The organism is Pseudomonas entomophila, from assembly GCF_013523125.1.
In the GTDB taxonomy this organism is placed as follows: domain Bacteria; phylum Pseudomonadota; class Gammaproteobacteria; order Pseudomonadales; family Pseudomonadaceae; genus Aquipseudomonas; species Aquipseudomonas entomophila_B.
The window spans coordinates 57,672-173,014 of the sequence record NZ_JAAMQJ010000001.1 but is presented as its reverse complement, the minus strand read 5'-3'; the positions used below and the strand labels follow the sequence as shown (position 1 = coordinate 173,014).

The 115,343-nt window shown below is 65.0% G+C and carries 90 protein-coding genes, 2 pseudogenes and 2 riboswitches (2 of these 94 cut by a window edge); of the genes and pseudogenes, 37 read left to right on the top strand and 55 right to left on the bottom strand.

Translation table 11 applies throughout. From position 1 onward, the window contains the following. The 6 genes in view from G7007_RS00675 to arsH are tightly spaced (at most 58 nt apart) and all read left to right on the top strand, a layout consistent with a single transcriptional unit that may run on beyond the window. A protein-coding gene (locus G7007_RS00675) for an ArsR/SmtB family transcription factor (RefSeq protein WP_009876567.1) crosses the window boundary here: on the top strand, window positions 1-133 show its end. It extends 191 nt beyond the left edge of the window; 133 of the gene's 324 nt are visible here — the last part of the coding sequence; the start codon falls outside the window, past its left edge; it ends in the stop codon at window positions 131-133. Window positions 134-137: 4 nt separating this feature from the next. Beyond that, the gene (locus G7007_RS00670) at window positions 138-632 is read left to right on the top strand and encodes an arsenate reductase ArsC (RefSeq protein WP_009876566.1); all 495 of its coding nucleotides are present in this window, start codon (window positions 138-140) and stop codon (window positions 630-632) included. A 58-nt stretch (window positions 633-690) separates the two neighbouring features. Then, window positions 691-1,713 carry an ACR3 family arsenite efflux transporter gene (gene arsB / locus G7007_RS00665; protein WP_009876565.1) on the top strand — a complete coding sequence of 341 codons (1,023 nt, stop codon included), beginning with the start codon at window positions 691-693 and terminating at the stop codon, window positions 1,711-1,713. A 2-nt stretch (window positions 1,714-1,715) separates the two neighbouring features. After that, window positions 1,716-2,948 (top strand): MFS transporter, encoded by a 1,233-nt coding sequence (locus tag G7007_RS00660; protein ID WP_009876564.1) that lies wholly within the window; start codon window positions 1,716-1,718, stop codon window positions 2,946-2,948. Further along, on the top strand, window positions 2,945-3,367 hold the full coding sequence (gene arsC, locus G7007_RS00655; RefSeq protein WP_009876563.1) for an arsenate reductase (glutaredoxin): 423 nt from the start codon (window positions 2,945-2,947) through the stop codon (window positions 3,365-3,367). Before G7007_RS00660 ends, arsC begins: the two co-directional genes overlap by 4 nt. Then, complete coding sequence (gene arsH, locus G7007_RS00650) at window positions 3,345-4,082, top strand: arsenical resistance protein ArsH (protein WP_009876562.1); 738 nt, start codon at window positions 3,345-3,347, stop codon at window positions 4,080-4,082. The genes arsC and arsH overlap by 23 nt, the downstream gene beginning before the upstream one ends. Before the next feature lie 582 nt (window positions 4,083-4,664). On the opposite strand, the gene G7007_RS00645 is transcribed toward arsH, so the two are convergent. The 16 genes from G7007_RS00645 to tssB form a co-directional block, all read right to left on the bottom strand. After that, window positions 4,665-5,558 carry a hypothetical protein gene (locus tag G7007_RS00645; RefSeq protein WP_181098635.1) on the bottom strand — a complete coding sequence of 298 codons (894 nt, stop codon included), beginning with the start codon at window positions 5,556-5,558 and terminating at the stop codon, window positions 4,665-4,667. A gap of 2 nt (window positions 5,559-5,560) precedes the next feature. Then, window positions 5,561-8,545 carry a T6SS effector BTH_I2691 family protein gene (locus G7007_RS00640; protein ID WP_181098634.1) on the bottom strand — a complete coding sequence of 995 codons (2,985 nt, stop codon included), beginning with the start codon at window positions 8,543-8,545 and terminating at the stop codon, window positions 5,561-5,563. Further along, the gene (locus tag G7007_RS00635) at window positions 8,542-9,435 is read right to left on the bottom strand and encodes a DUF6708 domain-containing protein (RefSeq protein WP_181098633.1); all 894 of its coding nucleotides are present in this window, start codon (window positions 9,433-9,435) and stop codon (window positions 8,542-8,544) included. Before G7007_RS00635 ends, G7007_RS00640 begins: the two co-directional genes overlap by 4 nt. Window positions 9,436-9,437: 2 nt before the next feature. Further along, window positions 9,438-12,419 (bottom strand): sulfite exporter TauE/SafE family protein, encoded by a 2,982-nt coding sequence (locus G7007_RS00630; protein WP_181098632.1) that lies wholly within the window; start codon window positions 12,417-12,419, stop codon window positions 9,438-9,440. Continuing rightward, a complete protein-coding gene (locus G7007_RS00625; protein WP_181098631.1) occupies window positions 12,412-13,332 on the bottom strand; it encodes a DUF4123 domain-containing protein in 921 nt (306 codons plus the stop codon). Before G7007_RS00625 ends, G7007_RS00630 begins: the two co-directional genes overlap by 8 nt. Further along, complete coding sequence (locus tag G7007_RS00620) at window positions 13,329-15,497, bottom strand: type VI secretion system Vgr family protein (protein ID WP_181098630.1); 2,169 nt, start codon at window positions 15,495-15,497, stop codon at window positions 13,329-13,331. The genes G7007_RS00625 and G7007_RS00620 overlap by 4 nt, the downstream gene beginning before the upstream one ends. A gap of 92 nt (window positions 15,498-15,589) precedes the next feature. Further along, a complete protein-coding gene (locus G7007_RS00615) occupies window positions 15,590-16,117 on the bottom strand; it encodes an Hcp family type VI secretion system effector (protein ID WP_181098629.1) in 528 nt (175 codons plus the stop codon). Between the two features lie 116 nt (window positions 16,118-16,233). Continuing rightward, window positions 16,234-17,085: a type IVB secretion system protein IcmH/DotU gene (gene icmH / locus G7007_RS00610; RefSeq protein WP_375139470.1), complete on the bottom strand. Its 852-nt coding sequence runs from the start codon at window positions 17,083-17,085 to the stop codon at window positions 16,234-16,236. 19 nt (window positions 17,086-17,104) lie between these two features. Continuing rightward, complete coding sequence (gene tssK / locus G7007_RS00605) at window positions 17,105-18,442, bottom strand: type VI secretion system baseplate subunit TssK (protein ID WP_181098628.1); 1,338 nt, start codon at window positions 18,440-18,442, stop codon at window positions 17,105-17,107. A 49-nt stretch (window positions 18,443-18,491) separates the two neighbouring features. Beyond that, entirely contained in the window at window positions 18,492-19,286 is a 795-nt protein-coding gene (gene tssJ / locus G7007_RS00600) for a type VI secretion system lipoprotein TssJ (protein ID WP_375139467.1), read from the bottom strand. After that, on the bottom strand, window positions 19,283-19,846 hold the full coding sequence (locus G7007_RS00595; protein WP_181098627.1) for an FHA domain-containing protein: 564 nt from the start codon (window positions 19,844-19,846) through the stop codon (window positions 19,283-19,285). The genes tssJ and G7007_RS00595 overlap by 4 nt, the downstream gene beginning before the upstream one ends. Next, window positions 19,843-20,859 (bottom strand): type VI secretion system baseplate subunit TssG, encoded by a 1,017-nt coding sequence (gene tssG / locus G7007_RS00590; RefSeq protein ID WP_181098626.1) that lies wholly within the window; start codon window positions 20,857-20,859, stop codon window positions 19,843-19,845. The genes G7007_RS00595 and tssG overlap by 4 nt, the downstream gene beginning before the upstream one ends. Continuing rightward, window positions 20,823-22,589: a type VI secretion system baseplate subunit TssF gene (tssF, locus tag G7007_RS00585; protein WP_181098625.1), complete on the bottom strand. Its 1,767-nt coding sequence runs from the start codon at window positions 22,587-22,589 to the stop codon at window positions 20,823-20,825. Before tssF ends, tssG begins: the two co-directional genes overlap by 37 nt. 3 nt (window positions 22,590-22,592) lie before the next feature. After that, a complete protein-coding gene (tssE, locus tag G7007_RS00580; RefSeq protein ID WP_181098624.1) occupies window positions 22,593-23,003 on the bottom strand; it encodes a type VI secretion system baseplate subunit TssE in 411 nt (136 codons plus the stop codon). Continuing rightward, the gene (tssC, locus tag G7007_RS00575) at window positions 23,000-24,490 is read right to left on the bottom strand and encodes a type VI secretion system contractile sheath large subunit (RefSeq protein ID WP_181098623.1); all 1,491 of its coding nucleotides are present in this window, start codon (window positions 24,488-24,490) and stop codon (window positions 23,000-23,002) included. The genes tssE and tssC overlap by 4 nt, the downstream gene beginning before the upstream one ends. 14 nt (window positions 24,491-24,504) lie before the next feature. Further along, window positions 24,505-25,008, bottom strand: a complete 504-nt coding sequence (gene tssB / locus G7007_RS00570) for a type VI secretion system contractile sheath small subunit (RefSeq protein ID WP_181098622.1) — start codon at window positions 25,006-25,008, stop codon at window positions 24,505-24,507. A 302-nt stretch (window positions 25,009-25,310) separates the two neighbouring features. Here tssB and vasI point away from each other — a divergent pair, with 302 nt between their 5' ends. The 8 genes and pseudogenes from vasI (at window position 25,311) to G7007_RS00530 (ending at window position 38,217) form a co-directional block, all read left to right on the top strand. Beyond that, window positions 25,311-25,943 carry a type VI secretion system-associated protein VasI gene (gene vasI, locus G7007_RS00565; RefSeq protein ID WP_181098617.1) on the top strand — a complete coding sequence of 211 codons (633 nt, stop codon included), beginning with the start codon at window positions 25,311-25,313 and terminating at the stop codon, window positions 25,941-25,943. Beyond that, window positions 25,931-27,400, top strand: coding sequence for a type VI secretion system protein TssA (tssA, locus tag G7007_RS00560; protein ID WP_181098615.1), 1,470 nt, complete (start codon window positions 25,931-25,933; stop codon window positions 27,398-27,400). Before vasI ends, tssA begins: the two co-directional genes overlap by 13 nt. Continuing rightward, window positions 27,400-31,005 (top strand): annotated as a pseudogene (gene tssM / locus G7007_RS00555) (type VI secretion system membrane subunit TssM). Before tssA ends, tssM begins: the two are co-directional and overlap by 1 nt. A gap of 46 nt (window positions 31,006-31,051) precedes the next feature. After that, entirely contained in the window at window positions 31,052-31,822 is a 771-nt protein-coding gene (locus G7007_RS00550; protein ID WP_308852277.1) for a sulfite exporter TauE/SafE family protein, read from the top strand. 139 nt (window positions 31,823-31,961) lie between these two features. Beyond that, window positions 31,962-34,148, top strand: a complete 2,187-nt coding sequence (locus G7007_RS00545; RefSeq protein WP_181098608.1) for a TonB-dependent receptor — start codon at window positions 31,962-31,964, stop codon at window positions 34,146-34,148. 128 nt (window positions 34,149-34,276) lie between these two features. Further along, window positions 34,277-34,786, top strand: a complete 510-nt coding sequence (locus G7007_RS00540; protein WP_181098606.1) for a sigma-70 family RNA polymerase sigma factor — start codon at window positions 34,277-34,279, stop codon at window positions 34,784-34,786. Further along, window positions 34,783-35,748, top strand: a complete 966-nt coding sequence (locus tag G7007_RS00535) for a FecR domain-containing protein (protein WP_181098604.1) — start codon at window positions 34,783-34,785, stop codon at window positions 35,746-35,748. Before G7007_RS00540 ends, G7007_RS00535 begins: the two co-directional genes overlap by 4 nt. Before the next feature lie 66 nt (window positions 35,749-35,814). Next, entirely contained in the window at window positions 35,815-38,217 is a 2,403-nt protein-coding gene (locus G7007_RS00530; protein ID WP_181098602.1) for a TonB-dependent receptor, read from the top strand. Between the two features lie 307 nt (window positions 38,218-38,524). On the opposite strand, the gene G7007_RS00525 is transcribed toward G7007_RS00530, so the two are convergent. Genes G7007_RS00525 through glcD form a run of 5 tightly spaced genes read right to left on the bottom strand, consistent with a single transcriptional unit; the run spans window position 38,525 to window position 44,931 of the window. Further along, entirely contained in the window at window positions 38,525-40,702 is a 2,178-nt protein-coding gene (locus G7007_RS00525; protein ID WP_181098600.1) for a malate synthase G, read from the bottom strand. Window positions 40,703-40,746: 44 nt separating this feature from the next. Continuing rightward, complete coding sequence (locus tag G7007_RS00520) at window positions 40,747-41,145, bottom strand: heme-binding protein (RefSeq protein ID WP_181098598.1); 399 nt, start codon at window positions 41,143-41,145, stop codon at window positions 40,747-40,749. Between the two features lie 9 nt (window positions 41,146-41,154). Next, window positions 41,155-42,372 carry a glycolate oxidase subunit GlcF gene (gene glcF / locus G7007_RS00515; protein ID WP_181098596.1) on the bottom strand — a complete coding sequence of 406 codons (1,218 nt, stop codon included), beginning with the start codon at window positions 42,370-42,372 and terminating at the stop codon, window positions 41,155-41,157. 7 nt (window positions 42,373-42,379) lie between these two features. Continuing rightward, on the bottom strand, window positions 42,380-43,432 hold the full coding sequence (gene glcE / locus G7007_RS00510; RefSeq protein WP_181098594.1) for a glycolate oxidase subunit GlcE: 1,053 nt from the start codon (window positions 43,430-43,432) through the stop codon (window positions 42,380-42,382). Further along, window positions 43,432-44,931 (bottom strand): glycolate oxidase subunit GlcD, encoded by a 1,500-nt coding sequence (glcD, locus tag G7007_RS00505; protein ID WP_181098592.1) that lies wholly within the window; start codon window positions 44,929-44,931, stop codon window positions 43,432-43,434. The genes glcE and glcD overlap by 1 nt, the downstream gene beginning before the upstream one ends. 247 nt (window positions 44,932-45,178) lie before the next feature. Between glcD and glcC the strand changes: the two genes are divergently transcribed. The 3 genes from glcC (at window position 45,179) to G7007_RS00490 (ending at window position 48,173) form a co-directional block, all read left to right on the top strand. Next, a complete protein-coding gene (gene glcC / locus G7007_RS00500; RefSeq protein WP_181098590.1) occupies window positions 45,179-45,958 on the top strand; it encodes a transcriptional regulator GlcC in 780 nt (259 codons plus the stop codon). Between the two features lie 116 nt (window positions 45,959-46,074). Then, the gene (locus tag G7007_RS00495; RefSeq protein ID WP_181098588.1) at window positions 46,075-47,295 is read left to right on the top strand and encodes a putative DNA modification/repair radical SAM protein; all 1,221 of its coding nucleotides are present in this window, start codon (window positions 46,075-46,077) and stop codon (window positions 47,293-47,295) included. Continuing rightward, window positions 47,286-48,173: a TIGR03915 family putative DNA repair protein gene (locus G7007_RS00490; protein ID WP_308852276.1), complete on the top strand. Its 888-nt coding sequence runs from the start codon at window positions 47,286-47,288 to the stop codon at window positions 48,171-48,173. Before G7007_RS00495 ends, G7007_RS00490 begins: the two co-directional genes overlap by 10 nt. 309 nt (window positions 48,174-48,482) lie before the next feature. On the opposite strand, the gene lpxH is transcribed toward G7007_RS00490, so the two are convergent. Continuing rightward, window positions 48,483-49,205 carry a UDP-2,3-diacylglucosamine diphosphatase gene (lpxH, locus tag G7007_RS00485; RefSeq protein WP_181098585.1) on the bottom strand — a complete coding sequence of 241 codons (723 nt, stop codon included), beginning with the start codon at window positions 49,203-49,205 and terminating at the stop codon, window positions 48,483-48,485. Next, window positions 49,202-49,702, bottom strand: a complete 501-nt coding sequence (locus G7007_RS00480; protein WP_181098583.1) for a peptidylprolyl isomerase — start codon at window positions 49,700-49,702, stop codon at window positions 49,202-49,204. Before G7007_RS00480 ends, lpxH begins: the two co-directional genes overlap by 4 nt. 241 nt (window positions 49,703-49,943) lie before the next feature. Between G7007_RS00480 and G7007_RS00475 the strand changes: the two genes are divergently transcribed. Further along, entirely contained in the window at window positions 49,944-51,647 is a 1,704-nt protein-coding gene (locus tag G7007_RS00475; protein ID WP_181098582.1) for a glutamine--tRNA ligase/YqeY domain fusion protein, read from the top strand. A gap of 9 nt (window positions 51,648-51,656) precedes the next feature. Next, complete coding sequence (cysS, locus tag G7007_RS00470; RefSeq protein WP_181098580.1) at window positions 51,657-53,039, top strand: cysteine--tRNA ligase; 1,383 nt, start codon at window positions 51,657-51,659, stop codon at window positions 53,037-53,039. Window positions 53,040-53,187: 148 nt separating this feature from the next. Here cysS and G7007_RS00465 read toward each other — a convergent pair whose 3' ends face one another. From G7007_RS00465 to G7007_RS00450, 4 genes are all read right to left on the bottom strand, one after another. Next, entirely contained in the window at window positions 53,188-54,567 is a 1,380-nt protein-coding gene (locus G7007_RS00465; protein ID WP_181098578.1) for a sensor histidine kinase, read from the bottom strand. Next, the gene (locus tag G7007_RS00460) at window positions 54,545-55,225 is read right to left on the bottom strand and encodes a response regulator transcription factor (RefSeq protein ID WP_181095332.1); all 681 of its coding nucleotides are present in this window, start codon (window positions 55,223-55,225) and stop codon (window positions 54,545-54,547) included. Before G7007_RS00460 ends, G7007_RS00465 begins: the two co-directional genes overlap by 23 nt. Before the next feature lie 132 nt (window positions 55,226-55,357). Continuing rightward, window positions 55,358-56,377 carry a branched-chain amino acid aminotransferase gene (locus G7007_RS00455; protein WP_181098577.1) on the bottom strand — a complete coding sequence of 340 codons (1,020 nt, stop codon included), beginning with the start codon at window positions 56,375-56,377 and terminating at the stop codon, window positions 55,358-55,360. A 323-nt stretch (window positions 56,378-56,700) separates the two neighbouring features. After that, complete coding sequence (locus tag G7007_RS00450) at window positions 56,701-57,558, bottom strand: SDR family oxidoreductase (RefSeq protein WP_181098575.1); 858 nt, start codon at window positions 57,556-57,558, stop codon at window positions 56,701-56,703. A gap of 253 nt (window positions 57,559-57,811) precedes the next feature. Here G7007_RS00450 and sodC point away from each other — a divergent pair, with 253 nt between their 5' ends. Further along, window positions 57,812-58,327 carry a superoxide dismutase family protein gene (gene sodC, locus G7007_RS00445; protein ID WP_181098574.1) on the top strand — a complete coding sequence of 172 codons (516 nt, stop codon included), beginning with the start codon at window positions 57,812-57,814 and terminating at the stop codon, window positions 58,325-58,327. Window positions 58,328-58,519: 192 nt separating this feature from the next. Further along, window positions 58,520-60,424, top strand: a complete 1,905-nt coding sequence (locus G7007_RS00440; protein WP_181098572.1) for an acyltransferase family protein — start codon at window positions 58,520-58,522, stop codon at window positions 60,422-60,424. Between the two features lie 93 nt (window positions 60,425-60,517). Here the strand turns inward: G7007_RS00440 and G7007_RS00435 are convergent, their stop codons facing one another. After that, window positions 60,518-61,903, bottom strand: a complete 1,386-nt coding sequence (locus G7007_RS00435) for an aldehyde dehydrogenase family protein (protein ID WP_181098570.1) — start codon at window positions 61,901-61,903, stop codon at window positions 60,518-60,520. Between the two features lie 104 nt (window positions 61,904-62,007). Between G7007_RS00435 and ptrR the strand changes: the two genes are divergently transcribed. Further along, the gene (gene ptrR / locus G7007_RS00430; RefSeq protein ID WP_181098680.1) at window positions 62,008-62,883 is read left to right on the top strand and encodes a putrescine utilization regulator PtrR; all 876 of its coding nucleotides are present in this window, start codon (window positions 62,008-62,010) and stop codon (window positions 62,881-62,883) included. A gap of 308 nt (window positions 62,884-63,191) precedes the next feature. Here ptrR and G7007_RS00425 read toward each other — a convergent pair whose 3' ends face one another. Beyond that, window positions 63,192-63,890 (bottom strand): pirin family protein, encoded by a 699-nt coding sequence (locus G7007_RS00425; protein ID WP_181098568.1) that lies wholly within the window; start codon window positions 63,888-63,890, stop codon window positions 63,192-63,194. A gap of 217 nt (window positions 63,891-64,107) precedes the next feature. Here G7007_RS00425 and G7007_RS00420 point away from each other — a divergent pair, with 217 nt between their 5' ends. Continuing rightward, on the top strand, window positions 64,108-66,612 hold the full coding sequence (locus G7007_RS00420; protein WP_308852275.1) for a UvrD-helicase domain-containing protein: 2,505 nt from the start codon (window positions 64,108-64,110) through the stop codon (window positions 66,610-66,612). Here the strand turns inward: G7007_RS00420 and G7007_RS00415 are convergent. The 9 genes from G7007_RS00415 to G7007_RS00375 all read right to left on the bottom strand — a co-directional run bounded on the left by G7007_RS00415 (window position 66,584) and on the right by G7007_RS00375 (window position 79,369). Next, window positions 66,584-71,476 (bottom strand): NEL-type E3 ubiquitin ligase domain-containing protein, encoded by a 4,893-nt coding sequence (locus tag G7007_RS00415; RefSeq protein ID WP_181098567.1) that lies wholly within the window; start codon window positions 71,474-71,476, stop codon window positions 66,584-66,586. The two genes, G7007_RS00420 and G7007_RS00415, sit on opposite strands and share 29 nt — an antisense overlap. A gap of 172 nt (window positions 71,477-71,648) precedes the next feature. Then, window positions 71,649-71,975 carry a hypothetical protein gene (locus G7007_RS00410; RefSeq protein ID WP_181098565.1) on the bottom strand — a complete coding sequence of 109 codons (327 nt, stop codon included), beginning with the start codon at window positions 71,973-71,975 and terminating at the stop codon, window positions 71,649-71,651. 143 nt (window positions 71,976-72,118) lie between these two features. Continuing rightward, the gene (locus G7007_RS00405) at window positions 72,119-72,637 is read right to left on the bottom strand and encodes a gluconokinase (protein WP_181098563.1); all 519 of its coding nucleotides are present in this window, start codon (window positions 72,635-72,637) and stop codon (window positions 72,119-72,121) included. Between the two features lie 465 nt (window positions 72,638-73,102). Further along, entirely contained in the window at window positions 73,103-76,390 is a 3,288-nt protein-coding gene (locus G7007_RS00400) for an ATP-binding protein (RefSeq protein ID WP_308852274.1), read from the bottom strand. A gap of 3 nt (window positions 76,391-76,393) precedes the next feature. Then, on the bottom strand, window positions 76,394-77,008 hold the full coding sequence (locus tag G7007_RS00395; protein WP_181098562.1) for a response regulator: 615 nt from the start codon (window positions 77,006-77,008) through the stop codon (window positions 76,394-76,396). Window positions 77,009-77,297: 289 nt separating this feature from the next. Then, window positions 77,298-78,044, bottom strand: coding sequence for a precorrin-4 C(11)-methyltransferase (cobM, locus tag G7007_RS00390; protein WP_181098560.1), 747 nt, complete (start codon window positions 78,042-78,044; stop codon window positions 77,298-77,300). A gap of 26 nt (window positions 78,045-78,070) precedes the next feature. Further along, window positions 78,071-78,475 carry a cobalamin biosynthesis protein gene (locus tag G7007_RS00385; RefSeq protein WP_181098677.1) on the bottom strand — a complete coding sequence of 135 codons (405 nt, stop codon included), beginning with the start codon at window positions 78,473-78,475 and terminating at the stop codon, window positions 78,071-78,073. Between the two features lie 17 nt (window positions 78,476-78,492). Next, complete coding sequence (locus G7007_RS00380; RefSeq protein WP_181098559.1) at window positions 78,493-79,173, bottom strand: CbtA family protein; 681 nt, start codon at window positions 79,171-79,173, stop codon at window positions 78,493-78,495. 10 nt (window positions 79,174-79,183) lie between these two features. Further along, window positions 79,184-79,369, bottom strand: a complete 186-nt coding sequence (locus G7007_RS00375) for a CbtB domain-containing protein (protein ID WP_181098557.1) — start codon at window positions 79,367-79,369, stop codon at window positions 79,184-79,186. Between the two features lie 147 nt (window positions 79,370-79,516). Next, window positions 79,517-79,738, bottom strand: a riboswitch (cobalamin riboswitch). A 163-nt stretch (window positions 79,739-79,901) separates the two neighbouring features. Beyond that, window positions 79,902-80,089: riboswitch (cobalamin riboswitch) on the top strand. 92 nt (window positions 80,090-80,181) lie between these two features. Between G7007_RS00375 and cobW the strand changes: the two genes are divergently transcribed. The 4 genes from cobW (at window position 80,182) to G7007_RS00355 (ending at window position 86,706) form a co-directional block, all read left to right on the top strand. Continuing rightward, complete coding sequence (gene cobW, locus G7007_RS00370; RefSeq protein ID WP_181098555.1) at window positions 80,182-81,249, top strand: cobalamin biosynthesis protein CobW; 1,068 nt, start codon at window positions 80,182-80,184, stop codon at window positions 81,247-81,249. Window positions 81,250-81,252: 3 nt separating this feature from the next. Then, a complete protein-coding gene (gene cobN / locus G7007_RS00365; RefSeq protein ID WP_181098553.1) occupies window positions 81,253-85,014 on the top strand; it encodes a cobaltochelatase subunit CobN in 3,762 nt (1,253 codons plus the stop codon). Between the two features lies 1 nt (window position 85,015). Further along, the gene (locus tag G7007_RS00360; protein ID WP_181098551.1) at window positions 85,016-86,044 is read left to right on the top strand and encodes an ATP-binding protein; all 1,029 of its coding nucleotides are present in this window, start codon (window positions 85,016-85,018) and stop codon (window positions 86,042-86,044) included. A gap of 98 nt (window positions 86,045-86,142) precedes the next feature. Then, window positions 86,143-86,706, top strand: a complete 564-nt coding sequence (locus G7007_RS00355; RefSeq protein ID WP_181098676.1) for a vWA domain-containing protein — start codon at window positions 86,143-86,145, stop codon at window positions 86,704-86,706. A 46-nt stretch (window positions 86,707-86,752) separates the two neighbouring features. Here the strand turns inward: G7007_RS00355 and G7007_RS00350 are convergent, their stop codons facing one another. Continuing rightward, entirely contained in the window at window positions 86,753-87,019 is a 267-nt protein-coding gene (locus G7007_RS00350; RefSeq protein ID WP_181098543.1) for a hypothetical protein, read from the bottom strand. 280 nt (window positions 87,020-87,299) lie between these two features. Here G7007_RS00350 and G7007_RS00345 point away from each other — a divergent pair, with 280 nt between their 5' ends. Further along, window positions 87,300-88,610, top strand: a complete 1,311-nt coding sequence (locus G7007_RS00345; protein WP_181098541.1) for a sigma-54-dependent transcriptional regulator — start codon at window positions 87,300-87,302, stop codon at window positions 88,608-88,610. Window positions 88,611-88,621: 11 nt separating this feature from the next. Here G7007_RS00345 and G7007_RS00340 read toward each other — a convergent pair whose 3' ends face one another. Further along, window positions 88,622-90,775, bottom strand: a complete 2,154-nt coding sequence (locus tag G7007_RS00340; RefSeq protein ID WP_375139466.1) for an LTA synthase family protein — start codon at window positions 90,773-90,775, stop codon at window positions 88,622-88,624. 375 nt (window positions 90,776-91,150) lie between these two features. On the opposite strand from G7007_RS00340, the gene G7007_RS00335 reads away from it, so the two are divergent. Further along, a complete protein-coding gene (locus G7007_RS00335; protein ID WP_181098538.1) occupies window positions 91,151-91,966 on the top strand; it encodes an alpha/beta fold hydrolase in 816 nt (271 codons plus the stop codon). Beyond that, the gene (locus G7007_RS00330; protein ID WP_181098536.1) at window positions 91,956-93,173 is read left to right on the top strand and encodes a PAS domain-containing sensor histidine kinase; all 1,218 of its coding nucleotides are present in this window, start codon (window positions 91,956-91,958) and stop codon (window positions 93,171-93,173) included. Before G7007_RS00335 ends, G7007_RS00330 begins: the two co-directional genes overlap by 11 nt. Window positions 93,174-93,214: 41 nt before the next feature. Here the strand turns inward: G7007_RS00330 and G7007_RS00325 are convergent, their stop codons facing one another. Continuing rightward, on the bottom strand, window positions 93,215-93,757 hold the full coding sequence (locus G7007_RS00325; RefSeq protein WP_181098675.1) for an AAA family ATPase: 543 nt from the start codon (window positions 93,755-93,757) through the stop codon (window positions 93,215-93,217). Then, entirely contained in the window at window positions 93,754-94,320 is a 567-nt protein-coding gene (gene pnuC, locus G7007_RS00320) for a nicotinamide riboside transporter PnuC (protein WP_181098534.1), read from the bottom strand. Before pnuC ends, G7007_RS00325 begins: the two co-directional genes overlap by 4 nt. Before the next feature lie 263 nt (window positions 94,321-94,583). Here pnuC and G7007_RS00315 point away from each other — a divergent pair, with 263 nt between their 5' ends. The 3 genes from G7007_RS00315 (at window position 94,584) to G7007_RS00305 (ending at window position 96,324) form a co-directional block, all read left to right on the top strand. Beyond that, window positions 94,584-95,414, top strand: coding sequence for an undecaprenyl-diphosphate phosphatase (locus tag G7007_RS00315; RefSeq protein ID WP_181098532.1), 831 nt, complete (start codon window positions 94,584-94,586; stop codon window positions 95,412-95,414). Between the two features lies 1 nt (window position 95,415). Next, window positions 95,416-95,862 carry a DUF1294 domain-containing protein gene (locus tag G7007_RS00310; RefSeq protein WP_181098530.1) on the top strand — a complete coding sequence of 149 codons (447 nt, stop codon included), beginning with the start codon at window positions 95,416-95,418 and terminating at the stop codon, window positions 95,860-95,862. Between the two features lie 279 nt (window positions 95,863-96,141). After that, the gene (locus tag G7007_RS00305) at window positions 96,142-96,324 is read left to right on the top strand and encodes a hypothetical protein (RefSeq protein ID WP_181098524.1); all 183 of its coding nucleotides are present in this window, start codon (window positions 96,142-96,144) and stop codon (window positions 96,322-96,324) included. Window positions 96,325-96,687: 363 nt separating this feature from the next. On the opposite strand, the gene G7007_RS22640 is transcribed toward G7007_RS00305, so the two are convergent. From G7007_RS22640 to G7007_RS00290, 4 genes and pseudogenes are all read right to left on the bottom strand, one after another. Further along, complete coding sequence (locus G7007_RS22640; protein ID WP_445675485.1) at window positions 96,688-97,551, bottom strand: methyl-accepting chemotaxis protein; 864 nt, start codon at window positions 97,549-97,551, stop codon at window positions 96,688-96,690. Next, window positions 97,546-98,328 (bottom strand): annotated as a pseudogene (locus G7007_RS22635) (MCP four helix bundle domain-containing protein); the annotation flags it as partial. The gene G7007_RS22640 and the pseudogene G7007_RS22635, both read right to left, overlap by 6 nt. 173 nt (window positions 98,329-98,501) lie before the next feature. Next, window positions 98,502-99,062, bottom strand: coding sequence for a cytochrome b (locus tag G7007_RS00295; protein WP_181098521.1), 561 nt, complete (start codon window positions 99,060-99,062; stop codon window positions 98,502-98,504). Beyond that, window positions 99,059-100,111, bottom strand: a complete 1,053-nt coding sequence (locus G7007_RS00290; protein ID WP_181098674.1) for a catalase family peroxidase — start codon at window positions 100,109-100,111, stop codon at window positions 99,059-99,061. Before G7007_RS00290 ends, G7007_RS00295 begins: the two co-directional genes overlap by 4 nt. 117 nt (window positions 100,112-100,228) lie before the next feature. Here G7007_RS00290 and G7007_RS00285 point away from each other — a divergent pair, with 117 nt between their 5' ends. The 3 genes from G7007_RS00285 (at window position 100,229) to G7007_RS00275 (ending at window position 102,821) form a co-directional block, all read left to right on the top strand. Further along, the gene (locus G7007_RS00285) at window positions 100,229-100,750 is read left to right on the top strand and encodes a sigma-70 family RNA polymerase sigma factor (protein ID WP_181098519.1); all 522 of its coding nucleotides are present in this window, start codon (window positions 100,229-100,231) and stop codon (window positions 100,748-100,750) included. Further along, entirely contained in the window at window positions 100,747-101,499 is a 753-nt protein-coding gene (locus G7007_RS00280; protein WP_181098517.1) for an anti-sigma factor family protein, read from the top strand. Before G7007_RS00285 ends, G7007_RS00280 begins: the two co-directional genes overlap by 4 nt. 200 nt (window positions 101,500-101,699) lie before the next feature. After that, window positions 101,700-102,821, top strand: a complete 1,122-nt coding sequence (locus tag G7007_RS00275) for an alpha/beta hydrolase (RefSeq protein WP_181098515.1) — start codon at window positions 101,700-101,702, stop codon at window positions 102,819-102,821. 71 nt (window positions 102,822-102,892) lie between these two features. Here G7007_RS00275 and G7007_RS00270 read toward each other — a convergent pair whose 3' ends face one another. Continuing rightward, on the bottom strand, window positions 102,893-104,095 hold the full coding sequence (locus tag G7007_RS00270) for an MFS transporter (protein ID WP_258198413.1): 1,203 nt from the start codon (window positions 104,093-104,095) through the stop codon (window positions 102,893-102,895). A 120-nt stretch (window positions 104,096-104,215) separates the two neighbouring features. Between G7007_RS00270 and G7007_RS00265 the strand changes: the two genes are divergently transcribed. Further along, window positions 104,216-105,109 carry a LysR family transcriptional regulator gene (locus tag G7007_RS00265; RefSeq protein WP_181098514.1) on the top strand — a complete coding sequence of 298 codons (894 nt, stop codon included), beginning with the start codon at window positions 104,216-104,218 and terminating at the stop codon, window positions 105,107-105,109. 96 nt (window positions 105,110-105,205) lie between these two features. On the opposite strand, the gene G7007_RS00260 is transcribed toward G7007_RS00265, so the two are convergent. From G7007_RS00260 to G7007_RS00225, 8 genes are all read right to left on the bottom strand, one after another. Beyond that, window positions 105,206-107,449 carry a TonB-dependent receptor gene (locus G7007_RS00260; protein WP_181098512.1) on the bottom strand — a complete coding sequence of 748 codons (2,244 nt, stop codon included), beginning with the start codon at window positions 107,447-107,449 and terminating at the stop codon, window positions 105,206-105,208. A 112-nt stretch (window positions 107,450-107,561) separates the two neighbouring features. Then, entirely contained in the window at window positions 107,562-108,554 is a 993-nt protein-coding gene (locus G7007_RS00255) for a siderophore ABC transporter substrate-binding protein (protein ID WP_181098511.1), read from the bottom strand. Next, window positions 108,551-109,333, bottom strand: a complete 783-nt coding sequence (locus tag G7007_RS00250; RefSeq protein WP_181098509.1) for an iron ABC transporter ATP-binding protein — start codon at window positions 109,331-109,333, stop codon at window positions 108,551-108,553. Before G7007_RS00250 ends, G7007_RS00255 begins: the two co-directional genes overlap by 4 nt. Then, entirely contained in the window at window positions 109,330-110,280 is a 951-nt protein-coding gene (locus G7007_RS00245; protein WP_181098508.1) for an iron chelate uptake ABC transporter family permease subunit, read from the bottom strand. The genes G7007_RS00250 and G7007_RS00245 overlap by 4 nt, the downstream gene beginning before the upstream one ends. After that, window positions 110,277-111,176, bottom strand: a complete 900-nt coding sequence (locus G7007_RS00240; RefSeq protein ID WP_181098672.1) for an ABC transporter permease — start codon at window positions 111,174-111,176, stop codon at window positions 110,277-110,279. The genes G7007_RS00245 and G7007_RS00240 overlap by 4 nt, the downstream gene beginning before the upstream one ends. A 41-nt stretch (window positions 111,177-111,217) precedes the next feature. Beyond that, window positions 111,218-112,987, bottom strand: a complete 1,770-nt coding sequence (locus G7007_RS00235; protein ID WP_181098506.1) for an ABC transporter ATP-binding protein — start codon at window positions 112,985-112,987, stop codon at window positions 111,218-111,220. Beyond that, window positions 112,981-114,780 (bottom strand): ABC transporter ATP-binding protein, encoded by a 1,800-nt coding sequence (locus G7007_RS00230; RefSeq protein ID WP_181098504.1) that lies wholly within the window; start codon window positions 114,778-114,780, stop codon window positions 112,981-112,983. The genes G7007_RS00235 and G7007_RS00230 overlap by 7 nt, the downstream gene beginning before the upstream one ends. A gap of 125 nt (window positions 114,781-114,905) precedes the next feature. Next, a protein-coding gene (locus G7007_RS00225) for a sigma-70 family RNA polymerase sigma factor (protein ID WP_181098503.1) crosses the window boundary here: on the bottom strand, window positions 114,906-115,343 show its 3' portion. It continues 66 nt past the right edge of the window; only the last 438 of its 504 coding nucleotides appear in the window; its start codon lies off the right edge, out of view — the gene reads right to left on this strand; its stop codon occupies window positions 114,906-114,908.

The window sequence follows — 115,343 nt, the reverse complement described above, 5'->3', positions numbered from 1 at the left end:
CGAGCAGCAAGGCCGCAACCTGATCTATCGCGCCGAATACGACCACATGAACGGCCTGATCGGCTACCTGACCGAGCATTGCTGCCAAGGCGGAGTGTGCGAGGTTTCCGAATCCACCCGCTGCGACTGCTGACGCCATGACCGACACGATCTACAACGCATTGTTCATTTGCACGGGTAATTCCGCCCGCTCCATCCTTGCCGAAGGCATGCTCAACGAGCTGGGCAAGGGCCGCTTCCACGCTTATTCGGCGGGCAGTCACCCCAAGGGCGAGGTTCATCCGCTGGCACTTGCCACGCTGGAGCGGCTGCACCTGCCGACGACCGGCTACCGCAGCAAGAGCTGGGACGAGTTCGTGGCACCGGGTGCGCCGGTGTTCGACTTCATCTTTACAGTTTGCGACAACGCTGCTGGGGAGGCTTGCCCGCTGTGGCCGGGCAAGCCGGTGTCGGCGCATTGGGGCGTCCCTGATCCGGCAGCCGTCGAGGGCACTGAGGAGCAACAGCGCAAAGCGTTCCTCGACGCCGCGATCACGCTGCGCCGACGCATTGAACTGTTCCTGTCGCTGCCGCTCCAGCGCCTGGACGCCATGTCGTTGCAGCGCGAGCTGCGCGACATCGGCCGCCAGTAAGGGCGGCGCGATGACTACAGAAACCGAAGCGGCCGGTCACGCGCCGGCCGCATCTGCCATGAGCAGCTTCGAGCGCTATCTGACCCTGTGGGTGCTGCTGTGCATCGTTGCCGGCATCGCGCTGGGCCAGTTCGCGCCGGGCGCGTTCCAGGCCATTGGCCAGCTGGAAGTCGCCCAGGTCAACCTGCCGGTGGGCTTGCTGATCTGGGTGATGATCGTGCCGATGCTGCTGAAGGTGGACTTCGGCGCACTCGGCCAGGTCAGGCGACACTGGCGCGGCATCGGCGTCACGCTGTTTGTGAACTGGGCGGTCAAGCCGTTTTCGATGGCGCTGCTGGCGTGGATCTTCATCCGCCATGTCTTCGCACAGTGGCTGCCGGCCGGGCAGCTGGACAGCTACATCGCCGGGCTGATCCTGCTGGCCGCCGCGCCCTGCACGGCGATGGTGTTCGTGTGGAGCCGGCTGACCGGCGGCGATCCGGTGTTCACGCTGTCGCAGGTGGCGCTGAACGACACCATCATGGTGTTCGCCTTCGCGCCCGTCGTCGGCCTCCTGCTGGGCCTGTCGTCGATCATCGTGCCATGGGCCACGCTACTGGTGTCGGTCGCGCTCTACATCGTCATTCCTGTCATCCTCGCGCAGCTCTGGCGCCGGGCGCTGCTGCGCCGGGGTCAGGTTGCGTTCGACCGGGCGCTGGAACGTATTGGCCCGCTGTCGATCGCCGCGCTGCTACTGACGCTGGTGCTACTGTTCGCCTTTCAGGGAGAGGCCATTATCCGGCAACCGCTGGTGATCGCCATGCTGGCGGTGCCGATCCTGATCCAGGTGTTCTTCAATTCCGGGCTGGCGTACTGGCTCAACCGCAAGGTAGGCGAGAAGCACAGCATCGCCGGCCCCTCGGCACTGATCGGCGCGAGCAACTTCTTCGAGCTGGCCGTGGCCGCCGCCATCAGTCTGTTCGGCTTCCACTCGGGCGCGGCGCTGGCCACCGTGGTTGGCGTGCTGATCGAGGTGCCGGTGATGCTGCTGGTGGTGCGCGTGGTCAACCGCTCGCGCGGCTGGTACGAGCGCCAAGCGTAATCATGGACAACACCATCCCGCGCTCTCGCGGCTGGCTGATTCCCTCGCTCGGACTGACGCAGATCGTCGCGTGGGGGTCGATGTTCTACGCCTACGGCGTCCTGATGCAGCCCATGCAGGACGAACTCGGCCTGTCCAAGCCCGCCATCGTCGGGGCTTATTCGGTGGCCTTGCTGATCTCGGGACTGCTTTCGACCGCGGCCGGCAGCATCATCGACCGCATCGGTGGACGTCTGCTGATGGGAAGCGGCGCCTTGCTGGCCGCCGTCATGCTCGCGTGCCTCTCGCGGGTACACAACGCGACGGAGCTTTACCTCGTGTGGGCCGGTATCGGCGTGGCCATGAGCGCGACCTTGTACCAGCCGGCCTTCGCGGTCATCACGCAGGTCCATGGCAGCAACTATCGCCGGGCGATCACGCACCTGACGTTGTTCGGCGGTTTCGCCAGCACGGTATTCTGGCCGCTGACGCAAACGCTGTTGCAACACGTCGGCTGGCGCGAGGTCTGGTTGATCTATGCGGCCGCGAACCTGCTGATCTGCCTGCCCATCCATGCCAGCCTGCCAAAGGGACGCGGCCCGGCACACGGCACACCCCCAGCGCGGACGGAAACCCGATCCCGCAATCTCACCGCGGTCATGCGCGAACCGGTGTTCTATCTCGTCACGGCGGCTGTGACGCTGAATGCACTGGTGTTCGCGGCGATGTCGCTGCACATGATCCCAGTCTTGCAGGCACATGGCATCTCTGCCGCAAATGCGGCCTGGGTCGGTGCGCTGATCGGGCCAATGCAGGTACTCGGCCGTGTGGTGCAAGCCACGGTCGGCAAGCGGGCCAGCACGCGCCAGGTCGGCATGGCGGCCATCAGTCTGCTGCCGCTGTCATTGCTCCTGCTCTTTGCTTCCGAGCAGTGGCTGCCGGTGTATGTCGTGTTTGCCGCGCTCTACGGCATCGGCAATGGCGTCATGACGATCGTACGAGGCGCCTTGCCCGCCGAGCTGTACGGTCGGGCCGCTTATGGCGCCATCAGCGGCGCGATGGCGACACCCGTGCAGATCGCAGTGGCCGCCGGCCCCTTCGTGGCCTCGCTGCTGTATTCCGCCGGCAACGGCTATCCCGGCACGCTGCTGGCCCTGACCGGCATCAGCGCGGCGGGCGCGATCCTGTTCGGCTATGTGATCAGGCATCTGCGCCAGCAATCCATGCTTCTCTCGAACGAAGGCACCTCGACATGAGCCACATCACGATCTACCACAATCCCGATTGCGGCACGTCACGCAACGTCCTCAGCCTGATTCGCAACAGCGGCGAGGAACCGGCTGTCATCGAATATCTGAAGACACCGCCCGACCGCGACATGCTGAAGGCGCTGATCGCCGCGATGGGCATCCCGGTACGCGCGGTGCTGCGCGAGAAAGGCACGCCGTATGCGGAACTCGGCCTGGGAGATCAGAAGTGGAGCGACGAGCAATTGATCGACTTCATGCTCCAACATCCGATCCTCATCAACCGACCTATCGTGGTCACGCCGCTGGGCACGCGCCTGTGCCGCCCGTCGGAAACAGTGCTCGACATCCTGCCGCAACCGCAGCGCGGCGCGTTCAACAAGGAAGACGGCGAGCCGGTAGTGGATGTGGAGGGCCGTCGTGTCTGAATCCCGTCTCGACCTGCCGAACATCGACGCCGCATTGCTCCAGCCGCCGGACATGGAACGGCTACTGGCACCCGAACGTTCCACCCATGCGCCACGCTTCCTGCTGCTCTACGGCTCGCTGCGCGAACGCTCGTTTAGCCGACTGGCCGCCGAAGAGGCAGCCCGCGTGCTGCGGGCGTTGGGCGGCGAGACGCGGCTGTTCAACCCGTCGGGCCTGCCGCTGGTGGATGACGCGACCGAGGATCATCCCAAGGTCAGGGAACTGCGCGAACTCGCGCAGTGGGCCGAGGGTATGGTGTGGAGTTCGCCGGAGCGCCATGGCGCGATGTCCGGCCTGATGAAAACGCAGATCGACTGGATTCCGCTGTCAGTCGGCGCGGTGCGTCCGACTCAGGGCAAGACGCTGGCAGTGATGCAGGTGTCGGGCGGCTCGCAATCTTTCAATGCTGTCAATCAGATGCGCGTGCTGGGCCGCTGGATGCGGATGCTGACCGTCCCCAACCAGTCCTCGGTCGCCAAGGCGTATCAAGAATTCGATGAAGCGGGACGCATGAAACCGTCGGCCTACTACGACCGCATTGTGGACGTGATGGAGGAACTGATGAAGTTCACGCTGCTCACGCGCGATGCGTCGCCGTATCTGGTGGACAGGTATAGCGAGCGCAAGGAAAGCGCCGAGGCGTTGACCAAGCGCATGCAGCAGGCGGTAATCTGATAACCCCTGATTCCATTCGCCTATCGCCGCACGACGGCCTTGGCCACTGGAGGCCCCATTGCATCGCGACAGCATCGTAGGGCGGTGCGACTGCGAAAAGAGCAGTCCTTGGACTTCAATGGAAGTCGTTGGATGAACTTTGTTGCCGAGGGCGAAAAACAAGGCTATAATTCAGGCCTTCGCTGCTCACCACAGCGGAGAAAGTGATTGGGAAACAGAGACTTATCGCTCTAGTGCATGACTCGTTTCCCGCTCCAGTTATAGATCTACAGGCTCCGATGGGGTGGGTAGATCATCGAAAAAGGGCCTTAGGGCCCTTTTTTCGTTTCTGTCAGAACGTTGCGGGCGTGTTCATCGTCCTCCGGCCATTGTCTTACCCATGTGAATGCGCTCCCTTTCTTCGAGGCCATCTCCTGGCAACGCTGTTCGTGCGCACTGGCGGTGCACCTGTCACTAGCTTTTTCTCTTGGTCGCCCGTATGCGCAACAGATCGACGTTCATTAGTCTGAGGGTCTCGTCAGTTGCGCAATGCTTTTACTGTAAAAGTGGCAACGATGAATTTGGCTTATGCGCACGATGACTTCATCTGCGTTTCTTCTTGCGAGGTTTTGCTGGTGCTTCTTCGAAAGCCTCTGGCGGCGGCGGAGCGGCTTTGACGTTGAATAGGCGGCAGATGACGTACCAACACAGGGCAACGGTGAGGTTGTAAGGGAACAGCACAGCCCAAAAGGGCAGTTGCCAGTTCTTCTTGCCCTGCATTTCACCGGGTTCACCAGTTCGCCAGGGCGCGTAGTGACGCCAGGCTTCGGCAGGGGTCAGGCAGATGGCGTGGAGGGGGCGGTGCCACCAGTTGGGTTCACTGGGAGGTGGGAGTTTGTGGAGGCCATGGTCCATGAAGTGGCGCAGGTATTCCCAGACTTCGGCGACGTATTGGATGTCGGGTTCGGTGGGTTCGTTGCTGTCGATCCAGAGGCAGTCTTTTTGGTGGAGGGTGCCGTCTGCGCGGGGAGGGGCGAAGGCGAGGGCATAAACGGTGCTGAAAGACGCGCCACTGTTTTCGACACGCTTGAATAGACCGCCTCTTGTGCGAGGCCATTCGAATACAAGTATTTTGCTTATGCGTTTGTAATAAATTTTTTTAGTCGATCGATTTAGGCAAAAGCAAGACAATTTTTTTATTAGATATATTCGATAAATAAGAAATGGGAGGAAAACGAGGGACATAGGGGCTGTTATTGCAAAGGTTAAAAGGTTGGGGGTGTGCGGATTAGATATTGCTTCAAAAATTAACATAGAACCGATCGTCAGCATTGATGCAATGCTCAGTGCGCAATAGAGTTTGGCCATGAATACAGAATCTTTTACCCAGGGGTTTCTTAGTTGCAAGGTTATGTTGGATATTTCTATTAGCTGTCCGTTGATGGCGGGGTTATGGCCCGATTTCGAATTAGGGCAAAATGTCCAAAAAACTGCCATTTTTATCGCTCAAGTTTAAATATTGAATGATTTTCGGTTTCACTGTCCAAGCCTTGGTTGGCCATATAGGTGAGGGTTAGCTTCGCTGAGTGCTGAATGGTCAATGTTTTCTTAAAGTTTACAATCAGGCCGGCAGCGGTTAGATAAACGGTCGCTGGCTCTGTATGGGCTTCAGGTTCATCGTTTCTGCTGAAGGTCTCCATGTGTCCTGACCATGTGCTTATGCCTAACAAGAAACCCGGTAAAAAGACCGAGAACTCGACGGCAGGTGTTTGAGTGTTCTTCTGACTCGCAGGGAGCCAGTCATTGGCAGGTGTCCAATGGGGACGGTTACGCCATGACGTATCAATATTTTCCACGCCGAGTGAGCGTGCTTGTTTGGCTGACAACGGTTTAGGTGCGTAGTGCTCCTCATGCCATGCGCGGATTTCTGCTTGCAAAGAAGGATAGGGTGGAAGTTTCTTTTCAAAAGTTAAACGGACGCCAGGCCGAATTTCGCCGTCATTGAGGTGGTTGCCAAAAATACTGCGCGCCGTCCAAAGTTCAATTGCACTATGGATATGTTCATAGGCTTTGGCGTGCAAATATAAGCCTCCCACTACGATTAACGCCCCTGCAAGAACCAGTGCAGCGGCTGCCCAGCCAGCAAACGGCACAACTGAGGTTGCGCCTGCGATTGCAAGTCCGCCTTCCAGAACGATTGCTGACCCAATGGCATTTGCTACACCACCAGTCGCGGTATATATGGCAGCTGCTAAATTTCCATTTCGAATTTGACGCAGTGACTTGGAAGCATCGGAAAACAAGCCGAGCGCTATTCCAGGGTAAGACGTGAAGCGGGCAAAAAGATTACTGCTCAGAAATTTCATGACGCCATTCCCAAACGCCATCCCTGGCGCCGTTGGGTTCAACCTCAGCATTACAATCTTCTGCGTTGCCCTCGCGCTGACCAACGTCGCCGACGCCGCACCGATTACCCCAAAAACCGATGCCGCAAATCCTAATTGGTACTCTGCCGCATCACTCTCCTGCAGGCTGTTATAGGCTCCCTGCAGCGAGATCAGGTTGAACAGCAGCATCCCTGCGTTCAGCACTCCGCCGCCGCCTGATGTCAACATTCCCAGCAGCTTGGGCTTGACGCGTGCCGTGGTTGTCAACTCGATCCGGATATTCCGGCTCCCCGATATACGTATCTCTTTCATCTTATCGACGTGCGCCATTCCACTTTTCAGGTACTTCTGTGCCTCTTTGCTAAACGCACTTTCCCGAATCGATTGCTCGGTTACCCCATACCGCGCGGCCAACAGCCCTAGCACCTTTTCCAAGTTGCCCGCACGCGCCGCCGCCTGTACCTGCTGACGCAAGGAGCGGCTGGAATCCCAGCGTGTCTTACCATGCAACCGTTTGAGCACTACCGTGTTGACCGTCTGTGCAGTCAGGTCGGTGATGTTGGCCATGGCCGGGAAGCGGCCGAACAGCCCTTCGATCACGTTGTCGCTGGCCCCCAGCAGACTGCCGACCGCATCGGCCTTGTCCTTGAACGGGTTGAACGGCGCCAAGGCGGTGTAGAGCGGACTGTCATACTGATCCAGCCACCGCTCCAGGCGCTGGAAGCGGCGGTCCCGGTCCTCGGTACCGAGCACAGGTTGGCCCATGGGCAGGATCAGCAGCGCCAAGGCGATTTCCAATCCGCGGGCAGAGGTCAGGTCATCACGGTCATAGCAGGCCAATGCCGCTGCCAGGCTGTAGGGATCATCGACCTGCTGGGGCTCGGCCGTAGCCAGCCATGTGTCGTGGTCGTCACTCGCTTGCAGCGCCAGTCCGCGTAGCGCGTCCAAGCGACGCTCCACGCTATCGCGCTCGGCGAGAAAGCTCAGGTAGTTGTCGGTATCGAGGCGCAACCGCAGACGCGCCCCGTTGGGTGAATAGTCTTCATGAGTGAGTGCGTGAAACCGTGCGATGGCGAGCGAGTCGCACGCATCGGGGCCTCTGCCCATTTCCCTCATTACCGTTTCCAGTGAAGGCGAATCCGCCGGATACAGGCTTTCCAGGGTTTTGTTCAGCAGCAGTGCAATGAGGTTGCGGTGATGGAAATCGCGGCTTTTCGTGCTTAGCCTTTCGACATCCAATTGATAACACCCCGGTACGCACGCCTGCTCCGAACCTTGCGCCGGCTGGGTATGCTCCAGTTGCTCGGAAGGCATGAGGTCGCGCAACTGGTGCTGGTAGCCCGAGACCGACAGGCTCAGGTCCAGGGTCAGGCCTTCGGCATCGGGCAGGGCGATCACCACCGGCACCTTGGGCTGGGTCCGTGGATAGGCGCGTGCCATTGCAGTCAGATTGCCGATCGGCAGGCTTTCGGTAACCGGATGGCTGCTCCAGGTTAGGGACATGCGCTGGTGTGCCGGTTTGAAATCCTCGACCCAGGTCGGCACGGCGCTTAGCGGCAGGACGTGTGGCTGCGTGGACGGCAGCGGATCGCCAGCGATGAGCTCGGCCATGTCCAGGCGGCGCATATGGCGCAGGCGCAGGGCCACCGACCCGGTAATGCGGGCGGTCATGGCGTTGGTCCACAGGTGCGGGCTGTAACCGATCCACACTTCTTGGGCCGTGTCCGGACAGGTATCGGCCCAGACCCACCCCATGCTCCGGCTGGCGCGGTAGCGATCGCGGCGGTGGTAGTAGTCTAGCCCTTGGTAGCGCAATTCCTTGTAGTGGCCGTCGCCGTCGTATTCGTGGATGACCAGCTTCTCGCCCAGCGTGCCCTTCATGAACACATAGACATAGCCGGGCCGCAGGGCGCGCAGGGTGTAGGCTATATGCTGCAAGGCGGGCAGGCCTTGCTCGAGCGCGAAGTCTGTCTCGGCGTAGCGAAAGGCCGGCGCACCTTGAGGACGCGGCACCACGGCGTAGCGCACGGGGAGGATGGGGATGCGGGCGCTGCACGCAGGGGTGGACGTGGCGCGGCTGACGGAGGCATCGGTCATGCACGTTTCCTCTTTTTCGGGCGTGCAGGCGCTTCTTCGAATGCTTCAGGCGGAGGCGGGGCTGCCTTGACATTGAACAGGCGGCAGATGACGTACCAGCACAAGGCGACCATAAGGTTGTAAGGGAACAGCACGGCCCAGAAGGGCAGTTGCCAATTCTTCTTGCCCTGCATCTCGCCGGGTTCGCCGGTTCGCCAGGGGGCGTAGTGACGCCAGGCTTCGGCAGGGGTCAGGCAGATGGCGTGGAGGGGGCGGTGCCACCAGTTGGGTTCACTGGGAGGTGGGAGTTTGTCGAGGCCGTGGTCCATGAAGTGACGCAAGTATTCCCAGACTTCGGCGACGTATTGGATGTCGGGTTCGGTGGGTTCGTTGCTATCGATCCAGAGGCAGTCTTTTTGATGGAGGGTACCGTCTGCGCGAGGTGGGGCGAAGGCGAGGGCGTGAACGGCAGAAAATGAAGACCCACCGAACTCTAAGCGTTTGAAAAAACCTCCATTTAAAGTGCGCCAATCAAAGGCTGAAACGTGACTAAAGCGTTTATAGTAAACTTTTCGGTTGGCACGATTAAGACATATGTGTGAGATGTTTTTTATGAGGTAGATTCTGTATGCTAAGAAAGGAGAAAATATAAGTGGGGAGAGCAGAAAGGCGATGATAAACAATAAGTCGTCAAGTTTGCCATTCCATCCTATATCAGGAAGTGCGATTGCGCACACTGCTATTATCGACAAAAGGCACATGGCGCAATAAATCTTGCCCATGAAAACTGAATCTGTAATCCAAGGGTTGCGCAAGCATAACGTTTGGTTTTTTAAACTGAGTAGCTGTCCGCGAATGACAGGGTTATGTCCAGAGTTTGAGGTGGTTTTAAAAAGCCAGAAGATTGTCATCGCTATCGCCCGACACAAAAAAAAGAACGGATATCCATATTTTCATCTAGCCCTTGGTTAGGGTGATAAATTAATTTTATAGAGAAATATCTTATATTGTGGAACTTATTTTTAAAATGCAGTGCTAAGCCATGTTCCACAGCGTAGGCATCTGGTTTAGAGGTCGTTAGTTTTGTATTTTTTTCGTCGTAGAGGGTAGCCGACCAATTGCTTTCTCCAATTATAAAGCCTGGTAAAAATATCAAGAACTCAATGGTGGCTTGGTAGTCATGATCCCTATTCTGTATCAAGAATGGCCAATCCGGCGGTGTCCAGTGAGTATTGTCTTTCCACGACTGAGTTATTTTAGGTGTGCCTGGTAAATTGGTGTTGCTGTTCAGTAGTATTTTCGGTGCGTAATGTTCTTTTAGCCATTCTGCTATCTCCGTCTTCAATGAAGAGAATGCAGGTAATTTTTTGTCATAGTCTAAAGAGATATCTGTGCGAATTTCTCCATCGTTAATTTGGTTTCCGAATATGCAGCGCGCTGCCCATAGTTCAATTGGTTTATGTATGAGCTCGTATGCTTTGCTGTGCAGGTATAAGCCTCCGACGACAATAGCTACGCCTACGAGTACTAATGCCGCTGCGGCCCAACCCGCAAACGGTATAAAAAATGTGGGTCCCGCAATAGCGAGTCCCGCTTCGAGCATTACAGTAGAACCAATCGCTGTAGTGATTCCACCTGCAAATGTATATTTAGCTGCTTCCGAGCTTCCATTGGCGCGTTGACGCCATGCTTTCGATAAGTCAGAGGAAAACCCTAAGAATATTGCCGAGTATCCAGACAGTCTTGCAAATAGATTACTCCCTAAAAAATTAACTAACCCGTTCCCGTAAGCCATTCCTGGAACTGTCGAGCCTAGCCTCAGCATTACGATCTTCTGCGTTGCCCTAGCACTGACCAGCGTCGCCGACGCCGCACCAATCACCCCAAAAATCGACGCCGCAAACCCTAATTGATACTCTGCCGCATCACTTTCCTGCAGGCTGTTATAGGCCCCCTGCAGCGAGATCAGGTTGAACAGCAGCATCCCTATGTTCAGCACGCCGCCGCCCCCCGACGTTAACATTCCCAGCAGCTTGGGCTTGACGCGTGACGTGGTCGTCATCTCGATCCGGACAGTCCGGCTCCCCGAGATGCGCATCTCTTTCATCTCTTCGACGTGCGCCATCCCACTTTTCAGGTACTTCTGCACCTCTTTGCTAAACGCACTTTCCTGAATCGATTGCTCGGTCACCCCATACCGCGCAGTCAACAACCCCACTGCCTTTTCCAGATTGCTTGCACGCGCCGCTGCCTGCACCTGCTGACGCAAGGAGCGACTGGCATCCCAGCGTGTCTTGCCATGCAACCGTTTGAGCACCACCGTGTTGACCGTCTGCGCAGTCAGGTCGGTGATGTTGGCCATGGCCGGGAAGCGGCCGAATAACCCTTCGATCACGTTGTCACTGGCACCGAGCAAACTGCCGACTGCATCGGCCTTGTCCTTGAACGGGTTGAACGGCGCCAGGACGGTGTAGAGCGGACTGTCATGCTGGTCCAGCCACCGCTCCAGGCGCTGGAAGCGGCGGTCCCGGTCCTCGGTACCGAGCACAGGTTGGCCCATGGGCAGGATCAGCAGCGCCAAGGCGATTTCCAATCCGCGGGCAGAGGTCAGGTCATCACGGTCATAGCAGGCCAACGCCGCTGCCAGGCTGTAGGGATCGTCGACCTGCTGGGGCTCGGCCGTAGCCAGCCATGTGTCGTGGTCGTCACTCGCTTGCAGCGCCAGTTCGCGTAGCGTGTCCAAGCGACGCTCCACGCTATCGCGCTCGGCGAGAAAGCTCAGGTACTTGTCGGTATCCAGGCGCAACCGCAGGCGCGCCCCGTCGGGCGAGTACTTTTCATGAGTGAGTGCGTGAAACCGTGCGATGGCGAGCGAGTCGCATGCATCATCGGGGCCTCTGCCCATCTCCCTCATTACCGCTTCCAGTGATGGCGAATCCGCCGGATACAGGCTTTCCAGGGTCTTGTTCAGCAACAGCGCAATGAGGTTGCGGTGATGAAAATCGCGGCTTTTCGCGCTGAGCCGCTCGGCATCCAGCTGGTAACACCCCGGCACGCACGCCTGTTCCGAACCCTGCGCCGGTTGGGTGTGTTCGAATTGCTCGGCGGGCATGAGGTCGCGCAACTGATGCTGGTAGGCCGAGACCGACAGGCTCAGGTCCAGGGTCAGGCCTTCGACATCAGGCAAGGCGACCACCGCCGGCACCTTAGGCTGAGTCCGCGGGTAGGCCTGCGCCATGGCAGTCAGATTGCCGATCGGCAGGCTTTCGGTAACCGGATGGCTGCTCCAGGTCAGGGACATGCGTTGATGGGCCGGCTTGAAATCCTCGACCCAGGTCGTTACGGCGCTTAGCGGCAGGACGTGTGGCTGCGTCGAAGGCAGCGGATCGCCAGCGATGAGCTCGGCCATATTCAACGCGCGCATGTGACGCTCGCGCAAAATGGTCGACCCGGTGATGCGAGCCGTCATGGCATTGGTCCACAGGTGCGGGCTGTAACCGATCCACACCTCCTGTGCCGTGTCCGGACAGGTGTCGGCCCACACCCACCCCATGCTCCGGCTGGCGCGATAGCGGTCGCGGCGGTGGTAGTGGTCCAGCCCTTGGTAGCGCAACTCCTTGTAGTGGCCGTCGCCGTCGTATTCGTGGATGACCAGCTTTTCGCCCAGCATGCCCTTCATGAACACATAGACATAGCCGGGCCGAAGGGCGCGCAAGGTATAGGCCATGTGCTGCAAGGCAGGCAGGCCCTGCTCGAGCGCGAAGCCTGCCTCGGCGTAGCGAAAGGTCGGCGCACCTTGAGGACGCGGCACCACGGCATAGCGCACGGGGAGGATGGGGAGGCGGGCGCTGCAGGCAGGCCTGGAGGTGGCGCGGCTGACGGAGGCTTCAGTCATGGCTGCGCGACCTCTCGGCAATCAACGCATGCAGTTCGCGAAGGCGACCCTGCGGCGACTCCATGAGGTTGGTGTAGATCGCGATCGCTGTTTCATCGTCCATCAGCCACATATGTTCGGCGATCAGATGGACGAACGGCCTCACGGTATCCTCTTCGAGAAAGTTGATGGCTTTCAGCTGTGGCAACAAGGTGTCTACCCAGGCCCGTAGATCAGCCAAGGCATGACCCGCATGAGTCGGCATGGCCGAGACCTCGTGTGTCAGCGACAAGACGAAGTGCTCGTGCACACCCTGGTCCAGTCGAGCCAGCTCAGAAGCGTCCAGTGTCAAGACCGAAGCCTCACGGGAGCGCGAGGGCGTAGGGCTGCGCTCGAGCGCGTACCACTGCTGGGCAGGGCCCCAGCAGGTGCACCAGGCCATTCGCGACAGCGGCCCGAGCCATGCTGTGTGATTGTCATCGCCCAATGCCTCGAGCCAGGCCGGAAGATGATCGGGCCTGAACTCGAAAAGACCGATGCTCTGGTCGGGAAGCGTGATCTGCACGAGGCTGGTCAAATGATCGGCCAATGCCTCGAGGCCGATGTCCGCATCGAGCGCGATGGCCGCACCGATCGGCATCCAGGTGGTGATTGCATGGTTCAGCAGCTCGGGTGCCCGGGACGCATCGACCAGAAGAGGGCCGAATTCATGGCGCTCGTCGAGTGCACTGCGCTTCCATATCCAGGCGTAGCGTGTCTGACGGCTGACCGCATTGAGCAGTTCGATGACCGAAGGCGCGTAGGGTAGGATCAACGGACCTTGCCGCGGAATGGGCCGGTACGCCCAGTACTCCAGCGTATGGGTCAGCAGCAACAGGAAGCGGCACTCATGCCGTATGCGTTCGTCAGGCTTGTACCCGCGGTAGTTGGTCATAGGTTCGCTCCTTTGAGACAGCGGCAGTCGGACAGGCTGCACTGACCGTTCTCCAGGCGTCCGCACGGGCGCTCGAGCGGCGTGCCGGTCGTGGGGGTACTGTCGAGAGAGAAGGGGTTCTTCACACCCCCGGCCGACTGAATCACCTGGCCGTTGAGGCGTATCGTCGGGCTATCCAGCGTGATGCCGTTCTCGTCGATGCGAATGGCACCGCCCGGCCCTTGGATCACGATCGTTTCCGCCGCTCGCAGCAGGTAACGTTTGGTCTGTCGGCGAATCTCCATGCCCGCATCGAGTTCGGCATGGCCCTCCACCTGCTGCTGCAGATTGCCGCCGATGCGCACGTGGTGATTGGCGGTGATCTGGTCGTGGCGATGATTGCCGATGGTTTCCAGGCGGTCCTTGCCAATGGTGATGTTCTGGGTGCGCCCGATGTCGAGCGTGGCATCCTGTCCGATGGTGACGCGCTCGTCGTGACCGACCGTTTCGTCACGGTCATGGCCGATCAGGATCGACTCGTCGTTCTGGACCGTTTCCCTGCGGTCATGGCCGACTTCGGTGGTTTCATCATGCCTGACCACGATGTTCTGGTCCCGCTGGGCATGGATGAACACCTCCTCCTGGCCCAGCTCATCCTCGAAGCGCAGCTCGTTGAAGCCTTCACCCTTGTGGGTCTGACTCTTGAGGGTCATGCGCGTCTTGTGCGTGGGCAGGTCGTAGGGCGGTAGTTGGTTGCCACAGTAGGTGCGGCCGATGATCATCGGTTGATCCGGGTCGCCGTTGACGTAGTGAATGACCACATCCTGGCCGATCCGCGGAATGGCCATCGCGCCCCAGCTGCCGCCGGCCCAGCTCTGGGCGACACGTACCCAGCACGAACTGAACTCGTTGTCCTGGCTCTCGCGGTCCCAGGGAAAGCTGACCTTGACCCGACCCCATTCGTCGCAATAGATCTCCTCACCGGCCGGGCCGACCACGGTAGCCATGTGCGGGCCGTCGATACGCGGCTTGTCCAGAGGGGCCGGGCGCCATTCGGCTCTGCCGGGCACCAGCTGGGCAGTCTGTGCATAGCGTGTACTCTGGTCGAGGCTCACGGCCTCTTCTTCGAGGCTGCTGAATTGGCTGCCTTCGTGGGAAACCGCGATCGCGCGCCAGTGCGTATTGAAGTCATCACGCGGATGGCCTTCGAGGGTGAAGCTCAGGCCCGGTTGCAGCCGGACATCGTCGCCCTCGACTTCGGCGATTCGCACGTCGTGACGCAGCGCCGTGATACGTGTCTCGGTGAACGGCCTGCCCACGGCGTCGCGTTTGTAGCGGCCGGGATAGTCGAAGCGCTCGTAGTCACCGGACTGGTGTTCGAGATAGAGGCCACAGGCGCTGTGCTCCTGGCGATAGGTCGGGTGCAGGAAGGTGTGATCGCGCTGCACCTGGCAAGCCGTGCGTACCTGCTCGCTATAGCGCAAGCGCCGCAAGCACGGGGTGGCCTGGTCGCCACCTCGACTGGCGTGATACAGCACGCTACGGGTGTCGGGCTGTTCGTCGTCGTCAACGCCATGCGGGTCTTCACTCGCGGCGTCGGTGGCTTCCTGGCCGATCGGGCCCAGTGCCAACAGCCGGTCTGTGATGATCAACGTGTGATTGTCTGCGCTGTGTGCAAAGCGGTACACGAAGCCTTCTTCGGCTGCTAGACGGTCAATGAATGCCAGGTCCGTCTCGCCGCCCTGCACACAGAATTCGCGAACGCTGTGCTCTCGGCCGGCCTGTATCTGAAATTGCGTGATGCCTTGCCGCTTGAGCATGAGCTCGAGGATCTGCGGCACCGTTTTCTGCTGGAAGATGCGCCAATTCGAGCGAAGACGGGCGCGAGCCAGTCGTGGCTCGATGAGTGCCTGGTAATACGTACGGTAGAAGCCGCTTTCCAACTGACTGAAACGGCTGACCACGCCATGCACATGCCGCCTCGGGCGACCGCTCTCCCAAATGGTGAAGAGCGCAGGCTTGTCGAGCACGGTGCCGAAATCGATGTTGCTTTGATGACTGACCAGTTTCAGTTCCAGCGCGAACGTCTGGCTGACCGCCTCCTTCAACGAGAACGACACCACATCGAGCACGGCACTGCTTACGCTTGGTTGGAAGCTGTAACGGAGGTCGGATTGGCGAGACATGGCGGGGTCCTAGTTCACTGACCGAGGCACGGAAGCCCGGGCGACATCGCCCGGACGGTCTTGTTTCTTCAACCTGCTGCCGGGGCCCGAGACTAGGCTGTGCCTGCCTCTTTCGGTTTGCGCCAGTCGTCCGAGCCGGCGGTACTGGCAATGAGGTGCTCCCAAGCGATGCCGCGGTAGGCCATGGACACCTTGAAGAACTGCGTGAAGTCCTTGTTGTTCTTGTCTTGGGCGTGGGGCATGACCAGATCGATATCGACGATGACGGCGTCCGTCAGCGTGGTGGTGAAGAACCGCTCCTGCTTGCCCTCGATGGAGGTCCGATACCAGCTGAGCTCCACGGTCGGAAGCATCTCGCCGCTGGACAGCGCGCTATACAGCAGGGGTACTGCCTTGTTGAGCGCGCAGGTGAATGTCAGGGGGCCATGCACGCGTTGGCCGGCAGGCTGACCGCTTTGCGGATCGGTGGGGACGCTGATGCGATGGCTGACCTCTTGAACCAGGATCTGATCTTCGTGACCCTCCACGAAGATGTTGCCGACGGATTCGGCCGTGAACGCACCTTTGGTGATGTTGCCCTGAGTCCTTCCTTCGATGGAAATGTAGGCGGGTGTTGGCATGACAGTTTCTCCTGCGCCAAGTGGATAAAAACGCACACCCAAGGGGTGGCGTAGCCACCGCGATCGATGGCGTGTCAACGAAGCAATGCCCCGTCAATTCGTCGAGCGTGAATCGGTCACTGCAACAGGATGCCGTTCAGCGAGGCCAGGACCTCGGTGGTGATCAGGTGCAGGTGGTAGCTGTAGATCCCATAGGCCGCGCCCAGGGCCACTCCGCACAGCGCCAGCGGACTCCACCAGGGCCATTGCCGATTCAGGCGCATGTTGCGCGCGGCGACGTGGGTATAGGGGTCGCAGACAGCCTGCGGCGCGGGCTCACGCACTTCGCGAATCATGGCGTGAAGCTGGTGGATCAAGCCGTTCAAGGTTTCCTCGCCCTTGGGCGCGATGGCGTACTTGCCCTTCAGGCCCAGGCACAACGCGAAGTACATGAACTCCAGAACGTCCTGGTAACGTTGAGGCTCGCGCATCAGCCGGGAGAGCACGGTGAATACCTTCTCGCCACCCCAGGTTTCATCGTGAAAGATGCTGAGCAGAGGGGTCTGGCTCCAGCAGCTGTTCATGCCCCAGGGCCGCTCCATCACGGCTTCATCGATGTACAGGCACAGGCCGTACGAATAGGCCAGCCATTGGGCAGGCTCATAACCGTGCTGGCGCATCTCTGCCTGCAAGTTGTCGATCTGGGCGCGTACCTGCCGATGGACAGTGTCGATGTGGGGTAGCGCATCCAGGGTCCGCAGGCGCATGACCAACCCGAACAACGGCATCGCAGCGTCCAGCATCCGGTTCTCGTAGACGCCTCTGAGCTGGAAATCCGGGTCGGCTGCGTAGCGCTCGTGATCGATCGCTGATGAGTGGGCGCGCGCGGTGGACGCGGACAGGCTGGGCTCATGCCGACTGTCGGGCGCGGGCCTTGCCAGTGTGGAACGCAGTTGCGGGCTTGTTGTGCCATTCGAGGCAGAACGCATCATGTTCGATGGCTCCATGTCATTCGTTCCTGATCGCCCAGAGCTGCAGCTCGAGTCCCGGGAACTCCCCAGCGACATGGATACCGAAGCCATGAGCGGTGTTCATGCATGCCCACGCCGGATCGCGTCGGTCCAGTTCGAAGTAGCTGAAACCGGCATGGAATGGCAGGTCGCGCGGCGCCACGGGCAGCGGTAGCAGCGGAATGCCCGGCAACTGCAGGGGGACGAGGGCGTTCAACGACTCCAGAGAGGTCACCTTGGCCTTCTGCACGAAGGTCTGGCGCAAGACAGGGGGCGGCAGGTCGGCACGTACGGCCAGGATGAATTCGGCATCTTCGATGAGACGGCGGTCGTCCAGCGTCGTGGTCAGTACGCCGTAGCCCAGTGTTTCCAAAGGCAGAGAAACGGCACGTGGGCGCAAGACCGTACTCAAGGCCCGGCGCAACGTCTCCTGCAACGGCTTGAACGAGGTACGCAGGGCGTCGTGCCGATACGCTGGATAGACGGGTGGTAGCCGGCTTTCGTCGGTGAACGTCACCAGCTCGCCACAGGCTTGGCTCATGTACAGGTACAACTGCTCGGGATGGGTCTGACGCTGCCTGACCAGGTGTTGGAAACAGGGCCACCAACGGTTCATGGCCTGAAGCAGGTTGAAGTCGCGGATGTCGGCAATACCGGACTGGCCCGATTCACCGATTCGTGTGGCCAGGTTGCGTGCGCGTTCACGCAAGGTATGGGTGATTTCCTCGAGAAAGCGGTACAGCGCTGGCGCCGCGCGTACCGAGATGCACGTGGGGTAGAAGTCCTCGTCCAATCGCAAGCTGCCATCCTGGCGACGCTCCAGAATGCGGGCCAGGGCCAGGCGGGTGCAGGCGCTGCTGTCTTCGGTCGTGCGCTTGAGTTGCAGATTGGGCACCGCCACGTCGATGGATGCCAGATCGCCATCGGCGCTGTGCGTGTCCTTGATCTCTTGTGACTGGGCGACGTAACGCACGTCTGCAGTGTCCTCGGGCCAGCTCACTTCGCGGCCACCCTCGTTGCGCAGGGGCAGGCACAGGTAGACCTCGCTGTCCTTGGCACCGTCATCACGAATGTCCAGCGGCGGTGGTGGCGGCAGATCGCCGGGTATGTCGAAGACCGTGCCATCCGGCATGATGCCTCGTGCACGGGTGATGGCGATCTTGCCCAGACTCAGGTATTCGTCGTTCAGCTGCAGCTCGCTGAAGCCATGGAAGTCTGCATCGAGACTGGACAGGCGTTGATGCAGGGCAGCTTCACTGGCCCGAGCGGCCTGCTGAAAGTGTTGCGGCCTGACGAACAGGCCTTCGGGCCAGAGAACGGGGTTGCGAGAGCTCATGAGCGCTCCGTGTCGGCGTGGGTGAGCGGAGAGAAAGGGCGCATCCGTGTCATCGGTCTTCTTCCTTGAGCAGGAGTTGCGTGTCGTTGACCAGCACCGACAGCACGATCTGGTGGCCGCGTGGCGGGACGCGCAGCACTTGGCGCCAGGTGGCGTTCTCTTGGTTGCGGTAATCGCCGATCACCGCGATGAAGCGGGTGTCCGGCTCCAAGGGCGCAAAAGGCACGAACTTGAACTGGCCTGGCCGCAGCAGATAATCGTCACCGCGAACGTAGCTGCTGCGCAGCGTCTTGGCCGGGTCTTCATTCAGTGGCTGATACAGGCTGTTGCGCAGCAGTGAGTCATCACGTAGCTGCAGGATCTTGATGGCCATCGGTGTCGCGACCGGCTCGCTCGCGACGGGTGCCGAACGCGGCAACGTCAAGAGCACCGTCGTGTCTGCGTAGCTGCCAAGTGCCCCTGTTTCGGGCAGAGCAGGGCCGGGCATTGCAGGTAAGTCGTCGTCTGACACGGCAGACGGTATCGCGAAGAGCTGATCCTGCTGGCAGCCGAGCGAGATCTGGACGTCGATCAAGTCGTGGGGATCGCCTGCGCTCTGGCTGATGGCATAGGGATCCGACTCGACCATGTGTTCCCACGCAGGCGAAGGCTCGAGGCTGTGTGGGTTGCTGTTGAGGGTCGGGCTGGCGTTGATGCTGAATGCCACCTGGGTGGGATGATCCCCAGGCGGGCCGATGGGCAGCGAAGGGTCGAAGGCCACTTGGCTCATCCTGCCCAGCGTGGTGCATCCTGTAACACCAAGCACAATGACTAGCAGGGTGATCGTCGGCAGGAAACGCATCATGCAAATTCTCCCGGCAGCACCCAGTGGTGCGCAGGCTGCGACAACGGCTGCGACGGGGATGACCGCTCGAGCATGACCAGAGGGTCGTTCACGGTGTCGGCCTCGAAGGTCGAGCAGATGTCAGCCCTGATCTCAGTGGGCGCAGAAGCGGGTTGCCAGTCGCCGATCGGCGCATCGTCCAGCCAGGTATCGAACAGCGACCGTTCATGCCCCAGGACCTGCTCCAGCGATCGGGCATCGGTATGGGAGAGCTGAACCTGTAGTCGGTAGGGTCCGATGCGAAGCTGATCACCTTCGAGCAGACGCCTGACGCACCCGGCTCCCAGGCTGACACGTTCTTCGTTCAGGAACGTGCGGTGACAGCGGTCGACCACACAAAAGCTGCCCTCCAGCCAGCGAATTTCGCAATGGATGGGGGCAATGGTCTGCTCAGGGTCATCGAGCAGCCAGTCAGCACCTGCGCTGCCCAGCGTGCCGCCTGTGCAGTCGAACAGGCGCCGGCTGACGCAGGTGCGCTGCAAGGGATCGAGCTCGACGATGCTCAAGATCAAGGTCTTCATGCGCGCCCCCGGAATCGCACGGTAGGGCCGGTTTCAGCGCGGGCCTCATCGAGGAAGCTGGTCCAGCCCAGGTAGGCACCTTGGTGGCGTTGCAGGCAAAAAGAGGGCAGCGCATGGCGTCTCAGGCGCAGTTCCAGGTCATAGGCCAGGCCATCGCGCAGCAGAAAATCGATCAGCGCACGCAACCGCTCGAATTGGGCACCGTGGGGAAGCAGATCGTGCAACTGCGCATGATCGAGTTCGCTGATCACGAGCGTGAACTTGCTGCTGCGCGTGCGTGTGCGGCTGCCCACCAGGAACGTCGTGCCCAGCTCGCCGTTGCGTCGGCCCAGGCTCACACGTTGAGGTATGGCTGTGGTGACCCTGCGCGTTTCGAACTCTCGTATCCGGACATGCTTCAGGTCGAAGCAGTGCGCGATGATCCCCGCGACGCTGCCTGGTGCACGGCTTCTGCTGGCGATCACGCCTGCGAAGCTGAGCAGTCGGCTCCACGGCAGCGCTGTTTCATCATGCCGTTGGGTGTCGTTCAGGCCCGTCAGGGCGAAGAGGTAGCGCGAGAAACCATCGCGGGCACCGGGTTGAAAGCGAATGTAGTAGCGGTACTTGCGCCAGATGCGGTGCAGCAGGTTGAGCAGGTAGTGGTTGAAGAAGTCGAAGAACGCTGGGCGCAGACCAAGACCGTGGGCATGCTCGTAGGCCACCTGTTCCAGGTAATAGGCTGGCAAGGGCGAATCCGTACCATGCAGCCCCATGAAGGTCGCGCAGACACGGTAACGGTCGGATTGCGCGGGCATGCGCTCGGCCTTGTAGACGTCCGCGACCGGAAAGACCAGACGCGGGTCGTTGGTGAGGCGTACACGCCGCCTCGTGGCCTCATTCGGCCAACGCGCCTCGAGGTTGTCGCCATGCAGCCCATGCAAGCGCTCGAGCAACTGGAAGAAGTTGTATCGATGCGCAGTGGCCAGCAGTGTATCGGCTAGATCAGCGGTTGCTTGCCGGTCTGGATGGGCCATGTGTAGTGCTCGTTGTTGGTGATGTTGATCACTTCCAGTCGATGGAAGGAGTTGATGCTGGCGTACAGGGCGAAAAAGTGGGCGAGCACGCAGCCGAACAGATACAGGTCGCCTTCGCAGAGAAATGCGGTCTGGTCCAGCTTTAGCCGCGTGCACAGACCGCGCACGGGCTGCCCTTTGATCAGCCAGTCCAACGGTGCGGTATGCACCTCGCGAATGCCGTCGAGACGCTTCTGCGTGGCCCGTGCGTGCTGGAGGTCATGCAGGGCGGCGAAGTCGTAGGTACGAATGATGGCCTTGAGGGAGTCGACCGAGAGCAGCGACAGGTAGTTGAGCGACAGGTTGGCGATCAGCGCCCAGTGCGCCTGGCCGTCCAGGACGGGGCGATAAGGACGGGTTGGTGCACACAGATTGCTGTAGGTGATCAACGGGGGCGTGGATTCGGTGAGTACGTCGATGTCGCCGATGCCCAGGGCCAAGGGCAGGTCACGATTGGTGCATGTCAGGTCGATGGAGGCTGTCTCCAGCTGGCCGATGTAGGCATTGGCATCGGCACGCACGAAGGCGATGCGATGGGTCACGCCATCGCCGCGCAGGGACGCATCGAGCGTGCAGCGGTAATACAGCGACGTGCGCCCCTGGAGGTGTTCGATCTCGTGCGCGAACGACTCGAACGCTCGGAAGGTGCGCAACTGTTCCCCCGCCTCCGAACCGGCGCTCGTACGCGTGCTGACCACATGGTCGACGCTGAAGATCTCATACGCGTGCTGCTGGGTGCCTCGAGGCCTGAGTTCGACGTCGGCAGCTTCGCCAGACAGGTCGATGGGTTCGGCACTGTGGGGAAACAGATTGACCGCTGGGGTGCAGAACAGACTGAAGTCCACCTTGCCGATGCGCAGCGTGTCGGACAGAGACCGTGTGAAATGAAAGTCGAGGGTCACGCAACGGCTGGATTCGGCAGGCCAGAGGGTGTTCAGGCCGGTCAAGGCGAAAAAGTGGTAACGCTGCGCAAAGATGAAGTATTCCTGCAGGATTCGATAACCATCGAAGACATTCTGCGGATAAGGCAGCAACGCTTCCTCGGGGCTGAATCCCGGAAAGGCGAGGGTGGTGGCAGGCAGCCGATGGACATGGCCATTGATCGTGATGTCGATACGATCGAGGTAGTGGGAAAGCCACAAATACAAGGTCCGTGCCGTGCCGGTGTCACCGCTCAGATGAAAATCCAGGCGCGTACAGTCCAAGCTGTTCAAAGGCCGCTCGACCAGGGTGTGCAGGTCGATACGGATCTTCGAGCTGCCAAGCGTACGAATGGCTTCGGCCGCGTCGAGACCAAACGGGTGAAGGTCTACCGGCATACAGGTGCGGAATTCACAGGCCACCCCATCCACGGGCTTGGAAAACAGCCGTGAGCCTTTAGGAATGTGCTGGGATTGACTAAGCGATTGCCTGGAGGGCGTGAACTGAACGATCGTGGCACTTGGAAGCGGGCGCAGATAGTTGGGCCACAGCAGTTGCAGCATGGGGTGTGTCAACTCAGGCAGATCATCTTCGAGCTTGAGTCGTAGCTTGGCCGTCAGGAAGGCGAAGGCTTCCAGCAACCGATGCACGTCTGGGTCGCTGCCTTCCTGCCCCAGCAGGCGGGCGAGCTGGGGGTTGTCGTGCGCGAAGTCGCTTCCCAGCTCATGCAGGTAACGCAGTTCTTCGCTGAATCGATCCTTGAGCGACATGGTTCACCTCACACGCGTATAGCGGTCGTGCCCACTGACGAGCAGCTCCAGCTGGAAGGCTTCGAGTTGATGATTCACTCGCACGTGACAGTCGAGCCTGAAATGCAAATCCAGGGGCGCGTGACCGTCAGGCATTGCCTTGAGCGCCCGTACGTGGATGCGCGGTTCGAAACGTTGCAGCATCCGACGGATGTCGGCGCCCACCTGCGAAAGCAGCTCGCCGCGATTCACGTCATGGCCGTTGAAATCATGCAGGCCCAACTCAGGGCTGCTCTGAGAGCAACCCTGGCGCGCGTTGAGTACGGTCTCGAGGTGGCGCTTGATGGCCCTGAGTTTCCGGTCCGGATGCTCTTGCCTTGACAGCGTTCGAGGGGTATCTGGAGCCAGGCGCAGGCGTTCGAAAAGCCCTGTCATTGCGTATCGAGCCGCCCGACCAGAGCAATCTCGAAATGCGCGCCCATGTATTTGAAGTGCGGACGTACGGCCAGAGAGACTTGGTACCAACCTGGATCGCCTGCCACCTCGGACACCTCGATCCTGGCAGCCCGAAGAGGACGACGACTGCGCACGTCGGCAGACGGGTTCTCCTGGTCGGCAACGTACTGCTTGATCCACGTGTTCAGCTCCGATTCCAGGTCGCGACGCTCTTTCCAGCTGCCGATCTGCTCGCGCTGCATCACCTTGATGTAATGAGCCAGTCGGTTGACGATGAACAGGTAGGGGAGCTGCGTTCCCAGTTTGTAATTGACCTGGGCTTGCAGCCCTTCCAGCGTCTTGGGAAACGTCTTGGGTTTCTGTACGGAGTTGGCGGAGAAGAAAGCGGCGTTGTCGCTACCCTTGCGCATCGTCAAGGCGATGAAGCCTTGTTCGGCCAGCTCGAACTCCTTGCGATCGGAAATCAGCACCTCGGTCGGAATCTTGGCCTGCAATTGGCCGAGCGCTTCGTACACATGCACCGGCAGGTCGTCGACGGCACCGCCCGATTGAGGTCCGATGATGTTCGGGCACCAGCGATAACGGGCAAAACTGTCATTGATGCAACTGGCCAGCAGGAACGCCGAGTTGCCCCACAGGTAGCGATCATGGCACCCGTCGATGTCTTCTTCGTAATGGAACGACTCGATCGACTGCTCTTGAGGATGGTAGGCGGAGCGGAGCATGAAACGGGGCACGGTGAGCGCCACGTAGCGCGCATCTTCGCTTTCGCGCAAGGCACGCCACTTGGCGTGTCGAGGGCCGGCGAACAGATCGCCGATCTCCTTGAGATTGGGCAGTTCCTCGAAGCTGGTGAGATTGAAGAATTCGGGGGAGGGCGCTGCAATGAAGGGTGCATGCGACATGGCCCCCACGGACGCCACGTAGCTCAGCAGCTTGATGTCCGGGGAGGAAGGGCCGAACGTGTAGTTGCCGACCATGGCCGCCACCGGCTCGCCACCGAATTGGCCGTAACCTGTGGTGTAGACATGCTTGTAGAGGCCACTGCAGGTGATGTCGGCTGCATTGTCGAAGTCATCCAGCAAGTCGGCTTTGCTGACATGCAATACCTCAAGCTGTATGTTTTCACGAAAATCTGTACGGTCGACCAGAAGTTTCAAGCTGCGCCAGGCGGCTTCAAGTGCCTGGAACGCCGGTTGATGCAGAATGGCATCCATTTGCCGGCTGAGAAGACGGTCCAACTCGGCGATCATTTGATCGGCGCGATGTTTATTGATCAGTTGATCTGGATCATGACTGTTGAGCAAATGAGTGATAAAGGCGACGACACCTTGACGGGCAATGGAATAGCCCTCTTGCATAGGTGACAGTTGCGTCTGTGCCATGATCTGGTCGAGCAAGTTGGGCGTGCTCGAGGTATCGGCCAGTGTGTCAGTAACGGGTATCGTGTTCGTCGACGTTGGCATGGGACGCTCCGTTGTCAGTGTGGGGCAGGCGCTTCAAGTACCACGTCAAGTTCCTGGGCGAGTTGTTTGCGCGTGTGTTCGTCACTTAACAAGTGGTGCAGTTGCTGACGAAACTTCGGTACGTTGCCTAGGGGGCCTTTCAAGGCGACCAGGGCTTCGCGCAGTTCCAGGAGCGCGTTGAGCTCCGGCACCTGCCGGGCGATCCTGTCGGGACTGAAATCATCGATCGAGGTGAACCGAAGCTGCACCGCCAGCTCGGCCCCAGAGGGCGCGCCCAGCAGGGACGGCACGGCCATGCACAGGTTGACACCTGCATCGTTCAACACGCTGTTGAAGGTGTGTTTGTCGATGCGCATTGCCGCGCGATCTTCGAGCGGTCGGTCATCGTCCATGCCGAAGTCCCCCAGGACCAGCATCTTGTGCGGCAGCTCTATTTCAGCGTTCTCGTTACCTGTTGCAGGGACGTACCTGATGTTGACGCGTTCTTTGGGCGCGACGGAGCCTGTGCTTTTTGCCATGGCGAGGGCCTTAATAGTGTGTGGGAAATGCCTACTAACTTTTTCACATTGTTTGTAGGAAGTTTCCGTGCATTAAGCGTGTGCTCTCATCGAGCGGTGTGTAGTTGGCGTGTTTCTTTAAAACCATGCCGCTGGTAGTGCGTGTTAGTCGAGTGGAAGAATGTAAGTAAATATTTATTTGTAGTCTTCGGTGTTTGTGGCTAGGCTCTCGATCGCTTTCAGAGTTGAACGAGGCGGGTGCGCCAAGTGCGTGCCGTAGGTTGTGTAGAAAGTAGGAAGTTACAAGTAGGAAATTACTTACAATGGTGGCCCGATACCTTTGTGGCGCATGTTTTGCGTTGCTGCTCTACTGCTTGCCTAGCTCTGCGTATTCCAATCAGGAATGTTCGCAAGTCGTGTCGAATCTCGAGCGCCTGGCCTGCTTCGACCGATCAGCGGGAACGCTGGCTCGGCTCGGCGCCGCAGAGTGGTCGGCGTCCGAGCAGCACGCACCGACCTTGCACCGTGTATTGATCCAGGAGGCCGATCGAGCGTCCGATGACCTGACGTTCCGCCTGGGCGAGGCAGGCGAGGGGTTGATGGCATCCGCACCCGCAATCGCATCAGGCCCACCCCACGCTTACCTGGCCATCAGCTGTGTGCAGAACATTTCCAGGCTGCAGCTGGTGACGGCGCAGCCCATCGACGCAGGGCGAGTGAGCGTGCGGTTGCAAGGCGAGTCACGTGCAACCTCCGTCACGCCGTGGCAGGTGATGGAAAACGGGCAGGTGATCGATGCGGGGCGAGGGTTGCCAGGCATCGAGCAGATCAAACAACTGATCGGCGCCCGCCGCATTCATGTCGAAAGCGATCACCCGGACGTGAACGGGCTGACATTCGACGCCCATGGGCTGGATGCTTTGATCGACAAGGTCCGTACTGCATGTCGCTGGTAACGAGAGCACCTGAACGCACGCTCGCCGAGCTGCTCGCACCGATCGACCCTCAGGTGCCGGCAGGTCTGTTCGACCTTGAGGATGAACTCTACCAAGCCATCGACCAGGAGATGATCAAGCTGGGTGGGCTACACGAGGCATCGATCGACTGGGCCTACATCGAAGAGGCGTCATGTCAGTACCTAGGGCGCCAGTGCAAGCACCTGCGGATCGTGGGCCACCTGAGCGTGGTCTGGTTGCGCAGCGGCTGCTGGGTGCATTGGGCAACGGTCTTGACGCTGTGGGTGGGCCTGCTCGAACGCTATTGGGAAACGGCCCACCCCAAGCCCGGACCCAAAGGCTTTCTGGGCAAGCGCAAGCTGGCCAGCCTGGCGCTGGGCCGGATGATCGACACGCTACCGCGCCTGGACCGCGCCACCTACAGCCAAGCGTGTGTGGTCGAGGCACGCAACGCGCTGGCATGTCTGCACCGCCTACAGGGCACGCTGCAGCTGGACGCAGCGCTGCTGGGTGATCTGGAACGTCTGCTGGACCGACACAGCACACTCGCCATCGTCGAAGCCGACGCCACGCCCGCAGAGACCACCGCGCCAGCTGCGCCTCACCCTGCAGCAGCGCCACTGCCCGAGGTCATGGCTGTACCGCTGCCACCTCTGCTGCCAGGCCACGAAAGGGAAACACGTCGAACGCTACTGACGCTCGCTGAACGCATCAACCAGCAAGACCCCTATGACCCGACGGGGTATCAGCTCCGGCGCTTCGGTCTGTGGGCCCACATCCAGGCTGCGCCTTATGCCACGCAGGACGACCGTACGGAGTTGATGGCCATTCCGCCCGACATCGCCAATGGTCATGAAGAAGCCCTGGCGCAGACCACGATCGACGCCGCTCTGCTCCAGCGCATCGAGAAAAGCGTGACAGCGAGCCCCTACTGGATTCGCGGTAGTTTCCTGGCAGCCTCTGCGGCCACGCGGCTGGCGATGGGCGAGGTGGCCGAAGCGATCCGTGCGACCACCGCCCGCTTCATACAGCGTCTGCCTGCTCTGCAACGTCTGTGCTTCAGCGACGGCACCGTGTTCGTCGACGATCAGTGCCTGGCCTGGCTGCGCGGCATGCCGGGGCCATCCGATTCCGGTGCAGCCTCTCCTGCGTTCGCCAGTCTGCGAGAAGAGCTGGCCAGCCAGATGGAAGCCGGTGGGGTGGAGCCGGTCTTGCTCAAGTTGCAGGGCATGCAGACCGCCCTCGGCAGCCCCCGCGAACGCTGCCACACCACCGTGATTGCGGCTGATCTGCTGGCGGCGCGCGGTGTCTCCTGGCTGGCGCAGGACCTGTGCGCCAGCGTCGCCAGAACCATGCAACAGACGACCGCCAGCGCCTGGGAGCCAGAGGTCTTTCAGCGGCTGCAGCAGTACGGGGCACCCCTGGTGCCTGACAACCATGTGAAAGGGGAGTCCTGATGAATCGACTATGGACGCAGCTCGCGGCAGGGCGCAGGGCGCTGATGAGCCGTGCGAACGGCATGGTGCCCATGCTGGTCGGGCTCGGTGTTGTGCTGACAGTGGTTGCAGTCTGGTGGCTGGGCCCGCAATGGACGTGGCGTGGACATCAGCCATTGGCCAGTGTCACCCAGCGTGGCCTGGCGAGCCTGGTGCTCATCGTGGTGCCCTTGCTGGCATGGCTCATGGTCTTGCGCGGTCGTGTTCGACATCTACAGACAGAACGCGCCCGGACCGCTGCCGCTGAGCAGGATCGCACGCTACCGTTCGTTGACGCGCAAGAGAAAGCGCTGAACCTGGCGCTCGGGCGGTATCTCGAGCACGCTGGTGGACGGCGTGGCCTGTACCGGCTGCCCTGGTATCTGGTCGTGGGCGATGAAGGTGCGGGCAAGACCAGCGTCGTCGAACACAGCGACCAGCGTTTCACACTGACCCGTATCGAACAGGTGCAGTCACGCGGTCGATCAGCCCAGGTGCTCGCCTACCCGATTGGCTGGTGGATCAGTGACGACGCCGTCATCATCGATCCGCCTGGCGCATTTATCAGTCAGCCGCACAGTGAAGTGCCGGAGGCTGAGCCGCCGACCAGGTCCGAGCCTGTCGCGCCTCACGGAGCCGCGGCCGCCTTGTGGCATCACTTGTTGACGTGGCTGCTGCGCCATCGGAGCCAGAAATCGCTCAACGGCGTCTTGCTGGTCATCGACCTGCCTGCGCTGCTGCACGGCACACCCGAACACCGTATTGCCTTGGCCCACCTGCTTCGCACGCGTCTGCACGAACTGAACAGCCAGTTGGGCACGCGCCTTCCTGTCTATGTCGTGTTGAGCAAGTTCGACCTGCTGGAAGGTTTCGACGCGTTTTATGCCGACATGCCCGCCTCGTTGCGCGAGCATCTGTTGGGTTTCACGTTCAAGCTGGAGGAGCGCAGTACGATCGATGCCTGGCTGGATGAGTACAGCGAGCACTACCAGCGACTGGTGCGCCACCTGTTCGAGCAGGTCGTCGATCGAATCGAGCAGTCAGGCAGCGCCGAAGCGCGAGCACGACTGCTGTCGCTGCACGCACAACTGGCCGGGCTGCGGCCGATCGTGCTGGGCTTTTTGCGCGAAACCTTGGCAGGCGATCGTTTCACCACACCTGCCTTGGTACGGGGGGTGTATTGGTCGTCCGTCACGCAGCAGGGCGACGTGCTCAACGCCTTCGTGCGCGAAGCGGCGCAGCCTTACAGAACGGCGCCCCCTCTGCGCGAAGGCAAGGCCCAGGGCAAGTCACGGGTCTATTTCATTCCTCACTTGTTCAAGCGTGTCGTCTATCAGGAGTCAGGCCTTGCCGGCGACAACGTCAAGGTGGCACGTCACAAGCGTCGACTGTTGTGGGCGAGCGCCGGTATAGGCCTGTTGGTCCTGTGCGGCTTCATCGCAGGCTGGCAGCGCTATTTCGAACTCAATGGCGCCAAGGCCGCCAACGTGCTCGCCAAAAGCAGGGAGTTCAGTCATCACGAAGTCGATGCGCGCCTGGATCCGACCGGACGCAACCTGCTCGAGCCGTTGGACCAGATCCGTGACGCCGTCTCGGTATTCGGTGACTATCGCACGGCTTGGCCAAGTGTCGCCGATCTCGGGTTGTACCAAGGGCGGGCCATCGGCCCCCGTGTCGATGAGGCCTACCTGACCTTGCTGTCCAGACGCTTTCTACCGGCGTTGGCCAGCGGCGTGGTCGAGGCCATGGAAGCCGCGCCCCCCGGCAGCGCACAGCAGTTTGCGGCGCTCAGGGTCTATCGAATGCTGGAGGACCGTCAGAATCGGCGGCCCGAATGGGTCGAGGCCTGGATGGCGCAGCAGTGGCAACAGGCGTTTCCCGGGCAGGGGCAGTTGCAACGAAGCCTCATGGGGCACCTGAGCTATGCCTTGGCCTATGCCGACACCGATCTGTCGCCGTACCGTGATCGCGTCGTGCAGGTGCAGCAGACGCTGCGCGAGGTGCCGCTCGCACAGCGGGTCTATGCAAGCCTCAAACAGCAGGCCCAGACGCACGTGCAGGCCGGTTTGAATCTGCGTCATCAGGTGGGGCCCGCCTTCGACATGGTGTTTCAGTCATCGGACAACCACCCCTCGTTCGACCAGGCGATCGTGCTGGCACCCATCCTCACCGCCAAGGGCTTCAACGAGTATTTCGAACCGCGCAGTCAGCACTTCACGGACATGGCCATGATCGATCAGTGGGCACTGGGCGAACGGGATCGGCTCGACTATTCGACGAGCGACCGCCAAGCGCTGACCGAACGGCTACGCTCGCTCTACAGTGCCGATTACATCGATAGTTGGCGGCATGCCTTGCAGGCATTCACGGTGACCGACTTCCGCGATCTGCCCCATGGCCTCACGGTTTTGCAACAGTTGACGGGGCCCATGGCGCCTCTGCACCGGTTGCTGGAAACCGTAAGAGACAACACCGCCCTTTCATCGAAGGTCTCTGTCGAGCCTGTAACCGACGTGGCGATACAGCCTGTCAATGACGATGCCGGAAAGCAGCATGCTTGGGCCATCCAGAGAGCCTTTGTCGGGTTGAGCGGCTTGCTGAAATCGAACGGTGAGCAGCCCAGCTATTACGACGAGACCTTGCAGGCCCTGACCGCCCTACATGACTATGCCAAGGCGGTTCAGGACAGCCCGGATCGAGGCAAGGCGGCGCTGCATGCAGTCCATCAACGCTTGTCGATGACCGGGCACGATCCGATCAGCGCGTTGCAGCGCATGGCCACGGGCTTGCCTGCGCCACTCGATCGGTACATCAGCAAAGTGGCCGATCAGACGGCCCAGGTCTTGAACATCGAGGCGTTACGCGAGCTGGATCGGCGCTGGGATGCCGATGTCTATGGGTTCTTCCAGCAGCGCCTGGCAGGGCGCTATCCATTCTCTGCCCAAGCGCCCGACGCCTCCTTGGAGGACTTCGAAGCGTTCTTCGGTCCCAAGGGACGGCTGCAGCGGTTTCATGACCAGTACCTGAAGGTCTTCCTGCAGGACAATCTCGAGGCCTTCCATACCGGCCAGCCAGGGCAGTCCTTGATTCGCCGCGATGTGATCGAGTAGCTGGAACGGGCAGAGCGCATTCGAGAAACGTTCTTCGATCAACGCGGCAATCTGAGTGTGCAATTCAGCATCGAGCCCTTGGGGTTGAGCACCAATCAACGTACCAGCTTGCTGGACCTCGATGGGCAACTGATCGCCTATACCCATGGACCCAGTCAGATCACCGGGGTCGTCTGGCCCAACACCCTGGGCCGACAGGTGCGCAGCAACCTGACGTTGCTCAGGCAGAATGGCAACAGCGGTAGCCTGGAGCACCGTGGGCCCTGGTCCATGTTCCGCCTGCTCAGCCGCGGTGCGCTCAATGGGCGGACCGCCACCAGCGTGGACCTGAGTTTCAAGGCGGGCGACGGTGTGATGCGTTATCGCCTCAATGCTGAAAAGGCGTTCAACCCCATCACCCAGCAACCGTTCAAGGACTTCCAGTTGCCGCGTGGGTTGTTGCAGCTACCCGAACATGTGGCGCGCGTGGCATTGTGAGAAGACGTGCCCAAAGACAGGCCGCCCGCACGATGGACACCTTCACGTGACGATCGATGCTGCGCTGATCCTGCTAGCCTTCTTTGCCTTCTGCGGCGGTCTCATCGACGCCGCCGTCGGCGGGGGAGGGCTCATCCAGCTGCCAGCCCTCATGCACGCCTTGCCCGGTACCAGCCTGGCGACGGTCTTCGGCACCAACAAGTTGGCGGTCTGGATGGGCAGCGTGGCCGCACTGCCGCGTTACCTGAAACGGGTGACGCTGGTCTGGTGGCTGCTGCTGCCCATGTTCGTGGCCGCGTTCCTGTTCGCCTACCTGGGCGCGCTGTCCGTCGCGCTGATTCCAAAGGCCCTCATGCAATACGCCGTTTTCGTTCTGCTGGTGATCATGGCGATCTACACCTTCATCAAGAAGGACCTGGGACGCCTGCACGCCCACCCGCGTTACGGCGTCGGCAGGCTGTGGGCCGGTATCGGCTTCGGCGCCGCGATCGGTTTCTACGACGGTGTCTTCGGCCCGGGCAGCGGCAGCCTGCTGCTGTTCGTGTTCGTCCGCGTCTTCGGCTTCGACTTCCTCAACGCCTCGGCCTCGGCGAAGCTCATCAACCTGGGCACCTTCAGCGCCGCGCTGCTGTTCTTCGCGCCGTCCGGTCATGTGCTGTGGCTGATCGGCGGGCTGGTCGGGGTGTGCAACATGGCCGGGGCCGTCATGGGCGCCTTCATTGCGCTGCGCTACGGCAGCGGGGTGATTCGTGTGCTGTTCCTGGTGCTGCTGGTGGCGCTGATCGTGCGCATGGGCGTTTCGCTGTTCTGGGTATGAAGCCACCTTGCACCTCGCACGTTGATTGGCCCCCACCGCGCGACACACGTTGCAACTCTGATGCCAATGCTTGCCGTTCACAGTTGCGAGGCATTACCATTCACGCCCCCGCCCGTTGACCTTTTCCAGGACCCGTACGATGGCCTCTCGCTTCCCGTCACGCCCGACCCTGCTCGCGTTTTGCTGTTCGGCCACCCTGATGGCCAACGCCGCCGAACCTCTCGAACTGGAAGCGACGGACGTCAATGCCGACGCGTTCAAGCGTACCCCGAGCACACTGCCCGACGCTTTCGCAGGCGGCCAGGTGGCCCGCGGCGGCCAACTGGGCGTACTCGGCAACCAAGACAACATGGACGTGCCGTTCTCGCTCACCAGCTACACCGCCAAGGTGATCGAGGACCAGCAGGCCGAGGACATCGGTGACGTCTTGGCCAACGACCCCTCGGTGCGCGAGTCCTTCGGCTTCGGCAACCAGGCCAAGGTGTTCGTGATCCGCGGCCTGCCATTGGCGGGGGATGACATTTCGTTCAACGGGCTGTACGGCATTCTGCCGCGGCAGATCATGTCCACCGACGGCGTCGAGCGGGTCGAGGTGTTCAAGGGGCCGAACGCCTTTCTCAACGGCGTCAGCCCAACCGGCAGCGGCCTGGGCGGCAACGTCAACCTGCAGCCCAAGCGCGCCGACGACGTGCCCACGCGCCGCTACACCCAGGACATCAGCACCGATGGGCGCATCGGCGAGCATCTGGACATCGGCCAGCGCTTCGGCGAGGACAATCGCTTCGGCGCGCGCCTGAACCTCAGCCAACGCGAAGGTGAGACAGCGATCGATGACCAGGATCAACGCACCAAGCTGTTCGTCGCCGGGCTCGATTACCGGGGTGACGGCATGCGGGTGTCCACCGACTTCGGTTACCAGAAGCAGCGCATCAACCACCTGCGCAACTCGGTGCGCCCCGGCACCGCCACCCAGGTGCCGACCGCACCGGATGCCAGCCATAACTACGGGCAGGCCTGGAGCTACAGCGAGTCGGAAGACACCTTCGGCATGCTGCGCGGCGAGTGGGACCTGAACGACAGCTGGACCGCCTACCTGGCCGGTGGCGCGCGGCATACGCGCGAGCAAGGTACGTACGGGACGCCGGTGCTGACCAGCAACAGTGGCGCGGCGAACATCACCGCCTCCGATATCGTTCATGGTGAAGACAACACCAGTTTCAGTGCAGGCCTCAACGGGCGCCTGCAAACGGGTGCGGTCAGTCATCAGATTGCCCTCGGCGCCAGCATGCTCTGGACCCAGGCCGAAAACGCCTACGTGTTCTACGGCGCACGCCCTACCAACATCTACGACGGCGTTGCATTCGCCAAACCCACGGTTCCGACCAGCACGGGTGGCGATATGGGGGATCCCGGGGTCACCGCCAAGACGCGCAACCGCAGCATCGCGCTGTCCGACACGGTTGGCCTGTTCGACGACCGTTTGCTGCTGACCTACGGCATTCGCCGTCAACAACTGCGTGTCGAGAACTACTACTACGACGGCACCTTCCCGGTGACGGCTTCGCGCCCTTATCGCGACGGTAGCCGCAGTGGCGAGCCCTACGACGAAGGCATCACCACGCCGGTCTACGGCCTGGTGTTCAAACCCACCGACAGCGTCTCGCTCTACGCCAACCGTATCGAAGGCCTGGCCCAGGGGCCGACCGCGCCTGCCAACGTCGTCAATGTCGGCGAAATGTTCCCCCCGGGCCGTACCAAGCAACTCGAGGCGGGCATCAAGTTCGACCGGCAGACCTACGGCGCCAGCCTGGCCGTGTTCCGCATCGAAAAACCATCCGACGGCTATACCTCGGGTGACCGCTACATCCGCGACGGCGAGCAGATCAACAAAGGCCTCGAGCTCAGCCTCTTCGGCGAGCCCCTCGAAGGTCTTCGCGTGATGGCCGGCGGCACCCGCATGACCTCGGAGCAGAAGAACACCGCCAACGGCGCCAACGACGGCAACCATGCCATCGGCGTGCCGACCTTCCAGCTCAATGCCAGCGTCGACTGGGACGTGCCCGGCGTCCCTGGCCTGGCGCTCAACGCGCGCATGTTGCGCACGGGCGGCCAGTTCGTCGATGCTGCCAACACCCTCAGCCTGCCGACCTGGAACCGCTTCGACGCCGGTGCCCGCTACACGATGCGCGTGGCCGAGAAGGACCTCACCTTGCGGGTGAACGTCGAAAACCTCACGGACAAGAACTACTGGGCGTCGGCCAACGGCGGCTACCTGACCCAGGGTGACCCGCGGCTGGTGAAGTTCTCCGGCACGATCGACTTCTGATCGAGCGACGATCACATGCGCGCAGGGCTTCCAGACCCTGCGTCGTGTCGCGCGGGGGCATGGACGGCGTGCGTGGCAATAATTAGAATCACTCTCATTTGCTGCCACCCTTGTCCAAGGCTCCTGTCATGACTCCAGCAGAGACGCTTCCGCCGCAGACGGTGCAGACGCTCTACCGCGACCACCACAGTTGGCTGGAGAGCTGGTTGCGCCGACGCCTGGGCAATGCCTGGGATGCCGCCGACTTGAGCCAGGACGCCTTCGTGAAGGTACTGTGCAGCACGCAATCGCTGGCCGACCTGCGCGAACCGCGTGCCTACCTGGTCACGATCGGCAAGCGTCTGCTGAGTACCTTCCACCAGCGTCGCAGCCTCGAACAGGCTTACCTGGACGCGTTGGCGCGGTTGCCGGAAGACAGCGTGCCGTCCCCCGAGCAGCGCTGGTTGCTGCTGGAAACGCTGCATGCCCTCGATGCACTGCTGGACGGATTGCCGTCGGCCGTGCGCCGGGCGTTTCTCTGGAGCCAGCTCGATGGCCTGGGCTATCGCGCCATCGCCGAGCGCTTGGCCGTCTCCGAACGGACCGTCAAACGCTACATGGCCCAGGCCTACGAGCATTGCCTGCTGGCGGACCTGTGAGCCGAGCGACCACGTCGGACGCGGCGCGCGATGTCATCCGTAGCGCCGCGCGCTGGCTGGCGTTGCTCGAATCCGGCCAGGCCAGCGAGCAGGATCACGCACGCCTGCGCCAGTGGCGCGAGCAGGACGCTGCCCACGAGCAGGCATGGCAGAAGGCCCAGCACTTGCGTCAGCGCTTCGCCGCACTGCCCAGCGGCCTGGCTATGGCCACCCTCGACCGCCCCGGCGCGACCCGACGTCATGTGCTCAAAGGTGCCTTGGGTGCCCTGGTGCTGCTGCCCAGCGCCTGGCTGGCGAACAGGCAGTGGCCGCTGGAAACCTGGGGCACCGACCTGCGTACCGCCGTCGGTGAGCAGAGCCGACGGGTCCTGGCCGATGGCAGCGTGCTGCACCTGAATACCGACAGCGCAGCGAACCTTGATCAGACCGCTCGACAGGTCACGCTGATCCGCGGCGAGCTGGGCCTGCGCGTGCTCGCCGGTGCCACATGGCGTGTCGAGACCGATTACGGTCGCCTCAAGGTCAGTCAGGCCGATGTCTGCGTTCGCCTGGCGCATGAGCAGTGCCAGGTTTCGGTGGTCGCCGGCAGCGTCCAGGTGTCCCCCCTGGCAGGACCGGGGCTGACGTTGCTCGCCGGGCAGCAGGTCGACCTGGACCGTGAAGGGGCAGGGCAGGCCCGTACGTTCGACGTCGCCTTGCCGGGCTGGCGCGAGGCCGTGTTGAGCGTACAGAATCAGCCTTTGGGCGATCTGTTGCGGGAGCTGTCACGTTATCGGCCAGGGTTGTTGCGCTGGGACCCGGCCCTGGAACGGCTACGGGTGACGGGCAGCTTCAGGCTCGACGACACCGACCGCGTCCTGGCACTGCTGGCCGCCACGTTGCCACTGGAGGTGCAGGCGCGTACGCGCTATTGGGTCACCCTGGTGCCCAAGGGACAGGGCGCTGCAAAAAAGATGACGTGAGGCTGTCCCCTTTTTTCATCTCGTCGGTCATTCCAGGCAAGAGCAAAACAACGAGAGTCCTCCGCCATGTCCGCCGTTCGTGCCCTGTCCCTGCGTCCCCTGTTGCGCGCCAGCCTGCTGCTGACGCTCAGTACCAGCCCCTTGTTCATGACCGATGCCTGGGCCGAACCTTCGGCCCGGCGCGCCTACGCCGTACCCGCAGGCACCCTCGGCGTGGCCCTGACCCGTTTCGCCGGCCAGGCCAGCGTCGACATCTCCGTCGACCCCGCGCTGGTCGAGGGGCGGCGCAGCGCCGGTCTGTCGGGCGAGTTCGCGATCGAGGAAGGCTTCACCCAGCTGTTGCAGGGCTCAGGGTTGCAACTGGTCCCGCTCGGTGCGCAGGCCTACACGTTGGCCCCGGCGCCCGAGGGTAGCGGCGTTGAACTGGCGCCGACCTCGATCCTCGGCGCGGGCGCCACCACCGAGGGCCAGGCCTATGCGGGCGGCCAGGTGGCACGCAAGAGCGGGCAAGGACTGCTAGGCGCGCGCGATTTCATGGACACTCCGTTCAGCGTGATCACCTACACCCAGCAGGCCGTGCAGAATCAGCAGGCCCGCACCCTGGGCGACCTGATCGCCAGCGACCCCTCGGTGCGCGCCACCAACCCGGCAGGCGGACGCTTCGAGCAGTTCACCATCCGCGGCCTGAGCCTGTACAACAGTGACGTGTCCTACAACGGCCTGTACGGCATCCTGCCGACCTACACCATCGACATGGCCATGGCCGAACGGGTGGACATCATCAAAGGCCCGAGCCAGCTGATCAACGGCATCTCGCCCCGCGGCAGCGTCGGCGGCGGCATCAACGTGGTGCCCAAACGTGCCACCGACACCCCGATCACCGAATTCACCACCAGTTATGCCTCCGAAGGGCAGGTCGGCGCGGCGGTGGATGTAGGCAGGCGCTTCGGTGAGGGCGACCAGTTCGGCATCCGCTTCAACGGCGTCAAGCAGTCGGGCGACACCGAATGGGATCATCAGCGTGTGAACCGCGACATGGCCGTGCTCGGGCTGGACTTTCGCGGCGAGCGTCTGCGCCTATCGACCGACATCGGCCATACCGAGCGCGATACCGACGCCCCCCAGGAGCGCGTGCTGATCGGCGCCAACGCCAAGGTGCCCAAGGCTGACGATGTACGCCACAACTATGCCCAGCCCTGGAGCAAGGCCCGTACCGAAGACACCTTCGCTGCCGTGCACGGCGAATACGACCTCAGCGACGCGGTCATGCTCTACGGCGGTGTCGGTGCCCGCAAGAGCGACCACGATTTCCTGCGCCATGCCGTGTCGGTGATCAACGATGCCGGTGACTTCAACGTCCAGCCACGCGACTTCACCCGCGACGAGCGCGTGCGCACGGCCACGTTCGGCGTGCGCAACTGGTTCCAGACGGGGTCGGTGAGCCATGAGGTGAACCTTTCGGCCACGCATTTCTACATGGACTTCACCAATGGCGGCGGCCGTTACGCCACGGTGCGCAGCAACTTATACCACCCCGTAGAGACAATCACACCGACCCTCCCCACCCGACTCGATTCCAAGGTCTACACGGAAAACCGCTTCAGCGGCGTGGCGCTGAGCGACACCCTGGGCTTCTTCGAGGACCGCCTGCAACTGACCCTGGGCGCGCGCTGGCAGCGGGTCAAGGTCGATGACTGGGAGGACGGCATCAAGGGCGACACGGCCTACGACGAGGAAAAGGTCTCGCCCTCCGGTGGCCTGCTGTACAAGGTCAGCGACCAGCTGTCGGTCTACGCCAACTACATGGAAGGTCTGAGCCAAGGCAAGATCGCGCCGTCGGTGTCGATCAACGAGGACGAGATCTTCCCGCCGTTCGTGAGCCGCCAGGTCGAAGTCGGCGCCAAGTACGACCTGGGCGATGTGGCGTTCACCGCCAGCGTGTTTCGCATCAAGCAGCCGGCCTACGAGACCAACGCCACCTCGCGGGTGTTCGGCCCCAATGGCAAGCGACGCAACGACGGCGTCGAGCTGACCGTTTTCGGCGAGCCGGTCAGCGGCGTGCGCGTGCTGGGCGGGGTGATGTACATCGACAGCCAGCTCACTGGGACCGTCAACGGCACGTTCGACGGCAACCGCGCGCCGGCCACACCTGAATACAACGTCAACCTGGGCGCCGAGTGGGACGTGCCCGGTGTCAACGGCCTGACCCTGACCGGACGCGGAATCTACACCGGTTCACAGTACCTGGACCAAGCCAACAGCAAGCGGATCGATGCCTCGACGCGTTTCGACGTGGGCGCGCGGTATGCCTTCAAGGTCGAGCAAAAGGACGTGACCTTGCGTGCGAGCGTCGAGAACGTGCTGAACGACTACTACTGGAGTTCGGCAGGCGCGCCGGATGACAGCGAACCAGGGCTGACCCTGTCGACACCACGGACGTACCTGCTGTCGGCGACGGTAGGGTTCTGACCCATCAGCGCTGCGGTCCGACACGGGTCTTCAGCGCTTTCACACAGCCCCACCCACTGCGTCGATCGACCAGATCAGTCATGCAGTCCAAACACCCATGAACACGCCGCGAAGAGACCGGCTGTCACAGGCCTGTGTGGGAGCGGGCTTGCCCGCGATGGCGTCCGGTCCGTCACCGCCTGCATCGCGGGCAAGTCCCACAAGGTGATGCGTCGAGCTGTCAGATCAGCGATGTCGACCAACCTGTGCAGCCCTGCCGGGTCGCGACAGGGCCAACAGTTTTGCAAAGGCGCAAGGGCAGGACCCTTCACGCCTCCCGCTTAAACCTCACGCGCCACGCATGCAGCAACGGCTCAGTGTACCCACTAGGCTGCTCACGCCCCTTGAACACCAGGTCGCACGCTGCCCGAAACGCATGGGAGCGCTCGCCGTCGGTGGCCATCGGTCGATAGCTGGGGTCTCCGGCGTTCTGGCCATCCACCACACGTGCCATGCGTGTCAAGGTGGCGTGCACCTGCTCGGCACTGACCACGCCATGGTGCAGCCAGTTGGCGATGTGCTGCGCCGAGATGCGCAGGGTCGCGCGGTCTTCCATCAGACCCACGTCATGGATGTCCGGCACCTTCGAGCAGCCCACGCCATGCTCGACCCAACGCACCACATACCCCAGGATGCCCTGGCAGTTGTTGTCCAACTCGGCCTGGATCTCCTCGGCGCTCCAGCGCGGCGAGGGGCTGACGGGGACCTTCAACAGGTCACGCCACAGGTCATCGTGCTGCGCGTCCGGCGTCTCGCGTTCCAGCGCGACCTGTACCTGGCGCACGTCCACCTGGTGATAGTGCAAGGCATGCAGGGTGGCGGCCGTGGGGGAGGGGACCCAGGCGGTGCTGGCCCCAGCCTGGGGGTGGGCGATCTTCTGGTCGAGCATGGCCGCCATCAGGTCCGGCATCGCCCACATGCCCTTGCCGATCTGCCCATGCCCGCGCAGCCCGCAGCTCAGGCCTACCCTGACATTGTTGCGCTCGTAGGCCTGAATCCACGGCGTGGCTTTCATGTCGCCCTTGCGCAGCATCGCACCGGCTTCCATGGCCGTGTGCATTTCGTCGCCGGTGCGGTCGAGAAAACCGGTATTGATGAACACCACCCGGTCGGCGGCCTCGGCGATGCAGGCCTTGAGGTTGACGCTGGTACGCCGCTCCTCGTCCATGATGCCCATCTTCACGGTATGGCGAGGCAGCCGTAGCAGGTCTTCGACACGGTCGAACAGCTCGGCGGCGAAGGCGACCTCGGCCGGGCCGTGCATCTTCGGCTTGACGATGTAGACACTCCCGGTGCGCGAGTTGCCCCGGCGGCGCAGGTCGTGCAGCGCCGCCAGGCTGGTGACCACGGTGTCGAGCAGACCCTCTGGAATCGGCTGGCCCTGCTCGTCGACGATGGCCGGGGTGGTCATCAGGTGGCCGACGTTGCGCACGAACAGCAGCGAGCGCCCCGGCAGGGTCAGCGGCGCACCGTCGTGGCCGTGGTAGTGCCGGTCGGCCGCCAAGGTGCGGGTGAACGACTGCCCGCCCTTGCTGATCGCCTCGGACAGGTCGCCCTTCATCAGGCCCAGCCAGTTGCGGTAGACGAGCACCTTGTCCTCGGCATCGACGGCCGCCACCGAATCCTCGCAGTCCATGATGGTGGTCAGCGCCGCTTCCAGCAGCAGGTCCTTGACCCCGGCCCGGTCACTCGCGCCAATGGCGCTGGCAGGGTCGATCTGGATCTCCACGTGCAGGTCGTGATGCACCAGCAGCACGGCAGAGGGCGCCGACGCCTCGCCCTGGTGACCGACGAACTGCGCTGTCTCGCGCAGCCCGACCTGGCGACCATCGTTCAGGGTGACCTGCAACTGCCCCTGCGAGACCGTGTAGGCCGTGGCCTCGGTATGGGAGGCCGTCTCGAGCGGGAAGGTGTGGTCCAGAAACGCGCGGGCGAAGGCGATCACCTGGGCGCCGCGGGCCGGATCGTAGCCGCGCGTGGCGTCTGCCTGCGGGTCGCGGGGGATCACATCGGTGCCGTACAGGGCATCGTACAGCGAGCCCCACCGGGCATTGGCGGCATTGAGCGCATAGCGGGCGTTCATCACCGGCACCACCAGTTGCGGGCCGGCCTGCACGGTGATCTCGCGGTCCACATTGGCCGTGCGCACCTGCACCCGGTCGGGCACCGGCTGCAGGTACCCGATGGTCTGCAAGTGACGCTGGTAGGCATCCAGGTCCTCTACCGGACCAGGGTGGGCACGGTGCCAGGCGTCCAGCTCGGTCTGCAGACGGTCGCGCTCGGCCAGCAGCGCGCGGTTGCGCGGCGTCAGGGTGTGGACCAGTTCGTCGAGTTCGACCCAGAACGTCGCCGGGTCGAGGCCGGTGCCGGGCAGCACCTCGGTGTCGATGAACCGCTTGAGGGTGCTGGCCACGCCCAGGCGGTGGCAGGTGATGCGTTCGCTCATGAAAAGTCTCCGTTCCTTCACATCGGGTTGAAATCGGTTGCCGCTCACAGGGCCGCGACGGCCGCCGCCGCGACCTGGGCATCCTGCTCGGCCTTGACACCGGACACGCCGACCGCCGCGATCACCTGGCCGTCCACGCGCACCGGCAACCCGCCTTCCAGCGAGGTCAGCAGCGGAGCACTGACGAACGCCGTGCGGCCTGCATTGACCATGTCTTCATAGCCTTTGGTGTCACGCCGGCCCAGCGCCGCGCTGCGGGCTTTCTCGGTGGCGATGTAGGCGGCGATCGGCGCGCAGCCATCGAGCCGCTCCAGGGCCAGAGGGTGGCCACCCTCGTCGACCACGGCGATGCTCACGGCCCAGCCGTGCCGGTGCGCTTCTTCGCGGGCGGCCGCCAGAAGGCGGGTGATGTCGATGCATTCCAGTACGGCTTTGCGCTGCATGACAAGCTCCTAGATAAGGGCATCTTCCACCAGTTCGATCCAGTGACGCACAGGCGTACGCCCGGCGCCATCGAGGTGAACCTGGCAGCCGACGTTGGCGGTGACGATCAGGTCGGGGTGGCCGCTTTCCAACGCATCGAGGCGGTGGTCGCGCAATTGCCGCGACAGCGCCGGTTGGGTCAGCGCGTAGGTACCGGCCGAGCCGCAGCACAAATGACCGTCGGGCACCGGCGTGAGGCTGAAGCCGAGCCGGGCCAGCAGTGCCTCGACGGCACCACCGAGCTTCTGGGCGTGCTGCAGGGTGCACGGGCAGTGCACGGCGAGGCGTGGCTCGGCATGCACCTCGAGGGTCTCCAGCGGTTCCTGGCCCAGCACCTCGACCAGGTCCCGGGTCAGGGCGCTGACCCGTGCGGCCTTGGCGGCGTACGCCGGGTCGTCCTTGAGCAGATGGCCATAGTCGCGCACGAAGGCGCCGCAGCCACTGGCGGTCTGCACGATGGCCTCGGCGCCGGCCTCCAGCGCGGGCCACCAGGCGTCGATGTTGCGCCGGGCCCGTGCCAGCCCGGCGTCCTGGGCATTGAGGTGGTAGTCCACGGCACCGCAGCAGCCGGCTTCGCGTGCAGGCGTGATGCCGATGCCCAGCCGGTCGAGCACGCGCGCGGCCGCGGCATTGGTGTTGGGCGACAGGGTCGGCTGCACGCAGCCTTCGAGCAGCAGCACCTGGCGACGATGCAGGCGCTGGGGGCGCGGCTTGGCTGCCTGGGGCGCGCGCGGCAGTTTTTCGCGCAGCGGCGTCGGCAGCAGCGGGCGAAAGACCTTGGCCGTACGGGTCAGGGCCGCGAACAGCGCCGGGCGTGGCACCACCTGGCGCAGGCCCTCGCGCAGCAGGCGCTGGCCGAGTGGGCGCGGCACCTGGCGCTCGACCTCGGCCCGGCCGATGTCCAGCAGGTCGTGGTAGCGCACCCCGGACGGGCAGGTGGTCTCGCAGTTGCGGCAGGTCAGGCAACGGTCCAGGTGCTGTTGGGTCTTGGCGGTGACCGGTTCGCCCTCCAGCACCTGCTTGATCAGGTAGATGCGCCCGCGCGGCCCGTCCAGCTCGTCGCCGAGCAGCTGATAGGTCGGGCAAGTCGCCGTGCAGAACCCGCAGTGCACGCACGACCGCAGGATCCGTTCGGCCTCGTCGGCCCGTGGCAGGCGCTTGGCCTCATCGCTCAGGTTGGTTTGCATGATGGCCTCACAACTCGGCGTACAGCCGGCCTGGATTGAAGATCCCCTTGGGGTCCAGTTGCCGCTTGAGGCTGCGGTGATAGCGCAGCAGCGGCTCGGGCAGAGGGTGAAACCCCGCCGGGCCCTGGCGATAACGCGTGGCGTGCCCGCCGAGCCGAGCCACCGCCTGGCGGATGTCCTCGGCCGCAGCCTCGGACGTGAGCCAGCGCTGTCCGCCGCCCCAGTCGAGCAGTTGCTGACCAGGAAGGTCGAGCTCGCCGCTGCCGATCGGCAAGGCCAGACGCCAGAGCGTCGCCGGGCTGGCGAAGAACGCCAGGCGCTGTTCGCGCAGATCGGTCCAATAACCGTCCTCCAGGGGTTCGCCACCCAGGCGATCCGCTGCCGAGGCCACCGAGCCTTCACCGCCCTCCAGGCGCAGGTGCAGGGCCTCGCCGTCGTGGCACGCGGCGCTGATCGGCAGCGGCTGCTGGCCCCATACGGCCAACTGCGCGAGCGCCTCGGCGCGCCCCAGGGACAGGGTCAGACTGCGACAGGCGCGGGGGGTGGGCAGCACCTTCAGCGAGACCTCGGTGAGCACCCCCAGGCACCCGAAGCTGCCGGTCAACAGCCGTGACAGATCGTAGCCGGCGACGTTCTTCATCACTTCGCCGCCAAAGCGCAGCAGCGTGCCATGACCGCTGATCATCCGTGTGCCCAGGACATGGTCGCGCACCGAACCGGCCCAGGGGCGACGCGGCCCGGACAGGCCCGCGGCGACCATGCCGCCCATGGTGGCCCCATCACCCAGGTGTGGCGGCTCGAACGGCAACCGTTGGCCGGCGGCGGCCAGCACTGTTTCGACCTCGGCCAGCGGCGTGCCGGCGCGTGCGGTCAGCACCAGCTCGGTCGGGTCGTAGCTGACGATGCCGCGGTGCACGCGGGTGTCGAGTACCTGGCCTCGCACCGTCTTGCCCAGCATGGCCTTGCTGCCGCTGCCCTGGATCCGCAGGGGCGTGCCCTCGGCCAAGGCCTGTTCGACCTGCGCCAGCAACGCGGCGCTGGCATCGCGATCGGCGCTCATCAGAAACGCTCCAGGTCGGGGAAGGGCAATTGCCCGTGGTGCACGTGCATCGCGCCGAACTCGGCGCAGCGGTGCAGGGTCGGGACGTTCTTGCCGGGGTTGAGCAGGCCGTGCGCGTCGAAGGCCCGCTTGACCGCATGGAACAGGGTCAGCTCGTCGCCGTTGAACTGCACGCACATCTGGTTGATCTTCTCGCGGCCCACACCGTGCTCGCCGGTGATGCTGCCACCGACCGCGACGCACAGCTCGAGGATGCGGCTGCCCAGGGCCTCGGCGCGGTCCAGTTCGCCAGGCTGGTTGGCGTCGAACAGGATCAGCGGGTGCATGTTGCCGTCGCCGGCATGGAACACGTTGGCCACCCGTAGTCCGTGCTCGCGCGACAGTGCGGCGATGGCGTCGAGCACGCCGGGCAGGGCGCGTCGCGGGATGGTGCCGTCCATGCAGTAGTAGTCCGGCGACAGCCGCCCGACCGCCGGAAAGGCGTTCTTGCGCCCGGCCCAGAAACGCGCCCGCTCGGCCGCATCCCGCGCCAGCCGCACCTCGGTGGCCCCGGCCGCGCGCAGCACCGCCTCGACCCGCTGGCAGTCCTCGTGCACGTCGGCTTCCACGCCATCGAGCTCGCACAGCAGGATCGCCGCGGCCTCGACCGGGTAACCGGCATGGATGAAGTCTTCGGCCGCACGGATCGACAAGTTGTCCATCATCTCCAGCCCGCCAGGGATGATGCCGGCGCTGATGATGTCGGCCACGGCGCGCCCGGCCTGGTCCACCGTGTCGAAGCTGGCCAGCAGCACGCGGGCGACCTGGGGCATCGGCAGCAGTTTGACGGTCACCTCGGTGACGATGCCAAGCAGCCCCTCGGAGCCAGTGAACAGCGCCAGCAGGTCGAAGCCCGGCGTGTCCAGGGCGTCGCTGCCGAGGGTCATGCACTCGCCTTCGATGGTCATGACCTCCACCTTCAGCAGGTTGTGCACGGTCAGCCCGTACTTCAGGCAGTGCACGCCCCCGGCGTTCTCAGCGACGTTGCCGCCGATCGAGCAGGCGATCTGCGAGGACGGGTCCGGCGCGTAGTACAGACCATGGGGCGCGGCGGCCTGGGAGATGGCCAGGTTGCGCACACCGGGCTGCACACGGGCGAAACGACCGGCGGGGTCGACCTCCAGGACCCGGTTGAAGCGCGCCATCACCAGCAGCACGCCCTGTTCCAGGGGCAAGGCGCCGCCGGACAGCCCCGTGCCGGCGCCACGGGCCACCACGGGCACACGCAGTGCATGACACACCTGAAGCAGCGCCTGGACCTGGTCGAGCCGCACGGGCAATGCCACCAGCAGCGGCACCACCCGGTAGGCGGACAACCCGTCGCATTCATAGGGGCGAAGGTCTTCCAGGCTGTGCAGCAGGTCGAGATCCGGCACCTCGGCCCGCAGGCGTTGGAGCAGTTCGGCCCGGTCCACACGGGTCAGCGCACCGTCGACGCGCTCGTCGTAGAGAAGGTTCATGGCGCTTCCTTGTTCTTGTGCTCACCATGGCGCCTGTCCTGTGCCTTGGCGGGCGCAGGGCGGGCGGTTTCGATGGCCTGAGCGTGCCGGGGGCGGCGTGTGCTGTCGACGCCTCGGACGACTGGTCGGACCAGTTCGTGTCAGGGGAGGGCCCCTCTGCCCTGCAAGCGCGCGGTGGTTGGACTACGCTGTGCCTGAACCACCGTGGCAGCCTGCCACTGGTCCGACCAGTTCACGAGGATCCGCGATGCTCGATTCGTCTACTCCCGCCCCTGCCAAGACCCAGGTCGCCGAACAGGTCGCCGCGCGTATCGAGAAGCTGATCGTTGACGGCGTGCTCAAGGTCGGCCAGGCCTTGCCGTCCGAGCGCCGCCTGGTGGACAAGCTCGGCTGCTCCCGTTCGGCCCTGCGTGAAGGTCTGCGCATCCTGCGCGGCCGCGGCATCATCGACACCGAGCATGGGCGTGGCTCCTACGTTGCCGACCTCGACCGGGCCGATCACACCACCCCCTTGATGCACCTGTTCAGTTCGCAGCCACGCACCTTGTTCGACCTGCTCGAAGTGCGCGCCCTGCTCGAGGGCGAATCCGCGCGGCTCGCGGCCCTGCGCGCCACCGACGTGGACCGCCTGCTGATCACCCGTCGGTTCGAAGAGATGGTCGCCGCCCACGAAGGCCCGCAGCGTCACGACGCCCGTGAGCAGGCACGCCTGGATCACGCGTTTCATCGTGCGATCAGCGAGGCGTCGCACAACCCGGTGCTGGTGCACACCTTGCAGACCCTCAGCGACCTCACCTTGAGCACGGTGTTCGCCTGCGTGAACAACCTGTATTGCCGGCCGACCCAGAAGCGTCAGATCGACCGCCAGCATACCCGGCTCTACCACGCCGTCATGGCGCAGTTACCGGAACAGGCGCTGCGCGCTGCGCGGGATCACATTCACAGCGTTCGCGACAACCTGCACGAGATCGAGCAGGAGGAGCAGCGCCTGGTCCGGGCCACCATGCGCCTGGAAGGCTGGCGCTGAACCACCGGTCGGATGCCCGTGTTTTCAGGCCCCGACGCGCAGGTTCCGACCACCAGCACTTGCGTAGGACGTTCTCTCCAAATACTGTATGAATATTCAGTCCAGAGAGTGCGCCAATGCAGCTGATCGCCAAGCTCGGCATCCTCGCCGACGCCGCCAAGTACGATGCCTCCTGTGCCAGCAGCGGTGCGCCCAAGCGCAGCTCGCGCGGGCGCGACGGCATTGGCTCGACCAACGGCATGGGCATCTGTCACAGCTTCACGCCCGACGGGCGCTGTGTGTCCCTGCTCAAGATCCTGCTCACCAACTTCTGCCTGTACGACTGCCAGTACTGCATCAACCGTCGCTCCAGCAACGTGCCCCGGGCCCGCTTCACGCCCGAGGAAGTGGTGCGCCTGACGCTGGACTTCTACCGCCGCAACTGCATCAGCGGGCTGTTCCTCAGCTCGGGCATCATCCGTTCGGCCGACTACACCATGGAGCAGATGGTGGAGGTGGCGCGCCTGCTGCGCGAAGAGCACAACTTTCGTGGCTACATCCACCTCAAGACCATCCCGGATGCCGATCCTTTATTGATCGAAGAGGCCGGGCGCCTGGCCGACCGCCTGAGCGTCAACATCGAGCTACCGACTGACGAAAGCCTCACGCGGCTGGCCCCGGAAAAGCAGGCCAGCACCATTCGCCAGGCCATGGGCACCATCCAGCGCGGGCAGCTGAACGTGGCGGGCGAGGCGCGGGCACCACGCTTTGCGCCCTCGGGGCAGAGCACGCAGATGATCGTCGGCGCCGACACCACCGACGACCGGACCATCCTGCGCAATGCCGAATCGCTGTACACCGGCTTCGGCCTCAAGCGCGTGTACTACTCGGCGTTCAGCCCGATCCCGGACAGCCCCGACAGCGTGCCCCTGGCCGCGCCGCCTCTGCTGCGTGAGCATCGCCTCTACCAGGCGGACTTCCTCATGCGCGGCTATGGCTACAAGGCCGGGGAATTGCTGGGCAAGGCCGGCAACCTGGACCTGGACATCGACCCCAAGCTGGCCTGGGCGCTGTCCAACCGCGAGGTGTTCCCGGTGGACGTGAACCGCGCCGAACCGGCCGTGCTGGCGCGCATCCCGGGTGTGGGCATGCGCAGCGTGCAGCGCCTGGTGGCTCTGCGCCGCGAGCGGCGTATTCGCTACGATGACCTTATCCAGTTGCGCTGCGTGCTGGAAAAGGCCAGGCCGTTCATCGTCACCAGCGATTACCGGCCCCCGGAGGCGGACGTGCGCAGCAGCCTGCTGCGCGCGCGGCTGCGTGAGCCGCAGGCCCCGGTGCAGATGGGGTTGTGGGGGTGATCGCACTCGATTGCCAGGAACGGTTCGCCTGCTGGCGCGACCAGGCGCGGACCTTGCTCAGCCATGGTATCGACCCGTCCCAGGTCAACTGGGCCCATGGGCCGATGGACGATTTGCTGGCCGTGCCACGCCCGCTGCCCGACGGGCTCGGGCCGTTTCGCGCACGCATTCCTGGCACCTTGCTGGGTCAGCTGGAGCAGGCTTCGCGGTACTGCGGCGAGCAGCGCTGGAACCTGCTCTACGAGGTACTCTGGCGGGTCGCCCATGGCGACCGCACGGCCATGCTGCCGGGCGATCGATTGGGCAGCGAGCTGCACCGGCGCATCAAGCAGGTCAACCGTGAGGCCCATCACCTGCATGCCTTCCTGCGCTTCGTGCCCTTGCCCGAGGCGGTCGCCGAACGCCTGCAGCTGGACCTGATCGCCTACCACGAGCCAGCGCACGACATCCTCGAAAGCGCCAGCGGGCATTTCGCCGAACGCCTGGGCCGTCAGCGTTGGCTGATCGCAACGCCCCTCGACGGCATCCGCTACGATGGCGCGGCCTTCGACTACCAACGGGTCTGCCCACCGCGCTGGCAGGCCTGGGCCCGGCATGCCGAAGACCCAGGCGCCGAGCTGTGGCGCGTCTACTACCGGCACATCTTCAACCCGGCACGGCTCAATCCGGATGCCATGCGCATGCACATGCCCGGACGCTTCTGGCGGCACCTGCCCGAAGGCGACCTGATTCCTCGCCTGGTGGGGCAGGCACGGCAGGGCAAGCAGCGTGACGGGCAGGCCGTGGAGGTCGGGCAGCAGGCGGGCAAACGAATCCCGTATGGGCCAGCAGGGCGGGAGGGGCAGGCAAAAGCGGAAGAGGGCGAGGCGGAAACGTAACCTGCAGAAAAAAGAAAACCCGCCAGGGCAGCGGGTCAAGAACGTTTCGAAGCCAGGTCAGTGTGCCCAGGTGAATGTCGGAAAAACGTGAAAGGGGTGTTCAGGGTTTGTTGAGCTGGGAGCTACAAGCTACAAGCGGACTGTAGTGCGATGCGTTGGGGGTTGACAGGACGCTGAGGCGGCGCTGACGCTCTGGCTTGCGGCTTGCGGCTTGCGGCTTGCGGCTTGCGGCTTGCGGCTTGCGGCTTGCGGCTTGCGGCTTGCGGCTTGCGGCTTGCGGCTTGCGGCTTGCGGCTTGCGGCTTGCGGCTCACCCAATCGCGAACGGCGCCAGCTGAAACCCCTGGTCGTCCACCTGCAACGCCCAGCCCTGGCGGTCCCAGTCTCCCAGCACGATACGCCGTGCCGGCTCGCCGTCGACGGTCAGCTTGTGGATCGCGGGCCGGTGGGTGTGCCCATGGATCAGCGTGCGCACGCCATGGGCCGCCATGACCTGAGGGATCTCCTCGGGGGTGACGTCGATGATCTCCGTCGCTTTCATTTGCGTCTGCGCCTTGCTTTCGTTGCGCAGCTTGCGTGCCAGGCGCTGTCGGTTGGCCAGCGAGAGGTGACGCAGGATCCACAAGGTCAGCGGATTGCGCAACACCCGACGCAACCTCAGGTAGCCCACGTCCCGCGTGCACAGGCTGTCGCCGTGCATCAGCAGGACGCGCTCGCCACCGAGGTCCACCACGCTGGGATCGTCGAGCAACGTGCAGCCGGCGGCCTCGCAGAACCCCTGGCCAATCAGGAAATCCCGGTTGCCGTGCATCAGGTACACGGCCGTGCCTCGGTCGCTCACCGCGCGCAGCGCCTGGCAGATCGACTGCTGGAACGGCGACATGCCGTCGTCACCGATCCAGGCCTCGAAGAAGTCGCCCAGGATGTACAGCGCGCTGGCGCTGCGGGCACGGCCGTCGAGCAACGCGAGAAACGCCCGGGTGATGTCCGGGCGCTCTTCTTGCAAATGAAGATCGGAGATCAGCAGGATCACTCAATGATCTCGGCTTTCTCGATGATCACGTCGTCCTTCGGCACGTCCTGGTGGCCGGCCTTGGAGCCCGTGACGACTTTCTCGATGGCATCGACCACCTCACGGCCTTCGATCACTTCGCCGAACACCGCGTAGCCCCAGCCCTGGGTGTTCTTGCCGCTGTGGTTGAGGAAGGCATTGTCCGAGGCGTTGATGAAGAACTGCGCCGAGGCCGAGTGCGGGTCCATGGTACGGGCCATGGCGATGCTGTACTTGGCGTTCTTCAGGCCGTTGTCGGCTTCGTTCTGGATCGAGGCGCGGGTCTTCTTCTGGCTCATGCCGGCCTCGAAACCGCCGCCCTGGATCATGAAGCCCTTGATCACGCGGTGGAACACGGTGCCATCGTAGTGGCCTTCCTTGACGTACTGGACGAAGTTCTCGGTGGTCAGCGGCGCTTTCTCGGCGTTCAGTTGCAGGACGATGTCGCCGTGGTTGGTGCTCAGTTTGACTTTGGACATGCGGGAACTCGCTTTTTCAAGACGTTCATGAATAGGGTCCGCCAACGGGCGTACGCAAGACCTGACGCACGTTTCCAGCGTCAGGACACACGTGGCGTGATGCACGCGGCGTGGACCCGACGATAAAACACGGCAGATTCTCGGCGTCCGGCTGTCGGCGACTTGACTGCTTCGGCTATGATAAGCCCTTTGTTTCAGTCGGCCTACCCGATGGCCGTTTACCCGTCTTCAAAGGATCCACATGAGCAAGCCCACTGCCGACAACGCTCCGAATGCCGCTGCCAAAGGGGCGCCTGCCGTCCCTGCGAACTTCCTGCGGCCGATCATTCAGGCGGACCTGGATGCCGGCAAGCACAGCACCATCGTCACGCGCTTCCCGCCCGAGCCCAATGGTTACCTGCACATCGGTCACGCCAAGTCGATCTGCGTGAACTTCGGCCTGGCCAAGGAATTCGGCGGTGCCTGTCACCTGCGTTTCGATGACACCAACCCGGCCAAGGAAGACCAGGAGTACATCGACGCCATCCAGCGCGATGTCACCTGGCTGGGCTTCGAGTGGGCCGGCGAGGTGCGCTACGCCTCGAACTACTTCGACCAGTTGCACGCCTGGGCGGTGGAGCTGATCAAGCGCGGCAAGGCCTATGTCTGCGACCTGACCCCGGACGAGGCGCGCGCCTACCGTGGCAGCCTGACCGAGCCTGGCAAGGACAGCCCGTACCGCGAGCGTAGCGTCGAGGAGAACCTGGACCTGTTCGCGCGCATGAAGGCCGGTGAGTTCAAGGATGGCGAGCGGGTGCTGCGCGCCAAGATCGACATGGCGTCGCCGAACATGAACCTGCGCGACCCGATCCTCTACCGGATCCGTCACGCCCATCACCACCAGACGGGCGATGCCTGGTGCATCTACCCCAACTACGACTTCACCCACGGCCAGTCCGACGCCATCGAAGGCATCACCCATTCGATCTGCACCCTGGAGTTCGAGGGGCATCGTCCGCTGTACGAGTGGTTCCTGGACAACCTGCCGGTGCCGGCGCACCCCCGCCAGTACGAGTTCAGCCGACTGAACCTGAACTACACCATCACTTCCAAGCGCAAGCTCAAGCAACTGGTGGACGAGCACCACGTCGAATCCTGGGACGATCCGCGCATGTCGACCCTGTCGGGTTTCCGCCGTCGTGGCTACACCCCGGCGTCGATCCGCAACTTCTGCGAGATGATCGGCACCAACCGCTCCGACGGCGTGGTCGACATGTCGATGCTCGAGTTCTGCATCCGTGATGACCTGGACCGTACTGCGCCGCGCGCCATGTGCGTGCTGCGCCCGCTGAAGGTGGTCATCACCAACTACCCCGAAGGCCAGGTCGAACAGCTCGAACTGCCGCGCCATCCCAAGGAAGACATGGGCGTGCGCGTGCTGCCGTTCGCTCGCGAGCTGTACATCGACCGCGACGACTACATGGAAGCGCCGCCCAAGGGCTACAAGCGCCTGGAGCCCAACGGCGAGGTCCGCCTGCGCGGCAGCTACGTGATCCGCGCCGACGAGGCGATCAAGGATGCCGAGGGCAACATCGTCGAGCTGCGCTGCTCCTACGACCCGGACACCCTGGGCAAGAACCCCGAAGGTCGCAAGGTCAAAGGCGTGATCCACTGGGTGCCGGCCGAGGGCAGCCTGGAATGCGAAGTTCGTCTATACGACCGCCTGTTCCGCTCGCCGAACCCGGAAAAGACCGAAGACGGTGGCAGCTTCCTGGACAACATCAACCCGGACTCGCTGCAGGTGCTGACCGGCTGCCGCGCCGAGCCGTCGCTGGCCCAGGCCGCGCCGGAGGATCGCTTCCAGTTCGAGCGCGAAGGCTACTTCTGCGCCGACCTCAAGGACAGCCAGCCGGGTCGCCCGGTGTTCAACCGCACCGTCACCCTGCGTGACTCCTGGGGCAGCTGAGGACTTTTCGTGCTAACCATCTACAACACCCTGACCAAGGCCAAGGAAGTCTTCACCCCGCTCGAGGGCAACAAGGTACGCATGTACGTCTGCGGCATGACCGTGTACGACTACTGCCACCTGGGCCACGGGCGCAGCATGGTGGCCTTCGACCTGGCCACCCGCTGGCTGCGCAAGAGCGGGTACGACCTGACCTACGTGCGCAACATCACCGACATCGACGACAAGATCATCCACCGTGCCAATGCCAACGGCGAGCGCTTCGATGCGCTCACCGCGCGCATGATCGAGGCCATGCACGAGGACGAGCGTCGCCTGAACATCCTGCCGCCGGACCAGGAGCCTCGCGCCACCGACCACATCCCCGGCATGCACGCGATGATCCAGACCCTGATCGACAAGGGCTACGCCTACGCGCCGGGCAACGGCGACGTGTACTACCGCGTCGGCAAGTTCGTCGGCTATGGCAAGCTGTCGCGGCGCAAGATCGAAGACCTGCGCATCGGCGCGCGCATCGAAGTGGGCGAGGCCAAGCAGGACCCGCTGGACTTCGTGCTGTGGAAGGCGGCCAAGCCCGGCGAGCCGAGCTGGGAATCGCCGTGGGGCGCGGGCCGTCCGGGCTGGCACATCGAGTGCTCGGTGATGTCCACCTGCTGCCTGGGCGAGAGCTTCGACATCCATGGCGGCGGCAGCGACCTGGAGTTTCCGCACCACGAGAACGAGATCGCCCAGAGCGAGGCGGCCACCGGCAAGCCGTACGCCAAGGCCTGGATGCACTGCGGCATGATCCGCATCAACGGCGAGAAGATGTCCAAGTCGTTGAACAACTTCTTCACGATCCGCGACGTGCTCGCCAAGTACCACCCCGAGGTGGTGCGCTACCTGCTGGTGGCCAGCCACTACCGCAGCGCGATCAACTACTCCGAGGACAGCCTGCGCGATGCCAAGGGTGCCCTGGAGCGCTTCTACCACGCCCTGCGCGGTCTGCCTCGGGTGCCGGCCGCCGGCGGCGAAGCCTTCGCCGAACGCTTCGCCGTGGCGATGAACGACGACTTCGGTACGCCCGAAGCTTGCGCGGTGCTGTTCGACCTGGTGCGCGAGATCAACCGCCTGCGCGACAGCGATCCCCAGGCAGCGGCCGGTCTGGCGGGCCGTCTGCGTGAGCTGGGCGACGTGCTGGGCGTGCTGCAGCTGGACGCCGACGACTTCCTGCGCGCCGGTGCCGAAGGCAAGGTCGATGCGGCCGAGGTCGAGGCGTTGATCCAGGCACGTCTGGCGGCGCGCGCGCAGAAGAACTGGGCCGAGTCCGACCGGGTGCGTGACCAGCTGACCGCCATGGGCGTGGTGCTGGAAGACGGGAAGGGCGGCACCACCTGGCGGTTGGCGGAGTGAGGCGGCGTCAGGGTCTGCGGGTGTCCTGACAGCACGCGGGGTCGCGATGCGGCCCCGCGGCGTGGGTCTGGCATTCTGGTAGAACCTGCGTTAACGCAGCGACTGCTGTGTGGGCCCGTAGGGCTCACAAGATTCAGAAAGCAGCCCCTTACCCGAGCGGACAGCGCAACACCAGCCGCGCCCCACCCAACGCGCCAGCCCCCACCTCCAGCTGGAACCCATGCAGATCTACGATCGCCGCGACGATCGACAACCCCAGCCCGAACCCCGCATGCCGATGGCCTTCCTCGCTCCGGTAGAAGCGTTTCAACACCGACTGGCGTTCGCTTTCCGGAATCCCTGGTCCGCTGTCCTCCACCGCAATGCTCAGCACCTTGCCATCGACCGCGGCGTCGATCCGCACCTGGCCACTCTCGGGCGTGAACTTGATGGCGTTGCCGACCAGGTTGGCCAATGCCTCGAACAGCAGTTCCCGGTCGCCATGCACGGCGAGCAGTCGGCTCGGCTGCACCAGGCTCAGACTGATACCGCCGTCTTCGGCCAGCGGCAGATAGAAGTCGTGCAGCTCCACCAGCAACTCGGTGGGGTCGATGTCGACGAACCCGGCACGGCGCCGTCGGTCCTCCAGTTCGCTGATGCGCAACAGCCCGCGAAAACGGGCCATCAAGGTGTCGGTCTCGCTGATGGCCTGGTCCAGGGCCGGTGCGTCGGCCCAGTCATCGCCGTTCTGCTGGCGAATCCGGTACAGCTGCGCCCGCAAGCGCGTGAGCGGTGTGCGCAGGTCGTGGGCGATGTTGTCGCAGACCCCCTTCACCTCGTGCATGAGCCGTTCGATCCGGTCGAGCATGGCATTGACGATGGCCGCCAGCATGTCCAGCTCGTCACGGCGGCTGGACAACGGCAGACGATGGGTCAGGTCGCCGGCGACGATCAGCTCGGCGCTGGCCTGCACCGCGCGGATGCGCTTGAGCGGCCGGCGCCGCAGCAGGTACCAGCCGGCGAAGCCCGGAATCAGGGTCAGCGAGATACCCCAGAGCAGGGCGTGCAGGATGATGCGGGTGACCACGAACAGCGAGCCGTTGTCGCGCACCAGCACCAGCCAGCGGCCGTCCTGGACCTTGATCGCCACCGCGTCGCAGCTGTCGCGCGGGACATGGGGGTCGTCGGCGTCCAGGCAGCGATCGAGTTCGTGCACGTGGCCATCGAGCGGCAAGTCCTCGGGAATGGCACGGATGCGCCCGCCGACCGGGCGCAGTTGCGCGTCGAACAGGCCGTAGGCGTCGAAACTGCGTTCTTCGAACGTCTGGCTGGCGATCAGGGCATCGTCCAGCTGCTTGCCACTCATGTGGGTGAACAGGTGCTGACGCTGCAGCATGGAGTGCCGGGTCAGCTTGTTCAGGTAGTCGGATACCTCGTAGTACAGCACCCCCATGAGGATGCAGCTCCAGGTCACGAACAGAAAGCTGTACAACGCCAGCAGTCGGCTGGTGGACGAACTCCAGCCCTTAGACGGGTTCGGCAATTGCATAGCCGGAGCCTCGCACGGTGCGGATCAGCGGCGTCTGGCCGGGCGAGTCGATCTTCTTGCGCAGGCGCCCGATGTGCACGTCGATCAGGTTGGTGCCGGGATCGAAGTGATAGCCCCACACCTCCTCGAAAATCATCATGCGCGTGATCACCTGGCCGGCGTGGCGCATCAGGTATTCCAGCAGCTTGTACTCGGTCGGCAGCAGGTTCAGGGTCTGCTCGCCACGGCGTGCTTCGTGGCTGATCAGGTCCAGCTCCAGGTCGGCGACCTGCAGGCGGGTCTGGGTCATCGGCACGCTGTTGCGGCGCAGCAGCACCTCGACCCTTGCCGCCATCTCGTCGGAGGCGAAGGGCTTGGTCAGGTAGTCGTCACCCCCGGCGCGCAGGCCTCTCACACGCTCGTCGACGTCCGACAGCGCGCTGATCATCAGGATCGGCGTGGCGATCTTCAGGCCGCGCAGGGTGGTGACGATGGTCAGGCCATCCACCTCGGGCAGCATGCGGTCCACGGTGATCAGGTCATACCCCCCGGCGATGGCCTTGGCCAGGCCTTCACGGCCATTGTCCGCCCAGTCCACGTCCAGACCGTGGGTGGACAGTTCGGCGACGATTTCCTGCGCCGTGACGGCGTCGTCTTCGATGGTCAGTACGCGAGGCATGCGAGTTCCTGGGCAGCGGGGGAAAGCACGATTGTGCCAAACAATGGACAACGCCCAGTTTAAGAAAAATTCATCTGCGGGTGCAGGCTCGATCAGGCCGCTGCAGGGCGACCTGATCGAGGACAAGGCAGGTCAGGCGACCTTGACGATCCAGCCGGCAGGCGCTTCGACGTCACCGCTCTGGATGCCGGTCAGCTCGGCATACAGCTTCTGGGTGACCGGGCCGACCTTTTCCAGGTCGTGGAAGACGTGCAGCGAACCGTTGTACTCGATCCCGCCGATCGGCGTGATCACGGCGGCCGTACCGCAGGCGCCGGCTTCGATGAACCGGCCCAGGTTGTCGATGCCCACGTCGCCTTCGACCACGGTCAGGCCCAGGCGCGAGGCGGCCAGCTCCATCAGCGACAGGCGCGTGATGCCCGGCAGGACCGAGGCGGACTTGGGTGTGACGAATTCGTTGTCGGCGGTGATGCCGAAGAAATTCGCCGAGCCGACTTCCTCGATCTTGCTGTGGGTCAGCGGGTCCAGGTAGATCGCGTCGGCGAAGCTGCGCTGCTTGGCCTCGGCGCCCGGTTGCAGGCTGGCCGCGTAGTTGCCGCCGACCTTGGCCGCGCCAGTGCCTTGCGGGGCGGCGCGGTCGAAGTTGGAGATCATGAAGTTGTGGGGCTTCATGCCGCCCTTGAAGTACGAGCCGACCGGAATGGCGAAGATCGAGAAGATGAACTCGGGTGCGGTCCGTACGCCAATGTTGTCGCCCACGCCGATGACGAAGGGACGCAGGTACAAGGCACCCTTGCCGTGCGGCGGGATGAAGCGGTCGTTGGCCTTGACCACCTGCTTGCACGCCTCGATGAACACCTCGGTCGGCACGTGCGGCATCAGCAGGCGAGCACAGCTGCGCTGCATGCGCGCGGCGTTCTGGTCCGGACGGAACAGGTTCACCGAACCGTCCTTGCAGCGGTAGGCCTTGAGCCCCTCGAAGCATTGCTGGCCGTAGTGCAGGGCCGTGGAGCCCTCACTGATGTGCAGGACGTTGTCGTCGGTCAGGGTGCCTTGATCCCATTGGCCATCGCGCCAGACGGACAGGTAGCGCTTGTCGGTCTTGATGTAGTCGAAGCCCAGCTTGTCCCAATTGATGCTTTCGTTGCTCATGACACCCTCGATTGTCTTGCAGCTGCCTGAACGGTCAGGTCGCCTCGGTTTGCGCACTGGGCAACGATAATACATCCAGGGGGGTATCGGAAACGCTTGGCCGTGAATTGGGAGGGGTGCATCGTTTTCAAGGGCCGCTCACCTACCGCGGTGAGGCAGGTCATCGCGGCCCATGCAGGAGCGGCCCCTGTGCCGCGACTGGGATCATAGAGCCCACAGAGCGCTGCAAACTATTTCCTGTTCTGCGAGGGTTGGCTCGCCCGCGATCGCAACGGGGCAGGCACCCTTGCTGTCGCCTTCGCACCCATCCTCATCGAACACCTTTACAGAATCGGCTTGCCCCCGGTGATGCCGTAGCGGCTACCGGTGATGTAGCTGCTCTCGTCGGAAGCCAGCAGCACATAGATGGGCGCGACCTCCACAGGCTGCCCGGCGCGCCCCAGCGGCGTCTGTTCGCCGAAGTGGCTGGCCTGCTCCGGTGGCATGGTGGAGACGATCAGCGGTGTCCAGATCGGCCCCGGCGCCACGCTGTTCACGCGGATGCCCTTGGGCCCGAGCATCTGCGCCAGGCCGGCAGTGAAGTTGGCGATGGCGCCCTTGGTCGCTGCATAGGCCAGCAAGGTCGGGGTCGGCGAGTCGGAGTTGACCGACGTGGTATTGATGATCGAGCCCCCTTTCTGCATGTGCGGCAAGGCTGCCTTGCACAGGCGGAACATGGCCGTCATGTTGATATCGAAGGTCTTGACCCATTCCTCGTCGGAGATCTCTTCGATCGATTCATGGCTCATCTGGAACGCGGCGTTGTTGACCAGCACGTCGATGCGGCCGAACTGCGCGACGGTCTTGTCGATCAGCTCGTCGCAGGTGGTCTTCTGGGCGATGTCGCCCGGCAGCAGGATGCAGGTACGGCCTGCGTCACGCACCCATTTCGCGGTCTCTTCGGCATCCTGGTGCTCATCCAGGTACGCCACCGCGACGTCCGCCCCTTCACGGGCGAAGGCGATCGCCACGGCGCGGCCGATGCCACTGTCGCCGCCGGTGATCAAGGCGACCTTGCCCTCGAGACGACCATGACCGACGTAGGTCTTTTCGCCACAGTCGGGCAGCGGGTCCATCTGGTGTTGATGACCGGGTACTTTCTGCGGCTGTTCAGGGAAAGGAGGGCGGGGATAGTCGCGCATGGTTGCGTTCCTCGTAACGAATGAACTGGACCTAATGTGTGAATGCACCTGACGGCCGGGGTTGTATCGCAGCAGCATTACACGCGACGAATGGCACACCCTCCCGAGGGCGTCTCGAGTGCGGCACGGTGCTCTACGTGTATGTAAATATGTCTATCGGGAATCTGTCTGTTGGAGACACTGTCCGATGCGGCAAATGGGCCGCGCGTACAGCCGAAGACGCAGTCCAACGTTCATCCATGGAGACGATGCTATGAAAGCAGTGCTACTGACCGCCTTGCTGGCGACCACCGGCCTGGCCCAGGCCGCCGAGACCGTCGAACTCAAGCTGGCCGGACCGGAAGGCGCCGGCAAGTCGATCGGCACCATTACCATCGAGCAGAACAAGTACGGTGCCCTGTTGACCCCGAAATTGAGCGATCTGCCACCGGGCGTCCACGGCTTCCACCTGCACGAGAAGCCCGACTGCGGTGTCACCCAGGACAATGGCAAGGCTGTGCCGGCCGGTGCTGCGGGCGGGCATTGGGACCCGGACTCCACCGGCGTTCACAAGGGCCCTTATGATGACAGCGGTCATCGTGGTGACCTGCCTGCGCTGTACGTCGGTGCCGACGGCAAGGCGACCTATCCAGTGTTGGCGCCCCGGCTGAAGGCGGACGATTTCAAAGGGCATGCCCTGATGGTGCACGTGGGGGGCGACAACCACAGCGATCATCCTGAAAAACTGGGTGGCGGCGGTGCGCGCGTGGCGTGTGGCGTCGTGAAATAAGGCGCGCTCGGCAGATCACGGCATAACGTCACATCCTGTAATCGTCAATTTAGTGACGAAAACCGCGGCGCTTACCTGGCGCGATTCGAGCAGGCGATGAATTTGTCGGTGAGTTGACGTCGGGCCCTCAGGCTTGCGTTACCCTTGAGCCACATGTCCAGCGACATGCCTGTCTCGAGGATGCTCACCGCCATGCAACGCACCGCCTACCGCCCCGACATCGACGGCCTGCGCGCCGTCGCCGTGATCGCCGTCCTGCTCCATCACCTCAACGTCGCCTGGATACCCGGCGGCTTCGTCGGGGTGGACATCTTCTTCGTCATTTCCGGCTACCTGATCACCGCCCATGTGTTCCAGCAGGCCCGCGCCGGAACCTTCTCGCTACGCCAGTTCTACCAACGTCGGATCAACCGTATCGTACCTGCCCTGGTCACCGTGCTACTGGCCACTCTGGGGCTGGGCGCCGTGTTGTTGTCGCCCGTCGACCTGGAGCGCTTGAGCGCCAATGCCCTATATGCGTTGCTGGGCGTGTCCAACCTGTTCATCTGGCTCAAGTACGGCAACTATTTCGCTGCCGATGCCAGTGAAGCGCCGTTGCTGCACACCTGGTCACTCGGGATCGAGGAGCAGTTCTACATGATCTGGCCCTTGCTCCTGCTGGCCGTCCTGCGCCTGGCCCCACAACGCTGTCCATGGCTGCTCGGCGTGGGCCTGACGGCGGCGGTCGGGCTGTCGCAGTACGGCACTGGCCTGTTCGTCACAGCGTCCTACTACCTGTTGCCGACGCGATTCTTCGAGCTGATGCTGGGTGGTTGCCTGGGGATCTGGCATGTCCTGCGGCCGCTGCCCATCGACCGACGCCAGGCCTGGACCAGCCGCGGGCTGGGCGTCGTGCTGATCGCCGGGTCCCTGGCGCTGATCGGGCCAGGCGTTGCGTTTCCCGGGTTGACGGCACTGGTGCCCTGCCTGGGGGCGGCCCTGTTGATCCATGCCGGGCACGCGGGGCAACGTGCCTGGCTGCTGGGCAGCCGACCGCTGGTGTTCGTCGGATTGATCTCCTACTCCCTGTACCTGTGGCACTGGCCGTTGATCGCCTACCTCAACTACCTGGCCATCCCCATCGGCCTGACGACAGGCCTGGGCGTGGTACTGGTGGCCGTGGTCCTGGCTTGGCTGACCTGGCGTTGGATCGAGCAGCCCATGCGTCAGAGCGGCGCGCGGATCGAATTTGCCAGGGTGTTCGCTCGGCGCTTCGCGATGCCGGTGGCAGCGTTGGCACTGCTGACGGGGCTGGTTCAGTGGCAGGGCGGGTTCCCGACGCGCTTCGGGCCCACGGTCGAAACCCTCGAAGCCATGACCCTGGAGCGTCCTGCCGACAATCGACGCGGCTGCCATGTGCCCAATGCCTTGTACCAGACAGCACCGGATGCGCAGTGCCGACTCGGCGCACCCAAGGCGCAGCTCGACGGCATCCTGGTCGGGGACTCCTTCGCCAACCACTTCACCGGCATGGTCGATCTGCTGGCACGGCCCGACGGGGTCAGCCTCATGGACTACACCATGGATGGGTGTGCGCCGATCCTGGGCTACAACGTCGACATGTCCCGTGTCTACGCCGAGCACTGCGCGCAACGCAATGCCAGGGTGTACGCGCTGATCGAAGCCCAGCGCTATCCCTACGTGGTGCTGGCGGGCAGTTGGCCGTCGGACGAGGCTGCCGGCGCGCCGATCGCGGCCAGCCTGGAGCGGGTGGTCAAGAGTACCGGCCAGGTGATCGTGATCCTGAACAACCAGGCGATCGTGGATGCAGCGACCTGCCCGGTGCGCCAGTTGATGTTCGCGACCCAGCGCACCTGCGACGCCGCCCAGGCCACGCGGCCGCACTATTGGGCCGAGTTGCGTGCGCGGTTCCCGCAGGTGCGTTTCATCGACCCCAACCAGGTCATCTGCACCGACGGGCGTTGCCGCTCGTTGATCGACGGCACGCTGCTGTACCTGGACAATGCCCACCTCAACGAGGTCGGCTCGCGTTACATCGGCAAGACGTTGCTGGAGCGCGGCTATTCGCTGCTGAACGATCCACCAACGCGGTCGTGAGCCAATGCCAGCCCTGTCGACCACGACGGGGTAAACGCGAAGCAGTGAAAGGGCAGCCAACAGACTGCCCAGTGAGGGGGCGGGGCCGGGCGATCAGACGCGGTCGGCCCAGACCGTCTGCACGTTGCAGAATTCGCGCAGGCCGAAGTGCGACAGCTCGCGACCGAACCCGCTCTTCTTCACGCCGCCGAAGGCCACGCGGGGGTCGGAGGCGCAGTAGCCGTTGATGAACACTGCACCGGTGTCCAGCGCCGCCGTCATGCGCTCGGCCAGGGCCAGGTCGGCCGTGTAGATCGTCGACGCCAGGCCGAAGTCGCTGTCGTTGGCCAGTTCCACGGCGTGCTCGGCATCCCGCGCTGCGGTGATCGCCGCCACCGGCCCGAACAACTCCTGGCGAAACGCGGTCATCGACGGCGTCACATCGCCCAGCACGGTTGGCGCATAGTAGTTGCCGATGCCTGCCTGCTTGTGACCGCCCAGCAGCAGCGTGGCGCCCTCGGCGAGCGAGGCCTGTACCTGGCCGTCGAGCTCATCGCGCAGGTCGAAGCGCGCCATCGGGCCGACGTAGGTGTCGTCTTCCAGCGGGTTGCCCATTTTCAGGCGACGCGTGGCCTCGACGAAGCGCTGGGTGAAGTCGTCCAGCACGCTCTGCTCGACGATCATGCGCTTGGCCGCCGCGCACACCTGCCCCGTGTTCTGGTAGCGCCCGATGACCGCCGCCTGCACGGCCGCGTCCAGGTCGGCATCGGCCAGCACGATGAACGGATCGGAGCCACCCAGTTCCAGGACGCACTTCTTCAGCGCGGCACCGGCCTGGGCACCGATGGCCATGCCGGCGCGTACGCTGCCGGTCAAAGTGACGGCCGCGATGCGCGGATCGTTGATCGCACGGGTCACGCCGTCGGCGGTGACGTTGATCACCTCCAGCACGCCGTCCGGCAGGCCGGCCGCTTGGCAGGCGTCACGCAGCAGGTAGGCGCTGCCCATGACGTTGGGGGCGTGCTTGAGCACATAGGTATTGCCCGCCAGCACGGCTGGTACAGCGCCGCGCAGCACCTGCCAGAGCGGGAAATTCCACGGCATCACTGCCAGGATCGGGCCGAGCGGGCGGTATTCGATGCGGGCCTTTTCCACCTGGGTGGCTTCCGGGGCGAGCATGGCCGGGCCATGTTCAGCGTACCACTGGCACAGGTTGACGCACTTGGCCACTTCGCCGCGCGCCTGGGCGATCGGCTTGCCGATTTCGCGGGTGATCATCACCGCCAGTGCCTCGGCATTGGCCTGCAGCGCGGCAGCCAGGCGGTTCAGGTACTCGCTGCGCTGGGCCAGCGACGTGCGCCGCCAGGTGTCATAGCCGACCTTGGCCCGTTGCAGCGCCGCGTCCAGTGCGGCGTCGTTCTCGAAGGCGTAGTGCCCGATCTGTTCGCCCGTGTGCGGGTCGACGGAAATGGCATGGGTCTGGCTGGTGATCTGGCTCATGGCAGGTCGCTCGTCGTGAGGTACGGTAGGGTCAGACTACGGGGGTATCGGGTTTATGAAAACTGAATAATAATGAGTTGAACGTTCACGATTGGAGAATGAACATGGACCTGGTGCAGTTGGAGATCTTCAAGGCCGTGGCCGAACACGGCAGCATCAGCGGCGCAGCGCAGCAGATTCACCGGGTGCCATCCAACCTGACCACTCGCATCAAACAGTTGGAGCAGGATCTGGGGGTGGCGCTGTTCATCCGCGAAAAGCATCGGCTGCGCCTGTCGCCGGCAGGGTGGAATTTCCTGGAGTACACCCGGCGTATCCTGGACCTGGTGAGTGAGGCGCGTTCGACGGTGGCCGGTGACGACCCCCAGGGCACCTTTGCGCTGGGTTCGCTGGAAAGCACGGCAGCGGTGCGGATTCCTGGCCTGCTGGCCGCCTATAACCAGCGCTACCCCAAGGTCGACCTGGACCTGTCCACCGGGCCGTCCGGCACCATGCTCGAAGGTGTGCTGAGCGGACGGTTGGTGGCGGCTTTCGTCGACGGGCCGGTCCTGCACCCGACCCTGGAAGGCATGGCGGTGTTCGAGGAGGAAATGGTGGTGATCGCGCCGCTCAATCATCCACCGGTGGCCCGTGCCCAGGACGTCAATGGTCAGAGTATCTATGCGTTTCGCGCCAACTGCTCTTATCGACACCACTTCGAGCGCTGGTTCGTCTGCGATGAGGCCGTGCCGGGCAAGATCCACGAGATGGAGTCCTACCACGGTATGCTCGCCTGTGTCAGCGCCGGGGCAGGGCTGGCCTTGATGCCGCGCAGCATGCTCGACAGCATGCCGGGGTGCAGCACGGTGAGCGTCTGGCCCTTGTCCGAAGACTTCCGCCTGCTCAAGACCTGGCTGGTCTGGCGCCGCGGGACGGTGTCACGCAGCCTGAGCACGTTCGTGGCATTGCTGGAAGAGCGCCAGGACAGGCAGGGGGCGTGAGACAGTGCAGGCTCGGTAGGGGGGCGGGTAAGGTACCTCCTCTCCATGCGCTGATGCATCGACTGCCTTGTGGGTCTGCAGGGCCAGGCCTTTCAACGTCTTTGGGAAAAGCCCCAAGATAGGGTCATCGTTGCATCCACAGGTTCGCCGGCATGATGCAGGCAAGCGCAGCCCCCTGTGGGGGCTTGCCCGCGATAGCGTCCGACCCATCACCGCCGGCATCGCGGGCAAGCCCCACAGAGGGGATGAACCCGCTCTGCCAGATCAGCGATGCAGTCTACATCGCGTCAGGCAAAGCGCGGACGGACTCAGGCGACATCCACCAACACCACTTCGCTGTCCTCCAGCGCCTCCACGCGAATCACCCGTTCATCCTCGATCGCCACGCCATCGCGGGCCTCGGCCAGCAGGTCGTTGACCCTGAGACGACCCTTGGCCGGCACCAGGTAGCCCCGCCGCCCCGCTTCGAAGCGGTACTCGACCACCTCACCGGCTCGCACGGTCGCGGCTGCCAACCGGGCGTCGGCCCGAATGCGCAGGCTATCGACATCCTCGTCCCGCCCGCTGGCCAGCGTCACGAAACCTTCGCCACGCGCCCCCTTGGGGAATGGCCGTGTGCCCCAGGACGGCGTTTCGCCAGTGCGATCCGGGATGATCCAGATCTGGAACAACCGTGTGTCGACCGCTTCCTGGTTGTATTCACTGTGCACGATGCCTGTACCGGCGCTCATCACCTGCACGTCGCCGGCTTCCGTGCGTCCCTCGTTGCCCAGGCTGTCGCGGTGGCTGATGGCACCTTCGCGCACATAGGTGATGATCTCCATGTCGCGGTGCGGGTGAGGTGGAAAGCCGCTGCCTGCCGCGATCAGGTCGTCGTTCCAGACGCGCAGTGTCCCCCAGTGCATGCGCGCTGGGTCATGGTAGTCGGCAAAGGAAAAGTGATGGTGGGCGTCGAGCCAGCCGTGATCGGCATGGCCCAGGCTGTCGAAGCGACGAAGATGCAGCATGATCGGACTCCAGAAGGTCAGGAATGAGGCCATGCTGCACTGGGCTATCATCTAAAAAAAGCGTAAATATTGACTTATAAAGATCCAATGCTTCGATATAAAAGGCAAGCCTGCTCCTGCGTGGGTGAGCTAAGTCCATGATCTCGCTGCGAACACTGGTCATTTCGTCGACTTCCCGCCACCATGCAGCCTGATTCGTTTCCCCTCTGGAGTGACCGTGCCCGTCGATCCATCCCAGCCCTTGCCTGCTCTTTTGCCGGCGGCGCAGCTTCCCTGGTTGCGCCGTCTCCTCGCGCGTCTGTTCGGGGGTGGTCTGTCTCGGTTGCGGGCGCAGCACCTGGAGTCCTGGCACCTCGGGCATCAGGCCGGGCGGTGCGACGGACAGGCCGAGGGGGTGCAGCAAGGTTTCGAGCAGGGTCACCGCGAGGGGCTCGAAGCGGGTCGCCAGGTGCTGGTCATTCGCGACCATCGCCATGCGGTCCCCGCACGTCCGGGCGAGGACGATCACCTGTTCGATGACTGGCGCCTGCCGATCACCCCGGAATTGAAGAAACGCTTCAAGGCCGATGTGGCCGCGCGCCTGCCCGCTCAGGCACAGCCCAGCCCGGCGCAGTGGAAGATGATCTTCAGCGACACACCGTCCACCTGCGTAGTGGCGGGCGCCGGTGCCGGCAAGTCGACCTCGCTGGTGCTGCGTATCCTGCTGCTGCAGCACTACCTGGGCTACGAGCCTGATGCCATGACCGTGGTCACCTTCACCCGTGAGTCACGCAAGGACTTCATCCAGCGACTGTGTCAGGTCTTCGAACACTGGGGGGTGGCGCCGACACCGGCCCAAGCGCGTGAACAGGTGCGTACCTTCCATTCGCGCATCTTGCCGCTGGTGCGCAGCTTGCCTGGCTTCGACCGCTTGAGCGCCTTCGAGATGCTCGGCAGCCAGGCGCAGGAGGCAGTGGCGGCAGACGTCGAGAGCAACCCCTTCGACCTGCGCTTGAGCGACGCCCAGCGCCAGCACCTGAACCGCTGTTATGGCAAGCTGATGGGCAGCGATCCGCGGTTCGCCGAGCTCGTCGCCACCTTGCGCCAGGAAGCGATGCAGCTCAAACCGCTCGACCCGCAGCATCCTGACGTGCAGAAGCGCGTCCAGGTGACGCAGTTGGCCGCCGAGCGCGACGAGGAATTGTGCGACCTCATCGAAGACCTCTGGTACGCCGCAGAGGCGTGGCCGATCCAGGGCATCGAGCCGTGCCGTGACGTCGTGCGTATCCGGGGCTGCGACTTCCGGGTCCAGGGGCGTCTTGCGAGCACCGGCGCCTGGGTGATGCTCGGGTTCGACCCGAGCGAGTCGACCCAACGCCAGCGCCCTGGCGCACGTTTGTCCGCACGGGCCGAGTGGGCGGTCAAGCGCACCTTGTTCCAGGCTTTCTGCGACCAGCCATTGATCTGGCTGGACAGCTATGACGTCGGCAAAGGGTTCGCACAGGCGCTGGCCGGCGATGCCGTGGCCGGGCCTGGCTTCGAGGTCAAGATCAAGGGCGAGTTGGCGCCAGCCCCCTTGCTGGACGCCTTCGTCGGCGCCGCCGGGTTCATCGAGAACCTCGGGCTGGAGGTCAACGCGGCCGTGGCCGACATGGCCTTCCCCCCGGGCGACAGCGATGCTTCGTTCTTCGAAGCCCTGGCCCTGTTCTGGGCGGCGTTCGAGGACCACTTGCTCGATCAGTCGCCGCCCGTGATGACCTACAACCGCATGTTCGCGCTGTTCAGCGAGCGCAATGCGGACAACCTGCGACTGCTGCCCGATGCGTTGCTGCGCCCGCTGACGCACCTGATGGTCGACGAGTTCCAGGACGTCTCGCCGCAGATCGTCAGCTGGCTGCGTGCCAGCCTGGCCGAAATCCGGCGCCGTGGGCCGGCGATGCAGGCAGGCCGCGTGGCACAGCACGCCTCGTTACTGTGCGTGGGGGACGACTGGCAGTCGATCTACGGGTGGCGCGGCAGTTCGCCGACGTACTTCATGCAGTTCGCCGAGCATTTCAAGTCGCCTTCCATGACGCGCGTGATGCTGGTGGAAAACTACCGTAGCCAGCAGCAGGTGATCGACGCTGCCCAGCACCTGGTCAAGGGCGCGCCTGCGGTGCCGGGCAAGAAGGCGCGTGCCAGTGGCGTGGCAGCCGAGCTGCCGTTGACACCGGTCATGGTGCTGGACAGGGACGACGCAGTGCTCGCCGCGACCCTGGACGTGCACTACCGCCGAGGCGACAGTATCTTGATGCTATTTCGAAAAAGCAGTGATAAACCTTTGATTGAAAAGCAAATTTCAGCTCTTATCGAAGAGGATTCGCGCGTGCCTGCCGCTCAGCGGCGCATACGCCGGCTGACCTATCACAGCGCAAAAGGCCTGCAGGCCGATACGGTGTTTCTGCTGGGCGATTGCCAGTACCTGGCCCGTTCGCCCTACAAGAACCAGGTCTACCGCATGGCGGGTCTTGGCGAGCCTGGCGATCCGCAGGCGTTCGACACTGCACAGCAGCACGAGGTGCAGCGCCTGGCCTACGTCGCCGTGACACGGGCGATCAGGCACTGCTATTGGTTCGTCGATCCGCCGACCGGCGAAGCCAGCGTGCTGGCACGCGCTTCGGCACGGGTCGATGGCACGCAGGCCTGTTTCGAGGACCGACGTGCCGGGTCAGCGGTCAAGGGTTCGGGTCCTGCTCGGCGGTGAGCTGGGCGATCAGCGCGTCCACTGCGGCCTGTCGAGCAGCGCTGACACGTTCAACGGCCTGCCGGTACAGATGGTCGGTGAGCGGCAGCCGTCGTGGATGTCCAGCCTCGTCGAGCGGTGACGAGGGCAGCGTGTCGCGCAGCACGTTGACCACCGACGCGTCCAGGGTCTCGACCAGAGGACTGTCCGTGTCAAGGCAGCTGACGAGGTAGTCCAGAGCGTCGTACCAGCGCGCGTCCACTTCATCGAAGCGCCTCGCTTCGCGGCGCCGCAGGAACCGTTGCCAGGCGGGTTGCGCCGCGATCCAGCGGCGTCGCGCCTGGGCATCGGCATCCGAGGCTCGAACGGCCTCTTCAACGTTGAATTGTGTGGTCAGCGAGACCTGGGCCGTTTCCCGGTACAGCATGTCCTGGCTCGGTTCGGGAAACGCCAGTGCTTCGGCCAAGGCCTGGCGCAAGGCCAGACGAATTTCGATGTCGTCCACGCCGCCGTAGAGCAACTGATCGTCGCGGATGTCGTCGAGCGGGTTCAGGGGCGGCAGCGCACCGTCGTCCGCCTGGCCCTGGGCACGTGCGATCAAGGCCGCCTGACGTTCGAGCCGCGCCGCATGCAGGCGCGCTGCCAGGACGTTGACCTGGTCGCGGCGGAACAGCCTGCGATAGACATTGAACAGGTAGGGACCAGGCAGTTCGCTCGTGGCGCTTTCGTCATGGGCCATCGTTTCGATCTGCAACGCGCTGAAGGCGTCGGCCCCGGCGTCGCCACACGTGGCAGGGAAGTCCCCGGCGATTTCATTCAGTCGCTCACGCAGGACCGTGTCCTGGGCGGCACGTTCCAACAGGGCCCAGACCTGGGGGCGCAAGGTGCCCAGGTTGTCCCTGGCCTGTGCCGAGCGGCCCACCCGTTCGATGACGTCGCGCAGCTCGCGATGCGCGCCCTCGCCGAACAGGCCATGCCATACCTGTCGTTGCGCGTCATCGGCGTCATCGAGCCAGTCCACGTGGCGTGCCGGTTCGGCGATCATCTCGTGCTCGAACACGGACACGCCGGCTGCTGCCAACTGGCGTGCCGTCTGCTGCTCCAGGTCGTTGAAGTTGAAGCGCCAGTAGCGCTCGATGGGGCTGCCGTTCAGCTCGCGCAGGTAGGATGAGTCGAGCACTGCCTCCAGCCCTGGCACCTGGGTGATGTGGTTGCCGCTCAGCTCCAGCCGCCGCAGTGCAGGGGTCGGCCGTTGCATCAAGCGGCTCAGCGCCTCGGGCCAGGTGCTCAGCTGGCAGTCATGCAGGTGCAGGGTGTGCAGGCGAGTCAGGCCATCCAGTGCCGGTGCCACCTGCAATGGATTGATCGACAGGTCGAGCACTTGCAGGTTGACCATCTCGCCGATCACCTGGGCCAGGGTCGGCGTCAGGGTGATGCGGTTCATGCGCAGGTTGAGCGAGGTCAGCGGCAGGCGAGCCAGCGTCCGCCAGTTGCTTTCGGTCAGGACCAGCAGGTTGCGCTGCAAGGACAGCTCGGTCAGTGAACGCATACTGGTCAGGACAGCTTCCGCGTGTGCCGACACGTGCTCAAGGTTGAGGTCCACCAGGCTCAGCGCACGCAGCTGTGGCGCGCTGCGCAAGGCGTGGAACAGGGTCTGTGCATCCAGGCCGTGATCGAAGGCGACGTGCAATCGCTCGAGCCGGGGAAAGCTTTGCAGAAAATCGCCTGGCATCGAGCGCAGGTTCAGCCCCGGCAGGCTGAGGCTGCGGACATGATCGAAGCGTGCGGGCAGAGAGGGCAGCTCATTCAGGCTCAGGTTGCTGAACGCCAGGTCCGCGCCACCCTCGCGTCGCCAGGCGCGGTTGAGGCCGCGGCTGAGCAGGCGGCGCTCCTGGCGTTCGTCGCCGTCGACCGCCTCGGTCCAGCGCAGCAGGCTGAGGGCCAAGGCGTCCTGCTCGTGTTGCAGGGCCACCAACTGATCGGCGAGCGGGCCTCGTGCGCGCAGCTGGGACAGCACGTGCGCGCGCTCCGCTGCGGTAAGGCTGGGGTAGAGATCCTGCAGACGGGTCTGTGCCGAGCGCAGCCACGGCAGTCGTCGAGGCCGGCCACTGAGGGGGTAGCCCAGACGACCATCGCTCAGGCGCAGCGGTGAGCGAAAGCCAGGTTTGACCGGCTGTTGGCCAAGGGTGCGCGCCGCCCAATCACGCCGCCTGCACGCTGCAGCGAACAGCTGCTCGGCAGGCAGCTCAGGCTCGGCCTTGCGCAAGGCCGCGAGCAGGGTCTGGGTATCGGCAGTGGCCAGGCTGGGCCGGTGCAAACCGAGCAAGGCACGCTCCAGGCGGCAGCGTGCCTGCAGTCGGCGCGCCTCTTCGGCCACCCGCAACGGCACGCGCCCCGCCTCGAGTTGGCGTCGCTCGGTCTGGCTGGCGGCGTCCAGCAACGCGTTCAGCGCGTTGTTCGGCAAGCCCGTGAAGTGCCGCCCAAGTGTCCGTGCGTTCGCGCTCGGCGCCACCTGCCGCGCTTCATGAAACCGGGCGAACAGGGCTTCTCGCTGAGAGCCCAAGGCGTCGGCCAGGACCTGTTGCAAGGCCGGCACCGGTTGCTCCAGGGCGGCCCCGGGCGGCAGCACTGCCGCGAGGGTCTCGGCATCGATCTGCTCGATCACCACCTTCGCCAGATCGCCGTTGGCCAATTCATCGCGGCTCATCTTCACGATCACATCGCCTGGCCGTGGCGTGCGCCCGTAACGGACCGACGTCCCCCATCGCTCACTGCCGGTGAAGACCTCCAGGACGTGATCCTCAGGCCAGCCAGGCAGCTGCGCCAATGCTGCGACAGCCAGGTTCTTGTAGGCCGGCAGGGGCAAGCCCTCGCGCACGCGGTCGATGGCGTCCTCGACCTCGTCATCGACGCCCAGGCGTACGAACGCGTCGGTCAGCAGAACGGGCGGGGGTTCGGAGGCCACGTGACAATGGCGAAGCAGCGCATCGTCGGTCGCGCTGGCCGACAAGGCTGCCAGGACATCAGCCTCCTGCAATGCCTGAGCGGCCGGTCCCAGGCGTCGCGCCAGGGTCAGAAGGTCCCAGTCCAGCGGTGTCTCGTGAGTCAGTCGCCAGCCACTGGCACCGTCATGGACGAAGGCCGGTGCATAGGCGTTCGGGTCGCTGGGGTGACGCAGGCGCCAGCGCCCGTCGGTGTCCAAGGTCTGTTCGAACCACCCCTGGTCCAGGCGCACGTAGTGACGCTCATCGAGCACGTACTGGCCCAGGGCATTGGGCAGGGTGTCCGGCGGTATCGCGACGTCGCTGCGGTAGACGCCAAGGTCGGGATGCCAGAGACGGGCTTGCCGATCGACGAACACGCTTTCCATGGCATCGATGAAGCCAGAGGCCTTCACGGCCAGCGATGCGCCGGCCAATGCACCCGCACTGAGCGTGTCGAGCAGTAGGGATCCCACCTGGCCCAAGGCTTCGGCGCGCTGGCCGTCCTCCCAGGCCTCGATGCCATGGAAGATACCGTCGAGCACGTGCGCCGCGCTGACCACCAGCATCACCTGGCCCAGGCCCGGTATCAGCATGGCCGCCACGTTGAGCGCATCCAGACCTCTGGCCAGCCAGTGCTCGAGCAGCGTCAAGCGTGCCTCGGCATCCACGCGTGCGGTGGGCACCACGACGTAGGCGGCATCGGCCTTGAGCCTTCGTACATGGGCCTTGTACAGCTCGCGCCATGGCGTGGCAGGCAATGGGCGAGGCTCCGCCCTGATCTTGGGTGAACTCACCGGGACCGACACCTCATCCCCCAGGTGCTCGCGGCGCTCGAACAGGGCTGCTTGCAAATGGGCGTCCAAGGCAGGTTGTTGTGTCAGCAAGGCATTGCCTAGCATGTGCCGGCGATGGCTGCCCCTCTGCAGTCCAAAGGCCAGCTGCTTGCCGAGGGCCCTGGTCGATTCGAATTCGCGCAAGGGCTGGCTGGGATGCCCCGGCATGTGCAAGAGGCACGGATTGACCCGGTCAGGGGCTTCGGTGCTGATGATCAGCACGTCATGCAAGGCGATGCCGAACAGCTCCAGGCGCTGGCACGTCAACGGCCGACCGGCGTAGGTCACGCAGGGTACCTGATCGCACCAGTCCAGTAGCGTGCGCCGCGCCGCCTGGCTGATCAGGCCACTCAGGGCAGCCACGTGGGTGTCCAGCCGAAGCTGATCGAGACTGGCCTGGATCCAGGCATGCTCGATCGCTGTGGCCTGGGCCCCGTGGTAGAGGGCGGCAAGGTGATCCTGGTAACGCCTGCCCAGGTCCAGGCGGCGGCAGACCTTGACGAAGCGGTCCACGCCCAACCCTGGCAACGGGGTGTCGTCTTGCGGGCCTCGGCGCACCGTGCTCAGTGGGCCGACCGCCTCCAAGCCCTTGAAGTTGCGCAAGGCGGCGGCCAGCAGGCTGGTCGCCTGCGCGGGGCCGTCTGCGGTGACCGTCGTCGCTGGCGCAAGAGGGTCGCCGGCGGGAAGCACGCTCGGGTCGATGGGCTCGAGGGTCCAGTTCTGCTCCACCTTGAAGGGTTGGAACACGTACTGCGCCGTCTCGACCGGCACGTCCACGCCCAGGGCTTCTTGCAGCAAGGGCGTACAGAAACCGATCGGATCACGCTTGTCGCGCAATGCCTCGGCCAACGCCCGCGCACTGGCGTCACGTGCTCGACAGGCTTCGCTCAGCGACTGTCTGTCCATTTCATCGGCAACCGCGTACCAACTGAAGGGAGCGCCTTGCTCGTCGAGATAGGGGGCACGTGCAGCGGCGATGAGGCGCGAGGCATCCACGGGATGCAGGTGTCTGGACCAGTCAGGAAACGCCCGTGCGATCTGGGCGTGGTGGAAGGCAGGCGTGGTCATGGGGGTGGCTCCTGGGAGAGAAGCCGCCATCCAATCCCAGAAGGACTCGATCAAGGTGGTGGATGGCTACCACCGGGCACGGGGGTGACGCGGGGGAGTCGCCGTGCGATCTACCCCGCGCGCTTTGTCGAGCGTCGTCAGACCCTGTGGAGCCCGGCGCGCTCGGCGACGTTCACGGCTGGGTGGTCGTGGAGCCATCGCCGGTGCGGGCACCGTCCAGGTCGCTGTTGCGCTCCGAGCCTGTGCCTTTCTGGCCCGGCAAGCCTGGGTTGCCGTGCTCTTGGCGTGCCGGGGGCGAATCAGGGCCATTGCCTTGAACACGCGAATCCGGCGAGGTGGGCATGGTGCCCTCGGTTGGGTTCAGGGTGCTGTCGACGCCAGGGGTCGGTGCGCCCTTGTGTGGATCGTCCGGATGAGTCGGGCCGGTACCGACCGCCAGGGCCAGGGGCGAGGCGAGCACGGCGGCGAGCAGGCACGTGGTGGTCAGGGATCGCTTCATGGTCAAGCTCCTTCGAAAGCGCATCGCGTGCGACGCTGGAATCGATGGCCAACGTATCTGGCCAGTTACTCAAAGGTTGGTGCCCAAGCGCCGGGTAGAGGTGCCCTTGACACGACAGGCGGTCATTCGAGACGGCGACGCGCTCACGGAGCGCTCTTGAGCGTCAGCCATGCATCGACCTGGTCAGCCAAGGTCGAGGCGGGCTGCAAGGCATCCAGGGTCAGCGTCAGGGGCTCGTTGATGGGCGGCTCGAGCGTGGCGAACTGGCTGTCGATCAAGCTGGGCGCCATGAAGTGGCCCAGGCGCAAGGTCACTCGGTCGCGCGCGGCGGCCGGGCTCAGCTCGAGGAACACGAATCCCAGGCCAGGGACCGCCTGACGCAGGGTATCCCGGTAACGGCGCTTGAGTGCCGAGCAGGCCAGGACCGGCCGCTCTGCGCGGCGGACCGAGGCTTGCAGCGCCTCGCACAGGCGCTCCAGCCAACCGGCGCGGTCGGCGTCTTCGAGCGCGATGCCGGCCTGCATCTTGGCGATGCTTTCGAGGCTGTGGAAGGCATCCCCCTCGATCAGGTGGCCGCCGCTGCGCACGGCGATCGCCATGCCCACGCTGCTCTTGCCACATCCGGATACACCCATCACCACGAGCGCCGTCAGCGAATCCATCCTGCCTCCTGTGAAGGTTGCGTCACTGTGCTTGCGACAGCGAGGGTACCTGCAGCGTTCCTCGAGGCCTAGGGGTCAACGTTTTCAACGTCTTTGGAAAAGTCCAAAGACAGGGTCATTGTTGATCCGCAGATTCACCGGCATGAGGCAGGCAAGTGCAGTCCTCCTGTGGGGCTTGCCCGCGATGGCGTCCACCCCTTACCGCCTGCACCGCGGCCAAACCCGTTCTCACAGTGGGGATGAACCGCTCTACCAGATCAGCGATGTGCTCCACATCGTGTGAGGCAAAGCCATTGAAAGGCCTGGGTAGGGGGCGAACGCAGCCTGTGTACGTCAGGCATCCGCGCGGCGGCCTTGCGGTGTTCGACGCAGACGCGGCACGCGCCTTCAGCCTCGGTGGCGCCGAGCACCGCTCGCCTGCTTTCCTCTTGCCTGCACGTCGCGTGGCGACTTCGCGTACATGGCCTACCCGGCACGTTCCTTCGCCAGCCGTTCCAGATCCTGCTGCAGGCTGCGCACGCGCGCCTGCAAGAGCGCCAGTGCCGAGCCGTCCCAGGGCCCGTCGCTGCGTTCCAGGCTTTCGCAATCGGCCACCACGCCACGTGCGCGGATCATCTTGGCGCCACCCTTGATGCGGTGTACCAAGGCCCGTGCGGCTTCGGGGTCAGGCGTGTCGCCCAGGGCCTGCAAGGCCTCGAGGTCCTGGGCATTGCTCTGGGCCAATTGGCGGACCAGGCGCAGCTCCAGGTGTGGATCGCCCTGGGTCAAATGGCGCAGCGCGTCCAGGTCGAAGCCGCTGGGCCTGACGTCGACAGGGGTCGTGGCGATGGGCTCGACCGGCGCGGTGGGCGTGTCGGTCACGTCGGGCGGGGGAACATGCACACGCAGCGCTTGCAGTCCGACGGGTTTGAACAGGCAGTCGTCCATGCCGCTGTCCAGGCAGCGTTGGCGTTCTTCGGCCTGGGCATTGGCGGTGATCCCCAGGATGCGGCAGGGAGGGCGGCCTTGTTCGCGTTCCAGTGCGCGGATGCGCCGTGCCAGCGCATGCCCATCGAGCGTCGGCATGGCGACATCGGTCAGCACCACCTCGAAACGCCCGGTCTCCCACTGCGCCAGCCCCGTCCGACCGTCTTCGGCCAGGGTCACCCGGTGACCGAGACTGGTCAGCTGTTTTTCGAGCAGCATGAGGTTGGCCGGGTAGTCATCGACCACCAGAACCTGCAGCGCCCGTGCGCCGGATGCGCCGGGCACTGCCTCGGGGGCCCGTTCGGCCTCGATCGGTTGCGCCGGTTCCAGTCTCAGTCGTACGTCGACCTGCGTGCCTTGGCCAGGTGCGCTGTTCAGGGCCAGGCTGCCGCCCATCAGCTCGCACAAGGTCCGGCTGATCACCAGGCCCAGCCCGGCGCCCTGGTGGGCCCCAGGTTGCTCCACTTGCGAGAACACGGCGAACAGCTTCGCCTGGTCCGCTTGACTGATGCCGATGCCACTGTCGCGCACCTGCAGGTGCACGGCCAGCGTGCCGCCGTTGTCCAGGCCCTGGGCGTCGAGGTACACCTGCACCTGGCCTTGGGGCGTGAACTTGATGGCGTTGCTCAGCAGGTTGGACAGCACCTGGCGCACCCGCAGGGGATCGACCATCACCCACACTGCCACCGGTGGCCGGTTGACGGTCAGTTGCACACCCTTGGCCCGCGCGTTGACGGCGAACACCTGCGCGGTCGACTCGACCAGCCCGACCAGCTCGGTCGGTACCGGGTGCAGGCTCATGTGGCCGGCTTCGATCCGCGAAATATCGAGGATATCGCCGATCAGCGCCAGCAGGCCCATGGCCGAATCGTGCGCCGTCTGCAGGGCGCGTCGGTCGCTGCGGCCGTGCTCGTGTTCCTGCAGCGCCATCTCCAGCAGACCGATGACCGCGTTCATCGGGGTGCGGATCTCATGGCTCATGATCGCCAGGAAACTGCTCTTGGCGCGGTTGGCCTGTTCGGCAACGTTCTTGGCCTGGCGCAACTGCTCGAGCAGGTCCCGGCTCACCGCCAGCTGGCTCTGCAGGGCCTGCTGCGCGGCGGTACGCTGCTGGATCAGCGTGCGCAGCCAGGTGTTCCACAGCAGCACACCGACCAGCAGCAGCCCTGACAAGACCAGCACCCACAGCGCCAGGGTGCGGTAATCGTGCCAGGGATTGGCGTTCACCAAGGCCGTGCTGCGCCAGGGGCCGAACAGGGCGTCGAGCTCCTCGGGTGGCATGCTGAGCAAGGTCTTGTCCAGGATCGAGCGCAGGACCGGCTGCGTCGGCCCCACCGCGAAGGCCGCGATGGCCGGCTCGTCGCCATACGTCGAGGCGATCTGCAAACGCCCCTTGAACAGGCGACCGATGAGGTAGTTGGCGTTGACCTGAGCGCTCAGGGTGGCATCCGCCTTGCCCGTGGCGACGGCTTCGAACAGGCGCAGCGGGTTTTCCACCTCGACGATGCGGACATCGGGGAAACGTGCCAGCAGCGGTGCCTTGAGCGGCGAGCCGCGTAGCAGTGCCACGCGTTGCCCGGCCAGCGACGTGCCGGACAGCGGCGTGCCCACCCGCGTCACCACGACGCGCGGGCTGACCAGGTAGGGCCGTGTATAGAGCAATCGCGACGCGCGCTCATCGCCGTAGCCCAGCGCGCCGACCAGCTCGGCCTCGCCCCGGGCCACCTGATCGACCATGGCCTGTACCGAATCGCGTGTCTCGATCTCGAAGCGCAGGCCGGTGCGGCGCCCGATCTGCGCCAGCAGGTCGACGGTCATGCCGCTGAGGCGACGATCGTCATCCTCCAGGGTCAGGGGCGGCAAGGTCGGGGTCATCACGACCTTGACCGGGGGGTGCGTGGCGATCCAGCGCTGCTCCTGCTCGGTCAGCGTGGCGGCGTCCTGCTCCAGCAAGGTGCGTGTCGTGCCGCTGGTCCAGCGTCGCAGGATGTTCAGCCGTTCGCTGTCACCGATGGCCAGCAGCGCCTGGTCGACCAGCCGAAGCAAGGTGGCCTCGCGGCGATCCACGGCGAAAGCGAAGGATTCGCGCGGCGCCTTGACGAAATGATCGATACGCAGCTGGCCCAGGTAATTCTTGGCGATCATGAAGTCGCTGCTGATGACGTCGCCCAGGTAGGCATCGGCCTGCCCGAGCAGGACCGCCGACAGCCCGGCGAGGGTCGAGCTCATCGGCATCAGCGTGGCGCCGGGATAGAGGGCACGGACGCGCGCCTGCGGCAAGTAGTGGTCGACCATCGCCAGGCGCAGCCCAGCCAATGTGTGCCCGGTGCCCAAGGCGTGCGCGGGGGTGCTGACGATCACCGGCAAGTCATCGGCATAGGCTTGGCTCAGGGCCAGGTCGGCATCCGCCGCCTCGAAGCCATTGGAGCTGCCCAACAGATCGATCTGCCCGGCGTGCAGGGCCGCGAGTGCCTGTTGGCGGTCGTCGAAGCGCCGCACCTGGATCGGGATGCCGAGCAACTGACTGATCAGGCCGGCGTAGTCGGCCGTGATGCCTTCGTAGTCCAGCGGACTGATATTGATGTCGAAGGGTGGGTAATCGGGTCTCGAGCTGCCCAGGATCAAGGTTTGGCGCTGCGCCAGCCAGTGCTGATCGGCCGTCGTCAGCGGCAGTGGTTGGCTGACGCTGAGCGAGCGGGCCAGCAGCTGACGAGGTTCGAAGGCGTCGGCCGTGGTGGCGTATCCGCCCATGAGCGCACACATGACGAGCAGGATCAGGACATTCAAGATTCAGGTGACCTGGTTGCGCTTGGCCAGATCGACCATTTCCACCAGCGATTCGGTCTTGAGCTTTTCCATGATGCGGCCACGGTAGGTACTGATGGTCTTGGCACTCAGGTTCATGCTCACGCCGATGCTTTTGTTGTTCTCGCCGCGCGACAGACGCCGAAGGACTTCCATTTCGCGGTTGGACAGATAGCCCAGGCGCACGGTCTCGCTTTCCAGCGTATGGCTGTTGACCGAGAGTTGCGGGAAGGTCGAGTACCCCTTGACCATGGCCTTGAGCGCGAAGATCACCGAGTCGAGGTCTTCGTTCTTGTTGACGAACGCGGCGATGCCGGCATCCAGGCAGCGGCGTACGAAGAGGTCGGCCGGCTGACCGCTCAGCACCATGATGCGCGGCGGCACCTCGAACAGTTTCAGACGCTTGATCACTTCCATGCCATCCAGGCCCGGCAGGCCGATGTCGAGAATCACCACGTCCGGGGCCAGGCGTCGCGCCATCTGCACGGCATCGGCGCCGTTCTCCGCTTCACCCACTACGATGAACCGCTCACGTTCGAGCAGCATGCGCAAAGCCAGGCGTACCGTGGGGTGGTCGTCCACCACCAATACCGTTGTCATCAGAAACTCCTGTCGGAAATTAATCTGATTCCCGTCAGTTATAGGAATCATTCTGTCAGCAAGAGCTGACGGCGGGCGGCACGATACGTCGAAGTCCCAGGTATCCGTAATAGGCAGTATAGGGCTGTTGAAAAAAGCAGACAGACTTGTAGAAAATTCCTACACGCGGATCGGTCGTGGGCGTTTGGCGCAGGAGAGTCCAACGCCACGAGCGTCGCGCACGGGTCGCAACCAAAGGGACGTGTTCGGCGCGCGTGGGAAGGCAGGGCAGCCGGTCTGGACCAAAGGGTCAAGACCTGTAGAGGTGCGCATGCCCAGCCCGGTACAGTGCCGACTCGGCGAACGGTGCATCGCCCAGTACGTGGCCTACCAGGATCAACGCCGTACGTCGGAAGCCCTTGGCGTCGACCTGCGCCACGATGTCGGCCAACGTCCCGCGTACCCAGTCCTGGTCGGGCCAGGTGGCGCGGTGTACCACGGCCACTGGGCAGTCGGCACCGTAGGCGGGTAGCAGCTCGTCGACGATGCGCGGCAGGTTGCGCACGCCCAGATGGATGGCCAGGGTGCTGCGGTGCCGGGCCAGGTCGGCCAGGGCCTCGCCCTCGGGCATGGGCGAAGTGTCGCCGTAGCGGGTGAGGATGACCGTCTGGGCAATGTCCGGCAGGGTCAGTTCGCAGCCCAGCAGCGCAGCGCTGGCAGCGGTGGCGGTCACGCCGGGGATGATCTGGTAGTCGATGCCCAAGGCGCGCAGGTGGCGGATCTGCTCGCCGATGGCGCCGTACAGGCTGGGGTCGCCGCTGTGCACCCGGGCCACGTCCAGGCCGCGGGCGTGAGCGTCCGCGATGGCATCGATGATCTGTGTGAGGTGCAGCTCGGCGCTGTTGATCACCTGGGTGGCACGGTGGCCGTCGAGTACGCCGGGAGGCACTAGCGAACCGGCGTAGATGATCACCGGGCACTGGCGGATGAGGCGCTGGCCCTTGACCGTGATCAGCTCGGGGTCGCCTGGGCCGGCGCCAATGAAGTACACGGTCATGGAGGGATCCTTGCGAAAAACGCCGATTATCCCGTAAAGCTGGGGTGGCACGCCATGGCCAAGGTGGCCTGGGCGCTGGCCGCTCGAGGCACGATCAACCGGGCGGCGCCGGCACGGTGGGAGGCCAGGGCCAGCGCCGCGCCTTCGGCGACGCCCCAGCAACCGGTGGCGCGCCAAGCGGCGGGCGACCGGTGCGTGAGCTGGGAATCGAAGGCGTGCAGCGCGTGGGGATCGAACGCGTGCAGGGGCAGGGCGAGCCGCTCGGCGAGGGCCTGCAGGCCTGGCTCGTCGGCCTTGAGGGTGACGCTGGCGAGCCCCGCCAGCCGCGCCATCGACCAGCCTCGGGCCTGCAGCGTCTGTGTCAGCAGGCTCGCCAGCTCCTCGACCGGGCAGCCCCGTCGGCAGCCGAAGCCGACGAACAGGTCGGGGATCGAGCCGCCGGGCGTCATCAGGCCCGACGGCCCCGATACAGCCAGGCGCTGACCAGCCCGAGGGCCGTCCAGAACAGCGCATTGGTGGCCCAGGACGCCCACGTGAACTGCTGCGCCAGCGCTGCGGGCGCCAGGCTCTCGTGCACCACCGGCTGTGGCGCACCGATGACGTGGGGCAGCACCAGCACTGCGAGCGCGACCAGCTTGAGCAGCCAGTGGCGGGTGAACACCAGCAGCGCCAGCCCCACGGCGGTCGCCGCGGCGGTGCCGATCCACCAGGTCTGGCGCTGGCCCAGGTCGGCGGCGGCGGTGCCCGGCAGCTCGGGCGGCAAGCCCAAGGTGGGCGCCAGGCAGAACACCGCGAAGCCGGCCAGGCCCCAGGCCAGCCCGGTGCCGATCCGGGTGGGCTCACGCAGGCTGTAGAGGCCGGCCAGCAGCAGCGCAAAGCCGACGGCGACCACCAGGTTGCCGCCAGTGGTCGACAGTACGCGCTGCCAGCCATCCTCAGGTGACCAGGCCTGCTCGTCATGCACGTGTGCAGGCGTGGCGCTTTCGGCGGTGTGCACGTGGGGTTCGGCATGCTCGTAGGTTTCGGCCTCAAGGATCAAGGGCGTGACCATCAGGCTTTGCAGGGCCGTCAGCAGCAGGGCGGCGAGCAGGCCGCTGAAGGCGGCCGTGCGGGCGATTCGCGTGATCATGCGGGAGGCCTCAGTGGCAAGGGAAGGCTGCGCTGTGGCGCGTGTCATGGGCGGCGTTGTGCACTGCGTCGATGTGCGAGAAGCCGGCGAACCAGACCAGTGCCAGGCCGAGCAGGCCGGCGCCGGTGGCGATGACCAGGCGCTGGGTGAGGCTGGCAGGCTGTGCCAGGCGGGAAGGGGTGAGCGTCGAAGCCATGAGCGCGTTCCTCTGCTGCAGGTGAGGGTGATCAGGCACGCGCGAGGGACCCGTCGAGCCCTCAGCCAGTGAGCAAGCGCCAGCAGGCACCCACGGTCAGGCTCGGGACGACTTCGGGATCATGCGACAGCGCCCGCCCACCGCGGGGTGTTGATCAGGCGAAAGGCCGGTCTCCGGGCTGACGAGCGAGAGCTGGGCTCTCCTGGCACACGTCGCCTTCCCAGGCCGGACTGGCCCAGTGGCACGATGACGCATGGCTCGCATACCGTTGCGGGGGCAGCACCGGCCTTGTCGTGGCCCTCGAGGAGCCTGCGACGCACCGGTTTCCCGTTTCACCCCGAGTGGGGCACCTTACGCAGACGCGTAGGAAAGCATGCGCGCTCAGGAGCGTCAATGCCGCCCAAGGCGTCGGTACGCGGCGCGGTGGCGGTTGACCGCTTGCCAGCCACTGCGTAGCCTTGCCGGTTCGAGGTTCCTCGACCGCCGCTTCGCCATCGGTCTGCATCCCGTCGTTCCAGGCCTGGGCCGTTCGACGCTGCACACGGCGCATGGCCGGTCGGGGCTAAGACGGGAACGCGGTTCGAGGCCGCGGCTGCCCCCGCAACTGTAGACACCCCCAGGACGACAGGGCCACTGCGCGCGACGCGGGAAGGCGTCGTCCGGTCAGCTTCGGGCTGGCAGGGTGCAAGCCAGGAGACCTGCCTCGAGACGTTTGCGACTTCAACCGGGCGGGGTGTCCCGGTGGCGAGCCAGCCTGGCCAGAGGCCCGTGCTGTCGTCCCGCATGCCCGCCATCCTGCCAAGGGCATCGACATGAAAACACTGGCCAAGCTCCCCGTCACCATCGTCACCGGCTTTCTCGGCTCGGGCAAGACCACCCTGCTGCGGCACATGCTGGACAACGCCCAGGGCCGCCGCATCGCGGTCATCGTCAATGAGTTCGGCGAGCTGGGCATCGACGGCGAGATCCTCAAACAGTGCAGCATCGGCTGCACCGAAGAGGAGGCCATGGGGCGGGTCTTCGAGCTGGCCAATGGCTGCCTGTGCTGCACGGTACAGGAAGAGTTCTTCCCGGTGATGCGCGAGCTGGTAGCCCGACGCGGCGACCTGGACCACATCCTCATCGAAACCAGTGGCCTGGCCTTGCCCAAGCCGCTGGTGCAGGCCTTCCAATGGCCGGAAATCCGCAACGCCTGTACGGTCGATGCGGTGATCACCGTGGTCGACAGCCCGGCCGTGGCCGCCGGCACCTTTGCTGCCTACCCAGACCAGGTGGATGCCCAGCGCAAGCTCGACCCGAACCTGGACCATGAGTCGCCGCTGCACGAACTGTTCGCCGACCAGCTGGCCAGTGCCGACCTGGTGGTGCTGAACAAGGCCGACCTGATCGCGGCCGACGACCTGGCCAAGGTCCGCGCCGAGGTGATGGACGAGCTGCCGCCGGCGGTCAAGGTGATCGAAGCCAGCCGTGGTCGCCTGCCGCTGGAGGTGTTGCTGGGCCTGGGCGCCGAGTCCGAAGTGCACATCGACGGGCGCCGCACGCACCACGACAGCCATCACGACGGCGAAAGCGAGGACGACCACGACCACGACGCCTTCGACTCGATCTCCATCGACTTGCCCGAAGCGGACGAGCAGCGCCTGCTCGACGCCCTCACCACCTTGGTGGTCGAGTTCGGCATCCTGCGTGCCAAGGGCTTCGCGGCCATTGCGGGCAAGCCGATGCGCCTGCTGATCCAGGGCGTCGGCACGCGTTTCGACAAGCACTTCGACCGCGCCTGGCGGGCCGACGAGCCGCGCCTCACGCGCCTGGTGCTGATCGGCCAGGACCTCGACGCGGCGCTGCTCGAGACGCGCCTGCGCCAGGCCCTGGGCGCCTGACCCATGCACCTGCTCAGGACCCAACCCGGTGGCTTCGTGCCGGACGACAGCATCGCCGACCTCGGGCAGACGCCGGCCGAGCTGGTGATCCTGTGCAGCGGCGACTCGCACCTGGCGCTGCTGGCCGATACCGCCGAGCAGTTGCCCGACGACTATCCCTCGCTGCGCCTGGCCAACCCCATGCAGGTGCAGAACCACGCCTCGGTCGACCTGTACATCGACCAGGTCTTGCGCCATGCCAAGGTGGTGCTGGTCTCGCTGCACGGTGGCGTGGGCTACTGGCGCTACGGCGTCGAGCAGCTGGTCGAGCTGTCGCGGCGCGGCCTGACGCTGATCCTGGTGCCGGGCGACGATCGCCCGGACCCTGAACTGACCGACCTGGGCAACGTGCGCGGCGCCGAGGCCGAGCGGCTCTGGCACTACCTGCGCCAGGGCGGCCGGCAGAATGCCCTGAACCTGTTCAAGTGCCTGGCCAGTACCTGGCTCGGGCGCAACGATGCCTGGGTCGAGCCCGAAGCGCTGCCGCGCACTACGGTCTATCACCCCGTCTACGGCAGCACGCGCCTGGACAGCTGGTTCGCCCACTGGCACCCCGACTGGCCGGTGGCGCCGATCCTGTTCTACCGCTCGCACCTGCAGGCGGCCAACACCGCCTTCATCGACCGCTTCTGCGAACGCCTCCAGGCGGTGGGCCTGAACCCGCTGCCGATCGCCGTGGCCAGCCTCAAGGAGCCGGCCTGCCTGACCCAGGTCGAAGCCTGGTTGGACGAGGCCGGTGCCGAGGTGGTGCTCAACACCACCGGCTTCGCCCTGTCCAGCCCGGAGCGACCGAGCCTGCGCCCGCTGCGCCGCGACATCCCGGTGCTGCAGGCGATCTGCGCCCAGGACAACCAGCCGGCCTGGGAGGCGAGCGAGCAGGGCCTCGGGGCGCGGGACCTGGCCATGCACATCGCCTTGCCGGAACTGGACGGGCGCATCATCACCCGTCCGGTGAGTTTCAAGGACCTGGCCTGGCGCAGCGAGCGCAGCCAGTCGGACGTGGTCTGCTACCGCGCGCACCTCGAGCGCATGGATTTCGTCGCCGAACTGGCACGCCGTTGGGTCGAACTGGCGCGCCTGCCCACTGCGCAGAAGCGCGTGGCGCTGATCCTGGCCAACTACCCGACCCGCGACGGGCGCATCGGCAACGGCGTCGGCCTGGACACGCCAGGCGCGGCGCTCAACATTCTCCAGGCCTTGCAGCAGCAGGGCTACCCGGTCGACGGGCTGCCCGGCAGTGGCACGGCCTTGATCCAGGCCCTGCTCGGCGGTGTCACCAACGACCTCGAGCACCTCGACCAGCGGCCGTGCGCCCAGAGCCTGGCCTTGGACGACTACGCCCGAGCGTTCGCCGCGCTGCCCGAGGCCAACCGGCGTGCCGTCCTGGAGCGCTGGGGCCCGCCCGAGCAGGACCCGATGCACCGCGACGGTCGACTGATGGTCGCCGGGCTGCGTTTCGGTCTGACTTTCGTCGGCATCCAGCCGGCCCGCGGCTACCAGGTCGACCCCAGTGCGGTGTACCACGACCCGGACCTGGTGCCGCCCCATGGCTACCTGGCCTTCTACTTCTGGCTGCGGCATGCCTACGGGGCCGATGCGCTCATCCACGTCGGCAAGCACGGCAACCTGGAGTGGCTGCCCGGCAAGGGCGTCGGTCTCTCGGCGCAGTGCTGGCCGGATGCGCTGCTCGGTCCATTGCCGAACATCTACCCGTTCATCGTCAACGACCCGGGCGAGGGTGCCCAGGCCAAACGCCGAACCCAGGCGGTGATCATCGACCACCTGATGCCGCCGCTGACCCGGGCCGAGACCTATGGCCCGTTGCGCGAACTGGAGCAGCTGGCCGACGAATACTACGAAGCACAGCTGCTCGATCCACGGCGTGCCCGCGAGCTGCAGCGCGACATCCTGGCGCTGGTCAAGGCCAACCACATCGACCGCGAATTGCAGATCGAAGGCGCGTTGGACGATGCCGACGTATGGCTGCCGCGCCTGGACACCTACCTGTGCGACCTCAAGGAGTCGCAAATCCGCGACGGGCTGCACGTGTTCGGCCAGTCGCCTGAAGGCCGCCTGCGCCTCGACACGCTGCTGGCGCTGCTGCGGGTGGCACGGGGCGATGGCAAGGGCGGCAACGCCAGCCTGCTGCGCACGCTGGGCGCCTGCCTGGCGCCGGGCTTCGATCCGCTGGACTGCGACCTCGGCCAGCCCTGGGAGGGTGTTCGCGACCCCTGGCTGCAGGCGCAGGGCGATGACGCCTGGCGCACCTGTGGCGACACCCGCGAGCGGCTCGAGCGCCTGGCGCTGGGGCTGATCGAACAGGCCTTGGCGGGCGCGCTCGACCTTCCGGACACCCCGGCCTGGCAACCCGTTCGCGAAGTGCTCGACACCCTGGTGAGCGAGACGGCGCCACGGCTCGATGCCTGCGGCGCGGCGGAAATGGACGGTCTGCTGGCTGCCCTGGACGGGCGCTTCGTGCCCGCCGGCCCGAGCGGTGCGCCCAGTCGTGGGCGCCTGGACGTGCTGCCGACCGGCCGCAACTTCTACACGGTGGACGTGCGCAACCTGCCGACCACCACTGCCTGGCGCCTGGGCTTCGCCTCGGCCAACCTGATCCTCGAGCGTCACCTGCAGGACCACGGCGATCACCTGCGGCGTCTGGGGTTGTCGGTCTGGGGCACGGCAACCATGCGCACCGGCGGCGACGACATCGCCCAGGCCATGGCCCTGATGGGGGTGCGGCCGGTATGGGCCAACGGCAGCCAGCGCGTCGACGATTTCGAGATCCTGCCGCTGAGCCTGCTCGACCGGCCGCGGGTGGACGTCACCCTGCGCGTCTCGGGGTTCTTCCGCGACGCCTTCGGTGGCCTGATTCGCCTGTTCGACGCGGCCGTGCAGGCGGTGGCGGCGCTGGACGAACCGGACGATCTCAACCCGCTGGCGGCCAAGGTCCGCGCCGAGCGCCAGGCGCTGCAGGCATCCGGTCTGGACACCGAGCAGGCCACGCGCCAGGCCGGCTGGCGGGTCTTCGGCGCCAAGCCCGGCGCCTACGGGGCCGGCGTGCAGAACGCGATCGATGGGCGTTTGTGGAGCGAGCGCACCGACCTGGCCGAGGTCTACCTGAACCACGGCAGCTACGCCTACGGTGCACACGACGACGGCACGCCCGCGCGCGCGTCCTTCAGTCAGCGTCTGGGCCAGCTGCAGGCCGTGGTGCAGAATCAGGACAACCATGAGCACGACCTGCTCGACTCCAACGACTACTACCAGTTCCAGGGCGGCATGCTGGCGGCGGCGCAAACACTGGGCGAGGGCGACGTCAGCGCCTACCACGGCGACCACAGCCAGGCCGACCGTCCGCGTGTGCGCACCTTGAAGGAAGAGCTCAATCGCGTGATCCGGGCTCGCGCGCTCAACCCCAAGTGGATCGACGGCGTCAAGCGACATGGCTACAAGGGGGCCTTCGAAATGGCGGCCACGGTGGACAACCTGTTCGCCTTCGACGCCACCACTGGGTTGATCGACGATCACCACTACCAAGGGGTGGCCGACGCCTACGTGCTCGACCCCGCGACCCGTGAATTCCTGCGCGAGCACAATCCGCAGGCGTTGCACGACATGACCGAACGGCTGATCGAGGCGCAGCAGCGTGGCCTCTGGGCCGAGCCCGGCGCCTACCGTGAGGCGCTGGAAGAACACTTGATCGCCGGCGAGGAAGAGACCTGAGATGACCGAACCTGTGCAGTTTCCCTTGGCGGCGGTGGTCGGCGCGCAGACGCTGAAGCTGGCGCTGTGCCTGACCGCCATCGACCCGAAGATCGGCGGCGTGCTGATCGAGGGTCCGCGGGGCATGGCCAAGAGCACCTTGGCCCGCGGCCTGGCCGACCTGCTCGGCGATGGTCCGTTCGTGACCCTGCCGCTGGGCGCCAGCGAAGACCGCGTGGTCGGCACGCTCGACCTGGATGCGGCGCTGGGCGAGGGCAAGGTGCGCTTCGCCCCCGGCGTGTTGGCCCAGGCCGACGGCGGTGTGCTTTACGTGGACGAAGTCAACCTGCTGCCCGATGGCCTGGTCGACCTGCTGCTGGACGTCGCTGCCAGTGGCACCAACCGGGTGGAGCGCGATGGCCTCTCCCATCGCCATTCGGCGCGTTTCGTGCTGATTGGGACCATGAACCCGGAGGAGGGCGAATTGCGCCCGCAACTGCTCGACCGCTTCGGGTTGAACGTCGCCCTGGAGGCGCAGCCACTGCCTGAGGAGCGGCAACAGATCATTCGGCGACGCCTGGCCTTCGACAGTGACCCGCACGGCTTTCTGGTCGAGTGGGCCGCGGCGCAGGCCGAACTGCGTGCCCGTTGCCAGGCGGCTCGCCAGCGGCTCGAGGGTATCGCGCTGGACGACACCGCGCTCGCCGACATCACCGAGCGCTGCTTTGCGGCGGGGGTCGATGGTCTGCGGGGCGACCTGGTCTGGCTGCGTGCGGCCCGGGCGCATGCTGCCTGGCGCGATGCGCCACGCATCGAGGTCGAGGACATCGAGGCCGTCGCGGAATTCGCCTTGCGTCATCGACGCCGCGCCGCGCCGCCGCCCGCACCCGATACGGCCTCGGCGCCACCGTCGCCGGGCGACGCTGGGCGCGATCCGCGTGGGCCTGACACCGATCCTTCGCCTGGGCAGGGCGCCTGGGGCGCATTGCCGCCTCGGCCTGTGGTCAGTGGCCCGCGGCGCGAGGTGCCGACCTGGGCAAAAAAGCCTTGAGCGTCCGCGTCCGGACTCACCGGCCGGACGCGCAACAGGGGAAAGGCAAGGCACAGGGCGCATTGCGCGGGCAGTCACGACAGGCCAGCGCAGGGCAGGTGGCCTGGGCGGCCACGCTCGCTCAGGGCAGGCCACAGGTACGCGACGACCTGCGCTGGCAGCGGCGACAGGCGCGGCCTGCCGAACTCTGGGTGGTGATCGTCGACAGCTCGGCCTCGACCCGTCGGCAGGGCGCGCTCGCCCAGACCAAGGGGTTGCTGGCCGAATGTTTCGATCAAGCCTACCGGCAACGCGCGCGCCTGGCCTTGCTGACTGCCAGCGGTAGCACGCCCCGTTGGCAGTGCCATGGCCTGAAAGCGTCCCAGGCCTTGCAAGACTGGCTGCAACACTTGGGTGCCGGAGGCGGTACGCCTTTGCTGGCCGCACTGACGCAGGCCCGCCACTGGTTGCTAGCCCGGCAGAAACGCCTGCCCGATGAACGTCAGCGCTGCCTGGTGCTGACCGATGGTCGTCTGCCGCAGTGGGCGCCCTTGCAGCCACTGCCTTGCGCCAGCCTGGTAGTGGACATGGAGCTGTCGCTCGTTCGCGTGGGGCGCGCTCACCTACTGGCCGAGCAGCTCGAGGCCGAGTATCAGGCCTTGCACACCTTCAAGCCGCGCTGACGTCGCCCCTGCATCGCCCAGGGGCGCGCGCAGAGGCGTCGTCGCCTTACTTCGGCATCACCCAGGGCTGCAGTGCGTAGCCTTGTTCGCTCAATTCGCTTCTGACCTGTTCGATCAGTCCCAGCCATTGTTGGGTATCGGTGTAGACGCGCGAGGACACTTGCTTGCTGCCGATGCGGGTGTTGGTCCGGTCGATCACGGCAAGACTCAGTTCACCGGTGCCATTGGGCGCATCCCAGGCAACGCACTGGAAGGGTTCGAAGGCGTGGTCGGCGATCAGCAAGGCTTCGTTGACACGGAGCGGGGCGTTCATGGTTTGGCTCTCTATGATCCTGAACAGCGAAAGAGGTCCGACGACGGCAAGCGCAGGATGCCAGCGGCGGGGTCTTGGTAGTGATGCGCGCATGGCACTACCAAGTCACACGGACAGAGAAAAAAGATCGAAATCAACCCTTTTTTCAAAGTTCCGCCTCGGCAAAGAGAGCCGACGAACGGTATTAGTTTTTTGACGTTTACTTGCTACTTTCTACCTAGGCGCCGCAACTAACTGTTTGATATAGAAAAATTAATTATTTGGCGCCAAGGAAACGTCCATGTCCGACGCTATCGCTCATCGCCGTCTATTGATCATCGACCCGTGCGACGACTGTCACGCCTTGTTGCCAAGCTTGCGCAGTGCCGGTTGGGAGGTCGACGTCGGTGACTTTTCCGACGCCAGCAGCCCCACCGCAGGCGTTGGGCTGCTGCGCCTGCATGCCGGACACTTGCGTGAGCCAGAGGCCGTCAAGGCGCTGATCCGGCACAGCACTCTGGAGTGGATCGCCGTGCTCAGCGCCGAAGAGCTGCGGATGCAGAACGTCGGCGACTTCGTGTGCGAATGGTTCTTCGACTTCCATACGGTACCGCTCGACCCCATGCGCGTACAGGCCACGCTGGCCCGGGCCCATGGCCTGTCGCGCGTGCGCAGCAAGCACTCGAACAAGGCGGACGAGCCCTCCCACGAGCTGCTGGGCGACAGCCGTGCGATGCGCGAATTGCGCAAGAGGGTGCTCAAGTGGGCGCCAGCGGCCTTTCCGATGCTCATCCAGGGTGAACCGGGTACGGGCAAGGAGTTGCTCGCACGCACGCTGCACCGCCTTTCGCCGCGTCGGGACCGGCCTTTTCTGACGCTGCATTGCAGCCGATTGTCCGCGCAGGCGCCTCAACAAGCACCGTCCTCTGCCCTGGGCGAAGCGGCGCCATCGTCCCTGCCTGCGCTGGTCCAGGCGGCCAGGGGCGGGACGCTGTTCTTCGATGAGGTCGCCGACCTGTCGTGCGCCGCACAAGCGGCGCTCGTTCAGGTGCTCGATGCTCATGGAGCTCGCCATGCCCATGACGATCACCCCGACGAGCCGCGCATCCTGGCTGCGACACGGGTCGACCTCGACGCGGCGGTCAAGGCCGGTCGTTTCGACGAGGCGCTGTATCGTCGCCTTGCCGACATGCGCATCGCTACCACGGCGCTGCGCGAGCGGCACGCCGATCTGCCGACGCTGGCAGAACACTTCGCGCGCTTCTACAGCCAGGAAACCGGCCGCATGCCCCGCGCCTTCAGCGAGGCTGCGCTGTCCGCCATGGGCCGTCACGATTGGCCTGGCAATGTCCGAGAGCTGGCCAATCGGGTCCGGCGCGGGTTGGTGCTTGCAGCCGGCCGGCAAGTGGAAGCCCAGGATCTGGGCTTGCGGACGCGGGACGATGAAGAAGCACCGATCGCCACGTTGGAGGACTACAAGCACCGCGCCGAACGTCAGGCGCTCTGCGACGTGCTGCATCGACACGGTGACAACATGACCCTGGCGGCAAAGGTTCTGGGCGTTTCACGTCCCACTTTCTATCGCCTGCTGCACAAGCACCAGATTCGTTAGACGCGTCGCGCTCAGGCGGCGGGCTGTTCCTCGTCGCTGAAGGCGTCGGCGTCGTCCGGTAGCGCGGTGGTCACGCTGAAGTCGCTGATTTCCACCGCACCGGTGCCATAGCCGAGCAGATGGAACGAGAAGGCCTTGCGCACCGTCGGGTTGTCGAAGTCGAATTCCATGACCAAAGGCTGCTCGGCGCTCACGATCATCTGCTCAGGCAGGCCCAGCGCCACGTCCTGTTCGAATTCCTTGGTCTTGAGCAGGATCTTCGCAGGCGTATCTGAGGCCAGTGCGCGAATTTTCAGGCGTACGCGCGTGCGCGTGCCTTCTGGCATTTCCAGGTATTGGGCGCCGATCAGGTTATCGGCCCAGTCGTCACGTACGCTCGGGTTCAGCGGTATGGGCGTGGCGCTGCCGAACTGGTAGCGCACGTTCGAAGGCGTGCGTATCAACGAACGGTCCAGGGTACCGGCCATGGCCATGACCTGCTGCGCCACATTGCGGTCACCCTGGCCCAGGTAGCGGGCGGTCGGGACGATGAAGCCTGCGCTGGCATAGCGGCGACAGCGCTGCTGGAAATCGCATTCGGTCAACGTGCCATGGCCATCGTGGTGGCGCAGCTGGCCATTGGTGAACGACAGCATGGGCCGGCCACTGGCGTAGTCGCGCAGCAGCGAGCGCCCGTTGAGCTCGGCGGGGACGGGCAGGGCGAAGTAGTCCAGCAGGGACGCCGTCAGGTCGACGTGGCCATAGGTGCCGGACTTGAGGCGGGGGAGTGCAGACGGGTCGGGCGCGAGCAGGAGGTTGAAGCCCCAGGCCGACGCCAGGCGCACGCCGTCGATGCCATGGGATTCGTCCGAAGTGATGACCACCAGAGTGTCCTCGAGCACCCCCTGGCGGTCCAGCGTCTCGAGGAAGTCACCGAGGGCGTCGTCCAGGTAGGCGACAGCCGCCTGCTTGGCGCTGGGGTAGCGCGCCAGGTAGGCCTCGGGCGCTGAGTAGGGTTGGTGCGTGCCCACGGTCAGCAGCGTCAGCATCCAGGGCTCGCGCTGCTGGCGCAGCTGGCCGACGTACTGCGCGGCACCCTCGAAGAAAGCCTTGTCGTCCTTGCCCCAGGGGAAGGTGAGGTAATTGTCGTTGGCGAACCACTCCAGCCCGTGCACGGCGTCGAAACCGATGTGCGGCATGATGCGGTCCTTGGCCATGAAACGCAGGCCGGCGCCTTGTAGGTAATGGGTGGTGAAGCCGTGCTGGCGCAGCTGCGCGGGCAGGCAGGCCTGATTGCGCGCTTGCTGGTTGAGCAGCTCGACGCCCTTGGGGGTGCCATTGTCGAACTTGTCGTAGTCGCCGCACAGCATCGCGTACAGGCCACGGATGGTCTGGTGCGTGTGCAGCACGTAGTCCGGCGTGTTCATGCCGCGCTCGGCCCACTGGCTGAGGCGGGGCATGAGGTCCTCGTCGAACGGGCTGTTCAAGGCCTGGCGATTGGTAAGGACATAGGCCCCCGGGATGCCTTCCAGGGTAACGATCAGCAGGTTGCGGGCCTGGCCGGGGCCGGTCAGCAGGCGCTGGCCGTCGAGGTCGACACCCACCAGCCCGGTCATCGACGGCGGTGACGCCTGTGGCTCGAGCCCGGCCCACCGCTCGATCCGCTGCTGCAGCGCACCGGTGCCCGTCGCGAGCAGTTGATGCGGCAGGTTGAACTGGCGCCACGGTTCGGCTTCGGAAGGTGACAGGTGCTGCCCGGCCCAATGCGCGACCAGCAGCAACGCTGGCACGCTCCAGGCGCGGCGTGGCAATGGCATGGGCGCCTGCTGGCGCCCCAGGCGGCAGCTCAGCAGCCACAACACGATGCCGATGGCCAGGGTCCACGGCAGCCCAGGGTGCGCCAGCCCGCCGCCGGTGGAGTTCTCGACGAACTGCGGATCGAACAGATAGGCCAGGTCGCTGCTGGCAGGCAATCGTCCCACGGCACTGACCAGCTCGACGGCGGCCACGCTCAGGAAAGCCCAGACCACCAGCACGCCCAGCGCCAGCCAGGGTCGCTGGCGCTGCAGCAGCAGGACCAGCCCGAGACCCACGGCCAGGTCCGACGCATAGCCAAAAGGATGCGACCACCCCAGCAGGCTGCGCGAGACCAGCGGGATCACGATCACCAGGAGGGCGAGCGTCATCAGCCGGGCTGCAGGATGGCGAAGGAGGCCGAACCAGTGCTTCACGGAAATGTCCTTATATGTCATCGAACGGTCATAGAAATGTGGGCAATGATAACAGGCCTGTCCTGTCACCCAGGCTGCGTACAAGCCCGGTAACGAATCTGCGGGACGTGCAAGCGTGAGCGCTCGGGCAGGCACGGGTGTGCGGCGTGTGGCTGACGCTGCCGGCCCGCCTGTACCGCAGAGCCGGCAAGAGGCGTGTGGCGGCTATTCCACCCGCCGCAGGTACGTTATCCTCCCTGCAGGTTGCATGCCCTGAGCCTTGTCGTGCCGTTTCGCCCGGCATTCGGTGGCCTTTCGCTTCTTTCCCATTCACCGCGCACGAGACCGTTCATGAACCTGCAGCAACGCCACCACGTGACTCTCCTCGGGAAGGGCCCGGCGACGATGATCTTCTCGCACGGCTTCGGTTGCGACCAGACCATGTGGCGCTACATGGTCGAACATTTCACCGACCGGTTCACGGTGGTCCTGCACGACCTGATCGGCTCGGGACGCTCCGACCTGAGCGCCTACGATCCGGCCCGCTACGATACCCTGGCAGGCTATGCCGACGACCTGTCGCAGCTCATCGATGCCTACGGCAAAGGCCCGGTGGTGCTGGTCGGGCACTCGGTCAGTGCCATGATCGGTGTGCTGAGCGACCTTGCGGCGCCTGGCAGGGTGGCGGCACACGTCATGGTCGGGCCGTCACCGTGCTACATCGATGACGAAGCGTACGTCGGCGGGTTCTCGCGCGATGACATCAATGCCCTGCTCGAGACCCTCGACAGCAACTACCTGGGTTGGTCGAGCAGCATGGCGCCGGTGATCATGGGCGCGCCGGGCCAGCCGGCCCTGGCCGACGAGCTGACCCAGAGCTTCTGCAGCACGCGCCCGGACATCGCCAAGCAGTTCGCCCGGGTCACCTTCCTGTCCGACAACCGCGAGGACGTGGCGCGGCTGACCACGCCCACCCTGATCCTGCAGGCCAGCGACGACCTGATCGCGCCGATCCAGGTGGGTGAGTACCTGAAGCAGGCCATCGCCGGAAGCACGCTGCAGCTGGTCGACAACATCGGCCACTGCCCGCACATGAGCGCACCCAGTGCCTGCGTGAAGGCGATGGACGACTTCCTCGGCCGCCTCGGTGGTCGCGATGACGGTTGACGCCTCTTCGTTGCCAGACGCGCGAACGCTGTTCGATCAGGCGCCTTGCGGTCTGTTGACCACGCGCGAGGACGGTACGCTGCTGCAGGTCAATCGCACGTTCGCCGACTGGCTGGGCTACACCTGCGAGGCCCTCGACGGACGGCGCTTCCAGGACCTGTTGACCATGGGCGGGCGGATCTTCTACCAGACCCACTGGGCGCCGATCATGCACATGCAGGGCTCGGTCGGCGAGATCAAGCTGCAACTGCTGCACCGCGATGGCAGCGCCGTCACGATGTTGCTCAACGGCGTGCGGCAGGTGCACGAAGGCGTGGCCTACTATCAACTGTCGGTGTTCACCACCACCGAACGCGACCGCTACGAGCGAGAGCTGCTCAATGCACGCAATCTGGCGGAAAACCTGTTGCGGGAAAAGACCCTGGCACAGGCGAGCCTGGACGAGGCACAGGCTCAGTTGAAGAGGGCGTATCAAAGCGCCCAGCGGCGTGCCACCTATGCCGAGCAGATGGTCGGCATCGTCAGCCACGATCTGCGTACGCCATTGACCGCCATCCAGATGGCTGCCGACATGCTCGGTCAGGCCGAGCGTTCGCCTCGCGAGGCGCGCATGCTGGCGCACATCGGCCAGTCGGCGGGCCGTGCCGAGCGCATGATCGCCGACCTGCTGGACTTCACCCTGGAACGCATCGGCCACGGCATCGCCATCTCATCGACGCCACTGGACCTGCATGAGGTCGTGCGTCAGAGCCTGGATGAGCTACGCGTGGCGTTTCCTGGCGTCATGCTGCTGCATCAGGCCGTCGCCCATGGCCGTGCGCTTCTGGACGCCGACCGGGTGCAGCAACTGATCGGCAACCTGGTGGGCAATGCCGTGGCCTATGGCGATCCGGCTCAGCCGATCCACGTGATCTCCGACTTCCCCCAGGGGCGTCCGCAGATCACCGTGCTCAATTACGGCCAGTCGATCCCCCAGGCCACCCTGGACGTGCTGTTCGAACCGATGGTACGCGGCAGCGAGCAGGGCGTGGGGCGCAGCGTGGGTCTGGGCCTGTTCATCGTCAAGGCCATCGCCGAGGCGCACGGCGGCGGGGTCCGCGTCAGTTCCGATGCGATCGACGGCACACGCTTCATCGTGTGCCTGGCGCAGGCCGAAGAGGGCCAGCAGGCGGCTCCTGTGCCTCTGCCCGATTCGCACGTGGGCTGACGGCAGTCCCCACCCTTGGGGGCCCGCCTGGCCGTCTTCGCTCAGCGTGTCGCGGGCGTCGAGCCTGCCAGCAAACATTCGACCGCCTCGAAGGCCGCTTGCCGTCGCTGCGCCCAACTGCCCTCGAGCACCTGTACCGGCTGGCGGTGCGCCAGCAGCCAGTGGCGACTCTGCTCGAAGAACACCTGCCGTTGCGCCAGTCCAGGCTGGCAGCGCTGGCCGTCGCTTACCCAGTCCACACCACGCGGGTCGAGCAGCAAGTGCAAGTCGTAATGACGCGCCAGCAGGGCCTGCTCCAGCCAGGCCGGGCAGTCGCCGAACAACGTCTGACTCCAGAGCAGGTTGCTCAGCAGGTGAGTGTCGAGGATCAGCAGGGCAGGGGCCTGGGAACGTGCCTCATCTTCCCAGGCCAGTTGCCCACGGGCGATGGCCGGGATGTCGGCCAGGCACGTGTCACGCTGGTGATGATCGATGAAATGCCGCACGTATTCGCCGACCAGGCGGCCACCGAAGTGCGCTTGTAGTTCGCCGCCCAGCCAGCTCTTGCCACTCGATTCGGGGCCACACAGCACCAGCACCTTCATGCGCAGGCCACGGCGGGCGCACGTCGCCATTCGAGCCAGCCGCGTACCGCCAGCCAGGTGAACAGCGCGTACAGCGCCGCGGTCAGGTAAAGCCCCTTGTACAGGAACAGGCCGACGAAGACCGTGTCCAGCAACGCCCACAACGGCCAGCATTGCAGCCGCTTCTGCGCCATCCACACCTGCGCCACCAGGCTGAAGCCGGTCAACGCGGCGTCCAGCCAGGGCTGCGCGGCATCGGTCCAGTGGGCCATGGCCGCGCCCAGCGCCAGGCTGACCAGCAGGCCCGTCCCCAGGCTCAGGCCCATGGCAGACGCCGACAGGCGACTGACCTGACGGGCGCGCTCGACATGCCCTGGACGGGTCCACTGCCACCACCCATACAGCTGCAGGACGGCATAGACCAGCTGCAGGAGCATGTCGGAGTACAGCCGTACGCCATAGAAGATCCAGCTGTAGACCAGTACCATGACCAGGCCGATCGGCCAGCACCACGGGTTCTGCTTGACGGTCAGCCACACGGCGAGCACACCGAGGGCAGCGGCGAACAGTTCGAGGCCGGACATGGGTGATCCTTTGGTCAATGAAGAGGGCGCGATTGTACGCGAAGTCCTGCACTCGACGTTCATCGTCGTGCGTGTCAAATTCCCGGCATGTAGCAGAACCCTCTGCTAACATGCTGTCCGGATTCAGATGAAACGTTCACCCAGGCTGAACGTTTGACTGGCTTTACTCCAATCTTCGCTGTAAAAACGGCGCGTCGCTCGCGGTAGACACACCACTCAACGTACAACGGGCCTGGCACGCACCAGCGCCCCGTGGGGGAACGATGGATTTTTGGAGCGCCTTGCAGGCAATCATTCTGGGTATCGTCGAAGGGCTCACCGAGTTCCTGCCCATTTCCAGCACCGGGCACCAGATCATCGTCGCCGACCTGATCGACTTCGGCGGCGAACGGGCCATGGCCTTCAACATCATCATCCAGCTCGGTGCGATCCTGGCCGTGGTCTGGGCCTTTCGGCGCAAGATCCTCGACGTCGTCGTCGGCCTGCCGACCCAGCCCCAGGCGCGCCGCTTCACCGGCAACCTGCTGTTGGCCTTCCTGCCGGCGGTGGTGCTCGGCGTGCTGTTCGCCGACCTGATCCATGAATACCTGTTCAACCCCATCACCGTGGCCGCCGCGCTGGTGATCGGCGGGGTGATCATGCTCTGGGCCGAGCGCCGTGACCATCGGGTGACGGTCGAGCACGTCGACCAGATGAGCTGGCACCAGGCGCTGAAGATCGGGCTGGTGCAGTGCGTGGCCATGATCCCCGGCACCTCGCGCTCCGGGTCGACCATCATCGGCGGGCTGCTGTTCGGCCTGTCGCGCACGGCGGCCACCGAGTTCTCGTTCTTCCTGGCCATGCCGACCATGGTCGGCGCGGCGGTGTATTCGGGGTACAAGTACCGCGAGCTGTTCCAGCCAGCCGATTTGCCGGTGTTCGCCCTGGGGTTCGTGGTGTCGTTCCTGTTCGCCATGATCGCGGTGCGCGGGCTGCTGAAGTTCATCGCCCACCACAGCTACGCGGTGTTTGCCTGGTACCGCATCGGTTTCGGCCTGCTGATCCTGGCGACCTGGCTGTTCGGCTGGATCGACTGGACCACGGCGCAGGGCTGACATGGGCTGTGAACGCATGGCGCAGGCGGCGCCTCGGGGCAGGAGGATCGAGCATCGCCTGCGCGGGCTCAAGGTGGCCCTCCTGCTGGCCGTGTGTGCGTTGCCCGCGATCGGCATGGTGCAGGCGGTTCTGGCCGGTGCCAGCCCCCTATGGGTGGCACTCTACCCACTGGCCAGCCTGATCGCCTTCGGCCTGTACTGGCACGACAAGCGCCGCGCCCGCACCCAGGGCTGGCGCATTCCGGAAAAGTACCTGCACCTGAGCGAGCTGCTCGGCGGCTGGCCCGGTGCGTTGATCGCCCAGCAGGTGTGCCGGCACAAGACCCGCAAAGCACCGTTCCAGGTGGTCTTCTGGGCCATCGTGCTGCTGCATCAGGTGGTCTGGTGCGACCGCGTGGTCTTCGCCGGGCAGGGCCTGACGCATCTGGTCGGCCTGCCGCTGGGTTAGCGGCGGGTGCTGGCGCCTCGAGCCAGGCGCATGATCCTTGAAGAACGCAAAGCCTACCCGTTGACAGGTGTCCTCGGCTGAGCGACCGTGCGCGCCCGTTTCGTGCAGCCACGGTCTCGACGTTCATCTCGATGGCATTCCTGGTGGCACGGCGGTGTCCTAGCCAGACAGGCTTGCCAGACGGCAGGGACTGGGTGGGCGGCAGGTCTCGCGTCGAGGCACGCTCACCCGGCCACCTTGCAAGCGTTTCTTCAGAACCCCTCAGCCTGGATGTGTGGATTGCCCAGATACAAGAGAAAGCGACTGTCGAGCGTCATCAGAAAGTGGTTCGTCTACCTCACCGTGGTCAGCCTGACCGGCGGCTCCAACCGCATCGTCGAGCACCTGTCGAACGGCAAGCTCTGGCAGTGGGTGAACTGGCCGGCGATCAAGCGGGTGCTGGTGCATCTCATCAACCCCTGAACGCAGCACGCCGCAGTGATACCGGTCATCGCCATGCAGGAGCGGCCCCTGCCGGAGCGCCGGACCGACCGCGATTGGGCCCGCCGGGCCCATGAAATCAGCGCACCCCCTGTGTCAGGTGCCTGCACCGATGCCGCCCGACTGGATCGAAAAGGCGTCAGTCTGTCAGATCGGCAGCAGGCACAGGCGGTGAGTGTCTGCCCGCCGCCTTGGTGCCGCGATCGCGGGTATGCACAGGTCATTGTGGGCCTTTCAGGCCCAATCGCGGCACGGGGGCGCTCCTACAGGGGGGCTAGGCTGACAGATCAAGAAATAGAGAAAGACAAGGGCCCCTCAAAAAAAGGGGGAGCCCTCACGCCGTCTTTACAGCTTGAAGCGTCGCACCAGTTCGTTGAAGGACACCGCCAGGCGCGAGAGGTCCTGCGCCGAGGCGCTGGTCTGCTGCGCACCCGTCGCCGTCTGGGTCGACAGGTCCTGGATGTTGAGCAGGTTGCGGTCCACTTCACGGGCCACGTTGGCCTGCTCCTCGCACGCGCTGGCGATCACCAGGTTGCGGTCGTTGATCTGGCCGATGCCGACCGCGATCTGCTCCAGCGCATCGCCCGTGGCGCGGGCCAGCGTCTGGGTGGTGGCCACCAGGGTCTGGCTCTTGCCCATGGCCACTACGGCCTGGTCGGAGCTGGCCTGGACCGCGTTGATCATGCCTTCGATCTCGCCGGTGGACGCCTGGGTGCGTGCCGCCAGTGCCCGGACTTCGTCGGCCACCACCGCAAAACCACGACCCTGCTCGCCCGCGCGGGCGGCTTCGATGGCGGCGTTGAGCGCCAGCAGGTTGGTCTGCTCGGCGATGCCGCGGATCACGTCCAACACCTTGCCGATGTCACGCAGCTGCGTGGCCAGTTGCTCGACGATGGTGGTCGAGGTGTCGATCTCGCGCGTGGCGTCATCGACCGCCGAGACGGCGTGACGGGCCTGGCCCAGGCCTTCGCCGGCCTGGGCGCTGGCGCCCCGCGAGGCTTCGGAGGTGGACATGGCGTTACGGGCGACTTCCTCGACCGCCGAGGTCATTTCGGTGACCGCCGTGGCCGCCTGCTGGATCTCGTCGTTCTGGCGCAGCAAGCCGCGGCTGCTGTCCTCGGTCACCGCGTTGAGCTCTTCGGCCGCCGAGGCCAGTTGACTGGAGGCGTCGGCGATCTGCTGGATAGTGCTCTTCAGACTCTGCTGCATGTCGCCCAGGGCGTTGAGCAACTGGCCGGTCTCGTCGGCGGCCTCGCTGCGGACCAGTTGCGTCAGGTCGCCGCGAGCGATGGCCTGGGCGCTGACCACCGCCTGGGCGATGGGACGGCTGATCAGGCGGCTGATGAACAGGCCGAGTAGCATGGCCGCGATGAAGGCCAGGGCGATACCGATGTACAGCACCGTGGTCGCCGAGCGCTCGGTGACGCTGGCTTGTTGTCCACCCTCGGCGATCTGACGGTTGTTCGACTCGACTATCACGGTGAGTTCGTCGAGGATGGTTCGGTAGCTCTGTTGAACGTCAGTGCCGATGATGCTCTGAGCAGTGTCGACATTGCCTGCCTGCAACGCGGCGAGCACGCGCTGGATCTGCGCTTGATAGGCCGGCCAGTCGCGCTCCATGCGGTCGCCAGCGGCACGTTCGTCGTCCGCCAGGGGGGTGGTGCGATACAAGGCGAAGGCCTTTTCGCTATCGGCCCGGTTGGCATCCATGCTCTGAATAAGCTGATCACGGCTCGCCTGCGGCGCGTTGGACGCGACGGCGTTGATCAGTGCATACAAATCTCTTTGCTGCGCAATGGCCTTGCTCTTGGCCTCGGCGGTCTTGGACACCGATACCAGGTTGTTGGCGAAGACCGACCTGAGGCTTTCCGACAATTGGGAAATGCCGCGACTGCCGAGCACGCCCACCACGAGGGTGATGAGCGCGCACAGGCCAAAGGCGGCGATCAGTTTGGTAGAGAGTTTTGCATCGCGTAGCCAGTGCATGGAGGCATCCAGAAAAAGGGACCGAAAGAGAACGAGGCGCCACGGGTCAGAAAAACCCAGGCATTCGCTCGGTTATCGGTCGTGCGCGACAGGCCTTGAGCGAAACGCGCACTTATTTTTCGTGCAGGGGGCCTCGTTCATCAGGTGGCCTCCCTCTGGGCTGCCCAGGCAGATCACGGCGCTGAGCGCGAGCGCTCGGTCGACGAGGCACGCCCGGTCCGACCCGGCCACATCGCCCGCATCACCCCATCCCGCCGGACCAGCGCGTGCATCAGCGCGGCGCCCACGTGCACCAGGATCGTGGCGAACAGCAGATAGCCGGCCCAGCCATGGGCCTGGCGCAACACGGCATACAGCCGCAGGTCGTGCGGGGCGATCGCCGGCAGCCCCAGAGGCCGTGGATAATCGCCCGCCGAGAGCATCGCCCAGCCCAGCAGCGGCATGCCCAGCATCAAGGCGTACAAGGCCAGGTGCGAGGCCCCGGCCGCCCAGCGCTGCAACGGCGGCAGGTCGCGGGGCAGAGGTGGGTGCGGCAGGCTCAGACGCAGCACGAGGCGCAGGATCACCAGCACCAGCAGCGCCAGCCCGGTGGCCTTGTGCAGTGTGACCAGGGTCGGGTGCCAGGGCGACAGGTTGCCGACCATGTTCACGCCGATGAACAGCATCGCCAGGATCAGCACGGCCATCAGCCAGTGCACCGCTCGGCTCAACGGATGAAAGGTGCTGGGGGTCATGGGTGTGCTCCTGTCTCGAGGCGTTCGCGGCTGCGGCGATTGAAGGATTCGGCGTAGGCGGCCGAGCGGGCCGCGAGGATCGGATCGTCGGACGGTGCGATACCGGTCGGCAGGATCAAGGGGTCGAAGTTGAGGTCGCGGCAGGCACCGTGTTCGGGCGCCTCGACCTGGTCGATGACCACGGTGCCGGCTTCGACCGTGCGCCGTTGCGCCGGCCAGGCCTGGGCCGGGTCGTCGATGGCATCGCCAGGCTCGGCCAGGGTGAGGCGCAAGGTCCAGCGCAGCGGGCCCTGCTTCACGCGGGCCTGGAGGTCGTGTTGCAGGTAGTCCGGGTCGGCGATGCCCGTGGGCAGCGCCTGAAACGGCATCTGCGGTTCGAGGCGCCAGCGCACCGGCTGCATCGTCCCCTGGTCGTTGATCAGGCGAAACGCATTGATGCTGTTGTAGGCGGTATTGGCGAAGCTGTCGCTGGGCGTGTACTGGGCCGCCCACTGGCGAAACGCGGCGCTTTCCGGGTGCGCTTGGGCGAAGGCCTTCTGCCGTGCCGGGTCGGGCTTGCCGGTGGTCGGGTCCGGTGTGTTCGCCAGCACCTGGTCGTAGAAGCCTTCCACGCTGTTGACGGCCAGCACCGGCGGGTTGTTCATGCCCGTGCGCCAGCGCTGCCCGTCGTCGGTGCTCAGTTGCAGGGCCAGGCTGCGCGTCGGTACGGCGGCATCGGCGACATGGGGGTTGGCGCCACCGAGGGCGAAGCGGCCGATGACCGGCACGTGCGGTTGGCTGAAGACACGGGCGCGCGACAGCGAGGCGGCGAGCCCGGTGCTTTCGAAGTACCCGCTGACGCACAGGCCCTTGGCGTGGTTCTTGCGGTACCCCGGGTGATGCCCGGCCTGGGCCTCGAAGGTGTCGATGATGCGCTGCGGGGTCAGCGCCGGGGTGTCGATCCAGCCGGCGGCATAGGCGAAGCCGGCACCGGCCGAGGCCAGCAGCGCGGCGATGCCGAGCAGACGCAGGGCTTTGCGGCGCCCGTGCAGGGGAGTGGTCATGCGCAGGTTCTCGTGAGGGGACGACCCGTACGACGCACGAAGAAAAATTCTATTCCCGAGGGAATGCTTTCGTTCGCCAGACGTCTGTTGTCAGTCTTTTCTGTCCGAGCCTCGAACCCGAACATGCATGACCTGGATGAACGTCAATGGCGCGACCTGCTCAACAGCCTGCGTCGCTTCGCGCTGTGGCTGGCTCGCGATACCAGCAGCGCCGACGACCTGGTGCAGGCGACCCTGGAGCGTGCCCTGAGCCGAGGCGCTCAGCAACGGGAGCGCGAGGGCCTGCGGCCGTGGTTGTTCACCATCCTGTATCGCCTGTTCTTGGACGGCAAGCGTCGGGAGAAACGGCACGCCCGCTGGCTGGGCTGGATCGGCCTGAGCACCGCCAGCGAGGCGTCGCGCCATGATGCGACCGAATCCAGCGTCTTCGCCCAGGCCGACCTGCAGGCCTTCGCCCGCTTGCCGGAGCAGCAGCGCGCCTTGCTGTTGCTGGTCAGCGTCGAGGGCTTGAGCTACAAGGAGGTCGCCCAGACCCTGGGCATCCCGATCGGCACGGTGATGTCGCGGCTGTCCCGTGCCCGTGCGGCGCTGCGCGAACTGACCGAAGAAACGCCTGCGCCGGTGGCGTTGCGGAGACTCAAATGATTTTTTCGGCCCCCAGCGAACATGAGCTGCATGCCTACGTCGATGATCGCCTCGACCCGGCGCGGCGCGCGCAGATCACCACCTGGCTGGCTTCGCATCCCCAGGAGCAGGCCATGGTCGACGGCTGGCGCGACGACGCCCGGCGTCTGCGCGCGGCCCTGGCCGGGGGGTACGACGCGCGCGACGATGCCGGGCCGTCGCTGGCGGCCGTGCGACAGCGGGTGGTCATGCGCCGCCGACGCCACCTGGCCACGGCGGCCGTTCTGTTGCTGACCCTGGGGCTGGGCAGCCTGGGCGGCTGGCAGGCGCGCGAAGCCACCTGGCTGGCCAATACACCGCCGATGGCGGACGCCGTGCAGGCCCACCGGCTGTTCGCCGACACCGCGTCCCTGGACATCCAGGCCCGCGAACCGGCTCGCCTGCGTGCCTGGCTCGCCCAGCACTTCACCCAGGTCGGCACCCTGCCGGACCTGGCCGGGCAGGGCTTGGTCCCGGTCGGGGCGCGCTTGCTCGCCAACGAGAACGGGCCGGCGGCCTTGCTGGTCTATGAAGATGCCCAGGGCGGCCGCCTGAGCGTGTTTCTCCGCGCGCCGGGTCGGCACTTCGGCCACATGGCCAGCGGGCAACGGCGCGAAGGGATGCTCGAGGCGCGTTACTGGGCCCACGGTGCCTATAACTTCGCCGTGGTCGGCCCGGCGCAGGACACGCAAGGCGAGCGCCTGGAGCAGGCGCTGCGCACGGCGTTGTAGTGGCGTCACCGAGGCGCGCCTTCGATCAGGAAAGTGGCAGGACATTGCTGAAATTTTCTCAGTAACGCATGAAACACCCCTCGGCTAATCAATCGACCAGGCGCCGGTCATCATGGCCTGCGCTCGTCTTCATGGCGGGCCCGTCGGCCGGATGCCAAGCGCCCGACCGTTCCTGATCGATTCAGAAGAGGGCTTCACCGATGTCTTCAACGCTCACACCCATCGCACACGCGCTGTCGCAGGCCGCCCGGCCGCCCATCCGATGGGCCGCGCTCGGCGTCCTGCTGGCGTCTCTGGGGCTGGTCCTGCTGCCTGCACGTCAGGCCGCGGCCGCATCCACGACGCCTGTATCGACCCAGCCCACAGGGGCGAACAACTTCTACGCCAGCGAGCGCGTCGTCATCCAGTCCGTGACGTTCCAGAACCAATACGGCATGCGTATCGCAGCCAAGCTGGTCATCCCGAAGCAGCGGGAGGGCGATCAGCGCTCGCCGGCGATCGTCGTCGGCCATCCCATGGGAGCGGTCAAGGAGCAGAGTGCGCTGTTGTACGCGCAGAAGCTGGCCGAACAGGACTTCGTGACCCTGGCCATCGACCTGCCGTTCTGGGGGGAGAGCGAAGGCACGCCGCGCAACCTGGTCGCGCCGGAGCTCTACACCGAAGCGTTCAGTGCGGCGGTCGACTACCTGGGGACGCGCCCCTTCGTCGACCGCGAGCGGATCGGTGCCCTGGGCATCTGCGGCAGCGGCGGGTTCGCCATCAGCGCTGCCAAGATCGACCCGCGGCTGAAGGCGATCGCCACGGTGAGCCTCTACGACATGGGTACGGTCACCCGCCAGGGCCTGAACCAGTCGGTGACACCGGCGCAGCGCAACGCCTTGCTCGCCCAGGCAGCCGAACAGCGCTACCAGGAATACACCACCGGGCAGGATATCTTCCTCAATTATCTACCGGAACGGCCCACCGCCCAGACCGATGCCGTCACCCGCGAATTCTGGGACTTCTACCGCACGTCACGGGGCGCCGTCGTGCCCGAAGGGCGCACCTTGGAGCAGACCCAGAACCGCAGGCTCAGCAGCGAAGTGCGCTTCATGAACTTCTACCCGCTCGTCGACATCGAGACGATCTCGCCGCGCCCCTTGCTGTTCATCACCGGGGATCAGGCCCATTCGCGCGAATTCAGCGAGCAGGCCTATGCACGGGCGATCGAGCCGAAGACGCTGCATTACGTCAAGGGCGCCGGGCATGTGGACCTGTACGACCGGGTCGATCTGATCCCTTGGGACACGTTGAACCGGTTCTACCGACAGAGCCTGAAGTAACGCTTTGACGCTTTGACGCCTTGCGCCGGGTCACGCGGCGCAAGGCGTGACGCTTCGCGGTCGTCATGCGCTTACACGTTCGCCGATCGCCCGATCCGGCTCGTCGCCAGCGTCATCGCTGCCGACGCCACCAGCAGCGCTGCCGCCGCCAGGAAGGTGATGCGGTAGCCGTGTTCATCGAACAGCATGCCACCGAGGGTCGAGCCCAGGGCGATGGACAACTGCACCACGGCAACCATCAGGCCGCCGCCGGCTTCGGCATCGTCGGGCAGCGAGTGTGCGAGCCAGGCCCACCAGCCGACGGGAGCGGCCGTCGCCACCAGCCCCCAGAGCGCCAGCAGGCCGAACACCGCGGCCAGGTGCTGACCCATCCCGATCAGTCCCACGGCCAGCACCGCCATCACCAGCGGGATGGCGATCAAGGTGCGGTACAGGCCCGAGCGCAGCAGTGCGCCGATCAGCAGCGTACCGGCGAATCCGGCCAAGCCGAGCGTCAGCAACAGCATCGACAGCGTGGTCACGTCGACCTGGGTCACCGTCTCGAGGAACGGACGGATGTAGGTGAACAGCCCGAACTGTCCCATGAAGAACAGGCCGGCGGCGAGCATGCCCACGATGACCTGTGGCCTACCCAACAATGCCACGACGCCAGACGCTGACTGGCGAGCGCGTGCCGGTAGCGCCGGTAGGCTCAGCCACTGCCATGTTAGCGCGGCCAAGCCGACCGGCACCAGGCACAGGAACGCCCCTCGCCAGCCGATCACCCCGCCCAGGAAACTGCCCAGCGGTGCCGCGATGACGGTGGCCAGGGCATTGCCGCTGTTGAAGATCGCCAGCGCCCTGGGCACGCGTTCGCGGGGGACCAGACGCATCGCGACCGCCGCCGACAGCGACCAGAAGCCTCCGATCACCACACCGATCAAGGCGCGCCCGATCAGGTACATCACGTAGCCTTGCGCCAGCCCGACCACCAGGCTGGAGGCGCACATCAAGGCGGTCAGTCCCAGCAGCAGCGTCTTGCGGTCCAACTGACCCGCCAGGCGCGCGATGCACAGGCTGGTGACCACCGCGAAGACGCCGGACACGGCGATGCCATAGCCGGCGAGCCCTTCGCTGATGCCCAGGTCATGGGCGATGAGCGTCAGCAGGCTGACCGGCATGAATTCCGAAGCGATGAGGGTAAAGACGCACAGGGTCATCGCCAGCACACCGCCCCAGTGGGCAGGGCGTTCGACGTTGGCGTCATTGAGGTAGGAAGAGGAGGCAGGGTTCATGGACATCGACTCATAACAGGTGGGTGACGGCAAGGCAGGTTTGCCGAGGCCATCTTGACGCACCCCCATTAAGATGATTAGTAGCCATGGTTTTCACGAACTGCTGAGAAAAGCTCAACAATGGCCTCGCCCAAAGTCAACGACCTGCAAGCCTTCATCGCCGTGGCCCGCGAGCGCAGCTTCACCCGCGCGGCGATCACGCTCGGCGTCACCGCCTCGGCGCTCAGTCACACCGTCAGGGGGCTCGAAACGCGTCTGGGCATCCGATTGCTGTCGCGCACGACACGCAACGTTTCGACGACCGAGGCGGGCGACCGCCTGCTGCGCTCGATCGCGCCGCTGTTCGAGCAGATCGCGGCAGAGGTCGACGCACTTGGCGACTTGCGCGATTCGCCCCGCGGCACGATACGCATCACCTGTACCGACGACGCCATCGAGCTGTGCGTGCGCGCCAAGCTGAAGGCCTTCGTCGAACGCTATCCGGACATCGTGCTGGAGTTCTACGTCGACTACGGGTTCACCAATGTCGTGCAAGAGCGTTTCGATGCAGGCATTCGTCTGGGTGAAGCGATCAGCAAGGACATGATCGCCGTGCGCATCGGTCCGGACTGGCGCTTGTCGCTGGTCGCGTCACCGGACTATTTCGAGCGCTGCCCGCCGCCTGTCACCCCTTATGGTCTGATGAGCCACACCTGCCTGAACATCCGGCATCGACCCTCGGGCGCAATCTACGCCTGGGAGTTCGAACACGCAGGCAAGCCGTTCACGGTCAAGGGGGAAGGGCCATTGGTATTCAACAGCATTCTGCACGTCCTCAACGGCGCGCTGGATGGCATCGGGATCGGCTATGTGCCGGAACAGCTGGTCGCACCGTACCTGGCCGACGGTCGACTGATGGAGGTGCTGGACGACTGGTGTCCAACCTTCCAGGGTTATCACCTGTACTACCCCAACCGCCGACAACCCTCGCCCGCATTTGCCGCGCTGGTGGAGGCATTGCGATACACGCCTTGAAGCGGAGGCCTACGGGCGGTTCATCAGGTGGGGTTGCGGGTCAGGCGGTCGACATCACAGCGTGTGAGACATCGACCGGATCGACTGCCGGTCGCCCTAGAAATCGATCGTCGCCGACAGCTGGTACGTACGCGGCTCACCCAGGGCCAGGCTGGCCGTCTGGGGCATGCCCCAGTAGTTCTTGTTGGCGAGGTTCGAGACCTCGGCGCGGACCACCACCGGCTTGCCGCTGACGTTCATCGCGTAGCGCGCGCCGGCGTCGAAGAGCGTGTAGCCGGGGATCGACTGGGCGTTGTCGGCGCTGATGTACTGCTTCGACAGTGAGGTGACGTTGGCGGTCAAGGTCAGGCCCTCGGCGAACGGCGTGTCCCATTCGATGCCCAGCTTGCCCTGCAGCTTCGGTACACCGGTGGCGGTCTTGCCTTCCTGAGTGCTGGTGCTGGCCTTGGTCACTTTCGGGTCCACGTAGGCGACGCCGCCCATCAGTCGCACATCCATCACCGGCGAGCCGAAGAAGGTCCATTCAATGCCACGGTTGCGCTGCTCGCCGCCGAACGAGTAGATGTTGGTGGCCGGGTCGGTGTAGCCGTTGGGACGCTTGATCTCGTACAGCGCCAGGGTATGGGTGAAGGTGCCCAGGTCGAGCTTGGCGCCGATCTCGCGTTGCTTGGACTCGTAGGGCGCGAACATTTCTCCGGCGTTGGCCGCGGTCAGGGGCGCCGAGCTGCCTTTGCTCAACCCCTCGATGTAGTTGGCATACAGCGAAAGGTCATCGGTCACCTTGAACAGGATGGCCCCTGCCGGGCTGGTGGCGTGTTTGTCGTAGCCTGGCCGGTTGCGCTCGCCCGTGCCGGTATTGTAGGTGTCGGACACTACCTCCTGACGGCGCACGCCCAGGGTCAACTGGACGCGCTCGTCGAGGAACGACAGGGTGTCGGCGATGCCGTAGCTCTTCAGGTCGTTCTCGTTGTGGATGATGTAGGGCCACGCCTCGGGCGCCTTGGGGCCCCAGACCGGGTGGTAGAGATTGGTGACCCAGGGCGTGTCCGAAATGATGCGACGCCCCCAGTCGCGTTCCTTGTCGCTGTACTGGGTCGCGTTGATCGACCACTGGTGGCCGATGCCGAACGTGTCGAACTGGCCGCGCAGGCCGACTTCGGCGGACGTCTTGTGAAATTCCTGGCGCAGCTGCCCCAGGGTCGTGGAGATATCACCCCGGGCGTTGATCACGGTGGCCGACATGGCCCCGCTGTACTGGTAGTGGGTCTTGCTGGTGCCCACGGCGCCGTAGGCGGTCAATTGATCGCTCAATGCGTACTCACCGCGCAGGATCACACCCTTGTCCTGGGTGCGGACACGTCCCCAGTCCGGGTTGAGCAGGGTATCCGCGCTGGGTGGCTTGGGCACCGACACACCCGCAGCCAGGCCGAGGCCGCGGTTCTGCCCGACGGTGGTGTCGTCGCTGTCGAACAGGTCCAGGGACAGCCGCGCCCGCTCGCCACGCCAGTCCAGGGCCAGGGCATTCACACCGACGCGGTGGCTCTGGTCGTCGGTGGCCGCATCGCCATCGCGGTAGACCGAGTTGAAGCGCACGCCGAACTGGTTGCCCTCGCCGAAGCGCCGCCCGATGTCCACGTGGCCACCGATCTGCGAGTCCGATTCGAAGGTGCCGGTCACGCGGGTCAACGGCGTGTCGGCGGCACGTTTGGGTACCAGGTTGATGGTACCGCCCACCGAACCGTTCGGCGGCATGCCGTTGAGCAGCACGGAGGGGCCCTTGAGCACTTCGATCCGCTCGTAGATCTCCGGCGAGGCGCGGTAGAACGGCGCCATGCCGAACAGGCCCTCGACGGTCATGTCGCTGGGGCTGGTGCTGAAGCCGCGGATCGCGTAGCTCTCGCTGTGGGTGTTCTTGACCCCGTTGGTGAAGACCGACGGGTCGGTGGCGGCGATCACGTCGGTGATGTCCCGGGCCTGCAGGTCCTGCACGTACTGTTCGGTGTAGCTGAGCGTGCTGAAGGGCGTTTCCATCAGGTCCTTGTTGCCCAGCAGACCGATGCGCCCGCCCGTGGCGACCTGGCCGCCCGCGTAGACCGGTGGCAAGGCGTCCGCAGCGTCCTCGGCCGCTTCGACGGTGATGTCCGACAGGACCAGGGGCGTCTGCGCCGAGTCGCTCGTCGCCTGAGCATCGGGTGTGTGCGCCAGTGCCGAGTGCGTCGTCGCCCCCAGGCTCAACAGCAAGGCCAGACGCACGGCCAGGAAGGTGCGGTCATGGGCCAGGCGCGGTGCAGGCAGGCAGGCGGCAGGCGCAGGGCAGGCAGGGGTGCAGCGTGACGACATTGCGGGATTCCTTTCGATTCGACCCGGGATGGAAGTGGTGCACTAGCTTTCCGCACCAGTCGCAAGATCCCGCAATGCTAATCATTAGCAATTGATACGAAGCATGAGCGCGTCAGCGTGTGGCCTGGGCGTCGTGTACGTCGTAGCCTTTCACCACATCGTCAGCGATGCGCGCCAGACAGGTCACGCTGGCCGTGCACAGGTACCAGGTCTGTGCATCGACGAACACCACGCGGCCGCTGGTCCACGCCTTGGTTCGACGCAGCAGCGGGTTGTCCAGGCTGTCGCGGTTCAGCGCAGGTCGGCGCTCCATCACCGCGGTGCGGTCGATCACGTAGAGGATGTCGGGATCGGCCTCGCGAATGAATTCGTTGGAGATCGGCTGCCCGTGCAGGCCGGCCTCGAGGTCGGTGCTGGCCGGCTTGACCCCCAGGGTGTCGAACACGTAGCCGTAGCGCGACTTGACCCCATAGGAGGTGAAGGCGCCGTTGTTGTGCAGCACGATCAGGGCCTTTTCCGGACGGCCGTCGGTCACCTGGCGGGTGCGGGCGATGGTGGCGTCCATCTGCGCGACCTTCTGTTCGGCCAGGGCCGGCTTGCCGAAGATGCGACCGAGGGTCAGCAGATGGGCCTTGGCGGTGGCGAGGAAGTCGCTGCGCTGGTTGGTCAGGTCGACATCGTCGTAGAGGGTCGGGGCGATCTCGCTCAGCTCGGCGTAGCTTTGCGCCTGCAGCGGCGAGATCAGGATCAGGTCCGGCTTGAGCGCGTGCAGGCGCTCCAGGTTGGGCTGGATGGTGGTGCCGACGTCGGCGATGGCCGGGTCGTCGCGGTAGGGCAGCAGGAACGACGACACGTAGTCCTTGGCCATGCCCACCAGGGGCGCCTGCAACTGCACGACGCTGTCGACCTCGCTCATGTCGAAGGCCACCACGCGCTGCGGCGGCGCCTCGATCACGGTGGTGCCGAGCGCGTGCTCGATGCGCACCGGCGTGTAGCCGGCGCTGGCAGTGGCCGCCGCGCTCGGCGCATCGGCCTTGGGCTGGTCGCACCCGGCCAGGGACAGGGCGACGGCCAGGGTCAGCAGGGACGTGGCAATGGGTTTCATGACAGCTCCGGCGAAAGCGATGGGTTGAAGTAGTTGCAGACGAATCCACGCCCGGCAGGCAGGATCTCGAAGTCCAGATCGAACAGTTCGCGCAGGCGCGCCTCGTCGATCACCTCGGCGACCGGCCCGCTGAAGCGCACCGTGCCGCGCTTCATGGCCACGATGTGGTCGGAATAGTTGGCGGCGAAGTTGATGTCGTGCACCACCAGGATCACCGTGCGGCCCTGCTCGTCGCACAACCTTCGCAGTGCGCGCATGATCAGCACGGCGTGCTTCATGTCCAGGTTGTTCAACGGCTCGTCCAGCAGCAGGTAGGGCGTCTGCTGGGCGATGGTCATGGCCAGGAACGCCATCTGTCGCTGACCGCCGCTCAGCTCGTCGACGTACTGGCCGCGCAGGGCCTCCAGCGACAGGAAGGCGATGGCCTCGTCGATGATCCGTCGGTCGTCGGCGGTAAGAGCGCCCTGGCTGTAGGGAAAGCGGCCGAAGGCGACCAGCTCGTCCACGGTCAGCCGGAGGTTGAAATCCGGCATCTGGCGCAGGGTCGCCACGCGCTTGGCGTAGTCGCGCACGGGCAGTTGACCGATCGCCTGTCCATCGAGGCACAGCTCGCCGGCCGAGGCCTGCTGGAGCCGGGCGATGAGCATCAGCAGTGTGGTCTTGCCCGCGCCGTTGGGGCCGATCAGCGAGGTGATCCGCCCGCGCGGAAACTGCACGCTGACGTCCGTCAGCACGGCTTTCTGGCCATAGGCCTTGGACACATGGCTCAACGTGATCATGCAGTACCTCGTGTACGCGTCATCAGGGCCAGGAAATACACCCCGCAGACCAGGTTGATCAGAATGTTGACCGACATGTTGTAGTTGAACACCTGCTCGACCAGGTACTGCGCGACGATGAACAGTGCCATCGCCACCCCGCTGGCCAGCGGCAGCGTCACCCGGTGCCGGAAGGTGCGTGCCAGCGTGTAGGTGAGGTTGGCGACGAACACGCCCATGAAGGCCGTCGGCCCGATCAGGCTGGTGGACACCGCCACCAGCACGGCGATCACGGCCATTTGCACGCTGAGCGCGCGCAGGTGATCGACCCCCAGCACGATGGCCTGGTCGCGGCCCAGGGCTAGCACGTCCAGCACCGGCAACGTGCGCCGTACCACCAGGCAGGCGAGGGCGGCCAGGACGGCGGAGTAGGCCACTTGCAGCGGCTGTGCCTTGTTGAACGAGGCGTAGTTGAAACCCTGCAGGATCGAGAACTCCCCCGGGCTGACCTTGAGCTGGATGAACTGCGTCAAGGTGCTCAGCACCAGGCTCAGCACCAGCCCCACCAGCAACAGCAGGTAGACGTTCTGCCGGCCGTCGCGCAACAGCCAGCGGTGCAGCAGCCAGGAGTAGCCGAGCATCAGCACGATCGACAGCCAGACGTTGCCGTGTCGGCCGAGCAGCACCAGGCTGTGGGTGCCGATCAGCAGGATCAGCAGCGCCTGGAACAACAGGTAGACGGCCTCGTAGCCCATGATGGCTGGGGTCAGGATGCGGTTGCCGGTCAGGGTCTGGAAGATGACCGAGGAGCAGCCGATGCACACCCCGGCGACCCCGATCGCCGCCAGGCGAGTCAGGCGCCGGGGGATGACGTAGGCCGTGTCCAGCCCCGACCCCAGCAGCACGAAGGCCACCGCCAGGCCCGCGACCAGCAGCCAGATGCCATGACGCGCGTCCAGGCGGCTCATGTCGATTTCCTCAACAGCAGGACCAGGAACACGACGCCGCCCACGCTGCCGGCGACCAGGCCGATGGGCACCTCGAAGGGGTAGATCAGCAGACGCCCGAGGATGTCGCAGAACAGCAGCATCGAGGCGCCGCACACGGCCACCAGCGGCAAGGTCCGCTGCAGGTTCTCGCCGTAGCGCAGGGCGATCAGGTTAGGGATCACCAGCCCGACGAAAGGGATCGCGCCAACGGTGATCACCGTGATCGATACCGTCAGGGCCACCAGCAGCAATCCCAGGGTCACGGTCGCCGTGTAGTTCAGGCCCAGGCTGCTGGCCATGCCTTCGCCCATGCCGAGGACGGTGAAGCGCTGGGCGAACAGGTAGATGAGCACCACCACCGGCAGGATGACGAAGATGATTTCGTAATTGCCCTGCACGATGCGCGAGAAGTCGCCCATCAGCCAGCCTTGCAGGCTCTGCAGCAACTGATGGCGGTAGGCCCAGAATTCGGCGAGGGCGCTGAGCACACTGCCGTACATCAGGCCCAGCACCGGCACCAGCACGATGCTCTTGAAACGAATACGGCGAATCATCGCCACGTAGATCAGGCTGGCGGCGAAGCTGACGCCCAGGGCCATCAGCATCTTGCCGACGGTGCCGATGCCCGGAAAGGCGCTCACCGCGATCAGGATGCCGAGCTTGGCCGCGTCCAAGCCACCGCTGGTGGCCGGTTCGACGAAACGGTTGCGCACGATCTGCTGCAGCACCACGCCACACACCGCCAGGCCGGCGCCGGACAACACCAGGGCCGCCAGGCGCGGCAGACGGCTGGCGGTCAGCGTCAGCCAGGCGTCCTCCGACAAGGTGGCCAGGTCGAGCCAGGTCATCCGGCCGACGCCGACCATCAGCGACATCCCGCACAGCACCCCGAACAGCGCCACGAGTACAGACGGTTTCAAACGCACGCCTCGTCCACGTGCTGGCCGGCGATGCGCCAGCCCTTGGCGGTCTGGCGCTGGGCCAGGAAATGCGCGTACTGCCCGCCCGCCTCACGCAGCGCCGCCGGTGTGCCTTGCTCGCAGACCCGTCCCTGGTCGAGCACCACGATGCGGTCGGCCAGGGCCACGGTGGACAACTGGTGCGCGATCACGATCACCGTGCGCTGGCCGCGCAGGCGCGCCAAGGTCTCGGTGATCACGGCCTGATTGTGGGCATCCAGCGCTGCCGTGGCTTCATCGACCAGCAGGATCGGCGCCGGCTTGATCAATGCGCGGGCGATCGAGAGGCGTTGACGCTCGCCGCCCGACAGGCGCGCGCCGCCTTCGCCGACGGCCGTCGCCAGGCCCTGGGGCAGGCGTTCGAGCATCTCCAGCATCCCCGCCTGGCGCGCCACCTCGAGAACCTCGTCATCGCTGGCCTCGGGTTTGCCGAGGCGGATGTTGTCGGCGATGCTGCCCTGGAACAGGTAGGCGTCCTGGAAGATCTGGCTGATCTGCCCGGCCAGCTGGGCGCTGCTCATCTGCCGCACGTCCACCCCGCCGATGCGCACGCTGCCCTGGTCAGCGTCGAAGAACCGTGCGATCAGGCGCATCACCGTGCTCTTGCCGGAGCCGGAGGCCCCTACCAGAGCGGTCATGCTGCCGGCCGGAAAGGTCAGGTCGACGCCGTCGAGCACCTTGGGCTGGCCTGGACCGTAGGCAAAGCTCAGGCCGCGCAGCTCGACGCTGGCGTCGGCTGGTGTCTGCGCATGCTCGGGCAGTGGCAAGGGGCGCGCGGCGAGCAGGTCGGCGACCATGGCCAGTTGGCTGCGCGCACCCCGCAGCACATCGCTGTAGCTGGCGACCTCCAGCAGCGGGTCGATGAAGCGCGTGGTCAGCAGCAGCGCCATGACCAGGGCCACGCCCGTGGCGGCCGGCACGTGCGTGGCGCCCAGCTGGCCCAGGGTCAGCACAGCACCGACCAGCAGCAGGGCGAACACCGCGTGTACTGCGCCGGTGTTGAACACCACCGACATGGCCGACACCCGAATCAGGTCCTTGCCGGCGCGCTGCTGTTCATCGAGGGCGCGTTGCAGGAAGCGCGTGCCTCCGGCGTCGCCATTGAAGGCACGCAGCACCGACTGGGCCTGGGCGAACTCGACCATGCGCTGGCTGGCACGCGCGGTCTGTGCATGATGGCGGGCATCGGCGCGCTGGCCCAGGCGCGCGGTGACGGCGAACAGCGCCAGCAGGACCAGCAGCGCCAGCAGGGCGAACGTGCCCAGGCGGGGGTCCAGCCCGTACAGCGCCACGCCGACCGTGACCGGCGTGACGATCGCCGTCAGCAACGGGGTGAACACGTGGGCCGGCAACTGCGCCAGGGTCATCATGCCCTGGGTCGTGACATGGCTCAGGCGCGCCGTGTTGGCCGCATCGAACCAGCCGATCGGCAATTGCGCCATATGCTCGCCCAGACGGTGGCGGCCCCCCTGCAACACCGCGATACCGACGCGAATGCCCAGTTTCTCCACCACCCGGCGAAGCCCCCAGCACAGCGCCACGCCGACCAGCAGCACGACCAGCCAGGCAGCGGCAAGGCCGGGGGCGCCGCTCAACAGGTACGAGAGCACGGGCACCACGGTGACGATGGTCAGGCCGCTGAGCAGGCCATAGAGCAGGGTCAGCCCAAGGTAGCGGTACAGCACACGGGCGTCCGCGCCCAACAGTGCGATGAACGTCTTCAGCATGGCGAGGGCGCCTCCTGGCGAGTCTGCGCGTCATCCCCGAGTGCCCAGAGCCGGGCGTAATGGCCCTGGCGCGCCAATAATTGCGCGTGGGTGCCACGCTCTTCGAGGCGGCCATCGGCGAGCACGAGGATCTGGTCGGCGTGCATGACGGTGTCGAGACGGTGCGCGATCACCAGCACCGTGCGGTCTTTGGCGAAGCGCGACAGGGCGCTCTGGATCTGCACTTCGTTTTCGGCATCGGCGGCAGCGGTCGCTTCGTCCAGCACCAATACCGGCGGATCGAGCAGCACGGCGCGGGCGATGCTCACCCGTTGCAGTTCGCCCCCGGACAGATGGGCGTCCTCGCCGATCACCGAGTCGTAGCCGCGCGGCAACGCCAGGATGCGGTCGTGAATGTTGGCAGTACGGGCGGCTGCCTCGACCTCGTCCTGGGTGGCCGTCGGCCGCCCGAGCGCGATGTTGTCGCGCAGGCTGGCGACGATCAGGCGCACGTCCTGCAGCACGAAGCCGACGTGGCGGTAGAGCTGCGTGCTGTCCAGCATGCGCAGATCGGCGCCGCCGAGGGTGATGCGCCCGGCGTCCGGGTCGAAGAACCGCAGCAGCAGGCGCGCCAGGGTCGACTTGCCCGCGCCGGAAGGGCCGACCAGGGCGGTGACCGTGCCGGGTGCGAGGGTGAAGCTGACGTCGTCGAGCACCGCAGTGTCGCCGTAGCGGTAGCTTACCTGTTCCACGCGGATCTCGTTGCCCTGCGGCACCCTGGAGGGATCGGCCGGCAGGGTCTCGAGCACTGGCGTGCGCAGCAGCGCACTGACACGCTGCGCGGCACCCGTGGCGTTCTGCAGGTCGTGGGTGATGTAGCTCAGCAGCAGCAGGGGCGCGCACAGACCGGGCGCTACCAGGACGAAAGGCAGCAGGTCCAGCGGCTGCATCCAGCCCAGGGTGGTGAACAGCAGGCCGGCGCTCAGGATCACGCCCAGCACCGCGACCGGGGTGAGCAGGGCGTGGGCATTGGCCATGGCGTTGACCAGCGGGCGCGTGAAATCGGTGAAGGCGGCGGCGAAAGCGTCCACCGCGCCATGGTAGCTGGCATGGGCCTGGCCCTCGGCGCCGAAGGCCTTGACCACCGGGATGCCGTGGACGAACTCCACCACGGCGTTGTTGATGCGGGCCATGCCGGCCCCGAACGCCGGCAGGTTGGCGGCACTGGCGCGCGTGGCGCGCTTGACGAAGAGAAAGAACAGCGGGAAGGGCAACAGGGCCACCAGCGCCAGGCGCCAGTCCATGGCGAACAGGTACACCACTGCGCCGATGACCGCACCCAGCGCGCGGCCGAGCGTGGTGTAGAAGTGCGCGGTCAGGCTGTGCAGGGTGTCGATGTCATCCTGCATGGCCTGCTTGACCTCCCCGGAGGCCTGCTGGGTGAACCAGCCCAGGGGCACCCGGGTCAGCCGCTCGGCGATGGCCTGGCGCAGGTGACCGGTGATCTGGTTGTCCGCCAGGTGGGCACGCGTCTCGGCCAGCGCCATCAGCGCCATGCCCGCGAACAGGCCGATCAGGCTGGCGCCGATCACCAGCCAGGCCTCGGCGAGCACGCCCGTCGAGGACGAAGCCACGGGCTGCCCCAGCATCAGCCGGGCCAGGTGCGCGATGCCGGCCAGCGGCACCAGTGTCAGCAGGCTGCCCACGGCCGCCAGCAGGCCGGCCTGGATCAGGCGGCCGCGAACCGGGCGCAGCACCTCGGACACGCCCGGGGTGGGGGGCACGGTGGCTTCGGGGTGTTCGGTGGTACTCATCGACGCTCCTGTTCATGGCCGCCGGGGAATGATCGGCGATGTCCTGGGAGTCAGGGCCTGGCATGACGCTGACGGGTGTTGCGGGTTATTCCGTACGAGCGCGCACAATCCGCAATGGCACGCCTTCAGGCGTGCGCGCTGCAGGCCCGCACGCTGGCGACGATGTACTTTTCGACCGAGGACACCGACACGTTCAGCTCGGCCGCGATCTGCCGATGCGGCATGCCGGCCAGGCGGTGCAGCAGCAGGGCCTCTCGGGCCTTGGGCGGCTGGGTGCGCAGCGTGCGATCGACATGGGCGAGACGCTCCAGCGCCAGGGCGCGCACCTCCTCGGAGGGCGCCAGGGGCTCGCTGTGTTCGCGCAGCCCCGCCAGGTGGTTGGCTTCCAGACGTCTTCGGCGATACAGGTCGATCACCAGACCCTTGGCGATTTGCGACAGGTGGCAACGCGATTCGGCGGCGCTCGGCACGACGCCGCGCCGGATCAGCTTGAGAAAGATGTCCTGAACGAGATCGGCGGTGTCGATCGAGTTGCCCAGCTTGCGGCGCAACAGCAGCGTCAG

Excerpts from the sequence above, each read along its gene's own strand:
- G7007_RS00230 (WP_181098504.1), bottom strand. The coding sequence starts at position 114,780 with ATGAGTACCACCGAACACCCCGAAGCCACCGTGCCCCCCACCCCGGGC.
- G7007_RS00380 (WP_181098559.1), bottom strand. The coding sequence starts at position 79,173 with ATGATCACGCGAATCGCCCGCACGGCCGCCTTCAGCGGCCTGCTCGCC.
- icmH (WP_375139470.1), bottom strand. The coding sequence starts at position 17,085 with ATGCGTTCTGCCTCGAATGGCACAACAAGCCCGCAACTGCGTTCCACA.
- G7007_RS00520 (WP_181098598.1), bottom strand. The coding sequence starts at position 41,145 with ATGCAGCGCAAAGCCGTACTGGAATGCATCGACATCACCCGCCTTCTG.
- G7007_RS00645 (WP_181098635.1), bottom strand. The coding sequence starts at position 5,558 with ATGGCAGTTTTTTGGACATTTTGCCCTAATTCGAAATCGGGCCATAAC.
- tssF (WP_181098625.1), bottom strand. The coding sequence starts at position 22,589 with ATGTCGCTCAAGGATCGATTCAGCGAAGAACTGCGTTACCTGCATGAG.
- G7007_RS00410 (WP_181098565.1), bottom strand. The coding sequence starts at position 71,975 with ATGAAGCGATCCCTGACCACCACGTGCCTGCTCGCCGCCGTGCTCGCC.
- G7007_RS00615 (WP_181098629.1), bottom strand. The coding sequence starts at position 16,117 with ATGCCAACACCCGCCTACATTTCCATCGAAGGAAGGACTCAGGGCAAC.
- glcE (WP_181098594.1), bottom strand. The coding sequence starts at position 43,432 with ATGAGCGCCGATCGCGATGCCAGCGCCGCGTTGCTGGCGCAGGTCGAA.
- G7007_RS00630 (WP_181098632.1), bottom strand. The coding sequence starts at position 12,419 with ATGACTGAAGCCTCCGTCAGCCGCGCCACCTCCAGGCCTGCCTGCAGC.
- G7007_RS00310 (WP_181098530.1), top strand. The coding sequence starts at position 95,416 with ATGGGCTGTGAACGCATGGCGCAGGCGGCGCCTCGGGGCAGGAGGATC.
- cobW (WP_181098555.1), top strand. The coding sequence starts at position 80,182 with ATGAAAACACTGGCCAAGCTCCCCGTCACCATCGTCACCGGCTTTCTC.
- tssK (WP_181098628.1), bottom strand. The coding sequence starts at position 18,442 with ATGAGCTCTCGCAACCCCGTTCTCTGGCCCGAAGGCCTGTTCGTCAGG.
- tssE (WP_181098624.1), bottom strand. The coding sequence starts at position 23,003 with ATGACAGGGCTTTTCGAACGCCTGCGCCTGGCTCCAGATACCCCTCGA.
- G7007_RS00245 (WP_181098508.1), bottom strand. The coding sequence starts at position 110,280 with ATGAGCCGCCTGGACGCGCGTCATGGCATCTGGCTGCTGGTCGCGGGC.
- G7007_RS00270 (WP_258198413.1), bottom strand. The coding sequence starts at position 104,095 with ATGAACCCTGCCTCCTCTTCCTACCTCAATGACGCCAACGTCGAACGC.
- tssB (WP_181098622.1), bottom strand. The coding sequence starts at position 25,008 with ATGGCAAAAAGCACAGGCTCCGTCGCGCCCAAAGAACGCGTCAACATC.
- G7007_RS00285 (WP_181098519.1), top strand. The coding sequence starts at position 100,229 with ATGCATGACCTGGATGAACGTCAATGGCGCGACCTGCTCAACAGCCTG.
- G7007_RS00360 (WP_181098551.1), top strand. The coding sequence starts at position 85,016 with ATGACCGAACCTGTGCAGTTTCCCTTGGCGGCGGTGGTCGGCGCGCAG.
- G7007_RS00250 (WP_181098509.1), bottom strand. The coding sequence starts at position 109,333 with ATGATCACGTTGAGCCATGTGTCCAAGGCCTATGGCCAGAAAGCCGTG.
- glcD (WP_181098592.1), bottom strand. The coding sequence starts at position 44,931 with ATGAACCTTCTCTACGACGAGCGCGTCGACGGTGCGCTGACCCGTGTG.
- G7007_RS00465 (WP_181098578.1), bottom strand. The coding sequence starts at position 54,567 with ATGCAATTGCCGAACCCGTCTAAGGGCTGGAGTTCGTCCACCAGCCGA.
- glcF (WP_181098596.1), bottom strand. The coding sequence starts at position 42,372 with ATGCAAACCAACCTGAGCGATGAGGCCAAGCGCCTGCCACGGGCCGAC.
- G7007_RS00275 (WP_181098515.1), top strand. The coding sequence starts at position 101,700 with ATGTCTTCAACGCTCACACCCATCGCACACGCGCTGTCGCAGGCCGCC.
- G7007_RS00460 (WP_181095332.1), bottom strand. The coding sequence starts at position 55,225 with ATGCCTCGCGTACTGACCATCGAAGACGACGCCGTCACGGCGCAGGAA.
- G7007_RS00240 (WP_181098672.1), bottom strand. The coding sequence starts at position 111,176 with ATGTCGCTGATGGTCGGCGTCGGCCGGATGACCTGGCTCGACCTGGCC.
- G7007_RS00475 (WP_181098582.1), top strand. The coding sequence starts at position 49,944 with ATGAGCAAGCCCACTGCCGACAACGCTCCGAATGCCGCTGCCAAAGGG.
- tssG (WP_181098626.1), bottom strand. The coding sequence starts at position 20,859 with ATGGCCCATCCAGACCGGCAAGCAACCGCTGATCTAGCCGATACACTG.
- G7007_RS00255 (WP_181098511.1), bottom strand. The coding sequence starts at position 108,554 with ATGAAACCCATTGCCACGTCCCTGCTGACCCTGGCCGTCGCCCTGTCC.
- G7007_RS00395 (WP_181098562.1), bottom strand. The coding sequence starts at position 77,008 with ATGACAACGGTATTGGTGGTGGACGACCACCCCACGGTACGCCTGGCT.
- G7007_RS00495 (WP_181098588.1), top strand. The coding sequence starts at position 46,075 with ATGCAGCTGATCGCCAAGCTCGGCATCCTCGCCGACGCCGCCAAGTAC.
- G7007_RS00375 (WP_181098557.1), bottom strand. The coding sequence starts at position 79,369 with ATGGCTTCGACGCTCACCCCTTCCCGCCTGGCACAGCCTGCCAGCCTC.
- G7007_RS00350 (WP_181098543.1), bottom strand. The coding sequence starts at position 87,019 with ATGAACGCCCCGCTCCGTGTCAACGAAGCCTTGCTGATCGCCGACCAC.
- ptrR (WP_181098680.1), top strand. The coding sequence starts at position 62,008 with ATGGACCTGGTGCAGTTGGAGATCTTCAAGGCCGTGGCCGAACACGGC.
- G7007_RS00440 (WP_181098572.1), top strand. The coding sequence starts at position 58,520 with ATGCAACGCACCGCCTACCGCCCCGACATCGACGGCCTGCGCGCCGTC.
- cobM (WP_181098560.1), bottom strand. The coding sequence starts at position 78,044 with ATGACCGTGTACTTCATTGGCGCCGGCCCAGGCGACCCCGAGCTGATC.
- sodC (WP_181098574.1), top strand. The coding sequence starts at position 57,812 with ATGAAAGCAGTGCTACTGACCGCCTTGCTGGCGACCACCGGCCTGGCC.
- G7007_RS00530 (WP_181098602.1), top strand. The coding sequence starts at position 35,815 with ATGTCCGCCGTTCGTGCCCTGTCCCTGCGTCCCCTGTTGCGCGCCAGC.
- G7007_RS00595 (WP_181098627.1), bottom strand. The coding sequence starts at position 19,846 with ATGAAGACCTTGATCTTGAGCATCGTCGAGCTCGATCCCTTGCAGCGC.
- G7007_RS00480 (WP_181098583.1), bottom strand. The coding sequence starts at position 49,702 with ATGTCCAAAGTCAAACTGAGCACCAACCACGGCGACATCGTCCTGCAA.
- G7007_RS00265 (WP_181098514.1), top strand. The coding sequence starts at position 104,216 with ATGGCCTCGCCCAAAGTCAACGACCTGCAAGCCTTCATCGCCGTGGCC.
- G7007_RS00330 (WP_181098536.1), top strand. The coding sequence starts at position 91,956 with ATGACGGTTGACGCCTCTTCGTTGCCAGACGCGCGAACGCTGTTCGAT.
- G7007_RS00640 (WP_181098634.1), bottom strand. The coding sequence starts at position 8,545 with ATGACCGATGCCTCCGTCAGCCGCGCCACGTCCACCCCTGCGTGCAGC.
- G7007_RS00450 (WP_181098575.1), bottom strand. The coding sequence starts at position 57,558 with ATGCGCGACTATCCCCGCCCTCCTTTCCCTGAACAGCCGCAGAAAGTA.
- G7007_RS00405 (WP_181098563.1), bottom strand. The coding sequence starts at position 72,637 with ATGGATTCGCTGACGGCGCTCGTGGTGATGGGTGTATCCGGATGTGGC.
- G7007_RS00540 (WP_181098606.1), top strand. The coding sequence starts at position 34,277 with ATGACTCCAGCAGAGACGCTTCCGCCGCAGACGGTGCAGACGCTCTAC.
- G7007_RS00670 (WP_009876566.1), top strand. The coding sequence starts at position 138 with ATGACCGACACGATCTACAACGCATTGTTCATTTGCACGGGTAATTCC.
- G7007_RS00235 (WP_181098506.1), bottom strand. The coding sequence starts at position 112,987 with ATGCTGAAGACGTTCATCGCACTGTTGGGCGCGGACGCCCGTGTGCTG.
- G7007_RS00345 (WP_181098541.1), top strand. The coding sequence starts at position 87,300 with ATGTCCGACGCTATCGCTCATCGCCGTCTATTGATCATCGACCCGTGC.
- G7007_RS00635 (WP_181098633.1), bottom strand. The coding sequence starts at position 9,435 with ATGACAATCTTCTGGCTTTTTAAAACCACCTCAAACTCTGGACATAAC.
- G7007_RS00340 (WP_375139466.1), bottom strand. The coding sequence starts at position 90,775 with ATGACGCTCGCCCTCCTGGTGATCGTGATCCCGCTGGTCTCGCGCAGC.
- G7007_RS00325 (WP_181098675.1), bottom strand. The coding sequence starts at position 93,757 with ATGAAGGTGCTGGTGCTGTGTGGCCCCGAATCGAGTGGCAAGAGCTGG.
- G7007_RS00525 (WP_181098600.1), bottom strand. The coding sequence starts at position 40,702 with ATGAGCGAACGCATCACCTGCCACCGCCTGGGCGTGGCCAGCACCCTC.
- G7007_RS00625 (WP_181098631.1), bottom strand. The coding sequence starts at position 13,332 with ATGACCAACTACCGCGGGTACAAGCCTGACGAACGCATACGGCATGAG.
- tssA (WP_181098615.1), top strand. The coding sequence starts at position 25,931 with ATGTCGCTGGTAACGAGAGCACCTGAACGCACGCTCGCCGAGCTGCTC.
- G7007_RS00335 (WP_181098538.1), top strand. The coding sequence starts at position 91,151 with ATGAACCTGCAGCAACGCCACCACGTGACTCTCCTCGGGAAGGGCCCG.
- tssJ (WP_375139467.1), bottom strand. The coding sequence starts at position 19,286 with ATGATGCGTTTCCTGCCGACGATCACCCTGCTAGTCATTGTGCTTGGT.
- G7007_RS00415 (WP_181098567.1), bottom strand. The coding sequence starts at position 71,476 with ATGACCACGCCTGCCTTCCACCACGCCCAGATCGCACGGGCGTTTCCT.
- vasI (WP_181098617.1), top strand. The coding sequence starts at position 25,311 with ATGGTGGCCCGATACCTTTGTGGCGCATGTTTTGCGTTGCTGCTCTAC.
- arsB (WP_009876565.1), top strand. The coding sequence starts at position 691 with ATGAGCAGCTTCGAGCGCTATCTGACCCTGTGGGTGCTGCTGTGCATC.
- arsH (WP_009876562.1), top strand. The coding sequence starts at position 3,345 with ATGTGGAGGGCCGTCGTGTCTGAATCCCGTCTCGACCTGCCGAACATC.
- glcC (WP_181098590.1), top strand. The coding sequence starts at position 45,179 with ATGCTCGATTCGTCTACTCCCGCCCCTGCCAAGACCCAGGTCGCCGAA.
- pnuC (WP_181098534.1), bottom strand. The coding sequence starts at position 94,320 with ATGTCCGGCCTCGAACTGTTCGCCGCTGCCCTCGGTGTGCTCGCCGTG.
- G7007_RS00545 (WP_181098608.1), top strand. The coding sequence starts at position 31,962 with ATGGCCTCTCGCTTCCCGTCACGCCCGACCCTGCTCGCGTTTTGCTGT.
- G7007_RS00455 (WP_181098577.1), bottom strand. The coding sequence starts at position 56,377 with ATGAGCAACGAAAGCATCAATTGGGACAAGCTGGGCTTCGACTACATC.
- tssC (WP_181098623.1), bottom strand. The coding sequence starts at position 24,490 with ATGCCAACGTCGACGAACACGATACCCGTTACTGACACACTGGCCGAT.
- arsC (WP_009876563.1), top strand. The coding sequence starts at position 2,945 with ATGAGCCACATCACGATCTACCACAATCCCGATTGCGGCACGTCACGC.
- G7007_RS00425 (WP_181098568.1), bottom strand. The coding sequence starts at position 63,890 with ATGCTGCATCTTCGTCGCTTCGACAGCCTGGGCCATGCCGATCACGGC.
- G7007_RS00260 (WP_181098512.1), bottom strand. The coding sequence starts at position 107,449 with ATGTCGTCACGCTGCACCCCTGCCTGCCCTGCGCCTGCCGCCTGCCTG.
- G7007_RS00620 (WP_181098630.1), bottom strand. The coding sequence starts at position 15,497 with ATGTCTCGCCAATCCGACCTCCGTTACAGCTTCCAACCAAGCGTAAGC.
- G7007_RS00315 (WP_181098532.1), top strand. The coding sequence starts at position 94,584 with ATGGATTTTTGGAGCGCCTTGCAGGCAATCATTCTGGGTATCGTCGAA.
- cobN (WP_181098553.1), top strand. The coding sequence starts at position 81,253 with ATGCACCTGCTCAGGACCCAACCCGGTGGCTTCGTGCCGGACGACAGC.
- G7007_RS22640 (WP_445675485.1), bottom strand. The coding sequence starts at position 97,551 with ATGCAGCAGAGTCTGAAGAGCACTATCCAGCAGATCGCCGACGCCTCC.
- G7007_RS00280 (WP_181098517.1), top strand. The coding sequence starts at position 100,747 with ATGATTTTTTCGGCCCCCAGCGAACATGAGCTGCATGCCTACGTCGAT.
- G7007_RS00295 (WP_181098521.1), bottom strand. The coding sequence starts at position 99,062 with ATGACCCCCAGCACCTTTCATCCGTTGAGCCGAGCGGTGCACTGGCTG.
- G7007_RS00660 (WP_009876564.1), top strand. The coding sequence starts at position 1,716 with ATGGACAACACCATCCCGCGCTCTCGCGGCTGGCTGATTCCCTCGCTC.
- G7007_RS00435 (WP_181098570.1), bottom strand. The coding sequence starts at position 61,903 with ATGAGCCAGATCACCAGCCAGACCCATGCCATTTCCGTCGACCCGCAC.